Source organism: Actinoplanes sp. NBRC 101535 (genome assembly GCF_030269225.1).
In the GTDB taxonomy this organism is placed as follows: Bacteria; Actinomycetota; Actinomycetes; order Mycobacteriales; family Micromonosporaceae; genus Actinoplanes; species Actinoplanes rectilineatus.
Window position 1 is genome coordinate 1 of sequence record NZ_BSSY01000001.1, and the last position, 115343, is coordinate 115343.

The following is a 115343-nucleotide window of genomic DNA, read 5'->3' on the forward strand; positions in this document are numbered from 1 at the left end:
TGATAGGCCGGAGATGTAAGCACGGTAACGTGTTGAGTTGACCGGTACTAATAGGCCGAGGGCTTAACCACCCTAAACTTTGTGCTACGCGTCCACTGTGTGATTCACAGCAAACGAACAACCACCCCGATTTTCAAGGGTCCGGTTGGTGTCGACTTGTCGGCGCCGGCGGGCTCGGAGAAGTCAGGTTGCTGGTTCTTCGCTGTTGCTGAAAGGTGTTTCGGTGGTCATAGCGGAGGGGAAACGCCCGGTTACATTCCGAACCCGGTAGCTAAGCCCTCCAGCGCCGATGGTACTGCACTCGGGAGGGTGTGGGAGAGTAGGACGCCGCCGGACTAAACTTATCGGTCGAGGGCCGCCCCAGCTCGGGGTCGGCCCTCGACTGCGTTTACGAGCAAGTCTCCTAGTAACTTTGTGTGTTGAGGTCAGGCCGCCCGGACCGAGGGCCCGCCGCCGTACTTGGAAGGAATAATCCGTGACTACAGGACCGCAGGACGGCGGCTCCAGCAAGCGCGACGACGACGGTCGCTCCGACCGCAGTCGCGACGGTGGCGCCGACGCGCGCCGCGGTGACCGTGGCGGCGATCGCCCGAGCGGTGATCGCGGAGGATTCCGGGGCGGCGACCGCAACCGTGGCGGCTACCAGGGTGGTGGCGACCGCGGTGGATTCCGTGGTGGCGACCGCGACCGTGGTGGTTTCCGTGGCGGCGATCGGCCGAGCGGTGACCGTGGCGGCTACCAGGGTGGTGGCGACCGGGGTGGATACCGCGGTGGCGATCGTCCCAGTGGTGACCGTGGTGGTTATCAGGGTGGCGGCGACCGCGGTGGTTTCCGCGGTGGCGACCGTGACCGTGGCGGCTACCAGGGTGGTGGCGACCGGGGCGGCTTCCGTGGTGGTGACCGTCCCAGTGGCGGGTTCCGCAGCGAGGACCGTGGCGGCGACCGGGGCATCTCCCGTGGTGGGGACCGTCCGAGCGGCGGCTACCAGGGAGGTGGCGACCGGGGTGGATACCGCGGTGGCGATCGTCCCAGTGGTGACCGTGGTGGTTACCAGGGTGGCGGCGACCGGGGTGGTTTCCGCGGTGGGGACCGTCCGAGTGGTGACCGTGGTGGCTTCCGTAGTGGTGGCGACCGTCCGGGTGGCGACCGCGGTGGCTTCCGTGGCGGCGACCGTCCGGGTGGTGACCGTGGCGGCTTCCGTGGCGGCGATCGTCCGAGTGGTGACCGTGGCGGCTACCAGGGTGGTGGCGACCGGGGTGGATACCGCGGTGGCGATCGTCCGGGCGGTGACCGTGGTGGTTACCAGGGTGGTGGCGACCGTGGAGGGTTCCGCGGTGGTGACCGTCCGAGCGGCGGTTACCAGGGTGGTGGCGACCGCGGTGGTTTCCGTGGTGGCGATCGGCCGAGCGGTGACCGTGGTGGTTACCAGGGTGGCGGCGACCGCGGCGGTTTCCGTGGTGGGGACCGTCCGAGTGGTGACCGTGGTGGCTTCCGTAGTGGTGGCGACCGTCCGGGTGGCGACCGCGGTGGGTTCCGCGGCGGTGACCGGCCGAGCGGTGACCGTGGTGGTTACCAGGGCGGTGGCGACCGGGGTGGATACCGCGGTGGGGACCGTCCCAGTGGTGACCGCGGTGGGTTCCGCAACGACGACCGTGGACCGCGTCAGAGCTTCCAGGGTGGTGACCGTGGCGGCTTCCGTGGCGGCGACCGCCCCAGTGGTGACCGTGGTGGCTACCAGGGTGGCGGCGACCGTGGCGGCTTCCGTGGTGGGGACCGTCCGAGCGGGGACCGTGGTGGTTACCAGGGTGGCGGCGACCGGGGTGGATACCGCGGTGGTGACCGTCCCAGTGGTGACCGTGGTGGTTACCAGGGTGGCGGCGACCGCGGTGGTTTCCGTGGCGGTGACCGTCCCGGTGGTGACCGTGGTGGCTTCCGTAGTGGTGGCGACCGTCCGGGTGGCGACCGCGGTGGGTTCCGCGGTGGCGATCGTCCCAGTGGTGACCGTGGTGGTTACCAGGGTGGCGGCGACCGGGGTGGATACCGCGGCAGCGACCGTCCGAGCGGCGACCGGCCCGGTGGTGACCGTGGCGGATACCGGGGTGGCGACCGTCCGACCGGCGACCGGGGTGGATACCGCGGCGGCGACCGGCCGAGTGGTGACCGTGGTGGGTTCCGCAGCGACGACCGGGGTGACCGGGGCGGCTTCCGGGGCGACCGGGACCGCGCCGGCGACCAGGGCGGCCGCGAGCAGGGTGGGCGTGACCGGGACGAGCGTCCGCAGGACGACGCGACGCAGCAGGGCTTCCGGGTTCCGGAGCTGCCCGCGGACGTCGTCGCGACCGACCTCGACGAGGAGGTCCGCTCGGAGCTGGTGAGCCTGTCCCGGGAGGCCGCGGACAACGTCGCGCGGCACCTGGTGGCGGCCGGCCAGATCATCGACGAGGACTCCGAACTGGCTCTGCAGCACGCGATCGCCGCTCGCCGGCTCGCGTCGCGGATCGCGGTCGTGCGGGAGGCCGTCGGCCTCGCGGCGTACGCGGCGGGTGACTGGACCACCGCCATCGCGGAGCTGCGCACCTACCACCGGATGACCGGCAAGCAGACGCACCTGGCCGAGCTGGCCGACTGCGAGCGTGCGCTGGGCCGTCCGGAGCGGGCGATCGACCTGTTCCGCGGCGCCGACACGGCAACGCTGGAGAAGGCGGGCGCGATCGAACTGCTGATCGTGGCGGCCGGCGCCCGGGGCGACCTGGGTCAGCACGAGGCGGCCGCGGCGATGCTGCAGGTCAAGGAACTGACGGGCAACGACGACGCGGAGTGGGCGGCACGTCTGCGGTACGCGTACGCCGACGCCCTGCTCGCCGGTGGTCGCCGGGACGAGGCGCGGGAGTGGTTCGCTCGTGCCGCCGCCGTCGACGAGGACGGTCTGACCGACGCGGCCGAGCGTCTGCTCGAGCTCGACGGCGTGACCATCGAGGGCGACGACGCGGACGAGGACGAGGAGTCCGAGACCGAGGCGGCGATCGGTGAGGGCGGTGCGGAGACCGCGACCGACGACGAGGGTGACGAGGACTTCGAGGACGAGGACGACGAGGAGTTCGAGGAGGACGACGACACCGAGCCGGTGGCCGTCGCCGACACGGACGTGAACACCGACGCCGTCGCCGCCGAGAAGACCGTTGCCGCGGAGAAGACCGCGGACGCCCCGGCGGAGACCGTGGCGGACACCTCGGCGAAGGCTGAGAAGTCCGAGACCGTCAAGGCGGAGGCGCCGGAGAAGCCGGGCGCCGTGGTCGCCCCGGCGTTCCTCGAGCCGGAGAAGGCCGCCGGCGCGGACGACAAGGCGGACGCCGACGAGTTCGTGGCGAAGGCCGACGACCGGGACGAGCGCCCGCAGGGATGAGTGATCACCTCGCGGCCGGTTACGACCTCTGTGTCTTCGACCTGGACGGCGTCGTCTTTCTGATCGACACGCCGATTCCGGGCGCGGTCGAGGCGGTCGAACGCCTTCGTACCGACCGGACCGCGATCGCGTACGCGACGAACAACGCGTCCCGCCGGGCCGCCGACGTCGCTGCGCTGTTGAACGGCATGGGTGTGAGTGCGGCGCCGGCCGAGGTTTCGACCTCGGCCGGCGCCGCCGCCGCTCTCCTTGCCGAGCGCCTGCCCGCCGGTGCGAACGTGCTGGTGGTGGGCGCGGAGGCGTTACGGGCCGAGGTCCGGGACGCCGGCCTGAACCCGGTGGATTCGCTCGCCGGGGAGCCGGTCGCGGTGGTTCAGGGGTACGGGCCGGAGGTCGGCTGGAAGGAACTGGCGGAGGCGTCGCTCGCGGTGCGGGCCGGTGCCGTCTGGTTCGCCACCAACACCGACCGGACCCTGCCCAGTCCGCGCGGTCCGCTGCCGGGTAACGGCTCGCTGGTCGCGGTGCTGCGGACCGCCCTGGACCGGGATCCGGACGTGGTGGTCGGCAAGCCGCAGCCGGGGCTGTTCCACACCGCCGCCGCCCAGGCGTCGGCGCGGAAGCCGCTGGTGATCGGTGACCGGCTGGACACCGACATCGAAGGCGCGGTCGCCGCGGGCATGGACAGTCTGCTCGTGCTGACCGGGGTGAGCGGTCCGGCGGACCTGCTGGTCGCCGCCCCGGAACGGCGTCCCACGTATGTCGCGGCCGACCTGTCCGGGTTGTTCCGGCCGGCGTCGGGCGCGGTGGTGCCGGCTGACGGGGACACCGTGGGCGGCTGGCGGGTCGAGCGGGACGGCGACCGGGCGATCCTGCACGGTTCCGGTGAACCGGTCGATGCGCTGCGTCTGCTGTGCGGGGTGACCTGGTCGGGGGTTCCGGTGCACGCCGTCGAGGCGGGATCGGGCGCGGCGGGTGAACTGCTGACCGGCTGGGGTGTCTGAGGACGGCGCTTCACCGCGTACCGTGAAGAGGAGATCCAGAGGCGCGGCCGCGGCCGCGCCTTTTCTGTCTCCACCTTTTGGCACTGTGGGTGTTTTCGGGGTCATTTCTGGTGGTTCGCGGTCGAAGAGGAGAGCGTGAGCACATCCTCGTCCCTGCCGCGCGGCGCCCGGCTCTCCGACGCATCCTGGCAGGCACGACACCGGATCATCGAACGGCTGCTCTGGTGCCATGTGCCGGTGTTCCTGGTGGTGGGTTTCCTGGGAACGCGCCCGCCGTGGGAGACGGTGCTGCTGGCGGTGGTCGTCGCGGCCTGGGCGGGCTGCTCGCGGGCGTTGCCGTCGACCCGGGCCCGATCACAGGTCACCGCGGTGGGGCTGATCGGGTGCACGTTCGTCGCGATCGAGCTGTCCGGTGGGGCGATGTCCGCGCACATCCACCTGTACGCGGTGCTGATCTTCGTGGCGTTGTACCAGCAGTGGTCACCCCTGGTCCTGTCGATCCTGGCGGTGGTGGTGCACCACGGGGTGCTCGGGCTGGTGGCGCCGGGCCGGGTGTTCGGCATGCACCACCTGCCGATCTCGTCCGCGATCGGGCTGGTCGTCGTGCACGCCGGGCTGCTCACCCTCGAGGTGATCGGGATCGTGGTGTTCTGGCACTTCGCCGAGCAGGCCGAACGGGAGAACGAGATGCTCGCCGAGCAGGCCGAACAGGCGCGGCGGGAGGTGGAAAGGGCCGAGCAGGCCAACCGGGACCAGGCCGCCGACGAGTTGCGGAGCCGGTCGGAGCAGGCCGCCGAAGACTCCCGCCGGCTCGCCGGTGAGGTGGCCGGGATCAGCGCGGAGGCGCACGCGGCGATCTCGGCGGTGGCCGCGGTGGACAACGAGCTGGCCGCGCTGACCGCCTCGGTGCACGACATCGCGCAGCGGTCCGCGCAGGCCGCCGGTACCGCCGCCACCGGGCAGGACGCGGCCACCTCGGCGACGGCGAAGGTGCGCCAGCTGGAACGGTCGGTCGGGGAGATCGCCGACGTCAACGCGATCATCGCGTCGCTGGCCGAACAGACCAACCTGCTGGCGCTGAACGCGACCATCGAGGCGGCCCGCGCCGGTGAACTGGGCAAGGGCTTCGCGGTGGTGGCCGGTGAGGTGAAGGACCTGGCGCAGGAGACGGCGACGTCGGTGAAACGGGTCAACGAGGTGATCACCGCGATCGTGGCGGAGACCGGCGACGTGGCGAACACGTTCGCGGCCACCGCCGGTGCGGTCGACGACATCCACGAGCTGCAGCTGAACATCGCGTCGTCGGTGGAGGAACAGGCGGCGGTGCTGAGCGAGGTGACCAGTCAGCTGTCCACCGCGACGGCGGCCGCCGACCAGGTGCTCCGCGGTCTGGAGACGCTCGCCGCCACCCGGTGAACGATCTTCGGCCGGCGTCCGTATCCCCGGGCGCCCGGCCGGAGTGATCGTTTACAGGAGTTTGCGGAGCTTGAGCAGGTCGAACGGATTCGCCTTGATGCGCACCTGCCCGGACGCGATCGCCCGGGTGACGTCCAGGCCGCCCTTGACCAGGGCGATCAGGTCGTCGCCGGTGGAGATCAGGGCGATCTTGGCTTTCGGGTCGTCGCCGTCGGCGATGTCGACCAGGCGGCCGCCGGTCAGCCGGGCGTGGAAGGCGGTGTCCAGGTCGGTGACCCGGCAGGCAAGCGTCCGGTCGAGATCCAGACGACCCTGCGCCTCGGCGTTCGCCGCCAACCGGGCGGCCAGATCGTGCAACGCCTGGCGGCACTCGTCCACGGTGGCCATCGGCATCCTCCCTCGCGACACCAGCACGGTACCTCAGGAGTTCCACGGTAGTGCCCGGTAGCGTGGCACCCGACGCGGCGAGAGGAGACCGGAACATGCCGGACCCATGGCGTGCTTATCTGGACCTGGCCCTCGGCCTGACCGAGGCGCCCCGGAAGAAGGCGCAGCAGGTCGCCGGGGAACTGTTCACCCGTGGCGGGGCGACGGCGGCACAGGTGCAGGGTCTCGTGGAGGACCTGCTCTCGACCGGCGGGGCCAACCGTGAGGCGCTGACGACCATCGTGCGTTACGAAGTGGACCGGGCCCTCGGGCGGGTCGGGCTGGCCACCGCGGAGGAGGTGGCGGACCTCACCTTGCGCGTACGCGATCTGGAACGGCGGTTGCGGGAGGCGCAGGCCCGGGCCGACGCGGCGGAGACGGTCCCGGACGCTGCCGGTGGTGCCGCGGCGACGGGCGCAGCACCGGCCTGGAAGATCGCGGCGGCGAAGGCCACGCCCGCCCGGAAGCGCACTCCGGTGAAGAAGACCGCACCTGTCAAGGCCGTGCCGGCCGAGAGGGGCGTACCGGCCAAGAGGGGTGTACCGGCCGAGAAGGCCGTACCGGCTGAGAAGGCCGTACCGGCCAAGAGAGTGGCCGCGAAGAGGACCGCCGCGAAGAAGACCGCCGCCAAGCCGGCTGACGACATGGAGGCGTGACCGCGTGACGTTCCCGAACCCGCAGCCCGGGCCGCGCCCCGGCGGCTTCCGTCCCGGACCCCCGCCCGGTGGCCCCCGGCCGCCGCAGACGCAGCTGACCGGCCTGCACGTCCCGGCGCCGGGCGGGCTGACACCGCTGGGCGAAGGGGAGGACACCGGACATCCCGCGGTGGACGCGGTGTTACGGTCGCTCGCCAATGCCGCGCGTCTGGCGCCGGCCGAACAACTCGCCGAGTTCGAGGCCGCGCACCAGGTGCTCCAGGAGACCCTGGCGAGCATCGACCGCTGATTCTGTTCCGTACTCGAAAATAAGGACACTGATGGCCCGCCGTGTGCGTCTCGACGCGGAGCTCGTCCGTCGTAAGCTCGCTCGTTCCCGGGAACAGGCCGCCGCTCTGGTCGCGGCCGGCCGTGTGCAGGTGCGTGGCACCGTCGCCCACAAGGTGGCGGCGATGGTGGACACCGCCGACCCGGTCGTGGTGACCGGCGAGGATCCCCAGACGGAGTACGTGTCCCGGGGCGGGCACAAACTGGCCGGTGCGCTGGCCGCCTTCGCTCTGCCGGTCGAGGGCCGGCGCTGCCTGGACGCCGGTGCCTCCACCGGCGGGTTCAGCGACGTCCTGCTCCGGGCCGGCGCGGACCGGGTGGTGGCGGTGGACGTCGGGTACGGCCAGCTGGCCTGGCCGATCCGCACGAACGACCGGGTGGACGTGTACGAGCGCACCAACGTGCGCACGCTGACCCCCGAGGCGATCGGCGGTGTCGTCGACCTGACGGTGGCCGATCTCTCCTTCATCTCGCTGCGGCTGGTGCTGCCCGCGCTGGCCGCGTGCACCGCCGAGGACGGCGATCTGGCGTTGATGGTCAAGCCGCAGTTCGAGGTGGGCAAGGAGCGGGTCGGCACCGGTGGTGTGGTCCGTGACTGGCGGCTGCGCGCGGAGGCGGTGCTGGACGTGGCGGCGGCCGCGGCCGCCCTGGGCCTGGGCGTGCGGGACGTGACGGCCAGTCCGCTGCCCGGTCCGAGTGGCAACGTCGAGTTCTTCGTGTGGTTCCGGCGGGACGCCCCGCCGGCCGACCGGGATCGGGTGGAGACCGTCGTCGAGGCCGGTCCGGGCGGCGGGGTAGGTTCCTCCGAACCGGAGAACTCTGCGGTTACCGACATCAATCAGACGCCTGCTCTCATGGAGGAGAAATGACGCGTTCGGCCCTGCTGGTGACGCATACCGGGCGCCGGCAGAGCACGCAGCACGCCAGAGCGGTCGCGCGTGACCTGATCGCCGCGGGCTTCGAGGTCCGGGTGATCGCCGAGGAGGTCGCGGATCTGGACCTGCCGCCCGGCGTGCAGTCGGTCAACGGCCCGAACGCCGCCGAGGGTGTGGAGATCGTGCTGGCGATGGGTGGTGACGGCACCATCCTGCGTGCCGCCGACCTGGCCCGGCCGGTGAAGGCGCCCCTGCTCGGGATCAACATGGGCAAGGTCGGCTTCCTGGCGGAGACCGAGATCGACCACATCGACGAGGCGGTCGCCGAGGTGGTGGCCGGTGAGTATGCGGTCGACGAGCGGCTCACCCTGGACGTCCGGGCCGAGTACGACGGGCGGCTGATCGCCGAGTCCTGGGCGCTCAACGAGGTGACCGTCGAGAAGGGTCAGCGGGCCCAGATGCTCGAGCTGATGGTCGACGTCGACGGCCGGCCGCTCTCCCGCTACGGATGCGACGGTGTGGTGTGTGCCACACCGACGGGTTCGACGGCGTACGCGTTCTCGGCCGGCGGACCGGTGGTCTGGCCCGAGGTGGAGGCGCTGCTGCTCGTGCCGATCAGTGCGCACGCCCTGTTCAGCAAGCCGCTGGTGACCGCTCCGACATCGACGTTCGTGCTGACCGTCGATCCGTACACGTCGTTTGCGGTGCTCTGCTGTGACGGACGACGCACCTGGGATCTGCCGCCGGGTTCACAGGTGACCGTCGAGCGCGGGAAGCTGCCGGTCCGCCTGGTCCGGCTGGCGCCGCGCCCGTTCACGGACACGCTGGTCGCGAAGTTCGAGTTGCCGGTGGTCGGCTGGCGGGGTAACCGGCGCTGATCGTCCGGGCCTGCCGGAACACCCGGTGGGCAATTGTCGGTGGGCACCGTTACTGTCTGCCTGTGCTGGAGGAACTACGCATCACCGGGCTGGGCGTCATCGACGACACGACGTTGCGCCTGGCGTCCGGAATGAACGTGATCACCGGTGAGACCGGTGCCGGCAAGACGATGGTGGTGACCGGCCTCGGACTCCTGTTCGGCGGGCGGGCCGACGCCGGCCGGGTCCGTGCCGACCCGGGCCGGGCCGTGGTCGAGGGCCGTCTGAAACTGGGCGGTTCCCTCGGCGACGCGGTCCGCACCCGGATCACCGACGCCGGCGGCGAGGCCGACGACGACGGTTCGGTGCTGCTCAGCCGCACGGTGACGGCCGAGGGCCGGTCCCGGGCGCACGTCGGCGGCCGCAGCATGCCGGTGTCCACCCTCAGCGAGCTGGGCGAGCAGATCCTGGCCGTGCACGGTCAGTCCGATCAGCTGCGCCTGCTGCGCCCGTCGGAGCAGCGGTCCGCGCTCGACCGGTTCGCCGGTCCCGAGCACGAGAAGCTGCTGGAGACCTACCGCGAGGCGTTCGGCCGCTGGCGTGCGGTCAGCGAGGATCTGGCCGACCGGCGGCGCAACGCGCGTCAGCGTTCGCAGGAGGCCGACCTGCTCAAGCTGGGCCTCGACGAGATCACCCGGGTCGACCCGCAGCCCGGTGAGGACGACGACCTGCGGGCCGAGCTGCAGCGCCTGGAGCACGCCGAAGGTCTGCGGGTGGCGGCGGCGCTGGCCGCGCAGGCGCTGGCCGGCGGCGTGGAGGCGGCCGACGACACCCCGGACGCGACGCAACTGCTGGGCACGGCCCGGCGCACCCTCGAGGGGCAGGCCGGAGTGGATCCGGCGCTCGGTGACCTGGCCGTCCGGCTGGAGGAGGCCGCGACCCTGGTCGGTGACGTCTCCGCGGAGCTGTCGGCCTATCTGGGCACACTCGACGCGGACCCGGCCCGGCTCGAGGCGATCTACGAGCGGCGGGCGGCGCTGCGGGCGCTGACCCGGAAATACGCGGACGACGTCGACGGCGTGATCGTCTGGGCGGAGAACGCCCGCACCAAGCTGAGTGAGCTGGACACCTCCGACGAACTGCTCGAGGAACTCGACCGGGAGCGTCAGCGGCTGGCCGCGTCGGTGGGCGAGCTGGCCGGCCGGCTGACCGCGGCGCGCCGGGAGGCCGCGGGGCGGTTCTCCGAGGCGGTCAGCGTGGAGCTGGCCGGTCTGGCGATGCCGCACTCGCGGGTCGAGGTGGCGGTGCTGACCCGCACACCGTCCAAGGACGAGCCGTCGGTGACGGTCGACGGGCAGGAACTGGTGGCCGGGGCGGACGGCGCGGACGAGGTGGAGCTGCGGTTGCTGGCCCACCCGGGTGCGCCGGCGCTGCCCCTGCAGAAGGGCGCCTCCGGTGGTGAGCTGTCCCGGGTGATGCTGGCCATCGAGGTGGTCTTCGCCGGGGCGGGTGGGCCGCCGACGCTGGTGTTCGACGAGGTGGACTCGGGTGTCGGCGGGACGGCGGCGGTGGAGATCGGCCGGCGGCTGGCGCGCTTGGCGCGTACCCATCAGGTGTTGGTCGTGACGCACCTGCCGCAGGTCGCCGCTTTCGCCGATCGCCACCTGGTGGTCGCGAAGGACACCGGCGGAGCGATTACCACGAGTGGGGTCCGGATCGTGGAGGAGACCGAACGGGCTCGGGAATTGTCCCGGATGCTGGCGGGTTTGCCGGATTCCGATTTGGGTATCGCCCACGCAGAGGAGTTGCTCTCCGTAGCGTCTCGGGAAAAGCGTGGATGATAAGTCCCTTTTGTCGGTGAGCTGGCGCATGTCGTGGGGGGAACGCATGCGGCGGCATGTCAGGATGGCCGGGATGCGACTTCCCATTCCCACCCTGCGCCGGTCCCGCGGCACCGAGCCGGGATCGGTGTCCGGTGTCGCCCGCCTCGACCGGCGGACCAAACGCATGACCGGCCGGCTGCGGCCCGGCGAGATCGCGGTGATCGACCACGTCGATCTGGACCGGGTCGCCGCCGACTCACTGGTGGCCTGCGGTGTCACCGCGGTGCTCAACGCGAAGCCCTCGATCTCCGGGCGCTACCCCAACCTGGGCCCCGAGGTGCTGATCCAGGGCGGCGTCGTGCTCGTCGACAACCTCGGCGAGGACGTCTTCCAGGGGCTGCGTGAGGGGCAGACGGTCAGCATCGAGGGCGGCGTGGTGCTGCTCGACGGCGAGCCGGTGGCCACCGGTGACCGGCAGGACGCGGAGACCGTGGCCAAGTCGATGGCCGACGCCCGCGAGGGACTGTCGGTGCAGCTCGAGGCGTTCGCCGCGAACACCATGGAATACCTCAAGCAGGAACGCGACCTGCTGCTCGACGGCGTGGGCGTGCCCGACGTGGAGACCCGCATCGGCGGCCGGCACGTGCTGATCGTGGTGCGCGGCTACGACTACAAGGAGGACCTCGACGTCCTCCGGCCGTACATCCGGGAGTACAAGCCGGTTCTGATCGGCGTCGACGGCGGCGCGGACGCGCTGGTGGAGAACGGCTACACCCCCGACCTGATCATCGGGGACATGGACTCGGTCACCGACGACGTGCTGCGCTGCGGCGCCGAGGTCGTGGTGCACGCCTACCCGGACGGCCGGGCACCCGGCCTGCAGCGGGTCAAGAACCTCGGCGTCGAGGCGCTGACCTTCCCGGCGGCGGCCACCAGCGAGGACCTCGCGATGCTGCTCGCCGACGAGAAGGGCGCGTCGCTGATCGTCGCCGTCGGCACCCACGCCAACCTGGTCGAGTTCCTGGACAAGGGACGCGGCGGCATGGCCTCGACGTTCCTGACCCGGCTCAAGGTCGGTGGCAAACTGGTCGACGCCAAGGGCGTCAGCCGCCTCTACCGGCAGAACATCTCCGGCTCGGCGCTGCTGCTGCTGGTGCTCTCGGCGATGGCGGCGATGGCCTCGGCGGTGGCGGTGTCGACGGTGGGCCGGGCGTATCTCACCGTGGTGTCCGAGTGGTGGGACAATCTGGTCTTCCAGCTCGGCAATCTTCTTTGAGGGCGTTGTGATCAACTTCCGGTACCACGTGGTGTCGCTCACCGCGGTCTTCCTGGCGCTGGCAATCGGCCTGGTGGTGGGCACCTCCGCGCTCAACGGCCCGGTCTCGGAGAACCTGCGTGACAATCTCGCCGAGCTGAACAAGGACAACAGCGTCAAGCGCGAGCAGGTCAACAATCTCCGCGAGGAGGTCAACCGCAGTCAGGACTTCGCCGGCGAGATCGCGCCGTGGCTGCTCAGCGGCAAGCTGGCCACCCGCCGCATCGCCGTGGTGGCGCTGCCCGGCGCGCAGGACTACGCCGAGGGCGTGGTCACCCAGCTCGGCGTGGCCGGCGCCACGATCACCGCGCGGATCACCGTCGAGGACAAGTTCTTCGATCCGGGGTACGCCAACGAGCTGCTCGACCTGGCCGACCAGTCGTCGCAGCCGACCATCCCGGTCACCGGCCTGCCGCTGAACAGCGACGGGGTGGAGACCGCCAGCGCACTCCTCGCGCTCACGATCATGCAGGGCACGACCACGCCCGCCGCCGCCGACGTGACCGCGGTGCTGACCGCGTTCACCAAGGCCGGCTACATCGCCATCGAGGACGGGGCGCTCGGCGGCGCCGAAGCCGTGGTGCTGGTCGCCGGGGCGCCCGCCACCGACAAGGAGGCCACCCGCAAGGCGCAGTCGGCGGTCACCGTGGCCGGCCAGTTCGGCACCAACCGGATGCTGGTGGTGGCCGGTGACGGTGCGGGTGACGGCAACCTGGTGGCCGGTGTCCGCAGCGATGCGACCCTGGTCAAGCAGATCTCCACGGTGGACAACGTCGGCACCGTCCAGGGGCAGGTGGCCACCGCGATGGCGACCGTCGAGCGGCTGGTGCAGAACCGGGTCGGCCAGTACGGCCTCGGCACGGGGGCGACCTCCATCGTGCCGTCCACCGCTCCGTAGCCGTCGTCTGGCAGACTCGTCAGCCATGGCCTACCTCCGCTCGCTCGGGATCGGCGCGTCCGTGGCGCGTGCCGCACTAGCCTGGGTCCGCCGTGATCCGCACGCCGCCGAGCTGCACCGGACCAACTTCCAGGGCCGGACGGTGACGCTGGCCGGCGGCCCGGCACTCGCGGCCGGGGCCACCCTGGGCGCGGCCGCCGGGGCGACGACCGGCCGGCTGGCGGCCGCCGCGCTCACCGCCGGGGCGGTCAGCGGCGCGGTCGGGTTCTACGACGACATCGTCGGCAACCGGCCCGAGCAGAAGGCGGCGAAAGGCTTCGCCGGGCACCTCGGTGCGCTGCGCGAGGGCCGGGTCACCAGCGGACTCGTCAAGATCGCCGGGGTGGGCGCCGCCGGTCTGGTGGCGTCCGCACTGATCGGCAGCAGCCGCCCCGGACGGTTCGGCCGGGGCGTGGACGTGCTCCTCGGGGCCGGTGTGATCGCCGGCGCGGCCAACTTCGTCAACCTGCTCGACCTGCGCCCGGGCCGGGCGATCAAAGCCGGGCTGATCCTCGGTGCGCCGCTGGCGGTGGGACGGCACGCCTCGATGGCCGCGGGCACCCTGAGCGCGGGGGCGGCCCTGCTGCCCGCCGACCTGAACGAGGAGATCATGCTCGGCGACGCCGGGGCGAACGCGCTGGGCGCGCTCCTCGGGGTGACGCTGACCGCGCGGACCTCGACGTCCGGCCGGCTCGCCGCCCTGGCGGTGCTCGGATCGCTCACCGCCGCCAGCGAGAAGGTCAGCTTCACCAAGGTCATCGGGGACACACCGTGGTTGCGGTACGTCGACGAGCTCGGCCGGCGGCCACCCTCTTCGTGACCAGCGCCAGAATCGCCGGTGCGGCGGCGCTGATCACGGTCCTGACGATCGTGGCCCGGCTGGCCGGGTTCGTCCGCACACTCATCTTCTTCTACACCGTGGGCGAGGGCGGCGACGGCAACCTGCCGGACGTCTACGCCTCGGCCAACACCGTTCCCAACATCGTCTTCGAGCTGGTCGCCGGAGGTGCGCTGGCCAGCCTGGTGGTGCCGCTGCTCGCCGCCGCGATCAGCGCCGGCGACCGGGAACGGGTCTCCGCGATCACCTCCGCGCTGCTCACCTGGATGCTCGTGCTGACCGTGCCGCTCGCCGTGGTGGTCGCGCTCGCCGCCGGGCCGATCACCGGGATGTTCGGCGGGATCTCCCCGGAACACCAGGACGTCGCGGCCCGGATGCTGCGCTGGTTCGCGCCGCAACTGCCGCTGTACGGCATCGCGGTGGTGCTCACCGGCGCGCTGCAGGCGCACCGGCGCTTCGCCTGGCCGGTGATCGCCCCGCTGCTGTCCAGCGTGACGGTGATGACGGCGTACCTCACCTATGCCGGGGTCGACGGTGCGCGTACCGGCTTCCCCGGACTGTCCACCACCGGCGAGCTGATCCTGGCGGTGGGCACCACCCTCGGCGTGGTGGTCCTCGCGTTCTGCCTGTTCATCCCGCTGCGCTCGCTGCGGCTGCGCCTGCGGCCCGCCCTCCGGTTCCCCGGTGACGAGGGCCGGCAGGCGATCCGTCTCGGCTGGGCCGGCGCGGTCACCGTCGGCGCGCAGCAGATCCTGGTCGGGCTGATCCTGCTGCTGGCCGCCCGGCAGATGGGCCCCTACACCGGGGCGCAGACCGTCTTCCTGCTGCCCTGGGCGGTCCTTGCGGTGCCGCTGGCGACGGCGGCGTACCCGCGGCTGGCGGAGGCCTTCGTCCGCGGCGACGAACCGGGCTTCGCCTCCACGCTCGCCGGCGCCGCCCGGTCGATCGTCCTGCTCGCCGGCCTCGGCGCGGCGGCCCTCGGCGGTCTCGCCGGGCCGGCCACCCTGCTGATGGGCGCGCCCAGCGCCGCGGCGGCGGTCGTCGGCTTCGCTCCCGGTCTGCTGGGGTACGCGCTGTTCGCGCTGCTGTCCCGGGCCTTGTACGCCCGCGGCGCCACGGTCGCCGCGGCGGTCGCCTCCCTCGTCGGCTGGCTGTGCGCCGGTCTCGCGGTGGTGGTGGTCACCGCGACCTCCACCGGCGCCGCACGGTTGTTCGGACTGGGCCTGGCCAACGCGATCGGCATGACGGTGATCGGGGTGCTGCTGGTCCTGGCCGTCCGCCGGCACGCCGGACCGGAGGCGCTCGCCGGACTCGGCCGGGCGGTCCCGGCCGCGGTGGTCGCCGGGACGCTGGCCGGACTCGCCGGGTGGGGGACGGTGGGTGGCCTCGAGGCGGCCTTCTGGCCCACCCCGGGCGTGCTCGGCGGCCTCGTGGAAGGCATGCTGGGCGGTGTGGTGGTCGCGGCGGTGTTCGCCGCGGTGGCGTTCGCGCTGGACCGGCGTGACCTCGGGCCGCTGGTCGCGAAACTGGGCCGGCGGTGACGGTTCATGTCGGAGAGGAATCATCAGTGAGCAGCGACGACGGTTGGCGGGGTTCGGTCGTCCTGGTGCTGGGATCCAGCACCGGCGGGATCGGCCGGCACGTCGCCTCGCTGGCCCGCGGCCTCGCCGCCGCCGGCTGCCGGGTGCTGGTCTGCGGCCCGGCGGCGACCGACGAGCACTTCGGGCTCAGCACGTCCGGCGTCGACTTCGCCGCGGTGGAGATCCCGGCCGACCCCGGCCCGCAGGACTCCGGCGCGATCCGGCAACTACGCAAGGCCATCGCCGGCCGTGACGCCGAGGTGATCCACGCGCACGGGCTGCGGGCCGCGTTCGTGGTGTCGCTGGCGCGCACCGGCGTACCTCTGGTGGTGACCTGGCACAACGCGGTGCTCGCGCGGGGTCTCAAAGGCCAGGCCGGTGCCCTGCTGGAACGCATCGTGGCCCGCAACGCCGACCTGACCCTGGGCGCCTCGGAGGACCTGGTCGAACGGGCGCTCGCCCTCGGCGCGAAGAGCGCCCGGCTGGGACCGGTGGCCGCCCCGGCGATGGGGGCACCCCGGCGCACCCGCGCCGCGGTCCGCGCCGAGTTCCGGCTGCGCGGCGACACCCCGCTGATCCTCTCGGTCGGCCGGCTGCACCCGCAGAAGCACTACGACCTGCTGGTCCAGGGCGCCGCCCGCTGGCGGGACCTGGACCCGGCCCCGGTGGTCGTGGTGGCCGGCTCCGGGCCCAGTTACATGAACCTGGCCCAGGAGGCGTCCCGCCTGCACGCCCCGCTGCACCTGCTCGGGCACCGCACCGACGTGCCCGACCTGCTCCTCGGCGCCGACCTCGCGGTGATCACCAGCGACTGGGAGGCCCGTCAGCTGTTCGCCCAGGAGGCCCTGCGCGCCGGCGTCCCGCTGATCACCACCGCGGTCGGCGGGCTGCCCGGTCTGGTCGGCGACGCGGCGGTGCAGATCCCGCCGCGGGACCTGGACGCCCTCGACGCGGCGGTCCGTGACCTTCTCGGCGACCCGCGCCGGCGCGCCGACTACGCGGCCCGGGGACCCCGGCAGGCCGCGACCTGGCCGGATGAGCCGGCCGTGGTGGACGACGTGCGGTCGGCGTACGCGGAGATCGCGGCGGTCCGCCGGTGACCCGGCGCACCGAGCGGCGGCCCTGGCTGCCCTACCTGCTGATGGCCCTGGTCGTGGCGGCCAGCGTCGCGGGCCTGTCGTTGCGGCCCGGCGAGGGCCGTCGGATCGGCGAGGCCGACTACGTGGTGGTGGCCGCGGCCGCCGGGCTGCGCTGGGAGGACCTGGACCCGGACACCACCCCGGCCCTGTGGCAGGAGGCGACCGCCGGCGCGATCGGCTGGCTCTCCGTCCGGTCCGCGCACGACGTGACCTGCCCCGCGGACGGCTGGCTGACCCTGGGCGCCGGCAACTTCGCCGCCTGGAGCACCGACGACGTCCCGGGACGCTGCCCGGCGGCGGCACCCGCGCTCACCCGGCCGGACGGGATCGGCGCCAACCTGGTGGACCAGCGGGCGGTGGTCCGTACCAACCAGAACAGCCTGCCGTACGGCACCACGCCCGGCGCCCTGGCCGAGTCGGTGCGCTGCACGGTGGCCGTCGGCCCCGGCGCCGCCGTCGCCGCGGCCCGCCCGTTCGGCCGCGTCGACAGGTACGTGCCGGAGCTGCCCGCCGACCCGGCCGACCTGCTCGACGACTGCGTACTGAGCATCGTCGACCTGGGCACCGTCACGGGTTCCGGCGCTGACCGGCGGGCCGCGGTCCAGGCCGCCGACACCGCCCTGGCGAAGGTCCTCGCCGCCCGCCCGGAACGGTCCCTGATGCTGATCGCCGGGGTGGCCGACACCGACGCCGCCTCCCGGCTGCACGTGGCCATCGCCGAGGGGCCGGGCTGGGACGACGGCTGGCTCACCTCGGCCAGCACCGGCCGCGACGGCTACCTGCAACTGGTCGACCTGGCGCCGACCGTGCTCTCGGCGCTCGGCCGGGACCAGCCGGAGAAGCTGTTCGCCGGGTACGCCGCCACGGTCGCCGGTGACCGTCCGGCGTCCCCGGCCGACGCGATGCAGGGTGACGCCGACGCGGACCAGCGGGCCATCGCCCAGCGCGGGGTCGCCGAGATCTTCTTCACCGTCCTGGCGATCGTGCAACTGGTCCTCTTCGTACTGGTGATCCCGATCCTGATCCGGGCCCGCCGGCACGGGGGACCGGCCGGCCCGCCGCTGCCCCCGGCCCGCCTCGTGGCGGTCGCCGAGGGCGCACTGATCGCGGCCGGCCTGGCCATCCCGGCGGCGCTGCTGGCCGACGTGGTGCCCTGGTGGACCAGCGACCACCCGGCCTGGCTGTTCGGGACGGCCACCGGCGCGCTGATGCTGGCCGGCACCGCCGTGGTCCGGCTGGCCGGCCGGTACACCTCCACGCTGTGGCCGATGGCCGCGGTGGCCGGGATCAGCGCCACCGTCGTCGCGGTCGACCTGCTCACCGGCGCGCGGCTCCAGCTCAACGGTGTCGCCGGCTATTCGACCGTGCACGGCATCCGGTACGCCGGGCTGGGCGGCGTCGGCCTCGGCGTCTTCGTGGCCGGACTGCTGCTGCTGGCCGGCTGCCTGGCCCAGCGGGTCGGCAAACGGTGGCGTCCGGTGGTGGTGGTGCTGTTCGGCGGGCTCGGCGTGGTGATGGTGGGCAGCGCATACCTGGGAGCCGACCCGGTCGGCGCCATCGCGGTGACCGCCGGGGTCTGCGTGGCCGCGGCGATCAGCACCGGCGGCTGGCTGACCTTCGCCCGGTTCGCCTGGGCCGCGCTGGCCGGACTCGCGGTGACCGCCGGTTTCGCGATCTTCGATCTGAGCCGGGCCCCGCTGGAACAGGGCGCCCTGGGCCGGATCCTGACCGCGCTCGGCAACGGCACCGCCGGCCCGGCCATGCAACGGGCCGCCTCGGCGAACGGCCAGGCCCTACTGGACAGCCCGCTGACCCTGCTCGCCGTGATCGGCACCCTGATGCTGGTGTTCTGCCAGTTCTCGCCCTGGGCCGGCCTCAACCGGCTGTACGGCCTGCACCCGGCGATCCGGGCCGCGATGGCGGGCACCCCGGTCGCGACGCTGATCGCCGGCATGCTCGGCGGCACCGCCCTGGGCGTGGCCGGCGCGGCCGCCGCGACCGCCGTTCCGGTGGCGGTGCTCACCGCACTGCGAGTTCTGTTACATGCCGCCGACCGAACCCCGCCACCCGGCGAAACGGACGGACCGGGCGGACCTTCGCTGCGCAAAACCGACGAAGATCAGGTAGCGGTCACCTGACCGGGCACTGACACGCAGGTCCCGGCGGCCCGAGGAGGGCGGCCCCAGCAATCAGTGTTACGGTGAACTCCCGTGGATGGGGCACGGCCCCGGCCGCACGAACCGGAAACATCGGCGACCACGGGAGCGGGCCTTGGCCTCAACAGTGCGCGACACGCGGCACATCTTCGTCACCGGGGGCGTCGCCTCCTCGCTGGGCAAGGGCCTCACCGCCTCGAGCCTCGGCAATCTGCTCACCGCCCGCGGGCTCCGCGTCGTGATGCAGAAGCTCGACCCCTACCTCAACGTCGACCCGGGAACGATGAACCCGTTCCAGCACGGCGAGGTGTTCGTGACGGAGGACGGCGCGGAGACCGACCTCGACGTCGGGCACTACGAGCGCTTCCTCGACCGGGACCTCTCCGGCAAGGCGAACGTCACGACCGGCCAGGTCTACTCGGCGGTGATCGCCCGGGAACGCCGCGGCGAGTACCTCGGTGACACGGTGCAGGTCATCCCGCACATCACCAACGAGATCAAGAGCCGGATCTTCGCGATGGCCGATCCCGACGAGAACGGCCTCACGCCGGACGTCGTGATCACCGAGGTGGGCGGCACGGTCGGCGACATGGAGTCGCTGCCGTTCCTCGAGGCGATCCGTCAGGTCCGCCACGAGGTGGGCCGGGACCACGTCTTCTACCTGCACGTCTCCCTGGTGCCCTACCTGGCGCCGTCCGGCGAGCTGAAGACCAAGCCGACCCAGCACTCGGTGGCCGCGCTGCGCAACATCGGTATCCAGCCGGATGCCCTGATCTGCCGCAGCGACCGGGAGATCCCGGACAAGATGAAGCACAAGCTGGCGCTCTACTGCGACGTCGACCGTGAGGCCGTCATCGCCTGCCCGGACGCGCCGAGCATCTACGACATCCCCAAGGTGCTGCACGACGAGGGCCTCGACGCGTACGTCGTACGCCGTCTGGGCCTGTCGTTCCGGGACGTCAACTGGAAGACCTGGAACGACCTCCTCGAGCGGGTCCACCACCCCAAGCGGACGATCACCATCGGTCTCGTCGGCAAGTACGTGGACCTGCCGGACGCGTACCTCTCGGTCAGCGAGGCGATCCGCGCGGCCGGCTTCGGCAACACCGTGAAGATCAAGCTGCGGTGGGTGCCGAGCGACGACTGCGCCACCCCGGCCGGCGCTGCCGCCGCCCTCAAGGGCGTCGACGGCATCGTCATCCCCGGCGGGTTCGGTGTGCGCGGCATCGAAGGCAAGGTCAACACTTCGCGGTACGCCCGGGAGAACCGCATCCCGATTCTCGGCCTGTGTCTCGGTCTGCAGTGCATGACCATCGACGCCGCCCGTAACCTGGCCGGGCTCACCGGGGCCAACTCGCTGGAGTTCGACGAGACGGCGACCTACCCGGTCATCTCCACGATGGCCGACCAGGAGGACATCGTCGCGGGCAAGGGCGACCTGGGCGGCACCATGCGGCTCGGGGCGTACCCGGCGGCCCTCAAGGAGGGCTCGATCGTCGCCGAGGTCTACGGCGCGACCGAGATCTCCGAGCGGCACCGGCACCGCTACGAGGTGAACAACGACTACCGGGACAAGCTGACCCAGGCCGGCCTGGTCTTCTCCGGAACCTCCCCGGACGGCCGCCTCGTCGAGTTCATCGAGCTGGACCGGGACGTCCACCCGTACTTCGTGGCGACCCAGGCCCACCCGGAGCTGAAGAGCCGGCCGACCCGGCCGCACCCGCTCTTCGACGGCCTGGTCAAGGCCGCGGTGGCGTACGCGGCCGCCGACGAACTGCCGGTCGAGGTGGCGACCGAGCCGGTCGAGGCCTGAGATGACGTTCGCCCACGAGACGGTGTCGCGGACCCCGCGGTACACCGGCCCGATCTTCTCGGTGCACACCGACACGATCACCATGTCGGACGGCCGGACCGCGGACCGGGACGTGGTGGAGAACCGCGGCGCGGTCGTGGTGGTCGCCGTCGACGAGCAGGACCGGGTCGTGCTGATCAAGCAGTACCGGCATCCGGTCGCGGCCCGGCTCTGGGAACTGCCGGCCGGCCTGCGCGACGTGGAGGGCGAACCCGAGGAGATCACCGCGGCGCGGGAACTGGCCGAGGAGGCCGACCTGATCGCCGGCCGGATCGAACCGCTGATCGCGCTGCACACCTCGGCGGGGTTCAGCAACGAGTTCGTCCGGGTGTTCCTGGCCCGGGACCTGCGGCCGGTGCCGGACGCGGAGCGTCACGTCCGGGAGGACGAGGAGGCCGACCTGGAGATTCACCTGGTCGCGCTGGACGAGGCGGTCGGCATGGTGCTGCGGGGAGAGATCACCAACGCGGCGGCGGTGGCGGGGATTCTCGCCGCGGCCCGGGTGCTGAACGTCTGACGGGTTCTGCGTGGTCGTGTCCGCCGGGGTCGCTGTGCGGCCCCGGCGGTCCTCTTCTGGAAGACCTTTCGGCCGTCGACGGGCGCACTGGTGTGTTCGGGGTGGGGCGTCAGGCCAGGGTGATCACCATTTTGCCGCCGGTGTGGCCGCGACCGATCTCGGCCAGCGCCTCGGGCGCGTGGGCGAGGGGATAGGTGCGGTCGACGGCCGGGCGCAGGGTGCCGCTCTCCAGCAGGGCGGCCAGCTCGGTCAGGTCGGCGGCGTTCTCCTTGGCCAGCAGGCCGTGCAGGCGCTGGTCGCCGCTGGTCAGGCTGAGCAGCGGGGCGGCCACCAGCGCGCGGCTGATGCCGCCGAACAGGGCGGTGCCGTGGCGTTCGCCGCCGATCAGGACCAGGATGCCGTGCGAGTTCAGGGCGCGGCGCAGCAGGGACAGCGGGCGGTTGCCGGCGGTGTCGACGACCGCGTCGAAGATCGGGCCGCGGCTGTCCACCTCCTCACGGTGGTAGTCGAGGACGTGCTCGGCGCCCAGGCCGCGCACCATGTCGGCTTTGCCGGGGCTGCACACGCCGGTCACGCGGGCGCCGGCGGCCACCGCCAGCTGGACGGCGAACGAGCCCACGCCGCCGCCCGCGCCGATGACCAGGACCTGCCGGCCGGTGGTGATGCGGGCGTAGCGGACGGCCTGCAGGGCGGTGGTGCCGGACACCGGGACGGCGGCGGCGTCGACGAACGGGACACCCGCCGGCTTGCGGGCGATCCGGTCGGCGCGGGCCACCGCGAACTCGGCGAACGAGCCGCCCTCGCAGGTGCCGAACACCTCGTCCCCGGGCTGGAAACCGGACTCGGGTCCGGCCGTCTCGACGACGCCCGCCAGGTCGCGGCCGCGGACCGGGATGCGGGGCCGCCGCGGGCCCAGCGCGGCGCGGATCAGGTAGGGGCGGCCGGTCATCAGGTGCCAGACGCCGGGGTCGACGCCGGCCGCCATCACCCGGATCAGGACCTCACCGGTTTTGGGGACGGGCCGGGGGATGTCACGGACGGCGAGCACGTCGGCCTCGCCGTAGACGTCTTGAACTATCGCCTTCATGGAATCGACGGTAGGAAGTTACGGCAATCGCATAAGGGGCAGTAGATCCATAGCAGAGGACCGGAGGAGGGGAAACGTGAGCATTCCGCGGTTGTGGGCGTTTGTTCTGGACACCACCGATGCCCGGCGGGCGGCCGAGTTCTACCGGCATCTGCTGAATCTGAAGTACCGGCCGGGCGACGAGCCGCCACCGCCCGGGACGGACGACGAGAAGGGCCGGGTCTGGCTGCAACTGGTCGGCGGCGACGGGGCGTGGAACCTGTCGTTCCAGCAGACCGCCGTGGTGAAGCCGACCACCTGGCCGGACGCCGAGGTGCCGCAGCAGATGCACCTGGACACCGCGGTCGACTCGCTGGAGGAGCTCGACCGGCAGCACGAGCGGGTGCTGAGCCTGGGCGGGGTGGTGCGTTTCGACCGCCGGGACGATCCGGAGGAGCCGCTGCTGGTGTTCGCCGACCCGGACGGCCACACCTTCTGCATCTTCGTCCAATGAGCATCGGGGCGCCCGACGACGGGCGCCCCGAACACCGAACGAGGGTCAGCGCTTGATGCCGACCGCTCCGGACATCTGCACGTGGAAGTCCTCCACCGGCGCCGACGCGGGCTCCGGGCGCCACCGGTGCACCAGCTGCACCCCGGGTTCCACGACCTCCAGGTCACGGAACAGGCCCCGGAGCTGATCGTCGGTGCGCGGCTTCGCCGGGATGCCCCGGGCCGTGTACACCGCCGCGGCTTGGACCGCCTGCGGGTTGTGCGCGGTCACCGTCGAGATGGCCAGGGCGCTTCCGGCAGGCAGCGGGGCCATCAGAGCGTCGATGATCTCGTACGCCCGGGACTCGTCCGGGACGAACTGCATGATCGCCAGGAGGCTGACCGCCACCGGACGGCTGAAGTCGAGGTCGCGTACCTCGGCGGAATTGATGATCTTCTCGACGTCGAGCAGGTCGGCGTCCAGGTACGCGGTCGACCCCTCGGCGGACGAGGTGAGCAGTGCCCGCGCGTGCACCAGCACGATCGGGTCGTTGTCGACGTAGACGACCTTCGACGCCGGGTCCACCCCCTGCACGACCTCGTGCAGGTTGGGGGAGGTCGGCAGCCCGGTGCCGATGTCCAGGAACTGGCGGATGCCGAGGTCCTCGGCGAGGAAGCGGGCCGAGCGGGCGAGGAAGTCCCGGTTGGCGCGCATCGAGATGGGCAGGCTCGGAGACGCCTTGACGATGTCGGCGGCCGCTTTCCGGTCCGCGTCGAAGTTGTCCTTGCCGCCCAGCAGGTAGTCGTAGATCCGGGCCGAGTGCGGCACGGCGGTGTTCAGATCGACCGGCATGGCGGCAACCTACCCGGTCCACAGTGTCACGGCCAACGGGGTGATCGACTGAACAGAAACGGTCACATCAGTTCGACGCGAACCCCGTCACGATCCAGCAGCCCGAGCACGTCGTCCATCGTCACCGCCGGCTCCCACCAATACCGGTCGTAGCCGGGCACCAGATGCTCCCGGGCCACCTGCGCGTCGTGCCAGACCAGCCGGAACCCGGGCTCGGCGCCCCAGCCCCCACCCGCGCAGTCGTGCAGGGCGCCCAGGTTCCAGCCGAAGTAGCCGGCCGGCCCGTTGATCGCCTCGCCGATCGCGCAGTAGAAACCCTCCTCGTCGGTCACGTGCCGCCCGTCCAGGTGGAACGTGGTGTCCGCCGGCCGGTCCGGGGCCTGCCGGTGGTGGGCCAGCGCCGCGCCCGCCCACTCGTGACGCAGCTCGGTGTCGTACCCGGACCACAGGTTCACCTCGGTCGGGCGTCCCACCCGCCACAGGTCCCAGATCTCCCGGGCCCGGGTCGGCCGCGGACCGCCGATCGCGTCGCCGTACTGCGAGCGCAACTCCACGTCGTAGAGGCCCTCGCCGAGCGCCGACGGCCGGACCGCGCTCACCTCCGCGCCCAGGCCACTGCCGAGCACGTGGATCGCGGTGCCGTCGTACGCCGCATGGAATATCGACGCGTTGATGAAACGGCGCCGGGGCGCACCCCGGCGCAGCGCGTCGATCGCCCGTTTGAGTGACGGCTCCGGACGGCAGCCGATCAGGGTGGCCGGCCGCGGCGCCGGGGCGTTGCGATGCCGGAACACCCCGGCGACGTCCTGGCAGTCGCCGAACGGCTCATCGCCGTGACCGGTGATGCCGGCCAGCAGGAAGCCGTCCGCGTCGGGCGCCTTCTCCGCGTTACGGCTCGGCGAGCCGGTCTCGTCGACCCGGAACCGGCCCTCGAGTGTGACATCGAAAAGACCGGGTACCACGATCGAGGGACCGGCGCCGAGCACCGTCACGTCGAGCAGTTCCTCGGCGCAGTCCCAGCACTCCGGGCCGTGGGGCGAGTCGGGCCGGTGCACCGCGGCGACGCCGAGGTTGCCCAGCCGGACCGGCCCGCTGCCGTCGCACGCGGCCAGCAGGCGGCCCTCCGGGGCGCAGCCGAGCAGTTCGTAGCGTTCCACCGGCGGCTGCGGCGGATCGACGAAGAGGCCGTCGATGTCCGCGCACGCGGCGATCACGGCGTCACTGCCGTCGTCAGTGTTCTGATCGACCAGAAGCCAGGGAAAGCCACTCATCGGGTGGAACCGTACAGGCCGGACCGCCGAGCGGGGGATCCGGTGCGCGAACCGGGAAAGCTGCGCAGCTCACAGGTAGTGTCCCGCGCAGGCGGGTCTTTACTCAGTGTTGAGAAAGGACGGTGGCCCGTGAGGGTCGGCATCCCCAGCGAAGTCAAGAACAACGAGTTCCGGGTGGCGATCACCCCGGCCGGGGTGTTCGAGTTCGCCCGGCACGGTCACGACGTCTTCGTGCAGGCCGGCGCCGGTCTCGGCTCGTCGATCACCGACGACGACTTCCGGTCGGCCGGAGCCGTGATCCTGCCGGACGCGGACGCGGTGTGGCAGACCGGCGACCTGATCCTCAAGGTCAAGGAACCGATCGCCGAGGAGTACCCGCGGATGCGGCCCGACCAGGTGCTCTTCACCTACCTGCACCTGGCGGCCGGCAAAGCCTGCACGGACGCGCTGCTGGACCGCCGGGTCACCGGGATCGCGTACGAGACGGTCGAACTCGCCGACCGTTCCCTGCCACTGCTGGCCCCGATGTCCGAGGTGGCCGGGCGACTCGCCCCGCAGGTCGGCGCGTACCACCTGATGCGGGCACGCGGCGGTCGTGGCGTACTCATGGGCGGGGTTCCCGGGGTGTACGCCGCGAAGGCCGTCGTGATCGGCGCGGGCGTCTCGGGCCTCAACGCCGCGGCGATAGCCCTCGGCATGCAGGCCGAGGTGCTGCTGCTCGACAAGAACGTGGCCCGGCTGCGGGCGGTGGACGCCGACTACCGCGGTCACGTGCAGACGATCGCCTCCAACGCGTACGAGATCGAGAAGGCCGTGCTCGACGCGGACCTGGTGATCGGAGCGGTCCTGGTCCCCGGCGCGAAGGCGCCGACCCTGATCTCCAACGACCTGGTGTCGCGGATGAAACCGGGAAGTGTGCTGGTCGACATCTCGATCGACCAGGGCGGCTGTTTCGAGGACTCCCGGCCGACGACCCACGACGACCCGGCCTACCGGGTCCACGAGTCGATGTTCTACTGCGTCGCCAACATGCCCGGGGCGGTGCCGCACACCAGCACCTACGCGCTCACCAACGTCACTCTGCCGTACGCTCTGGAACTGGCCGACCACGGCTGGCGGGCCGCGATGAAGGCCGATCCGGCCCTCGCCGCCGGCCTGAACACGTTCGACGGGCGCGTCGTCTACGGCCCGGTCGCCGACGCGCACGGGATGGTGCCGATGCCGCTGACGGAGGTGCTCCGCTGAGTCTCGAACCGGCGATCCGGGCCTACCTCGACCACCTGAGCGTGGAACGCGGCCTGTCCCGCAACACCCTCGCCTCGTACCGTCGCGACCTCGACCGCTACGCCGGCGTGCTGGCCGAAGCCGGCGTCGAGGAACTCGGCGACATCCGGTCCACGCACGTCACCGGGCACCTGGCCGGCCTGCGCGACGAGGGCCTGGCGTCCTCGTCGGCGGCCCGGGCCATCAGCGCGGTCCGCGGCCTGCACCGGTTCGCGGTCCGGGAACGCCTGGTCCCGCACGACGTGGCCGCCGACATCAGCCCACCGGCCCAGGCCAAGCGGCTGCCCAAGGCGCTCGACGTGGACCAGGTGACCCGGCTGCTGTCCGTGCCGGCGGTGGACTCGCCGCTGGGGCTGCGCGACCGGGCGCTGCTGGAGTTCCTGTACGGCACCGGGGCGCGGATCTCCGAGGCGGTCGGCGCCGACATCGACGACCTGGAACTGGACGACGAGGACACCGCGGCGGCGATCCTGCGCGGCAAGGGCGGCCGGACCCGCCTCGTGCCGGTCGGCGGGTTCGCGCGTACCGCGGTGCGGTCCTATCTGGTCCGCTCCCGCCCCCAGCTCGCGGCAGCCGGGAAGGGTACCCCGGCGATCTTCCTCAACGCCAGGGGCGGAAGACTCTCCCGGCAGAGTGCCTGGACGGTCCTGCATCGTTGTGCCGGTGTGGCCGGTCTTCCGGTGGACGGTCCGAACGCGGTCAGTCCGCACACGCTGCGTCACTCGTACGCTACGCATCTGCTCGACGGGGGAGCTGACGTTCGGGTGGTGCAAGAACTGCTGGGACACGCCTCAGTCACGACGACGCAGGTGTATACCCTGGTGACCGTCGAACGTCTGCGGGAGATATACGCGACCACTCACCCGCGCGCTCGTTAGACGCTACGCACCCCTAGGTGCGACACGCCGAACGGCTGACCCCGAGTGGGCGGCGCGTGTGGCGTACAGTCGGGCATCGGCTCCGGCTAACAGCCGGGAGGGGGCGAAGGCAATGTCGGGGAACGGCGAGCGGGCGGAAGCATGGACTTCCACACTCCGCGAGCAGCAGAACTCCCTGGATCTCGGCGCCGACCTCGGTCCCGCCGACCCCACCGCGTACACGATGCGCCGTCCCATCCCCGAACCGATGCCGGCCGACCGGCACGGGCCCGCGCGGATCATCGCCCTGGCGAACCAGAAGGGTGGCGTCGGCAAGACGACCACCACCATCAACCTGGGCGCCGCCCTCGCCGAATACGGCCGTAAGGTCCTGCTCGTCGACTTCGACCCGCAGGGCGCCTGCTCGGTGGGCCTCGGCGTCAACCCGCACAACCTCGACCTGAGCGTCTACAACCTGCTCATGCAGGACGACGTCACCACCGAGGACGTCATCATCAAGACCGACGTGGCCGGGCTGCACCTGCTGCCGGCCAACATCGACCTGTCGGCCGCGGAGATCCAGCTGGTCAACGAGGTCGCCCGGGAGATGGCACTGGCGCGGGCCCTCCGCAGCGTCCGCAAGGAATACGACTTCATCCTGATCGACTGTCAGCCCTCGCTGGGCCTGCTGGCGATCAACGCGCTGACCATCGCGCACGGCGTGCTCATACCGCTGGAGTGCGAGTTCTTCTCCCTCCGAGGCGTGGCCCTGCTCCTGGACACCATCGACAAGGTCCGCGAGCGGCTCAACTTCGACCTCGAACTCGAAGGCATCCTCGCCACCATGTACGACTCCCGCACCACGCACTGCCGCCAGGTGCTGCAGCGCGTCGTCGAGGCCTTCGGCGACAAGGTCTACCAGACGGTCATCACCAAGACGGTGAAGTTCCCCGAGTCGACCGTCGCGGGTGCGCCGATCACTACGCTGGACCCGGCGTCGTCCGGCGCCCGCAACTACCGTCAGCTCGCTCGCGAGGTCATCGCCGCCCAGGCGGATCGAAGCTAGGTTCCACACCCGTGCTGTTCGCACTCGGCTCGCCGGTGGCGTTCGTCGCCCTGCTGGTCGCCTTCCTGCTCGGCCTGGCCCTGCGCGTGGCCGTCATGCGGTTCACGCTGCGCACCGTGGGCCTCTCGCCGTACCGCCGTCCCCTGCACCTCAACCCGCGCGAAGACATCGACCCGTTCGGCGCGGTCGCCGCAGCCGTCGGCGGCATGGGCTGGGGCCGGCAGGTCACCGTCGACGAGGTGCCCCGCCACCTGGGACGAGGCCGGGCCGCCGCGGTCTTCGCCTCCGGACCGGTCGCCACCATCCTGCTGGGCGAACTGATCCTGGCCGCGTACGCGATCGCCATCCCGGACAACGTGCTCAGCGACCTGGGCTTCGTGGACATCCTGCGCGGCGTCGGAACCCTCCCCTACACCGACCAGATCATGCTGTCCCTCGGCGGTGGCCTGCTCGCCTTCGGCCTGCTGGCGATCATCCCGATCCCGCCGCTGGACGGCTTCGGCATCCTGTGGTTCGCGCTGCGGCGCCCCGGCGCGAGCATGAACTGGATGCGCCTCTGGTTCGAGGACAAGAACGTCGGCGTGCTGATCCTGCTGCTCTTCGCGTTCTTCCCGACCGGATACCCCCTGCTGATCATGTTCCTGGACATCCTCGGCGTCCTGTTCCTCCGGATCTGGGGCTGAAAGCTCTTTCGGCGGTACGCGCACCGTAACTCCCTGGGAAACGCCGGGCCCGCAGGACAGTGCCCTGCGATGTGATCGGTGCTCCCCGGCCCGAACGGGTCCCGCCCCACGAAGCCCACCGCGCCTCCAACCCGAGCCCATCGCGTCGATCTGCTCCTGCCGCTGGTACCGCATCCCGAACGGCCGCAGCCGCACCCCGCCATCGGTGAACGTGAGAGTCTGCCGCAGAAACGTCCGCGACTCATGGTCATATCGGTGCAGGTGTACCGAGACGTGCCCCTCGGCGACATCCCTGGTCTGGACCTGCTGCTCTTCGCGCTCGAACTGCGCCCGATCCGGCATGAACGTCTCCGCGGCGAACGTCTCCGCGGCGAACGCCTTCACCACGAACGTCTCCGCGGCGAACGCCTTCACCACGAACGTCTCCGCGGCGAACGTCTCCGCGGTGAACGTCTCCGCGGTGAACGTCTCCGCGGTGAACGTCTCCGCGGTGAACGTCTCCGCGGTGAACGTCTCCGCGGTGAACGTCTCCGCGGCGAATGCCTCCGCCGCGAATGCCTCCGCCACGAACGCCCCACCGGGCGCGAGCACCCGCGCCACATTCCGCAGGCACTCCTCCTGGCGGCCGAGATCGGAATCGCAGTGAGCGCCCCCGGTCAGATGATCGGGTGCAGAAGCCCTACCTTTTGGGGCGGTGAAGGCACCCGAACCCTTGATCGGGTGCGGTCACCACAGGGTTCGAGCGGGCCGGCCACCGGGCGGAAAAGCGCGTCAGCAGGGGCCTTTGGGTGCACCCACCGTCGTGTTTCGGATGCTGCCGCTGCCGCTGCCGCTGCCGCTGCCGCTGCCGCTGCCGCTGCCGCTGCCGCTGCCGCTGCCGCTGCCGCTGCCGCTGCCGCTGCCGCTGCCGCTGCCGCTGCCGCTGCCGCTGCTGGGCGCCGGGGCAGCTGGGTGCCGGGGCAGCTGGGTGCCGGGACAGCTGGGCGCCGGGACAGCTGGGCGGTGGGTGTACCCGATCAAGGGGTTGGGTGCGGAGAACCCGCCGTTTGGGGTGGTGAGCGCACTCGATCGCTTGATCGGGTGCTTGTGTCGCCGTCTTTCATCGGAACTATTTGCCGGCTTCATCATCGGTGTACCTATTTGTCGTTGTCGTTGTCGTTGTCGTTGTCGTTGTCGTTGTCGTTGTCGTTGTCGAGGTCGAGGTCGAGGTCGAGGTCGAGGGCGCCGGGCGCCCGACTGCCCGGCACCCGGCAGTTGGGCGGTGGGTGCCGGGCAGTTGGGCGGTGGGCGCACCCGATCAAGGGGTTGGGTGCGGGGAGCCCTCCGTTTGGGACGGTGGGGGCACTCGATCCCTTGATCGGGTGCTTGTGCCGCCATGGGTTGTGGGTAGTGGTTGGCGACAGCTTGGTGGGCCTTGATGCCTCTTTGCCGGGGTTCGTTGGCGGACTGCTCTCGTTGTCTGGCTGCCGGGCCGTCGCGGGCGGCGTTGTGCGTGCCGACAGCGCGACCGGCCGCGCAACTGGTAACGCAACTGGTAACGCAACTGGTAACGCGACCGGCGATGCGGTTGGCAGCGCGACCGGCCGTACGACCGGCCGCGCGACTGGCGATGCGACCGGCCGCGCGACTGGCGACGCCTGGCGATGCGACTGGTAGCGCGATTGGCGATGCGACCGGCCGTGTGACCGGCGACGTGACTGGCAGCGCGGGCGGTGGCTGAGGCGGCTCGTCTCGTCCGTGTGCAGCTGACGGCCGAGACGGTTCTGTGGTTGCCGAGGGTGACGGGCGCCGGGCAGTGGGACGGTGGGTGTGCCCGATCACGTGGTCGGGTGCGAAGGGCGTTGGTGGGTGGAGGGGTGGGCTAAGGAGTTGGGTGTCGGGGGCGATCGTGCAGGCATGCTGCCGGTGGTGGAGGACTCGCTTCTGGGTGCGGTCGGCCGGCTCGTTGCGGACGTTTACGCGTCTCATGTCGGACTTGCGGAGCGGGCTGCGGCGTTGGCGGGGGCTGCGGAGCGGGCGGGGGACGGGCAGTGTGTGCTGCTGGCCCGGCTTGTTGCGGCGGAGTTGGACAACCGGGCTGGGCGGGCGCCTGAAGGGGTGACGGTTGCCCGGCATGTGCTGAGCAGCAGTGAGGACCGGCTGGTGCGGGCGCACGCTCATGCGGTGATCGCCGGTGGGCTGTGGCGGCTGGGGGACAACGCGACCGCCGTGCGGCATGCGTTGTGGGCGACCCGGATGCTCGCCGACGGGGATCCGCTGCCGTTGCGGGCGGACCACGCGATCATTCTGGCGGTGCAGGTCAACGACCGGCGGCTGGGGGACTTCTCCGCCGAGGAGTTCGTCGTCGCGCAGGAGTTGGCGGATGCGTCGGGGCTGCCCACCCTGATCATCGCCAATTTGAACAACTGGGCGTGGTGTTCGTACGCCGCCGGGGACATCGACGCCGCGGGGGAGTTGACCGGGCGTCTGCGGGATTTCGCGGCGGCTTCGGGGCAGGCGTTGAACGCGTCGACCGCCGACACGGTCGCCAACGTGCTGCTGGAGACGGGGCGGGCGGGGGAGGCGGAGCGGGTGATCCGGTACGCGATCGAGCATGCCCCGTCGACCGATTCGGATGCGGTGCCGGGGGCGCTGCTGACTCTGGCCGAGATTCAGCGCCGGGGCGGGGACCTGGGGACGGCCCTGTCCACGTTGCAGCGGTGCCGTGTCCTGGCGGCGGAGCGGCACCTGCCGGAGAACGACGCGCAGGCGCTGCGGATGATCGCCTCCTGTCACGCGGAGGCCGGGGACTTCGCGGCGGCGTACCGGAGCATGGTCGAGTTTCATGAGGCGTGGGAGGGGCGCCGGACGCAGCAGGGTGACATGGCGGCCCGGTTCGCGCACGCCCAGTTCGCGGTGGAGGAGGCGTATCGGGCCAGTGAGCATTTCCGGGAGATGGCGGAGCGGGATTCGCTGACCGGGTTGTGGAACCGGCGGCGCAGTGACGCCGTGCTGGCCGAGGTGCTGGCGTCGGGGGAGCCGGCCAGTGTCGCCCTGGTCGACCTGGACCACTTCAAGCGGGTCAACGACACGTTTTCGCACGCTGTCGGTGACGAGGTGCTGCGCCGGCTCGCGGATCTGCTGAACGGCGTGCCGGGGCATGCGGGCCGGCTGGGTGGGGAGGAGTTCGTGTTGATTCTGCGGGCCGGCCCGGACGAGGCCGCGCGGATGTGCGAGTTGCTGCGGGCGGAGATCGAGGCGTACGGCTGGGGCGACATCGTCGCCGGTCTGCGGGTGACCGCCAGTATCGGGGTGACGGGGGTGCTGCCCGGCGACGACCGGGGTGTGGTGGTGGGCCGGGCCGACGCGCTGCTGTACGACGCGAAACATGCCGGCCGTAACCGTGTGACGACCGGCTGACTGGGTAGTAATCAGGTCGTGGATCCCGGAATTCCCGAGATGAGCAACCATGGCCGGGCAACGGCCGAAATAAAAAATGGTGAACATCTCATTTTCGGTCGGAGAACCCCTCGACCCCGGATCTGTTCAACTGGCCGGTCTACAGTCGCGGCGCGGTGACCGGCTGGTCACGCATCGCACAGGATGAGGAGTCCCCCATGGCGGAGAAGGCGAAGAAGGACGCGAAGGTCGTGGCCAAGGATGTCAAGGCGAAGGCCAAGGGCGCCACGGTCAAGGCCGCGAAGAAGGCCGACAAGGCCGTCGTGAAGACCGACAAGGTCGCCACGAAGACCGCCGCCAAGGCCAAGCCGGCCAAGGCGAAGCCCGCGACCGTCAAGGCGAAGCCGGCGACGGTCAAGGCGAAGCCCGCCACGGTCAAGGCGAAGCCGGCGACGGTCAAGTCCACCAAGGTGAAGCCGTCGAAGGCCAAGAAGGCCGTCGTGGCGAAGAAGGCCACCAAGAAGAAGTAGTACCGCACCAGCGCCACGGGCCGTCACGTTCACACGTGGCGGCCCGGCCTTATTCCCGGAGCGTGGTGTACAGCTCGCAGGTCTGGTCGTAGTAGCGGTCGGTCGTCCCGAGGTGACGCATCCCCAGGCGGCGGCAGACGGCCCGGGCGGCGCTGTCGTCGGGGCCGGTCACGGCGTACACCCCGGTCAGGCTGGAGCGGGCCGCGTAGGCGAGCACCGCGACCGCGGCCTCGGTGGCGTACCCCCTGCCCCAGGCGTCCGGGTGCAGATGCCAGCCGATCTCGGTCTCGTCCGCCACCGCCGACGAGCCGGAGAGCATCATCCGCAGCAGCAGGGCGGTGCCGACCAGGTGACCGGTGGCCCGGTCCTGAACGGCCCAGACCCCGTGTGCCTCGTCCTGCCGGGCACGCCAGCGTTCGAGCATCGCCAGTGCCTCCGCCTCGTCCCGCAGCACCTGCGAGTCGGCGACGAGGTGTCGCTTCACCTCCGGGCGCGAGTACATGTCGAGGAGGAAACCGGCGTCCTTCTCCTCCCACTCGCGCAACAGGAGGCGGGGCGCGATCAATGACTGCATCGCGGCAGCGTAACCGCGGAGAAGCGGAAACGTAACCGGTGAGCAACCCGCAGCCGGTTGTGCCGTTGGAAGGGTCGGGGGCTGTCCGGCGACGGAAGGACCGACACAGCGTGAGCCCGGAACAGCTGATGCACGGCATGGTCTACGGTCGGCACGTGCCTGAAGAGCCCGACCTGCCGCCGCCCGGTGATCCTGAGCCGTCCGACGACGCGTCCACGGCGGTCACCGCGGGTGACGACGATGCCGTGATGGCCGAGCCGGAGGCCGATTCCGGGGGTTTCACGGTCCGGTTGGAGAACTTCACCGGTCCGTTCGATCTGCTGTTGCAGCTGATCGGCAAGCACAAACTGGACGTCACCGAGATCGCGCTCCATCAGGTGACCGACGACTTCATCGCGTACATCCGGGCCATGGGCGACGACTGGGACCTGGGCGAGACGAGCGAGTTCCTGCTGGTCGCGGCGACCCTGCTCGACCTGAAGGCGGCTCGGTTGCTGCCGGCCGCCGAGGTCGAGAACGAGGAGGACCTGGCTCTGCTGGAGGCGCGCGACCTGCTGTTCGCCCGGCTCCTGCAGTACAAGGCCTTCAAGGAGGCGGCCGCGCACATCGCGGAACTCGAGGCCACCGGGGCGCGTCGCTGGCCGCGTCTGGTCAGTCTGGAGCAGCGGTACGCGGACGCGCTCCCCGAACTGGTTCTCGGCGTCGGCCCGCCGCGGCTGCTCAAACTGGCGCTCAAGCAGTTCCTGCCGAAGCCGGGACCGCCGCAGGTCAGCATCGCCCACATCCACCAGGTACGCGTCAGCGTCCGTGAACACGCCTCGATGCTGCGGGACCGTCTGCGCCGGGCCGGCAGCGCCACGTTCAGCCTGCTGGTTGCGGACTGCGCGAACACCCTCGAGGTGGTGGCCCGGTTCCTGGCGCTGCTGGAGCTGTACCGGGAGGGGCTCGTCGACTTCGAGCAGCCGGTGTCGCTCGACGAGCTGACGGTGCGCTGGATCGGCGGTGCGGGCGACGTCGAACTCGACATCGACGACTACGAGGGGACCAGACCGCTTCCCGAGGACGCCGAGAAGGCCGACGATGACACCGGTTCGGAGGACAGCGGCGCCGCGGAACTTGACGGGCCGCGTCCCGATGGTGATCTTGATGAGGGTGATTCGGCGGCGGAGGAGACATCGTGAGCGGTGAGGAGCAGCAGCCCGATTCCCTGGCCGCGCAGGCGGCGGCGTGGGTGCCGCCATGGGAACGCAAACGTGAGCCGGACCGCGAGTACCAGGCGAGCGTGGACGAGCCGGAGGAACCCGACGAGTCCGATGAACCCGGCGAGTCCGGGGAGCCCGGCGAGTCCGGGGAGCCCGGCGAGTCCGGGGAGCCCGGCGAGTCCGGGGAGCCCGGCGCGCCTTCGGCACCCGAAGCCGAGCCGGAACAGGAAGCCGCTTCGGGTCAGATGACGGTGCCCGCGCAGCCTCGGGGGCCACGGGACGCTCCGGTTGCGCCTGTCGAAGGTGTGGCTCGTACCCCCAAGGAAGATCTCACCGCGCCGAGCGTGATGGACGACGCCGAGCTCGCCGGGGCACTGGAATCGATTCTGCTCGTGGTCGACGAGCCCACCGGTGAGCTGCAGTTGGCGCAGGTGCTGGAGCAGCCGGTGGAACGGATCGCGCGGACGCTGGAGCGGATCGCCGAGCGGTACTCGGCGGCCGGGCACGGCATCGACCTGCGGCGCGCGGCCGGGGGATGGCGGTTGTACACCCGTCCGGAGTACGCGCAGTACGTGGAACGTTTCGTGCTGGACGGGCAGTCTGTGCGGCTCACCCAGGCCGCGTTGGAGACACTGTCGGTGGTCGCCTACAAGCAACCGGTCACGAGGTCGCGCATCTCCGCCATCCGCGGTGTGAACTGTGACGGCGTCATGCGTACGCTGGTCACTCGCGGCCTGATCGAGGAGTGCGGCACCGAACCGGAGACCGGGGCCTACCTGTACCGGACGACGAGCCTCTTCCTGGAGAAACTCGGGCTCAACTCGGTCGATCAGTTGCCGCCGCTCGCCCCATTTTTGCCCGACGACGTGGAAGAAGTGCTCGATGCCTCAGGCTGACACCGCCGAACGCCTCCAGAAAGTCCTGGCGGCGGCCGGTGTTGGATCCCGGCGCGCCTGCGAAGATCTGATCTTCCGCCGGCGCGTCACCGTCAACGGCCGTGTCGCCAAGCTCGGCGACAAGGTCGACCCCGCCACGGCGGAGATCCACGTCGACGGACAGCGGGTGATCACCAACACCAAGCTGGTCTACGTGGCGCTGAACAAGCCCCGCGGCGTCGTCTCCAGTCTCGACGACGAGAAGGGCCGCACCGAGCTGTCCGACTTCCTCGGCGCCAACTTCGAGCAGCGGCTGTTCCACGTGGGCCGGCTCGACGCCGACTCCGAGGGTCTGCTGCTGTTCACCAACGACGGCACGCTCGCGCACAAGCTGATGCACCCGTCGTACGGGATCGCCAAGACCTACCTCGCCGAGGTGGTCGGGCCGCTGCCGCGGACCGTCGGCCGGGCCCTGCAGTCCGGCGTCGAACTGGAGGACGGTCCGGCCAAGGTCGACAGCTTCCGGCTGGTCGACGCGGTCGGCAAGACCGCCCAGGTGGAGATCACCCTGCACGAGGGCCGCAAGCACATCGTGCGCCGGATGATGGACGCCGTCGGTCACCCGGTGACCCGGCTGATCCGCACCTCGGTGGGCCCGATCCGGCTCGGCGACATGCGCCCGGGTGGTTTCCGGCACCTGTCGAACGCCGAGGTCGCCGCGCTCTTCAAGGCCGTCGGCGACGGCGAGTGATCTCTCAGTAGGAGAACTGCGAGACCAGCTCGCGCAGCCGCCGGGAACTCTCCGCCAGATCGTTGGCGGAGACCTCGGCGGCCTGTGCGGCCTCCCGGGTCGTCATGGTCACCTGGACCACCTGGGAGAGTCCGCCGGTGATCTCCGAGGTGCCACCGGCCGCCCGGTTCAGGTCGCCGGTCATGTTCTGGGTGGTCGCGCTCTGCTCCTCGACCGCCGAGGCGATGGTGTTCTGGTAATCGTTGATCCGCTCGATGATCTCGCCGATGCCGGAGATCGACTCCACGGCGACCCGGGTGTCGGTCTGGATGACCTCCATCCGGCGGCTGATCTCCTCGGTCGCCTTCGCGGTCTCCTGCGCCAGGTCCTTCACCTCGCCGGCCACCACCGCGAAGCCCTTGCCGGTCTCGCCGGCCCGGGCCGCCTCGATCGTGGCGTTCAGGGCCAGCAGGTTGGTCTGCTCGGCGATCGCGGTGATCGTCTTGACCACGCCGTCGATCTCCCCGGACGACGCGTCCAGCTTCTGCATGGTCAGCTTCGCGTCCGCGGCCACCTCGACGGCCTGGGAGGCGACCCCGGCGGCCTCGGTGGCGCTGATCGAGATCTCCCGGATGGCCGCGCCCATCTGCTCGGCGCCGCTCGCCACGGCCTGGACACCGGCGCTGACCTCACCGGCGGCGGCGTCGATCGTGCCGACCTGGTGCGAGGCCTGGTCGGTGCTGGCGGCCAGATCCCGGCTGGCCTGATCCAATTCGGACGAGCGTGCGGACAGGCTGATGCTGATCGAGGCGACCGCGTCGATGGTGTCCCGGGTCCGGGCCACGGCCAGGTGGACGGCCCGGGACATCTCGCCGATCTCGTTGGCGGCCAGGTCCTCGTCTCGTTCGGCCAGGTCGCCGTCGGCCATCGCGGTGACCACCTCGCGGAGGGCTCTGATCCGCTGATTGGTGATCCGGGCGACGACGGCGGCGAAGGCGGCGGCCAGGACCACGCCGACGATCAGCACCACGGCGATGGCGGCGGCGGCCTGGGCCGCGGTGGTCTGTGCCTGGGCGGCAGCCGCCGCGGCGAGGGATTCGGAGGAGGCGGCCAGATCGTCCAGCGTCGTGATCGACCCGGCGAGGGCCGGGTTGAGCGTGCTGCTGCGGAACTCCGCCCACTCGGCGAGTTTGCCGGCCTTCTTCAGCGCGGACGACTGCTGCCGCAGCTCCAGGTAGTTCGCCCAGCCGGTCTGGAAGGTGCTCATCGCAGCACGTTGGTCGCTGGTGAGGCTGAACGCGTTGTACTCCTCGATGCGCGTGGAGACCAGGTCGTAGTTGGCTGCGGCCTCCTCGTTGTAGGCCGTTGCCTTGGTCGTGTCGGTGGCGGTGAGGCCGGACAGGCTTGCCCAGCGGCCGTGCCAGATGAGCTGCTGGATGTCCTTGACGACGGCCAGCGGGCGTAGCTGCTGACCGTACAGATCCTCGGCCTTGTCGGCGATGGCCTGCGTACGGGAGATGCCGAACCCGCCCACGACGACCGCGACCAGCAGAGCGATGCCGGCCGAGATCATCAGGCCGGCCCGGATGCTCAGAGCGCGAAGGCTGAAACCGGGCAACGGGGCCTCCTCGAACAGCGGAACTGTCCCGTGGATCAGACCACCCGGCGACCCCTGCGGGGTCACTTATCCAGATACCCAAGACTTATCGGGTACGACCTGATAGCTCAGTCCACGACGAAACTCGGCGAGGTGACCGTGGGGGAGGCGGCCGCCGTCGTGTCACCGAGGGCTGGACCTCGATCCGCCCGGCGTGCTCCGGCCGTTGCTGGGAGTCCACCGCCACCTTGGTGATCGCGGTTGTCGGCGCGGGCCACGCCCCGGTCGGCGGCGCTGCAGCCGTACGCGTACCAGCCGGCACGGTCAGCGCGGGATCTGCGGCCGCGTGGGCGGGCACCGGATCTGCCGTCGCGTGGGCGGGCACCGGAAGTGCCGTCGCGTGGGCGGGCACCGGAAGTGCCGTCAGTGTCAGGGCGACCGCCGCGGCGGCGAGACGGATCGGCTGCATGCATCACTGATCGGCACCTCCCCGGAAACCCGTAGCGGCCTCGTCGAGCAGGGCGATCAGTGCTCGTACGGCCGCGCCCGGCACCCCGTCGGCCGGGAGCGCCAGCGACAGCGGCCACGTCAGGTCGGCGCCGGAGACCGGCAGGGTGACGACGTCCGGGGCACCGGCCACCACGAACCGGGGGAGCAGGGCGATGCCCAGACCGTGCCGGACGTGGTCGGCGCCGGTGCCGATGTCCGGGATCTCGATGGTGACGTGCCGGGGCACCCCGGCGGCGGCGAACGCCCGGTCGGTGACCGCCCGGTTGCCGAACCCGGTCGGCGAGTCGATGAAGTCCAGCCCGGCCAACTCGGTGATCGGCACCGAGGACCGGCCGGCGAGCGGGTGCCCGGGCGGCACGACCAGGTCGAGGACCGAGGAGGCCAGTTCGATCAGGCGTACGCCCGGCGGGTGCGCGCCCGGCAACGAGACGAACGCCAGGTCGAGGCGGTGGTCGAGGAGCGCCTCGAGCAGGCCGACCGACCCGCTCGGCGCGGCCGTGGTGCGCAGCAGGACACCCGGGTGCCGCCGGTGGAACTCGCCGAGCAGGGCCGGCAGGTCGATGATCCGGACCGAGGTGAGGGTGCCGATCCGCAGGGTGCCGCGCAGCCCGCCGCGGACCTCGGCGACGGCGTCGCGGGCCTCCCGGGCGGCGTCCAGGGCGGTCCGGGCCCGGGGCAGCAGGGTGGCGCCCGCGTCGGTGAGCCGGACCCGTTTCGCGTTGCGGTCCAGCAGGGTGGCGCCGAGCTCGCGTTCCAGGGTCTTCACCGCGGCGGAGACGGCGGACTGGACGACGTGCAGGCGGGTCGCGGCGCGGGTGAAGCTCTGCTCCTCGGCGACCGCGACGAAATAGGCGAGCTGACGGAGTTCCACACCGGCAAGTATCTCTGTTGGTGATAGCTGTGAGCATCAACTTTCGTTGTCGGTGATGATCGGTGCGGCGCACAGTGGCCGCATGACCGCCACCCCCACGCCCGCCCGGTTGCACGCCGGGTTCTGGGCGATCGCCCTCACCTTCCTCACCGCGATGGCGTTCTCCACCGTGCCGACGCCGCTGTACCCGCTCTACATGGCCCGCGACGGCTTCTCCACCTTCGTCGTGACGGTGGTGTTCGCCGCGTACGCGGCCGGAGTGGTGGCGAGTCTGCTGCTGGCCGGGCACGTCTCCGACTGGTTCGGCCGCAGGAGGGTGCTGATCCCGGCGCTGCTGCTCGAACTCCTCGCGGCGGTGCTGTTCCTGACCGGCACGTCCCTGCCGGTGCTGCTGCTGGCCCGGTTCGTCACCGGCCTGGGGGTCGGCATGATCACCGCCACCGCCACGGCGCACCTGCAGGAACTGCACGCCGCGCACCGGCCGGAGGCGTCGCGCCGCCGGTTCGAGGTGGTGTCGACCGCGGCGAACAGCGGGGGACTCGGCCTGGGCACGCTCGTCGCCGGACTGCTGGCCCAGTACGCGCCGGCTCCGTTGCGTACCCCCTATCTGGTCTTCCTGGTCCTTCTGGTCCTGAGCGTCGTCGCGGTGGCCCTGACCCCGGAGACGGTGCCGCCGCGGGTGGACCGGCCCGCCTACCGCCCGCAGCGGATCCGCGCGCACGGCGACCGGACCAGGTATCTGGCCGCGGCGGCCGGGGCGTTCGCCTCGTTCGCGGTGTTCGGCGTGTTCACCGCGCTGGCGCCGTCCTTCGTGGCCGGTACGCTGCACCACACCTCCCGGGCGCTGGCCGGTGCCGTGGTGTTCGCGGTGTTCGGCAGCGCGGCCGTCGCGCAGAGCCTGACCGGTGGGCTGAGCGGCCCGGCGCGGACGGCCCTGGGCCTGCTCGCCCAGGCCGGCGGGGTGCTGACCCTGGTGGCCGGCATGCACGCCGGCAGCCTGGCGGTGTTCGTGGCCGGTGGTGTGGTGTCCGGTGTCGGCGCGGGCGTGCTGTTCAAGGCGTCGGTCGGCGCGGTGGCCGCGATGGCGGCGCCCGCCGAGCGCGGTGAGGCGCTGGCCGGGCTGTTCCTCGTCGCCTACCTGGGGATCGGGGTGCCGGCGGTGGTGCTGGGGGTGGCCACCGCGCTGGCCGGCCCGGTCACCGTGATGACCTGGTTCGCCGGGGTTCTGGTGCTGCTGCTCGCGGTGGTGGCGCTGCTCTCCCGGGAGCGCGGACCGTCCCGCGCCCCCGTAACGGTGTGAGGTGCGAAGGTCTCAGGAGAGATCGTCGCCGTGGGCGGCGAGGACGGCCAGCAGCCGCCGGTCCCACGCGTTCTCGTCGAGATCGCGCCACTGATGGCCGTGAGCACACTGCCAGTTGGGCGCCGGCTCCCGCAGGACGCAGCCGCCGAGAGCGAGGTCCCCGTTCTCGGCGGCTCTTCGCGCTGCCGGAACCGGCAGTCCGAACAGCAGCGGCACGCCCTGCGCGCCGCACTCGGGGCAGAAAGGGATCACACACGAACGTTACCCGCACCGGTGCGGGCGCAGATGCGTGTGGTGGTGGGAGCCCCTACGGTGGGTGGATGAGCGACGAGTGGATCAGCGCCCTGGGCCGGTACGCGCGCCGGCTGCACGCCTCGGCCGGCACCGGGCATCACGTGGCGTCGCCGCTGGGCGCCTGGCTGCTGCTGGCGCTCGCCGGGCGGGCCTGCGCCAAGCCGGATCCGCAGCTCACCGAGGTGCTCGGCATCGACCCGCGGCGGGCCGCCACGATCGCCGCCGAGCTGCTGGAGCAGCCGCATCCGGCGGTCGCCGCGGCGACGGCGGTGTGGCACGGCCCGTCCGCCGACCCGGACGGCCTGGCCGGCTGGCGGGCCGGACTGCCCGCGAGTACCGGCACCGGCCCCCTGCCCGACCAGGCCGGGCTGGACCGCTGGGCCCGGGATCACACGTTCGGCCTGATCGACCGTTTCCCGCTCGGTGCCGGCCCGGACGTGGTGTTGATGCTGGCCAGCGCCCTGGCGACGAAGGTTTCCTGGGAGCATCCGTTCGAGGTGGCGCCCGCGGCGGCGCTCGGTGCGGGCAGCCCGTGGGCCGGGCGGCTGGACCGGGTGCTGCGGACCCCGGAGCACGGCCACGAGGCGTTCGTGACCCGCGACGCCGACGCCGGTGAGCTGATCGTGCACGCGGCGGCCTCCGCCGACGGCCTGCGGGTGTTCTCGGTGGCGGCGGGTGCGGACGTCCCGCCGGAGACGGTGATCGCGGCCGCCTACCGGGTGGCCGCCGGGGCGGAGAAGGTCTCGCTCTTCGACCTGCCGCTCGGCGAGGGACCGCTGTGGGATCTTCGCGAGGAGCGGGAGGCGTCCCGGTCCCGGGAGTTCCACAGCGCCGTCCTGCCCTGCTGGTCAGCCACCAGCGATCTCGACCTGACCGCTCCCGGGCTGGGCTTCGGTGCGGCGTCGCGGGTGCTGGGCCCGCTCGCCGGGACGAGCGGCGAGGCCTTCGACGCGCGGCAGTCGGCGATGGCACGGTACGGCCGGTACGGCTTCGAGGCCGCCGCGGTCACCGGCTGGGCGACCCTGACGATGATGCCGCCGACGGTCGTGGTCCGGCGGGCGGAGCTGCGGTTCGGTCACGCGTACGCGGTGGTCGCGGTCGCCGCGCAGGACGGCCCGTGGGACGGCGTCCCGGTGTTCTCGGCGTGGGTCAGCGAACCCGCCTCGGTGTCCGAAAAAGATCAGGACTGAGCGGGGAACGGCAGGGGCGTCACGAGGACCCGACCGCCCTCGAAGACGCCCCCGTCGACGGCCAGCACCCGATCATCGGAGTAACTCAGCGCGGTCCGCACGTCGTCCGGCCGGACCCCGAACTGTGAGATCAGCGTGCTGTGCCCGTGCACCAGGCGGATCCCGCCGAAGGTCGCGAACATCCGCTCCACCTCGTCACCGGTGCGGAACGAGGCCCGGCCGCTGATCATGCCGCAGAAGTAGAGGAACGCCTCCGGGTCGTCGGTGTTCAGATAGTCGGTCACCATCGCGTTGACCGTCGCCACACTGTCGCCGAACGCCAGATAGTTCGTGGTGTCCGAGTGCACCAGCAGGTGGTCGTCGACGAGCGCGGTCGCGGGCAGCCGCAGCAGCCACTCGACGTGCTCCGGGGTGAGCCGCCGGATGTCCGACTCCTGACCGCCGTACCGCACCCAGGCGTCGTAGAAGTCCCAGTCCTGGGCGGTGACCGTGTGCCCGAACCGGTACGCCGCCAGCAGCTGCGCCTCGTGGTTGCCGAGCAGGGCGTGCACCTCGCCACCGGACGCCGGGGCCTGACCGGCGAGCCGCCGGATGTCGTCGATCACCCCGACACCGTCCGGACCACGGTCGAAGTAGTCGCCGAGCAGCCACAGCCGGGCGTCGGCCCCCGACCAGTCGCCGGCGGCGTCGATCAACCCGGCGTCGCGCAGCGCCTCCCGGAACTCGGCACGATGACCGTGCATGTCACTGGCGGCGAAGAGAGGCACGCCGGGAGACTACAGCGCCGCGGCGGGTTCGCCGAGAGCGATATCGATCTCATTCGCCGGCGCCGGGCGGGCGAAGTAGTAGCCCTGCGCGTACCGGTAACCCAGCGTGTGCAGCCGTTCCGCCTGATCCCGGGTCTCCACACCCTCGGCGACCGCACGCAACCCGAGGGTGGCCGCGATGGTGCTCAGCGAACTGGCGATGGCCTCCCGCTCGGCGCCACCACCCAGGTCGTCGATGAACGACTTGTCCACCTTCAGCGAGGTGACCGGGCAGGTCCGCAGCAGGGTGAGCGAGCTGTGCCCGGTGCCGAAATCGTCGAGGGCCAGGCCGACGCCGAGTTCCCGCAGCTCCCGGACGGTGCTCATGGCCGCGCCGCCGGCGAACACCGCGGTCTCGGTGATCTCCACCGTGATCCGGTCCGGGGACAGTCCGTGCCGCTGCAGGGCCGCGGACACCTGGGCGGGCAGCTCCGGGTCGAGCAACTGCCGCGCCGACACGTTGATGTTGACCCGTGGCCCGGCCGTGCCGTACCGCCGCTGCCAGACGGCCGCATCCGCGCAGGCGGTGTCGATGACCCACGCCCCCAGATCGATGATCAGGCCGCTGTGCTCGGCGACCGGGATGAACTCGGCCGGCGACATCGGCGGCAGATTGGTCGGCTTCCACCGCAGCAGCGCCTCGACCCCGGCGATCGAGCCGGACGGCAACTCCACGATCGGCTGGTACACCAGATGGAACTCGTCGCACTCCAGCCCCCGGCGCAGGGCGGCGGCCAGCTCGGCGTGGTGCTGCGCGGTGGCGTCCAGCTCCCGGGTGTGCTCCCGGAACCGGTTCGCGCCGGTGTACTTGGCGGCCTGCAACGCCAGCTCGGCCCGGCGCAGCAGATCCGGGCACTCGTCGCCGTCCCCGCTCGCCGCGCCCACCGTGACGGTGACCAGCAGATCCCGGTCGTCCACGCACAGCGGCGACCGGAACGCCTCGAGCAGGCGCTCGGCGATCCGGTCGCCGTCACCGGGGAGCACCACGCCGAACTCGTCACCGAGCAGCCGGGCGACCATCGCGTCCGGCCCGGCGACCGCGGCCACCCGGGCGGCGGCGGCCCGCAGCAGGGCGTCCCCGGTCTCGTCGCCGAGCTGGTCGTTCAACGACGCGAACCCGTCCAGGTCACAGACCGCCACGGTGGTCCGGTCGAGCCGCCGCGCCAGCGTCACGGTGAACAGGCGGCGGTTCGGCAGACCGGTCAGATCGTCGTGGTACGCCTGATCGGCCAGCCGGTCCAGCAGCACCCGGTTCTCCGACAGTGCGGTCAGCTGACGGACCACGATCAGCACGGTGAGCAGCACCGAACCACCGGCCAGCGTCGGCGGCAGGTAACCGGTCCGCGACGTGACCACGACCAGCATGGTGGTGGTGCCCGCCACGGCGGCGTACGGCACCAGGCTGATCCGCCGCCAGGCACCCCGCCGCTCGGCCGGCAGCGGCGGTGTCCGGGGCGGGGCCGGGAACACGTTGGCGTGCGTCTGCAGGTACGCCGAGAACGCGATCAGCAGACCGATGACCGGCATGGTGACGACCGTGCTGGCCAGGTGCGGCATCCCGGCGAACCGTGGCTCGAGCAGCAACGCCGCAGTGGTGACCAGCCCGATCGGGGCGAGCGCCCAGATCGACGGGGCGTGCACCGGCCCGCTCCCGGTCACCCCCACCTTGATCACCGCGACCACGGCGGCCACCGCCGCGCCGACCAGGATGGCCACGAACCGGTCCGAGACCCCCGGACCGGACGGGCCCGGAGCGCTGTGGAACACATGCGTGATGACCAGGGCGGCGGCCACCCCGACCACCGCCACGTCCAGATGGACCGCGACGGCGGCCCGCCAGGTCCGGCGGCGGCGGGGCAGCCGGACGACGGTGATAATGCCGACGGTCACCGCGAGGACGTACAGCGCCGCGGTGACCGGGCCCATCGAACTCGAGTCGCCGGTCACGGCCGCGTCCACGGCCTGCGCGACGACGCCGCCGGTCACCAGGGCGGTGGTGACGGTCACCCCACGCCAGAAGTCACGCACCGGACCCCGCCCGGACCGGGCCGCGACGGCGCACGTCAGGGCCGCGGTGAGCGAAACGGCCGCGGTGGACGGCCAGAGCAGCCACACCGGCGGCGGCCCGGACGCCCCCACGATCATCAACAGGGCGCTGAGGACCGTCCAGCCGGCGGCGGCGAAGAACAGCTTCCGGGCCGTGTCGGCGGCGCGGCTCGGCGGACGGGTCACGGAGGTGAAGTTCGGCAGGCCACCCCGCGGGTTGAGATCAATGACGTCTCACTCCGTGGTCAGCAGCTTCTTCTGCACCTTGCCCATGCCGTTGCGGGGAAGCGCGTCGACCAGGTGGACCACCCGGGGACGTTTGTGCGCGGCGAGCCGCCCGGCGACGAACGCGATCAGCTCCTGCGGGTCGACCGGGTCGGCGACCACGAACGCGGTGACCTGCTCGCCGAGATCCGGATGCGGGGTGCCGACCACCGCGGCCTCCCGGACCGCCGGATGCAGCAGCAGTACGTCCTCGACCTCCCCGGCCCCGACCCGGTAGCCACCGGTCTTGATCAGGTCGGTCGAGGCGCGACCGACGATCCGGTGCCAGCCGTCCGGGCCGACGGTGGCCACGTCCCCGGTCGGGAACCAGCCGTCCACCAGCGCGGGCGGCTCGACGGTGTCGCCGCGGACATAACCGTCGAGCAGGGTCGGGCCGTTGACCTGCAGATGCCCGATGCTCGTACCGTCGTGCGGCAGCGGAACCCCGGCGTCGTCGACCAGGCGGGTGCCGACCCCGGGCAGGGCCAGGCCCACATGCCCGGGACGGCGCTCGCCGACCGCCGGAGTGCTGATCGTGATCAGGGTCTCGGTCATGCCGTACCGCTCGACCGGGGCCTGACCGGTCAGGGCGGCGAGCGCGTCGAACACCGGAACCGGCAGGGGCGCGCTGCCGGAGACGAGCAGCCGCGCCGGGGACAGGGCACGGGCGGCATCCGGGTCCGCGGCGACACGGGACCAGACGGTCGGCACGCCGAAATACAGGGAACCGGGCGTTTCGGCGTACCCCCGCGGTGTGGGTCTGATCGTGTGCCGCAAGACCGAACCCAGCCGCAACGGACCCAGCACGCCGAGCACCAGGCCGTGCACGTGATAGATCGGCAGACCGTGCACGAGAACGTCGTCCGCGGTCCACCGCCAGGCGGCGGCGAGCGCGTCCAGCCCCGCCGCGAGCGCCGACCGGGACAGCACCACACCCTTCGGCGGACCGGTCGTGCCGCTGGTGTACAGGACCAGCGCGGCAGCCGTCCCCTCGGGTTCCGGCGGCAGACTCCCCGACCGGACCGGCCCGCTGACCGGCACCACCGGCAGACCCGACGTGCCCGCCGCGGCCGGATCGTCGGACAGCACCAGCGCCGCCCCCGAGTCCCGCAGGATGTGCTCCCGCTCCAGCACCCCGGCATCCGGAGGCACCGGCACCACCGGCACCCCGGCCAGCAACGCGCCGGTGACCGCGGCGATCGCCGGCAACCCGGGCGCCGCGTGCACAGCCACGATCGGGGCGCCCGCGATCCGGCCGGCCAGACCGGTCGCCCAGCCGAGCAGTTCATGGGAGGACACCGACCGGTCCGGGACACCGACGAAGCCGGCCCGGTCGCCGGGGGAGAGCAACGCGTCGAGCAGGGGCATGAACGGATGATCCCATCCGGGCGTCCGGTTTCCCCCTTGCCGCGCTCCGACGCCCGGACGGGGCGTTGTCCGGCCACCCCGGGACCGTTTCACTCGGACCATGCGCGCCGACCTGAGCCGCCTCGCCCGTGACTACCGCAAACCGATCCTGGTGGCCGCGGCCCTCAGCCTGCTCGGCTCGGTACTCGCCCTGGCCCAGCCACTGATCGCCCGGGTGGCGGTGGACGACGCAGCCACCGGCCGGGTACCCGGCGCCGTGGTCGCCGTCCTCGTCGTCCTGTTCACCGCGCAGGCCAGCGCGCTCGCCCTGGCCCGGTACGTGCAGGCGCACACCGGCGAGACGATGACCCACGACCTGCGCCGGCACCTCACCGGGCACCTGCTGCGAGTCCGGCTCTCGGTACTCGACCGCGGCAGCACCGGCGACCTGATCGCCCGGGCCTGCGGCGACACCGCCGTGGTGAAGACCCTGATCGCGCAGAGCCTCGGCACCGGCGCGGCCGGGGTGATCGGCCTGCTGGTGGCGGTCGGCATCCTCGGCTGGCTGGACCCGCTGCTGCTCGCCGCGGTGCTGGCCCTGTTCAGCGGCTCGTTCGTCGCCCTGCTCCTGGTGGTCAACCGGGTCCGCGCCGCCTCCCGCGCCGCCCAGAACGCCGAAGGTGTCCTGCTCGCCGACCTGGAACGGGTCCTCGGTGGGATGCGCACCGTCCGGGCCTGCCGCGCCGAACGCCAGGAGGAGGCCCGCCTCGACCGCTCGTCCGCCCGCGCCCACCTGGCCAACCTGCGCACCGCCGGACTGGCCGCCCTCAGCGGCCCGGCCAACGACCTGGCGGTCAGCGGCGCGTTCCTGGTCGTCCTGCTCGCCGGGGCGTCCCGGGTACGCAGCGGCGCGATGAGCCTCGGCGACCTGGTCGCGTTCGTGCTGGCGATGACCTACCTGTCCGCGCCCGTCTACGAGATCTTCCAGGCGATCGGGGCGGTGCAACAGGGCTCCGGGGCACTCAGCCGGATCAACGAGGTGTTCGACCTGCCCGCCGAACAGGACGAACCGATCGGGGTGGTCCCGCTCGCCGGCCCCGACGGCCCGCCCCCGGTACTGGAGTTCCGGGACGTCTGGTTCGGGTACGACCCGATGCGCCCCGTACTGCGCGGCGTCGGCTTCACCGTCGGCACCCGCGGCCACCTCGCCGTGGTCGGGCCCTCCGGCGGCGGCAAATCGACGATCTTCGCCCTGGCCGAACGGTTCTACGAACCGGACCGCGGAACGATCCTGCTGCACGGGCGGGACAGCCGGGTCGTCCCGTACGCCCGGCACCGCAAGACCGTCGGCCTCGTCGAACAGGACTGCCCGCTGCTCGACGGCACCCTGCGGGAGAACCTGCTCTACGGCTCCGGCCGGGTCCCGGACGCCGAACTCCGCCGGGTCCTCGCGATGACCGGACTGTCCACGCTGGTCCGGTCGCTGCCCGGCGGCCTGGACAGCCCGGTCGGCGAACGCGGCCGGCACCTCTCCGGCGGCCAGCGCCAGCGGGTGGCGATCGCCCGCTGCCTGCTGTCCCGCCCCGAACTGATCCTGCTCGACGAACCGACCGCCCACCTCGACCCGGACAACGAACGGGCACTGGCCACCACCCTGCGCGAGGTCTCCGCGGTCTGCGCACTGGTGGTGATCGCCCACCGGGTGACGACGGTCCGCTCCGCCGACCGGATCCTGGTCGTCGAGAACGGGGTGGTAGCCGCCGCCGGCACCCACGACCAGGTGATGCGCGACAGCGCGTACTACCGCCGGCTGACCGGGGTCAGGCCGCCCGGAACTCGGCCAGCTCCGCGGCTGCCTCCTTGACCGTCGCCGGATCACCGACCAGGTTCGCCAGCGTCACCCGGTCCTCCAGGGCGGCGAGATAGGCACCCGGACTGCCCGGCAGCAGACGCCGGGCGGCGACCCGCACCGTCCCGGCCCACAACGCCTCCTCCATCCGCCGCGACTCGGTCAACGCGATGGTGAGCCGGTCCAGCTCCTCCGCGGTCCGGGACAACACGTCGGACGGCAGATCCGGATCGTCGACGGCATCCCAGACGATGTCCAGCGAACGGGCCGTGTCACCGCGTACCTCCCGCAGGAAACCGGCCAGCCGCAACAGCCGGGACCAGCGCGGCTCCCCGATATCCTCGGTCAGCACGTGCTCGGCGTCGTCGGTGCGCCCCTGCCGCAACATCACCTGCACCAGCGTCTCGGTGGCGTGCGGCACCCGCAGCCGGCGGGCCGGGGCCAGCAACTCCTCAGCCTCGGCGTACCGGTCCCGCGCCGCGTGCAACGCCGCCAGATTGACCGCGGCCGTCCAGTCGCCGTCGTCCATACCCCGCCGGAACCACGAATCCGCCTCGGACAGGTCACCGCGGGAGTACTCGACCGCACCCAGGTCGTTGCCCGCCTCGAACACCCGCAGCCCGGCGGCCCGGCGCAACCACACCCGGGCCCCGTCCAGGTCACCCTCCTGCTGCAGAGACGCACCCAGCCGGTACGCGGCCGGACCACTCCCCGCCTCCGCGGCGAACCGCCACGCCTCCCGGGCCAGATCGGTGCGGCCCTCGGCGTGCAACTCGTCGGCCTCGGCACGTTCCCGGGCGGCACCGGCAGGCTCGGGAGCGGGCTCCTGCGGCCGGCGCCGCGGCTCCCACGCCGTGCCCGTCACACCGTCGTCGTCGCCGACCGCACCGGTGGCGTCCAGATCCCAGTGGACCACGGCCGGGCCGGCGTCACCGTCCACCTCGCAGGTCAGCCGCCAGCGCACCCAGTCGCCGCGTTCGGTGACCGGCATCAGGACCAGGGTGCGGACATCGTCGTCGTCCACGGTGAACGGCGGCGCCTCGATCCGGCGCATCATCCCGATCCCGGCCGGTTCCTCGTCGAGCAGGACCGCCACATCCGGGTCGGCCGGCGGGCGGTACCCGGCCACCGCACGGCGCAACGGCCCCAGCAGACCGGCGTCGCCGATCACGTCGGGCATCCGGGACGGCACGTGAGCGACACCGGCCGGGGTGCGCGGAAGGGGACGACGGTCCAGCACGACGGCGCTGACGGCCTGGACGGTGACCGGGCCGGCCAGGCTGAGAGTGACACGGTGGCCGGTGCCCGGGATCCAGCGGCCCTGCGGGCCGATCTCCGCGTCCGGGGTGAGGATGAGGGCGGTGCGGCTGCGGGCCGTCACTTTCATGGGGTACGCGGAAAGCACACGCTCGTCGTCCGCGGCGATGGTCCGCTGGGGGCGTTGCAGCACGAACGTTCCGAGTTCTTCCCTCTCCTGTTCCTGTTCCTGCTCCCGTTCCTGTTCCCGCTCCCGCTCCCGTTCCCGTTCCTGCTCCTGTTCTCGTTCCTGCTCCTGTTCCCGCTCCCGTTCCCGTTCCTGTGGTGCGGGCCCCGGTCCGGTCGTGAGCGCATGTGGGGCCACCCTGACTGCCGGGGGACCATCCCGTTGAGCGGACAAACCCGACAGGAACGCGACGACGAGCACCGCCAGCCACGCCGGGTGAGCCGACACCCCCGCCGTGGCCAACACCAGACCACCGGCCGCCACCGGAAGCGCCGCACTCACCACCACCCGGGCCGGATCCGCCACCGGTCAGCCCACCACGTCATGACGGGCGACCGTCCGGAACGGCCGCCCACCCAGATCGACAGGCAACGAACCGGACCGCACCCGGGTGCTCCACTCCAGCCACAGCCGCCACCGGACGTCACCGTCCCCGACCCGGACCGCCAACGCGACGACCTCACGGTCGTGCCGCTCCAGCTCCAGCGGAAAACCGATACCACCGAGCGGCAGGATCCTCGGGGGCTGGTCGGTCAGGCATACTTCGAAATCCCGCTCCGAAAGATCCGCCGCCTGACGTTCGAGCACCCCGCCACCCGGCTCACGCCCCACCACCTCGACCCGCAACCCGCCGATCCGCACCGGGGCGAGCGCGGTGACCACCAGGCGGACGGTGTGCCCCGCCGCCGGAACCTCCACCACCGACCCGCCGTCGTCGTCGACCACCACATAGTCGAGATCCGCGACCTCGACCCGGCACGCCACCGGAGCCCCCACGGGCGAAGGCACCGCCTCCGGCCCGCCGCCCCGCCGCTTTTCCCTTGCCGCCCGGTCCGTCGGCCGTCGCATTTCCGCTGCTGCCCGGTCCGTCGGCTGCCGCTTTTCCGTTGCCGCCGGGTCCGCCGTCCGTCGCATTTCCGCTGCTGCCCGGTCTGCCGTCCGTCGCATTCCCGCTGCTGCCCGGTCAACCGTCCGCCGTGGTCCGGTTGCCCGTCCGCCGACCGCACGTTGCAGTGAGCCCGCCCGGCCGTCCGCCCGCGTCGCTGCGGCACCGGGCGGCCCGTCGACAGTGCGCCGGGATGTAGTCGCTCGCCTGTCCTCGTAAGGCCGCCGTCGAGCGTCGACCGCAGTCGGTTGCTGGCTCAGATAGGCGACCAGGGAGGCCCCACCCACCGCAGCGATCGTGGTGACGACACCCCCGGGTTCCCACACGAGCATGGTCCCGGCGATCATCCCGACCACCCCGAACCCTGCCGCGATGAGCAGCCACGACCCTCTCTCCGCCATCGGCATCGCATCCTGTCATTGATCGACAACCGTTGGTGATTGATCGCCACGATAACAGCGCGCAGCGGTCTTGGCCCCACCCAAAAGCGATGCCATTAGTGCCGACCTATCAAGCACCGTCACCGACCCCCACATCTCACACCCCACACCCCGCCCCTCCGCCTCTCCGTCTCGTCACGCCTCCGTCTCGTCACGCCTCCGTCTCGTCACGCCTCCGTCTCGTCACGCCTCCGTCTCGTCACGCCTCCGTCCCTACACGCTTTGGGTGCTCTCGCCTGCCGCGAATCGGTGGTGGACGCACCCGATCAAGCTTCTGGGTGCGTTGGCCTGTCCTGGATGGGTGGTTGGTGCACCCGGAAGCTTGATCGGGTGCGCTTGCCGCTCGTGTGGTGGCGAGGAGGTGGTGGGCGAACCCGAAGCGGGTTTGGGTGCTCTCGCCCGTCTCGGATCGGGGTTGGGGGCACCCGAGGTCATGATCGGGTGTGTGCGCAGTCCCGGATTGGCGGCTGGAGTCCCCGAGGGCTTGATCGGGTGCACCGACCGCGGATCGGGGTGTGGCTGCACCCGAAGCGGGGGTTGGGTGCGTTGACCTGTTCCAGTTCGGCGGTGGTTGCACCCGGGAGCTCGATCGGGTGCGCTGACCCGTCCTTGAACAGCGGTGACTGCGCCCGAAAGCTTGATCGGGTGCTGTCGCCGGTGGGGTGGGGTGTGGATGCACCCGAAGTTGGGATCGGGTGCATTTGCCCGTCCCGAATCGGTGGTGGACGCACCCGATCAAGCTTCTGGGTGCGTTGGCCGTCCTGGATAGGTGGTTGGTGCACCCGGGAGCTTGATCGGGTGCGCTTGCCGCTCGTGTGGTGGCGAGGAGGTGGTGGGCGAACCCGAAGCGGGTTCGGGTGCTCTCGCCCGTCTCGGATCGGCGTTGGGGGCACCCGAGGTCATGATCGGGTGTGTGCGCAGCCCCGGATTGGCGGCCGGCGTCCCCGAGAGCTTCATCGGGTGCTGTCACCGGCGGAGTGGAGTGTGGTGGCACCCGCAGTCGGGATCGGGGGCGGTGGCCTGCCCGTGCAGGGGTGAGCGCACCCGGGAGCTTGATCGGGTGCGCTTGCTGGCGCGGCGAGACAGGGCGCGGCGAGACAGGGCGGTGCGGAGCGAGACAGGGCAAGGCAATGCAAGACAGGCCGGGGCGAGACAGGGTAAGACGGGGCGGGGCGATACAGGGCAAGACGGGACAAGAGGGGGCGGGGCGAGGCGAGACGGGGCAAGACGGGGCGGGGCAGCGTGAGGCGGGACGGGGTGGGGACGGGGTGCGGTGGAGATCAGGAGGGGAACGTGGCTAGCTCCTGGACTCCGGCGGCCAGGGCTTTGTCTACTCCGGTGGCTATCAGGGACTGGCAACCGGCGTCTCCGGCTGCGGACAGTCGGCGGATGTCGTGGATGGCTGCGCTCATCCGGTCGCGGACCTCGTGGATGAAGTCTCGGAGTGTGCCGGACCAACGGTAGGCGTTCAGGAGCAGGCGCAGCCGCCTCGGACGGTCCTCGAATGCCGTGAATCCGGCGGCCTGGGCGGAGGATCGGGCGGTCAGTGGCACCCACGCGTAGGCGATCAGGGCCAGGTCGGCGGTGGGGGTCACCGGTCCGGCGAAGTCCCAGCCGGAGAAGCCGGTGATGCGCCCGCTGGACCAGGAGGCGTTGTAGGGGGCGGCGTTGTTGTGGCCGATGATCAGGCCGGGTTCCCAGGTGCCGCCGTCCCGCCAGATCGCGTCGGCTGGCGGGACGAAACCGGCCACCGCGGTGTGGTACTCGCGGAGCCACTGGGCTACCTGCCAGAGCGTCTCGTCGTGGTACGTCCAGTGTGGCCACGGCCTGATGTCACCGACGGGCTCGCCCGGCAGCCGCAACTCCCCACCGATCATGGGTAGGGGAGCGGCAAGAGGGCCGTGCGCGGTCAGGGCGGGAAGGCGGGCGTCGACGCGGGGTGCGCCGTCGAAACCCACCTTCTCCAGGTGGCGCAGCAGGGCGAGGACCGCGGGAGTTGACTGACCCATGATCGACGAACCTAGTGCGGTGATCGTCGATCATGTATCGGTCAGAAGGACTCTCCCGCCTCCGCCTTGGCCAGCAGCAGTGCCGGCGGGGCGAAACGGTCGCCGTAGCGGCCCGCCAGTTCGCGGGCGCGGTCCACGAATCCCGGCAGTCCGCCCGGGTACTGGTTGATGTACTGCAGGACGCCGCCGGTCCAGCCCGGATAGCCGATGCCGAGGATCGAGCCGATGTTCGCCTCGGCGACCGTCGTCAGCACCCCCTCGTCGAGGCATTTCACCGTTTCGATGGCCTCGATGAAGAGCATCCGTTCCTTCAGGTCCTCGAACGGGACGTCCACGTCGGTCCGGCGGAAGGTGTCGAGGCCGGGCCAGAGTCCGGTACGCCGTCCGTCCTCGTACTCGTAGAAGCCGGCACCGCCGGACCGCCCGGGGCGACCGAAGTCGTCGATCATGCGGTCGATGACCTCGTCGGCGGGGTGGGGGCGCCAGGTGTCGCCGGCGGCGGCGCGGTATTCGTTGCGGATGCGGCGGGGCAGGGTGAGGGTCAGCTCGTCCATCAGCTGCAGCACCGGAGCCGGGTATCCGGCCTGGCTGCTGGCCTGTTCGATGCTGGCGGGGGCGACGCCTTCGGCGAGCATCGCGATGCCCTCGTTGGTGAAGGTGCCGATCACCCGGCTGGTGAAGAAGCCGCGGCTGTCGTTGACCACGATCGGGGTCTTGCGGAGGCGGCGCACCACGTCGAGGGCGCGGCGCAGGGCCTGGTCGCCGGTCTTCTCGCCGCGGATCACCTCGACCAGTGGCATCTTGTCGACGGGGGAGAAGAAGTGCAGCCCGATGAAGTCGGCCTGCCGCCGGACACCGTCGGCGAGTGCGGTGATCGGCAGGGTGGAGGTGTTGGAGCAGAGCAGCGCGTCCGGCGCGATCACGCCTTCGATCTCGGCGAACACCTTGTGTTTGAGGGCCGGGTCCTCGAAGACCGCTTCGATCACCAGGTCGGCCCCGGCGAGGTCGGCCACCTCGGCGGTCGGGGTGATCAGGTCCAGTAGTTCCCGGGCCTTCGCCGGGTCTAGGCGGCGACGGGCGACGAGTTTCTCCGAGTACGCCTTGCCGCGCTGCGCCGATTCGAGGGTGACGTCGCGCAGCACCACGGGTAGTCCGGCGCGGGCGCACACGTACGCGATGGCCGCTCCCATCATGCCCGCGCCCAGTACCGCCACTTTGGTGATCGGCGGGACGTCGCCGATGTCGCGGGAGCTCACCGCGTTCAGGTCGAAGAAGAACGCTTTGATCATGTTCTTGGCGATCTGGCCGGTGACCAGTTCGACGAAGTACCGGGTCTCGATGGTGAGGGCGTTGTCCACGTCGACCTGGGCGCCTTCGACCGCGGCGGCCAGGATGTTGCGCGGCGCCGGGTAGGGCGCGCCTTTGAGCTGTTTACGCAGGTTGGCCGGGAACGCGGGCAGCTGGGCGGCGAGGGCCGGTGTCGACGGGGTGCCGCCGGGGATCCGGTATCCCTTGGTGTCCCAGGGCTGGGCGGCGTCCGGATGCGTGATGATCCACTCGCGGGCGGCGGTGATCAGCTGCTCCGGGGTGTCCACCAGCGCGTCGATCAGGCCCAGCTCGTGGGCGGCGGGCGCGCGGTGCCGGGTGCCCTGCAGCAGTACCTTGGTGAGCGCGGTGAACAGGCCGAGCAGCCGGACGGTGCGGACCACACCGCCGCCGGCGGGCAGCAGTCCCAGGGTGACTTCGGGGAGCCCGACCTCCAGCCGCGGATCGTTCAGCGCGATCCGGTGGTGGCAGGCCAGCGCCAGTTCGAGGCCGCCGCCCAGCGCCGAGCCGTTCAGGGCGGCGACCACCGGGCGGCCCAGCGTCTCCAGCCGGCGCAGCTGGCCCTTGACCCGGGTGGAGAGGGCGAAGACGTCGGCGCCGCGGTCGGCCGGGACGCTGCCGAGCTGGTCCAGGTCACCACCGGCGAACCATGATTTCTTGGCCGACGTGATGACCACGCCGGTGATCGACTCCTTCTCCGCCTCGAGGCGGTCCACGGTCGCGCCCATGCTGGCGACGTACGCGTCGTTCATGGTGTTGGCGCCGCGGGCGGGGTCGTCGAGGGTGAGCACGACGATGCCGTCGTCGCCACGGTCCCAGCGAATCGTCTCGGTCACGAGTTGAGCCCCTTCAGAGTCGTTCGACGATGGTGGCGATGCCCATGCCGCCGCCGATGCAGAGGGTCGCCAGGCCGTACCGCCCGCCGCGCCGCTCCAACTCGTCGACGAGGGTGCCGAGGATCATGGCGCCGGTGGCGCCGAGGGGGTGGCCCATGGCGATCGCCCCGCCGTTCACGTTGACGATCTCCGGGTCCAGCTTGAGGTCGTCGATGAAGTGCAGCACCACCGCCGCGAACGCCTCGTTGATCTCGACCAGGTCGAGGTCGTCGACGGTCAGTCCGGCCTTGGCCAGGGCTTTGCGGGCGGCCGGGGCCGGGCCGGTCAGCATGATGGTCGGGTCGGCGCCGCTGAGCGCGGCGGCGACGATCCGGGCCCGGGGTGCGATCCCGGCGCGTTCCCCGGCGGCCTGTGATCCGACGAGTACGAGCGCCGCCCCGTCCACGATGCCCGACGAGTTGCCCGCCGAGTGCACGTGCCGGATCTTCTCGATCCAGTGGTATTTCTGCAGTGCCACCGCGTCGAATCCGCCCTGGTCGCCGATGGTCGCGAAGGACGCCGGCAGCCTGCCGAGCCCGTCCAGGGTGGAGTCCGCCCGGATGTGTTCGTCGTGGTCGAGGATCAGCAGGCCGTTGCGGTCCCGGACCGGCACCACGGACCGGTCGAAGTACCCGTTCGCCCAGGCCTTCGCGGCTTTGCGCTGCGAGCCCAGCGCGAACGTGTCGACGTCCTCGCGGCTGAGGCCGTCCATCGTGGCGATCAGGTCGGCGCTGATGCCCTGCGGGATGAAGTCGGTGGTCAGTGCGGTCTCCGGGTCGAGCGCCCAGGATCCGCCGTCGGAGCCCATCGGCACCCGGGACATCGACTCGACGCCGCCGGCCAGGACCAGGTCCTCCCAGCCGGAGCGGATCTTCTGGGCGGCCACGTTGACCGCTTCCAGCCCGGAGCCGCAGAAGCGGTTGAGCTGGACGCCGGCCACCTGGTGGGGCAGGCCGGCGGCGAGCGCGGCGGTCTTGGCGATGTCCGAGCCCTGGTCGCCGAGTGGCGAGACCACGCCGAGCACCACGTCCTCGATGTCCGCCGGGTCGAGGTCCGGGAACCGCCGGCGCAGCTCGTCGATCAGGCCGGTGACCAGCGAGATGGGTTTCACCGCGTGCAGCGAGCCGTTCTTCTTCCCGCGTCCCCGCGGGGTGCGCACGGCGTCGTAGACATAGGCCTCGGTCGTCATCGCCCACTCCTTCGGATGCGAATTGCGACTAACTTTTGCGGATGTTTCCGCTAGGTGTCAAGGACAACCGTCGTGGCCTGGGGCGAATGGTTCCTCACGGATAGGGTGGGGTGGTGCACACCGCAGCGACCGGGGATCCGGCACCCGCCGAGACGCGCAAACGGCCGCGCAACCGCAAGGCCCAGTTGGCCGTCGTCGCCGCCGAGATGTTCTGCGAGCACGGCTACCACGGCGTCAGCCTGGACGAGATCGCCACCGAGGTCGGGATCAGCGGCCCGGCGATCTACCGTCATTTCCCGAACAAATACGCCATGCTGGTGTACGCGACGCGCCAGCTCACCGAGAGCGTCCTGACCGCGACCGATCTGCGGCCGTTGCCCGATCCCGGCGAGCGGCTCGACGCGCTGCTGGCGGCGTTGTCCCGGCTGGCCGTCGAGGGCCGCCGGATGGGCGGGCTCTACCAGTGGGAGTGGCGTTACCTGGAGGACGAGCACCGCGAGGAGCTCCGGGGGGCACTGACGGCCCTGGTCGATCGTGTCGGCGTACCCCTGAGGGTGTTGCGCCCGGAACTCACCGAGCCGGAGGCGAACGCCCTGGTCCGGGCCGCGCTCAGCGTGTTCGGCAGTTTGTCGACGCACCGTGCGGTGATCGCGCGGGGCAAGGCCGAGGCGGTGTTGCGCCGGACGGCGTGGGCGGTGTTGCGCGGCGAGCCGCCGTTGCCCGCGCCCGCGCAGCCGCGGGAGGAGGGCGAGGAGCCGGCTCTGCGGGTGGGCGCGCGGCGTGAGGTCGTCCTGGCCGAGTCGATCAAGCTTTTTCACGTGTACGGGTACCACGCTGTCGCCGTCGAGGACATCGGCCGGGCCGCGGGCATCAACGCGTCAAGCGTCTACCGGTACTTCCCCGGCAAGGCGGACATTCTGGCGGCCGCGTTCTACCGGGCGTCCGAGCGTGTCGCCGAGGCCACCGCCGTGGCTCTGCGGGGTGCCGGCGACGACGCCGGGGCGCTGCAGCGGCTGGTCGAGTCCTACGTGGATCTCACCTTCGAGCGCAGCGCCCTGGTCTCGGTCTACCTTGCCGAGAACAACAACCTGCCGGACGCCGACCGGCACGAGCTGCGCAAGCTGCAGCGCCTGCACGTGGAGGAGTGGGTGCGCCTGCTCGGCCGGGTGCGCCCGGGTCTGCCCGTCCCGGAGGCCCGGGTGCTGGTGCACGCCGCGCTCAACCTGGTCACCGACCTGAGCCGGTGGGTGGGTTTCGACCGGTCCACCGGCATGGACCGTCACCTGGTGCGCCTCGCCGTCGCCGTGCTGACCGCCGACTCCTGATCCGCCGGCTCCCGGTCCGGGAAGTTAAGCGGGATTCGCGTTTCTCCGGGCTTCCCCTATGCGGGAAGTTAATCCGCGTTTACAGTCGCGCCACGGACACGTGCAATCAGGAGGCAACGTCTTGGAAACCTCCCTCGCCCAGCGCTGCGCCGAGACCGCCCGCGGCCTGACGATTCCCGCACTGCTGCACCGCAACGCCACCGACCACGCCGACCTGCCCGCTCTCGACGTCCTCGGCCGGGGCGGCGGCGCCCTGACCTGGGGCGCGCTGCGCGACGAGGTCGCCTACCTGTCCCGCGGCCTGGCCGAACTCGGCCTGCTCCCCGGCGACCGCATGCTGATCATGATGTCCAGCCGGCCCGAGCACTGGCTGACCGACCTCGCCGCCGTGCACCTGGGCGCGGTCCCGTCCACGGTGTACTCGACCCTGTCCACCCAGCAGTTGCGCTACCTCGCGGTGCACAGCCGAGCCGAGATCATCGTGCTGGAGGGCGAGGCCGAGCTGGCCCGCTGGACGCCGATCCTGGCCGAGACGCCGCGGATCCGCCGGGTGGTGATCGTCGACGGATCGTCCGTCGACGGCCGTCTCCTGTCCCTGAGCAGCGTGCGGGCCCGCGGCGAGGCACTCCACCGGGCCGACCCGGGCGCCTTCGAGAAAGCGTGGCGGGAGGTGCGCCCCGAGCAGCCGGTCACCCTGCTCTACACCTCGGGGACCACCGGCGACCCCAAGGGTGTGGTGCTCAGCCACCACAACGTGATCTACCAGACGGTGACGCTGGAGAACACGGTCACGACCCCGGACCATCCGCACTCGCTGGCGTACCTGCCGCTGGCGCACATCGCCGAGCGGATCCTCGGCATCTACAACCCGATCTACCGGGCCGGGCACGTCACCATCTGCCCGGATCCGGCGCGACTGGTGGCCGGGCTGGTCACGGTGCGCCCGGCGACGTTCTTCGGGGTACCGCGGATCTGGGAGAAGATGGTCGCCGGCATCCAGGGCCGGCTGGCCGCCGCCGACCCGGCCGTCCGCGCCGCGATCGACGCGGCCCGGGAGACGACGCTGGAGGCGTACCGGCGGCGGGCGGACGGGCACGACGTCCCGCGGCCGGATCCGCCCATCCTGCGGGGGCTGCGCGCCGAACTCGGCCTGGACAACATGGTGTGGCCGGGCAGCGGCGCCGCGCCGATCCCGGTCGAGGTGCTGCTCTACCTCGCGAGCATCGGCGTCGACGTCCTCGAGGTGTGGGGGATGACCGAGACCACCGGCACCGCGACGATCAACACGCCGGGCCGTTTCCGGACCGGTTCGGTCGGCCGCCCCAACCCGGGCATGGAGATCCGGCTGGCCGGCGACGGCGAGATCCTGGTCCGCGGTCCCCTGGTCTGCAGCGGCTACCTGCGGGCCGACGGCGGCGTGGAACCGGTCACCGACGAGCACGGCTGGCTCGCCACCGGCGACGTCGGCACGATCGACGACGACGGTTTCCTCACCATCACCGACCGCAAGAAAGAACTGATCATCAACTCGAGCGGCAAGAACATCTCACCGGCCCAGATCGAGAACCTGCTGCGGGCGCATCCGCTGATCGCCCAGGCGGTGGCGATCGGCGATCGGCGGCCGTACGTGACCGCCCTGATCGTGCTGGACGAGGAGGCCGCGCCGGTGTGGGCGAAGGCCCGGGGCATCACCGCGGACTCGACGGCCGCGCTGGCCACCGACCCGGACGTGCTCACCGAGATCAGCGCGGCGGTGACGGCGGCCAACGGCCGGCTGTCCCGGCCCGAACAGGTGAAGACGTTCCGGGTGCTACCGGCCGGCTGGACCCCGGAGTCCGGTGAACTCACCCCGACACTGAAGCTGCGCCGCCGGGTGGTCCAGGAGCGGTACGCGGCCGAGATCAGCGAGTTGTACCTTCGCGCACAGTGACCCCGGACATGTCGGAATCTGCCTGGTCAGCCATGTGTGATTGGCCATCGAGGCGGCTTCAGCGACGCTGTGGGTGAGACGGGCGGCATATCCGTGGGGCATGATGGGCCGGATCTTGCTGGACGGGTATCGGGGGTAGGTGTGGTTGTCGAGCCGGGTGACGGCCGTGTGCTGAAGCGCCGTCATGTCCTGACGTTGCTGGCGCTGGTGCCCGCGGCGGGCTGTGCCACCTCCGCCGCGTCCTCCTCCACCACCGCCGGTGGGGCCGCCGGGACCACCGGGGCCTCCTCGGCTGCCGCGGCTCCCTCGCCGAGCGGCACCGCCAAGCTCGGCTCGCCGCTGAGCGTCACCGCCAGCGGCTCGCCGTCGGCGTCCGCATCAGCGTCGGCGTCGGCGTCGGCCAAGCCGTCCGCCACCGGATCGACCGCCGCGTCGTCCGGTGGCCGCGGCGGCGCCGTGCCGTTCACCGCCGGCAAGGCGATGCTCGGCTCCTACCTCGCGCTCAGCGGCAAGAACCTCAAGCAGAGCCTGGCGCTGCGCCGCGACCAGCTCGGCCGTGAGCAGCGGATCGTGCACCAGTTCTACCCGTGGAACGGGTACATCCCCACCTCCGAACCGAACGTGTCGAAGAACAGCGTGCTGATGGTGTCCTGGCACGGTGCGGCCTACTCGGGGATCACCAACGGCTCGTCGGACGCCAACATCCGGTCGGTGGCCAAGAAGCTCAAGGGCATGAAGCGGCCGATCATGCTGCGCTGGGGCTGGGAGATGAACGGCGACTGGTTCGAGTGGGGCGGCGGCCAGAACGGCCAGAACGCCGCGAACTACGTCAAGGCGTGGCAGCGCATCCACGGCATCTTCGCCGACCAGGGCGTCACCAACGTGGCCTGGGTGTGGAGTCCGAACTGGAACGCCTCACCGAACCAGAGCTGGAACCAGACGAAGAAGTACTACCCGGGTGACGAGTACGTCGACTGGGTGGGCATCTCCGGCTACAACTTCTACGGCGAGACGCCGACCAAACTCTTCACCCAGATCACCGACACGTACGGCAGCCGCAAACCGATCGTGCTGAGCGAGACCGCGGCGGTGTCCGGCAAAGCCAAGTGGATCAAGCAGCTGCAGACGTGGGTGGAGGACACCCCGCAGGTCGGCGCGGTGGTCTGGTTCGACACCGACGTGCAGGAGGGCACCGACCACAACTTCCGGCCGGACACCGACAGCGCGGCGCTGGCCGCGTACCGCACGATGGCCCGCAGTTCCCGCTTCGGCGGCTGACGCTCAGGGCTGGGATTTCCAGAACTGGCGCGGGGCGTACCCCTCGCGGCGCAGCCAATGTTCGGTGTAGACGACGCGCTCGACCGGGATCACCCCGATCGGGCCGAGCGGTGGCTCGTCGAGCGACTTCGACCGCTCCACGTGGTCGGACTGCCACCGGACCAGCGGCCAGTGCTCGTCGAAGCCGTCCGCGCCCGGTTCGAGGATGCGCGCGGCGCCGGACAGCTGCGCCCCGCGGCTGCTGGCCTGCCCGACCAGCGGGGCGAACACGCCGACCGAGACTCGCGGGTCGGCGCGCAGGTTGCGCATCTTCGGTGAGTTCCCGGCGGCGGTGAACACGATCGTGAAGTCCCGGTGGAAGTAGCGGACCGGGGTGGCGAGCGGCCCGTCCGGGCCGGTGGTGGCGAGCACGCACATGTTCTGCGACGACAGCAGGTTGAGGATCCGTTCGGCCAGCCGGTCGTGGTCCAGCCGGCGGGTCGGTGCCGGGCCGGACAGCCAGGGATTCGTCACGATCATGGGGGCAGCGTGCCAGATCGTGGGCACGCACAACCGGGGCCGCCCGTGACGCCGAATAGCGAATGATCCGGCAAAGTGGTGCATTGCGGGCAATGGCGGCGACCGGTCCCTCGGCACGACGTTCTCCAGGCAGAGGCACAATCGTCGGGGTACGAGGTGAGCACTGTTGCGGGGGATCATGGAAAGGTACGGCCGATGGCGCCGGGAACGGATCAGGTTCCGGTTCGGGGCGGCCTACTCGGTGTCGACGACACTGGGCGTGATGGCCGGGGCGTTCCTGGCCGGCGGTGCCCTGCAGCTCACCTTCGCGGTGTTCTGCCTGCTCGGCATGCTGTATGTCAGCGCGCTGTCCACTTCGGCCCTGTGCGACTTCGCCGCGAACTATTGACGCCGGGTTCGCTGAGCCCGGGTTCGCGGCTTCAGCGGACTCACGTCACGTCCGTGTCCGGCTCACCGGCCATCGTCGCGGGTGCTCATCCGAACCAGTTCAGGTCGGCCGCCCCGGCGATCGCGGTCATGCCCTGCTGATTCGGGTGCAGGTGGTCACCGGAGTCGTGCGCCGCGCGGAACCGGGCCGGCGCCTGCGGGTCGTGGGTGGCGGCATCCTGGTCGAGCACCGCGTCGCAGCCGCTGCCGGTGCCACGCACGTACGCGTTGACCGCGGCCCGCCCCTGCTCGCCGAGCGCCGTCCAGTACCCGGCACCGCGGTACGGCGTGAGCGTCGAGCAGATCACCCGGACACCCGCGTCGTGCGCGCGTTCGGTCAGTTCCCGCAGCGCCCCGATCAGCACCCCGGCGTCGGGGCGGTCGCCGCTGCCCAGATCGTTGAGCGCGTCATCCGAGATGATCACCCAGCGGGCGCCGGGCTGGCGCAGCACGTCCCGGTCGAAGCGTTTCAAAGCGCTCTCGCCGTTCCCGTCGGCGGTCAGGCGGTTGCCGCTGATCCCGGTGTTGAGCACCGCGACGGTACGCCCGGAGTTCCGTAACCGGTCCGCCAGCAGGTCGGGCCAGCGCTGGTTCGCGCCCCACGTCGAGCCCAGCCCGTCGGTGATCGAGGCACCGAAGGCGACCACGGCGCCCGTCGCGGCCGGGTTGACCACGTCCAGTCCGGAGAGGAAGAACCAGCTGCTGACCTTCTCCGCGCCGGTCAGCGTGGCGGCGGCGGTCTGGTCGCCCGCGGCCACCCAGTTGTCCCGGGTGGCCAGGGAATGCCGGGTGGACGGCCCGGTCGTGCCGGACACGTGCAGGCTGATCACGACGTCCGCGTCGGCCGCTGTCGCCACCGTGGTCGCGTCGCTGACGGCTGTCGCCCCGGCCGGGATCGTCACCGCGGCGCGCCCACCGAACGTCACCGCGTGGTCGGTACCCGGCACGATCCCGTGGTCACCGGCGGGACGGGCGATCCGCACGCCGGTCAGGGTCAGTGGCGTGGTCCCGTACTCGTTCGACAGCCGGAGCCGGGTGGCGTCGCCGCCGATGCTGGTGTGCACGACCTGCCGGACGGTCTGGTCGGTGAAGCTCCGCCCGCCGTCCTGAACCGCCGTCGCCCAGCTCCCGGTCCAGGCCGTGGCTGCCGCCTCCACCACGAAGCCCCCGCCCGCCGGCGCCGCCGACGACGGCTGGGGTGCCGAGGACGACGGCCGGGCCGCCGGGCTCTCCGCCGCGCACGCCGAAGCGGTGACCGCCGCGAGAACTGTCGCCAGGGCCGTTCTGGTCCATCGCATTGCCGTTCCCCACCCCGGTCGCGCCGATTCCGCGAAAGATCTTCTCTTGACGTACGCCGCCGCACACGATCCTGTGAGGTACATGACTGCGATCGCTGGACTCACCCATGCCGGTTCCGTCTTCATCGGCGGCGACAGCGCCGGTGTCGGAGGCGGCTGGGACCTGACCATCCGCGCCGACGCCAAGGTGTTCCGCAATCGCGGCTACCTGTTCGGCTTCACCACGTCGTTCCGGATGGGCCAGCTGATCCGATACTCGCTGAAGCCCCCGGCTCCGAAGGGCGACCTGGACAAGTTCATGTCCACGACGTTCGTGGACGCGTTGCGGGACTGCCTGAAGAAGGGCGGCTGGGCCCGCAAGGACTCCGAGCAGGAGTCCGGCGGCACCTTCCTGGTCGGCGTCCGCGGCCGGCTGTACACCGTCTACGACGACTACCAGTTGGCGAAGGCGGCCGACGGCTTCGCGGCGGTCGGCTGCGGCGACCAGATCGCCCTGGGCGCCTTCTACGCCACGGCGGGCACCGACCTGAAACCCCGCAAGCGGGTACGCGTGGCGCTGCAGGCCGCCGAACGTTTCAGCGCCGGAGTCCGCGGCCCCTTCGTCTGCCTCTCCCTGAAACCCAAGAACTGATCTGGAGACTTGTCGCCGGTTGCGAGCTTTCGGGTTTGCGTCACGCCGGGCGCTGATGGCCGGGGACGTCCGGGGAGTACAGCGTCCAGGTGCCCTTGCCGCGGTGTTTCGCCTCGTACATGGCCAGGTCGGCGAAGTGCAGCAGGGACCGCACGTCCGCGCACTCCGGCAACAGCGACGACGCGGCCACCCCGATGCTCGCGTTCGCCACGATCGCCGCCGGGCCGGCCGGGATCGGTGCGGTCAGCGCGCCCAGGATCCGGTCCGCCGTCGACCCGCCTTCGCCGGCGTCGCAGTGGTGCAGCAGCACCCCGAATTCGTCGCCGCCGAGCCGGGCCACCAGGTCGCCGGAGCGTACCGACTGCCGGAGCCGGTCGGCCACCCCGGCGAGCAGGGCGTCGCCCGCGGCGTGCCCGTGGGTGTCGTTGACCCCTTTGAAACCGTCCAGGTCGATCAGCAGCAGCGCCACCGGTTCGCCGGCGTCCAGCGCGCCGGTAACCTCCTCGTGGAAGTAGCCGCGGTTGGCCAGGCCGGTCAGGTCGTCGAAGAGGGCCTGCCGGCGTAGCCGCGTCTCGTGCCGGCGCAGTTCGGTCAGGGTGGTGTCGAGTTCGCGGATCAGCCGGGTGTTGTCCTGGAACGCCACCCACTGCCGGGCCACGACCAGCACGATGATCACTCCGAGGCCGGCGACCACGCCCCACAGCCGGGTGTCCACGCCCCGCGGCAGGATCACGAGCAGGGTCGCGAAGACGGCGGCTATCGAAGCGTACGGCAGAAGGCTGTAAGGCTTGCGCCGTCGCGCCCGGCCCGCGCCCTGCTCGACGCCGGTGACGAGTTCCTGGATCCGGGGGCCGACCGCGATGAGCAGTGAGGGCAGGAAGCGCACGAGATAGACGTGGGCGGGCAGCCCGCCGGTGGCGTCGGGAGCCAGGAACAGTCCGATGCTGTTCACCACCGCCGAGCCGATCATCGGGACGGCGGCGAACCGGTGCAGTGGCGCGTTGCCGCTGAGGATCATCTTGACGGCCGCGAACGCCGAGGTCAGCACGACCGCCCCGGCGGCCAGGGTGCTGATCAGGTCGGCCCGGCCGGTGTCCGGGCCGACGGTGAAGCACCAGGCCACCACCGCGCCGCCGACCATGACGCTGCCCGCGTCGAGCCAGAAGCCCAGGCGTTCCCGGCCGGTCTGCCCGGCCTGCGGATGGATCAGCATGGTGACGATGACCAGGCCGAGACCGGTCAGGAAGCAGAGGGACTGCACGCCGCCCGCGGCGGTGGACCACTCGCCGGGGGTGCGCAGCGACTGCACGGCCTGCACGGTGTCGCCGGTGAGGAACAGGGCCGCCGCCATGGTCATCGAACGCCAGAAGCGGCGGACCACGCCGGCCGACGCCCGGGTGACCCGCCACGACGACCAGAGCAGCAGGGCGTCCAGCGGTGGCTGGAACGTCCAGAAGACGGTCACCTGCCGGTCCGGGGCGCCGGCGAACTGGACGAACAGGGCGCCCGCGAGGAGGGTCCATGCCACGGCGACGAGCAGGACCCTCACCCACGGATCATCGGCGTTATCGCAGGGCGCCTGAGATCAGTGCCAGGTTCTGGATGGCGGCCAGGCCGTACAGCGCGGTGGTGTTGGTGTCGGCCCACGACGCCTCGTCGACCGGGTTGAGCACGGTGGGGCCTTCGAGGTGTTCGGTACGCCAGGGCGACGCGTCGGTGTAGCCGTCGGTGCCGGTGAATTCGGCCCAGGCCCGGGCGGCGAGGCCGGCGTCGCCGAGGCGGGACGCCGCGTACGCGGTGAGCCGCGAATGTCCCTGTTTGAGGATGAGGTTGCCGAAGTCGGCCCCGCATTCGGCGGCCTGTTCGGCCTTGCTCGCGTTGAACAGCCGGCAGTACTGCAGCCAGGCCGCCTCGAACCCGGGCACGTCGACCAGAGCGATCAGTTCGGCGCAGATCTCGACCTGCCCGAACATGGCGCTCAGGTGCGACACCGACACGAGTTTCGCGATCTCGGCGAACTCGCCGGTGTCGATGTCGTAGAGGCCGCTGCCGGTGACGAAACCGTTCGGCATCCGGGCGATGGTCCGCATCGTCGCCAGCAGTTTGCGCTGGGCCACCTCGGCTTTCGGACCGTGCCGTTCCCACTCGGTCAGCCAGGCCGCGGCCAGGCCGCTCCAGTCGGTGCCGAGGCCGATGGAGAGCGCGTGCGGGTCCGGCTCGTAGGGCTCCGTGCGGATCTTGCGGAGCGGGTCCAGGACGAGGAAGGTCTGATCCGAATCGACCAGGGCGCTCATCAGGTCGCCGACCCGTTCGTCGGCGGTCAGGTAATAGAAGATCCGCCGGTAGACGGCCGTGCTGATGCGCTGCTGCTTGGCGCTGTCCGCCCAGTGCTGCACCCCGTGCCGGGTGCCGAGTCCGGCCCATCTGCCCAGGTGGTAGACGTCCACCTCGCCGGTGTGCCGGGTCATCGCCTCGGCGAACCGGTAGATGTCGGCCCGCCCGGAGCGCAGGTAGGCGAACCACAGCCACAGGTCGGGGGAGAGTTCGGAGTTGTCCCACGCGTAGCCGCCGACGTCGTAGCGCCACACGTGCCGGTCCGGGTCCGGCGTGTGCATGATGTCGCCGTGGTTCCAGAACCCGTACCAGTGCCGCTGGTCGACCTGGTCGCGGTAGTAGTCGAAGAGGAAGTCCAGCCGGTCCTCGATCCTGGTCCGGGCGGGGGTGGACCTGTCGACCGGGCTGAAGAGCGCGCCGAAGGCGCCGGACCCCGCGAGATGGTCCGGCTGGGCGACGACCTGGGGAGGATTCTTCACGGTACGCGCCAAAGCAGCCAACCGGTCCGCGGCCGGAGTGGCGGCCAGCGCGAAGAGCGTCAGTTCCGTGGTCCGGGCGATCCCGTACGGCGTGCCGAACCCGGGTTCGTAGTCCTCGTAGGTGATGTTCAGGCCTTCGAGCTGTTCCGGGTACGTGTCCTGGCCCAGCCCGTCGTGGTAGAAGCGGGTGTCCATCGGGCCGGCCTCCGGTGACCACATCCAGATCGTGGCGCTCGCCTCCGCGCCGGCCGCCCCGCGGATGTCGAGCTGTGCCGGGTACCGCTGCCAGAAGTCGCGCATGCCGAACCCGAGGCCACCGCTGACGCCGCCCACATAGGCGAAGCCGCTCGCTCGCCGCCCCGCGTCGACGCCGATCCACGCGTACCCCGGCCGGGTCCTCTTCTTGATCGTGTAGCCCTCGGAACTCAACTGGCTCAGGGTGTAGTCGCCCCAGGTGGGGATCAACGGCAGCCGGGTGGTGACCCGCTGGTCCCAGGTGGCCGGGTCGGGCAGCCTCTCCCCGGCGACCTGCGCGGTCCGGACGTTCGCGCCCGGGTCGCGCCGCAGGCCGGTGATGCCGCGGACCGCTTCGCGCAGCAGGCCGTCGCCGTCGCCGGAGAGCCGGATGTGCCGGTCGTGGAGTTCGTCGCGCATCGGCACGCCGACCCGCACGCCCAGCCCGGCGATGAACTCGGTCTGCCCCTCGCTGTCGAAGACGAACGTGTGCACCAGCCGTACGTGCTCGGCCCCGGCGTAGAGGTAGAGCCGCACGCTGAACGGCAGCCAGGACCGTCCGCGTTTGCGGTGCGAGCCCTCCACCCGGACCACCGCGCGCACCGGTCCGCGCTGCTCCACGACGACCTTCGTGATCGTTCCGGTCAGCTTCTCCCGCGAGGTGCCGTGTTCGTCGCCGTCGTCCGCGCTGGTCTGGCGCAGGCTGATCAGCTCCAGGTCCCGGGCGATCTCGGTGCCGCCCCGGGTGATCGACTCGATCAGCGCGCCGCCGCGCCTCCCGATCGTCACGATGATCACGCCGGTGTCCACCACGACGTGGTCCTTCTTGTCGGTCACGGTGACCGCGGTGGCGGGGGCGGCCGGTTCCGCGCGGCTCAGCACCAGTTCCTCGGCGAGTGCGGCATCGGCCGGGACGGCGTGCGCGCTCCACTTCAGCGACCCGTCCGGCCAGTAGGCGATCGGCCAGCTCTGCACCGGCACGGCCGTGCCGTCCCCGGTGTGCAGGGCGAACCTCTCGGTGGCGGGCAGCGCGCCGTTCGGCCACGGCACACCCCAGGTGCTGCCCACGCCTTCGGCGGGCTTCCCCTCCAGCCAGCGCAGGGCAACCGGCGCTTCCTGCGCCTTCTTCTTGATCAAACCCGTCAGGGGTACGGCCGCGCCGGCGGCTGCCACGCCCCGGACGAACGTTCGTCGTGATATCTCGGGCATTGTCATCCTTTCAGGCCGGACGTTGCGAAACCCTCGACCAGCAGGCGCTGGAACGCGGCGAAGAAGAGCAGGATCGGCACGATGGCCAGGGCGGAGAGGGCGAGCATCGGGCCGTACGAGTTCTGATCGGTCTGATCGATGAACAGGCGCAGCGCCAGCGGCAACGTGTACTTCTCCGGTGTGGACAGATAGATCAACTGGGTGAGGAAGTCGTTCCAGGTCCAGATGAACGTGAAGATCGCCGTGGTGACCAGCGCCGGCCGGACCAGCGGAAGCACCACCGCCCCGAAGATCCGGATCGAGCCGCAGCCGTCGATCCGGGCCGCCTCGTCCAGCTCCCGCGGGATGGTCCGCATGAACTGGACCATCAGGAAGACGAAGAACGCGTCGGTGGCGAGCAGCTTCGGCAGGATGAGCGGCCAGAAACTGTCGACCAGGCCGAGCCGCTGGAAGATCGTGTACTGCGGCAGCAGCACGATGTGCACCGGCAGCATGATCGTGGCCAGCATGAACGCGAACAGCACGCCGCGCAGCCGGAACCGCAGGCGGGCGAACGCGTACGCGGCGAGGGAACAACTGGCGACGTTGGCGGCCGCGCACCCGCCGGCGACGATCGTCGAGTTGACGAAGAACCGCCAGGCCGGCACCCCGGCGAAGTCCCCGGTCAGCCGCTGGTAGTTGTCCAGGATGGCGTCCCGCGGCAGCAGCGCCAGACTCTGCACGATCTCCGAGGCCGGCTTGAACGACGCGAACGTCAACCACAGGATCGGATAGAGCAGGGGTACGAGCAGGGCCAGCACGGCGAGGTGCCACAGTGCCCTCCTCATGCGTCGTCGCCGTAGAACACCCACGAACGGGACGTGCGGAACAGCAGGGCGGTGACCGCGGCGACCGCCACCAGCAGCAGCCACGCCATCGCGGAGGCGTAGCCCATCCTGAACTCCACGAATCCCTTCTCGTACAGGTAGAGCGTGTAGAACAGCGTCGAGTCGCTGGGACCGCCGGTGCCGTTGCTCAGCACGTACGCACCGGTGAAGACCTGGAAGGCGCGGATCGTGTCGAGCACCAGGTTGAAGAAGATCACCGGCGACAGCATCGGCAGCGTGATCGCGATGAAGGTCCGCCACCGGCCGGCACCGTCGACCGCGGCCGCGTCGTAGTACTCCGGGGGGATCTGCTGCAGCCCGGCCAGGAAGATCACCATCGGCGCGCCGAACTGCCAGACCGCGAGCAGCACCAGCGCCAGCAGCGCCCGGTCCGGGTCGCCGATCCAGTCGTGGAAGATCACCCGCCAGACCAGGGCGACGCTGACACTGGCCCCGAGCAGCGACGGCGCGTAGAACGACGATCGGTACAGTCCCTGCGCCCGGCTCCGCCGGTTGATCAGCATCGCCACGCCGAGGGCCGCCGCCAGCTGCACCGGCACCGAGAAGACCACGAACTTGGTGGTGGCCAGCACGGCGTTCCAGAAATGCGGGTCGACCGTCAGCATCCGGACGTAGTTGTCCAGGCCGACCCACTGCGGCGCGGTGAACATGTCGTAGTCGGTGAACGACAGGTACAGCAGCCACAGCATCGGCCCGGCGGTGAGCAGCGCCGCCCCGGCGATCCAGGGGGAGAGGAACAGGTACGCGACCGACGGGCGTTCGCCGGTCGTCATCAGGCGCCCAGCGCCTGCTGGATCTCGCTCATCAGCCGGGGCGCCGCCTGCTCGGGCGTGGCCGACGCGTTCATCACGTCGTCGTAGATCCGCTGGAACTGGGTCTTCACTACGCCGGCGCCCTTCGGCGGGGGCGCCGGCGCGGGCATCAGCCGCGGCGACACCTTCGCCTCGTAGTCGGCGACCATCTTCCACTCGTCGGTGAGCGTGCTGCTCAGCGTCTCGCGGATCTTCAGGTTGGCCGGCAGCCCCCGGCTCATACCGAGGACCGCGCCCGCCTCCGGGTCGTTGAGGAAGAAGTCGACGAAGGTCAGCGCGGCATCCCGGTTCCTGGTCCGCTGCGCGACGCTGATCATCATGGGCGGCTGGGTGACCTGTCCGATCCCGGTGCCCGCGGTGGGGAACGGGCTGAGCGCGAAGTCCCCGCCGTACGTCTCGAACGAGGTCATCCCGATCGTCGAGTCCGGGCAGAACTCGGCGGTCGACTCCTTACGCGGGAACGGTGTGCCGGTGGTGTTGCTGGTGACCGCGGGCGGGGTGATCGCGTTCGCGGCACGGAACCGGACACCGAGCTGCCACCAGCGGACCACGTCCTCCGGGGCGTACCCGAGCTGCCCGGCCGGGGTGTAGAGGTCCTTGCCCTGCTGACGCAGCCAGTCGCCGAACCAGTCCTCGATGCCGAACGGGTCACTGATCCCGCTGACCTTCGGACCGAACTTCGCGGTCACGGCGGACCCGGCGGCCAACAGGTCGTCCCAGGTCCAGCCGTCCGCGGGCAGTGCCGCGCCGGCGTCGGTCCAGCGCTTGGCGTCGTACTGCAGGACGTGCGTGGTCTGACCCATCGGCAGCCCGTACGTCTTGTCGCCCAGGGCGCCGGCGGGCAGCAGCTTCGGCTCCAGGTCGGCGGCGTGGATCGCGGACCCGAGGTGCGGGGTCAGGTCGAGCAGGGTGTTGCGTTCGGCGTACTCCCGCAGGTAGCGGTCACCCATCTGCAGCACGTCCGGGGCGTTGCCGCCGCTCATCTCGGTGGCGAGCTTCTGGAAGTACGGGTCGTACGTCGCGTACGTCGTCGTGACGGTGATGTCCGGGTGCCGGGTGTGGAAGAGGTCGACGACCTGCTGCGTGAGCTTGGCCCGTTCCTCACTGCCCCACCAGGCGAACCGCAGTGTGGTCTTCCCGTCGCCCGCCTCGTCACCGCACGCGGCGGTCCCGGCTCCGGTTCCGGCGAGGGCCAGCCCGGCGAGGCCACCGCGTAGCAGGGCGCGTCGGGACACGGACATGTCTGCCTCCAGGCTGGAACGTTTCATAATGAAGAAGGAAACCTATCGATAAATTTCGATGGAATGTCGGCAGCTTTGCATGCGGGTCAAGCGACCGTCAATGCCGTAACCGAAGGCTTGACAGCGCCGAAGTGATCGCTAACATCGAGCGAATTAGATGTGGGAGCGCGCCCAACGGCTCGTCCTCGATCGGCTGCAGACCCGTCCCCGTCCCCGTCCCGTTTCCGTCCCGTCTCCGCCGGGCGGAGTTCCCCGCTCCGACCCGTACCCCCAAGACAGCCGACCTGCCCCCGAGGCCGAGCCGTCGCGCCCACCCGGCGCCGCACCCGGGCCGGCAGGCCCCGTGAACCGCCTGCCCACCCGGGACGAAGTCCACGGCGCCCGGCCGTCCGCGACACTCCCTGAAGGACGCGCTCGCACGATCCCCACCGGAATCGGAGCAAGCGATGAGACGACCACACCGCCGGTCAGCCCTGCTGGCCGCCGCAGTCCTGACCGCGACCGGCGCGACCGCCGGTCTCGGCGCCGGACCCGCGGCGGCCGCGGACTGCGGCGCCCTCAGCTACCAGTCACAGGCCGTGCTCAGCGGCAGCACCTGGACCTCCACCTACGGCGGCAGCACCGTCTACAGCGGAACGGACATGCGCGCCGCCGTCCAAGCGGCCGTCAGCGCCCTGCCCGCGAGTCGCACCTCGAAGCAGAACGTGCTGGTCCGCGGCTCGGGATCGATCAGCGCCAACTCGCGGATCTCGCTGCCCAGCTACACCCTGATCGACGTCTGCGGCACGATCAACGTGACCGGGGCCGGCAGTGGCGACCAGGCGCCGATCTACTCCCGCGGCACCCATGATGTGGAGGTCGCGCACCTGACGGTCAGTGGCGCACCGTTGTACGGCATCTTCCTGCGCAGTGTGTACAACGTGATACTCGGGCAGATCACCATGAATCTGTCGAGTGGGCTCGGCATCCGGATCGACAACTACGGCGACACCTCCGTCATGTCCCGAAATATCAGGCTTGATGCGGCCAATGTGTCCGGAGCCTCGTCGCACGCGGTGGAAACCTACGGCGTGGACGGCATCACCATCGGCACCGTCACCGCCCGCAACGTCGGCGAATCCGGCCTGCTGCTCAACCAGACGATCAACGCAACGGTCGGGACGGTCGACGCGGAGAACGCCGGCACCGGAACCGGGTACGCGGCATTCCGGATGGCCAACCGCAACGGCCGGATCGGCAGCAGCTACGCCACGAACGTGCGAGTCGGCACAGTGAAGGCCCGAGGCGGCGGCCGGGGCGTCTTCTGCGTCTCGGAGAGCGGCGGCGCGGTCATCGACCGGGTCGACATCGCCGACACCGGAAACAACTCCATCCTCGTCGAGAACTGCTACAACGTGACCATCGCCGGCGTGTCCGGCACGGTAACCGGCGGCGGCGAGGTCCGCATCTCGTCGCGGACGGAGTTCGCCCCGTCGTCCGACATCACCTTCAAGAACCTGACGGTGACGAACACGAACATCCGCTGGAGTCCGTGCACCGGCACCAACAACGTGGTGACCAACGTGACCAGGGTGAACTCGACACTCACCTGGTGTTGACCTGAGGCGGTGCCATGCCCCTCCGCTTAAGTCGATCAACGTCGTAGCCGGTGATCATGCGTTCCCCTCTGCCGCGGCGGCTCGTTGGCCGTCGCCGACGGCTCTTCGGCCGTCGTCGGTGGCTCGATCGGCCGTTGCCGGTGGTTCGTCGGCCGTTGTCGGCGGCTCGATCGGCCGTTGCCGGTGGCTCGTTGGCCGTCGACGACGGCTCTTCGGCCGTCGTTGGTGGTTCGTCGGCCGTTGCCGGTGGCAGCCGCATCGGCGCAGCTCAGCCGTTCTTCGCTGCGTGGGGGCACCTTCAAGACCAACTTAAACGAGTGGCGGGGCGCGACCGCCGGCCGTCGCCCACGGTCGTTTTCGACTCGCGGACGGACCGTGATCGACGACTGGGTCGGTCGAGCCGTCGATCACGGCTGTTCGGGAGGGTGGGAATCAGCCGTCAGCGACGGCTCGGGGTCACCCGGCCGTCGCCGGCGGTCGTTTTCGGCTCGTGGGTGGACCGTGGCCGACGGCCGGGGTGCCGCCGAACCTGGTTCGATCTTGGTAGTGGCCCCGGGGAGGCTGCGAGTGGCTGGACGGTGCCGATGCGCGAGGCGACCGGAGGCGGTGTTCGGCGGGCGTGATGGCAGCCGCGGCAAAGTCGATGGTCGACTCAAACGGAGTGGCATCGGGTCGGTCGAGCCGTTGCCGGTGGTCGTTTTCGGTTTGTGGGTGGACCGTGGCCGACGGCTGGGTTGGTCGAGCCGTCGGCCACGGCTGTTCGGGTGGGTGGGAGTCGGCCGTGGGCGACGGCTCGGGGTCACCCGGCCGTCGTCCGTGGTCGCCCGGTGTCGTTTCAGCTCGCGGCGCAGACGACCGTGGTGGGGGGTGTGTTCGTGGTGGTGGCGGAGGCGGTGAAGCCCCAGCTTGTGGAGGCGCCCGCGGCCAGGGTGCCGTTGTAGGAGGCGTTGCGAGCCGTCACGCCGTCACCGGAAGTGGTGACCGCGGCGTTCCAGCTGTTGGTGAGGCGCTGTCCGCTGGGCCAGGTCCAGGTGACGGTCCAGCCGGTGATCGGGGCGCTGCCCGCCTTCACCGTCACGGCGCCTTGGAAGCCACCCGACCAGGAACTCGTGACCGCGTAGGTGGCGGTGCACGCCCCGGACGGCGGCGGAGTGGACGTCGAGGGGGAGGCCGAGGTGGAGGGGGAGGTGGACGTCGGCGGTGAGCTGGAGGGCGGGGCGCCGAAGACGGTCGCCTCCTTCGCGGTGGCCTTGATGCCGTTCGCGCCGTTGAAGAGCCGCTGGCCCCACGTCGTCAGCTGCGCCGGGTCGAAGTTCGTGACCAGGTCCAGGTATTCCACGCCGCCGCCGTTGCCGCTCCACGACCAGCCCAGGTAGCCGATGCCGCGCTGCTGGGCGGTCGCCATGATGGTGTCCTCGTCCGGATCGCCGTCGGAGTGGAGGTTGCCGAACTCGCCGACCACGATCGGCAGGCCGGCCGTCTGGAAGCGGCCGAGGTAGTCGGTGATCTCGGCGGCGGTGTCGAAGACGCCGTACATGTGGATGCTGAAGACGGTGTTGCGGTTCGGGTCGGCGGCGAACACCGACGCCGCGTTGTCGCGCATCAGGAACTGCCAGTCCTGGCCCCAGTTCGGGGCGTCCACCATGATCTGGTGGGCGAAGCCGGCCGCGCGCAGGCGGGTGATGGCGGTCCGGGTGTCGGACGCCCAGGTGGCGGTGGCGGTGCCGTTGCCGTACGGCTCGTTGCCGATGTTCAGGATGACGTAGTTCTCCTGGCCGGCCAGCGCGCTCTTGATCGAGATCCAGTAGTCGACGGCCTGTGCCAGGGTGGCGGCGCCGGACTGTTCGCCGTATCCGGTGGTGTCGTGCACCTCGAGGACGCAGATCAGCCGGTTCGCCTTGCACTGGGTGATCACGTTGGTGACGTCGGCGGCGGTGTTGGCGGTCCACCGCTGGCCGCTGGCGAGGACGACCCGGACGGTGTTGGCGCCGAGGGCCTTGATGCCGGCCAGGGACGTGTTGAGCTGGCCGGGGTACCAGGTGTGCGCGTGGTTGACGCCGCGCATCACGAACGGGGTGCCGTTGCCGTCCACGATCTGGGTGCCGGAGACGGTGAATCCGGTGGCGGCCCGGGCGGGCTGGGCGACGGCGACGGCGGTGATTCCGGTGATCAGGGCGGCGACGAGCGCGCCCCACCATGGTTTTCTCACGGGGGTTCCTCCGGGGGACGGGGATTACCTGGGAGCGCTCCCACCATCCCCCGGAGGATCGACGACTGTCAAACGGTCAGTAGACGAACGGCCAGCCCGCGGAGTCGTACCCGATCAGGTTGATGCCCAGGTAGGGCGCGCCGCTGTCCGCGTAGTAGTGGTAGACCAGCACGTCCGCGTCGGTGTCGGTGAACACCGCCTGGTGGCCCGGCCCGTGGATGCTGCCGTGCGAGGCCAGCACCTGGGTGCCGCCGCCCGACGTCAGCGCGGTCCCGTTGCGGTCGGTGAACGGTCCGTTCGGGCTGGTCGAACGTCCGACCATGATCCGGTACGTGCTCGACGCACCCCGGCAGCAGTAGTCGAACGACACCCACAGGTAGTAGTACGAACCGTGCTTGACCAGCGTCGGCGCCTCGATCGGGCCGCCGCCCCGGCCGGCCAGGCTGCGGATCGTGGTGCCGGTGCGCAGCCCGGTGCTCGGGTTGAGCTGGATCTGCTTGATGCCGGTCCAGAACGATCCGAAGCTCAGCCACCAGTTGCCGGAGTCGTCCACGTTGAGGTTCGGGTCGATCGCGTTGTAGTCGTTGCTGGTGCTGCTCGCGATGACCAGGCCCTGGTTGGTCCACGATCCGGCGGCGCCGGTGGTCGAGGTGGCCAGGAAGATCGCCGAGTAGTTCGAGCCGAACGTCGACGCCGAGTAGTACAGGTAGTAGCGCCCGTTACGGTACGACAGGTCCGGCGCCCACAGGCTCTTGCCGCCCCCGGTGTACGCCGTGGTCCACGACGCCCCGTTCGGGAACGCCACACCCGCGTTACGGAACGTGGTGCGGTCGGTGGACGTCTTGAGCTGGATGTTGTCGCCGGTGCCCGCCACCAGGTAACCCCCGGCCGGGGTCTTGACGATCGTCGGGTCGTGCACGCCGGTGTCGCCGGCGACGACACCGGGCCCGGGGTAGGCGGCGGGCGGGACGGTCGGGGTCGCCGCGACCGCGGGGAGACCGCCGCGCCCGGCTTCGATGGCGACCAGGCCGGCCACCACCGCCAGCAGCGTGACGGAGAGGATCAGCAGGCAGCGGCGGATCACCCGGCCGGCGTGGAACTGCGGTGTGCTCGTGGACATCATGCTCCCTCTGCGCCGCGGTCCGTGACCCGCGACGCGGACGATGGGGGAGTGCGACTGCCCCTGTCGCACATTTGATTTCCTCTATGTTAACGATCACATATCCGCCGTCAAGGCACTCGTCCCCCTTCGCCACGCCTGGCACACTCTGGGGCGGACTGTCCGTGACCTGGCCCGGCTCGGCTTGACAGTCGTCCCACGCGCCACGATCGTGTACGGCTTCGGGCCGTTGACCTCGGAGTTCCCGGTTGACGGCCGGGTTATCGCCACCCCCGGCGAATGCGAGCGCCACCCCCGGCGAATGCGAAGGACACCTCGAATGGAACTGCACCCGGACGACCGAGCGGAACTGCTCAACGGCGGCTCGACCCTGGAGAAGTGGCGCCGCAGCGACCACGCCGCCGAGGTCGCCGCCGAACTGATGCGCCTGACCGGCGGCACGGTCCCGATGAGCGACCTGCTCTGGCTCGGCGCCGAGTCCCTGCTGCCCCGCCCCTGGCTGGCCGGCCGTGCCCCGGAGCCGGTGGAGGCCGCCGTGCAGGTGTTCGACCGGTGGCGCCGCATCGAGGACCGCCGCCTGCAGCGCCGCCAGCGGGCCGGCCAGGTCGCCCAGGAGGAGAGCAGCCGGGACGCCGGCTCGGAGTAGGCCGGGACGCCGGCTCGGAGTGGGCCGGGACGTCTGCTCAGAGCAGGCCGCTGTCCGGATGCGGGAGGGTCGTCAACGACGACGGGCGTGCCGGCCGGGCCGCGGAGACGGCGGCCGGCGCGACCCCGTCGTGCCGGTACAACCGTCCGCCGACACGCAGCCAGGCGATCGAGCCGTCCCGGTCACGGACGAAGTTCGCCCGGCTGTTCGCCGCGCTGCCGTCGGGCTGGAGCACGACCACGTGGTCGCGTTTCGCCACCGCGTTGCGGTAGAACGCCAGCCGCAGCAGTTCCTCGTCCGCGTACGAGACCACCAGCACCCCGTCGGCCGCGGTCAGCCGCAGCGGAACGTACTCCGTCTCGCCGGTGTATCCGATCTGCTGTCCGAGGTAGGGACCCTCGTAGGGGGCCAGTTCGGCGGCGGACAGCCGTAGCGGCACGGCCGGCAGGTTGTGCAGTCCGGTGAACCGGCTCAGCGCCCAGTCGCCGCCGAACAGGTCGTCCAGCAGGGCCGGGCCGCCCTCCGAGTTGGTCAGCACGGTCAGTGCGAAGTCCCGCTCCGGGACCATCAGGAAACCCGAGTGTTGTCCGCCCAGGTCGCCGCCGTGTTGTACGACCTTCGGCCCCTCCGCGGTCGGGCGCAGCATCCAGGTGACGCCGGCGCCGTCCAGCTCCACGAAGAGCGTCCCGCCCGGTCCGGGCCGGGACCGCATCGCCCGCAACGAGCGCGCCGACAACAGCGGACTGCCGTCACCGAGGTGGAACCGGGCCCACCGCAACTGGTCCCGTGCGCTGGAGAACAGGCCACCCGCGCCATGGATGCTGCGGGGCAGGGCGAGTGCCGCCGGCACGCTCACCGGGTTGCCCTCCTCGTCGAAGCCATGGGGTACGGCGATGCTGACGTCCCGGATCTCCTCCGGATGGAAGCGGGTGTGCGCCAGCCGCAGCGGGTCCATGACCAGCGACTGCAGCGCCCGTTCGAACGTCGTGCCGGTCACCACCTCGATCAGCCGTCCGGCCAGCGACAGGGCGGCGTTGTTGTAGCCGAACACCTCGCCCGGCGCGGTGAGCTGCGGCAGGCGGGACATCGCCGCGACATAGCGGGCGAGCGCCCCGTCGTCGCTGCCGGTGTCCAGGAAGAAGTCGCCGAGCCAGCCCGCGCTGTGGTCGAGCGCCTGCCGGACGGTCACCCGGGCCGACGCCGCCGGGTCCGAGGTGCGGAAGTCCGGCAGATAACTCCGGATCGTCCGGTCCAGGTCGATCCGGCCCCGTTCGACCAGGCGCATCATGCCCGTACCCACGAAGGTCTTGGTCGTCGACGCGATCCGGAACACCGTGTCGCCGTCCACGGGTGCCGGAGCCGCCACGTCGGTCACGCCGAAACCGCGGACGTAGTCCACGCCCCGATGGCGGAGACCCAGCGAGACGCCCGGCACCCCGTACACCGGCATCGCTTGTCGGATCTTCTCCTCGAGCTCCCGCACCACCGCCGGAGTGCGGCCGGACGCGGAGGCCGGGGCCGGTGCGGCGATCATGGTGCCGACCGCGCCGCCTGCCGTGGCGCACAGCAGGGTGCGCCGGGAAATCTGCTCGGACATCGAACCACCCCGTTCGTCGACGGCACGTTCCCGACGCACTGTATCCACGTGTGTCACTGAGTTGGTGTCAGATGCCCGTCGAGCCAGGCGAACGCGGCCTCCTGCATCTCCGCCGGGAACGCGTGTCCGAGCTCCGGCCAGACCCGGGTGACCAGGTGATCCCCGGCCCGCTGCGACTCCCAGACGGCACGCATCTTCGTGTACGCGACCCGCACTCCCTCGGCGGTGAACAGGGTGTCGGCTCCGCCGTTGAAGACGAGCATCGGACGGGGTGCGGCGATGCTCGCCACGTCGGGGATATCGAGGAACCGGGGCAGGCCGGGGTGCAGCATGAAGAACGCCGACTGGCCGCGCAGCGTGTTGTTGCCGGGCACCATCATCTCCTTCAGCCCGGTCATCCAGCAGATCGAGACGGTCGCCGCGATGGCGTCGGAGAGCGCCGCCACCTGCCAGGCGCGGTACCCGCCCATCGAGAAGCCGACCGCGGCCACCCGTCGCCGGTCCACCTCCGGCAGCCCGGCCAGCATCGCCGCCGCCCGGACGTCCTCCCTGGCCGTCAACCCGGCCAGGGAGCCGCCGAGGTTGAAGAAATTCGACGCCAGCGCCTGCTGGCCGTCGTACGCGAGATCGCCCCGGTCGCCCCAGCCGAGCGCGTCGACGGCGAGGACCGCGTACCCGCGCCGGGCCAGCTCGTCGCCGGGGAACCGGCCGGAGAAGTACCGCTGTGACCAGGCCTGCGCCGACGCCAGCCGGACCGGGTCGCTCCACGGTGCGACCAGCTTCTCCTTGCCGATGTCGAACTTGGCGCCGTGATCGTGCAGCAGCAGCGCGGCGGGGAACGGCCCGGGGCCGTCCGGCACCAGCATCGACGCGCGGACCCGGCTGTGCCGGGTGACCGAGAACAGCAGGGTGCGCCGCCGGTAGCCGTCGGCCTGCTGCTCGTCGACGATCTCCACGTCGAACGGGGTGTCGTCGGCGGGCTGCCACAGCAGCTCCTCGACCTTGGCGCGGGCCTGCCGTTTCCAGGCGCGGAAGCCCCGGCCCCAGGTGTCGCGGCCGGGTCGGTTGCGCGGATCGGTCCAGGCCAGCGGGAAGGTCAGCTCGTCCTTGAGCCGCCCGGCGAAGGCGGGCATGTTCCCGGCGACGATCTCCGGGCTCGCGGTGGCCTCTTTCGCCGCGGCGTTTCCGGCCGCGGTGGCGGGGGCGGGTGTTCCGGCTGCGGCGATCGGGGTGGCGGCCAGTGCCGCGGCGGGCAGGGTGACGAAGACGCGCCGTTTCATGCAACCTCCATCGTCGACTCTTATTGACGAGTGTGAATTTAATGACTAAGAATGCCGTAGGAAAGCCCTTTCCCGCAGATCGCAGCCGTGACGACCGGAGGTGCGGCCATGCGCCGACGCAGGTTCCTCGAGCTCTCGGCCGGCCTCGGTGCCGCCGCCGGCCTGGCCGCCCAGGGCGGTCCGGCCCGCGCGGGCGGCCACCACTGGGACCTCGTCGTTGCCGCCGACGGCACCGGTGACCACACCAGCGTCCAGGCCGCGATCGACGCCGTCCCGGACGGTGCCACCAGTCCCGTCCGCATCGGCGTGCGCCCCGGCACCTACCTCGGCCAGGTGATCGTCCCGGCCGCCAAGACCCACGTCGAGCTGCACGGACTCGGCCACCGGCCGTCCGATGCGGTGATCGCCGACGACCGGGCCAACGGCACGCCGAAACCCGGCGGCGGCACCTGGGGCACCTCCGGAAGTGCCTCGGTCACCGTCGACGGCGCCGGGTTCCGGGCCGTCAACCTGACCTTCGCGAACCTGTTCGACGAGGCCGCCCACCCGGAGATCACCAACCGGCAGGCGGTCGCCGTGCTCACCCGCGCCGACCGCCTCGTCTTCGACCGGGTGCGGTTCCTCGCCAACCAGGACACGCTCTACGTCAACAGCACGGCGGCGGCCGTGGTGGCCCGCTCCTACTTCCGGGACTGCTACGTCGAGGGCGACGTCGACTTCGTCTTCGGCCGGGGCACCGCGGTCTTCGACCGCACCCGGGTCCACTCCCTCGACCGGGGAAGCATCCCCAACGGGTATGTGACCGCGCCCAGCACCGACATCACCAACCCGTACGGTCTGCTCTTCCAGCACTGCCGGTTCACCGCGGACGCGCCGGACGGCACCGTCCTGCTGGGCCGCCCCTGGCACCCGGGTCAGGACCCGAACGCGATCGGCGCGACGATCATCCGGGAGTCCTGGATCGGCGCGCACATCCCGGCCACCCCCTGGGTCGATTTCGGTACTTGGCCCTGGGAGGACGCCCGGTTCGCGGAATACCGCAACTTCGGTCCCGGCGCGGCGGTGACACCGGACCGTCCCCAGCTGACCCGGGACGAGGCGGCCGCCCTCACCGCCACCACCCACCTGCGCGGCACCGACGGCTGGGCACCCCACCTGTGCCCGTGAGCCGTCCCGTCCGGTCCGTGGGCGTCTCACCTGCGCGGCGCCGACGGATGGCCGCCCCACCCGCGTCCGTGAACCGTCGGCGCCGTGCCGGTGCGCGCCGATCGCCACCCGCGTGGACCCGCGACGCGGACGCCATTGTGAAACCCGGGCCGGGCGCCGACCAGACACCTGTCGCAAAGCCGTCGCCGCAGGCCCGGGCGGTCCCCCCGTGCGGGTGATCAGTACCGGCCAAGCCCCGGTCCCGCTCTTATGCTCGGCGCGTGCCTGTCTCGCGGAAGCGCAAGAAGTCCCGCAAGTCGCCCGCGTCGATCCGGGCCGACCGGCGCCGGGAACACCTCAAGCAGGTGCGGGCGGCGAAGACGGTGCGGGTCGTCCTCGACGACCTGGCGCGGGCCGACGCCCAGCGGGTCCGTGCGGCCCTGCCGGCGGCCCGGGAGTTCGTCGCGGACCTGGCCGCCTCGACAGCCACCGGCGCCGGCCTCGAGGACGAGTTGTGCGCCCGGCTCGGCCCGCTCCTGGCCCGCCTGGGCGAACGCCGCGGCGCCGACCACATCGGACCGGACCACTTCGCGGAGGCGGCGGTCGCCGCGGCCCGCGAGGCGATAGCCCACGAGGTCCGCGACTCCGGCAGACCCCGGGAGGCCCGCGATCGCGGCGGAGCTGACGAATCGCGGCGGGCCGGGCCGGAACGTGTTCTCGCCGCCCTGGCCGCGATCCTGCCCGAACGGCTGCGTGAACAACTGGCGCTCTACTCGCCGACGAGCCCCGGACCGGCCGGTGAGGTGCTCTGGACCCGGGACCGGTACGGCAGCCGGTTCGCGGTCGCCGCACTCTACGAGACGCCGGGCGGCCCGGCCCGCTGGTATCTCTGGGACGTCGACGCCTGCACGGGCACGCCGGTCCCGGTGCATGGCGGGTACTACGCCTCCCCGGAAGAAGCGCTGGCCGCCTGGCAGGTCGGCGTCGGTGCGGTGGCGGCCGGCGGCACCTCCTGGCGCAAAGCCGACGACTGGCGTCTGCTCGAGGAGATCCTGCCGGTGTGGGACGGGATGCCGCTGCTCGGCGGGGAGTCGGCCGAGCAGCTGGCCGAGCACCACCGTTCTCGTAAGCTCGCCGAACTCGTCCTGGACCTGCCCGGTGTCTACCCGGTGACCCGTCCGGAGAACGTCGTCGGGCGGGCTGCGGAGAGTTTCCTGGCCTGGCGCAGGCGGCGTCCCGAAGCCGATCCCGTCGAGCCGTGGAAGCCCTCCGGCGCCCAGGACTCGGCCGGATCTCCCGGGTGGTCCGAGCGGATCGTTCCCGGTGAGAGGCCCAGCCCGGCGGAGAGGACCGGCCGGGGCGAACCTGATGCGATGGGGGAGCCGGACGAACTGCGCGATCTGGCCGAGACGCTGGCCGGGGCGTGGCCGTCCGAGGTGGAACTGCTGCACGAGACCTGTTCGCCGCACCGGGTGGCGCACGTCGTCGAGACGATCCGGCGGGACCATGAGTCCGCCTGGGCCGGTGCGGTGCTCGCCCTCCTGCCCGGCTGGATCTCCTGGCTCGCCGAACGCGGCGGTACCCCGCCCGACCTGACCGCCCGCTCGATCCTGGTGGCCCGCGGCGAACCCCGCCGCCCGATGGGCGCCGCCCGCCCCACCCGCGTCATCGAATGAGCCGGCCGGCGGGGGAGGGCCGTGGTTCCTCGGCGGTCACCTGGTGTCCTCCGCCATAACCTGTTCTAGTTGTTGCGAGGCTGTCATGCGGGTGCCGGAGAAGATCTAGGAGGAGGCATGCCCAAGGTGAGCGTCTCGGTGACCGCCCCGGCCGACCCCGCCGAGGTGTGGCAGCTGGTCACCGACCTGCCCCGGACCCCGGAATGGAACAGCATGCACCAGGGCTTCGTCGGTGATCTGCCGCCGGCTCTCGAGGCGGGCAGCACGTGGCGGCAGAAGGTCAAGCTGATGGGGATGCCGGCCGAGATGTCCTGGCGGGTGACCACCGCCGACGTGCCGCACCACTTCGAGGCCGCCGGCGACGGTCCGATGGGCGTCAATGCCAAGAACCGTTTCCTGATCGAACCCGGCCCGCAGGGCTCGAAGGTCACCTACGAGGTGGAGTTCGCCGGCCCGGCCATCAACGGTCCGATGGCCGCGATGCTGGAGAAACAGGCCGGTTCCGCCGCCCGGCAGTCCATGGAGAGACTGGCGTCGCTGCTGGGCTGAGCCGCGACGGTCACTTCAGCAGCAGGCGGGTGGCCAGCTCGAGGTGGTCGACGACGTCGTTGGCCGAGGCCCGGCGGGTCACCCAGGCGACCAGGTTGGACAGCCACACGTCGCCGATCACCCGGGCCTTGGCGCGGTCGTCCGTGGTGGGCTCGCCGCCTCTATCGGGAGCGGGCGGCCGGGCTGTTCCTCGAGGTGGCCTGAACAGGGGATCAGCCGGTCGCGGGCGTCTCCTAAGCTGTGGCGCGGAGATGGTCCGGACCGGGCCGCCGCATACGGGGGAGAGACCTTGCTGACGAAGGTGGCACTGCTCACGGCCATACCGCTGACCGCCCTGACGCTCGTCGCGGGCTGCGGCTCGGACGCCGAGCCGGAGGCCGGGCAGACACCGGCGGTCGCCGGGTCCGGCCCGGCGGCGTCCACCGCTCCGGCGGGCGACGACGGCACCGCCACCGGCGGTGCGGAGGGTGAGCCCGCCGACGAGGACACCGGCGACCCGCAGGCCGGGGTGGAGGACGGCGCGGACCTCGCCGCGATCGGCGACGCCGGCGACTGGGACGCGATGGTCGCCGACTGCGCGAACGACGATCAGGAGGCCGTCGTCCAGCAGGTCGTCAACGCCGACGTGACCGGTGACGGCAAGCCGGATGCCCTGGTCGCGCGGACGTGTGACGCGTCGACGTCGTACTACCCGTCGACCGTGGAGATCTTCGACGGTTCGTCGCCGTCGGCCCGGCCGTGGCGGGTCGGCACGCTGCTCTCCGACGTCGGGCCGACCGACCAGCCGTGGCTGACCGGGCTGAAGGTCAGCGGTGGCGTGGTGACCGTCACCGCGAACGGTGTGGACGCCAAGGGCAGCAACGCCTGCCCCAACCTGAAGCTGACCTACCGGTACAAGCTGTCCGGCACCCAGTTCAAGCGTCTCGACCGGCAGGCGACCACCTCCACCGAGTGCCTCCCGGTCGGCTGACCGTCTCCTCGGTGCGGCGGCTGACACGAAGCGGCCGGCCCTGACACGAAGCGGCCGCCGGGAGGACTCCTCCCGGCGGCCGTCGGCTTACGAAGGGCGTCTCACTCGGCGGTCTTGGCCTCGACGGCGCGGTCGCCGTTGACAGCGGTGCCGCCCGTGCCGGAGCCGAGCGCGCTGCCCGCACCCAGCTTGGCGAGCAGACCGGTCAGGTCGATGCCGGTCAGGTCGCTGCCCAGCTGCAGACCCTGCGCCACGTTGCCGGCCACCGACTTGGTGATCGAGCTCGCGCCGTCGGTCGAGATCACGGTCATCTTGTCGATCGCGCCGATCGGGGCGCTGGCCGCCTCGACGACCTGCGGCAGCACCTTGACCAGCAGGTCGATGACGGCCGCGTCACCGTAGGCGGCGAACGCCTCGGCCTTGCGCGCCATCGCCTCGGCCTCGGCCTGGCCCTTCGCGAGGATCGCGGCCGCCTCGGCCTGACCCTCACGCTCGATCGCCTCGGCGATGGCGGAACGACGACGCTGCTCCGCCTCACCCTCCTTGGCACCCTCGATCGCGTTGGCCTCGGCCAGCGCGGCACGACGGGCCCGCTCACCCTCACCGGTCAGGCGGGCCTGCTCGGCCTGCGCCTGCGCGCCGGCGATGGTGGCCTGACGCTGGGCGTCGGCGCCGAGGACGGCGGCGCTGCGGGCGGCCTCCGCCTCCTGCTCGACGCGGTACCGCTGGGCGTCGGCCGGGCGGCGGATCTCGGTGTCCAGCTGACGCTGCTTGAGCTCGGCGTTCTGCTCGGCGACCTTCTGCTGCTCGGCCAGGATCTTCTGGTCGCGCTCGGCCTGGGCCAGCGGGCCGGCCGCGGCGGACTGGGCCTTCGCGGCGTCGATCTCGGCCTGGATGCTGGCCTGCTTCAGCGACAGGTTCCGGTTGGCCTCGGCGATGGCCTCCTCGGCGAGCAGGCGCTCCTGCTCGGCGGCCTGCCGGGCGCGGGCCTCGGCGATCGCCGCGTCCTTGAGCACGCGGGCCGCCTCGGGCCGGCCCAGGTCCTGCAGGTAGGAGCCCTCGGCGACGATGTCCTGCAGCTGGAAGGCGTCGAGCACCAGACCCTGGTTGGTCATCGAGTGCTCGGCCTCCTCGGCGACCGCGCTGGCGAACGCCGCCCGATCCCGGATGATCTCCTCGATGGTCAGGCGCCCGACGATCGACCGCAGCGCGCCGGCCAGCACCTCACGGGTGAAGTCCTCGATCTCGTCCTGCTGGTGCAGGAAGCGCTGCGCGGCGGCCCGGATCGCGCCCTCGGTGCCACCGACCTTGACGATCGCGACGCCGTGCAGCTCGGCACGGATGCCCTGCTTGGAGACGGCGCCCTTGATGCTGACGTCGATGCGGCGGCTGGACAGGTCGAGCGACTGCAGCTTCTGGACGACCGGCAGCACGAACACCGACGCGCCCATGACGACCTTCTGCCCGGACATGTCGGTGGTGCTGGTGCCGTCCAGGGACTGCGTCGTCCGGCCCTTGCGGCCGGTGATGATGAACGCCTCGTTCGGCCCGGCCACCTTGATGCGGGAGAGCACGAACACGACGAGGAGGACGACCAGCAGCACCACGCCGCCGACGGCCAAAACGATGGAGGACATCTATGCCTTTCCTACCGGGAAGGGGTTTCACTGCTTTTCTGGAAGGGGGGTGTCATCCCTGGATCGCGCGGGTCTCCTCGACGACGACGCTGGTCTCGCTGGCCGCCTCGACCACGAAGACCTGCGCGCCGATCGGGATGGCCTGAACGGCACGGGCGTTGAGTTTCACCGGCTGCCCGCCGAGCCGGATGCGCACCTCGCCGTAACCGCTGCCGGCCGGCACCGGGGTGACCACCACGCCGAGCGTGCCGACCAGGTCGTCGCGGGTCGGGGTGGCATCGGTGCGCATGTTGCGGGCGGCGCGGGCGAGGCGCCACGCGAGCCAGCCGGTGGGCACGGCCGCCGCGGCGCCGACAGCTGCCGCCGCCGCCAACATCACCGGGGTACGCGCACCGAACAGTTCCGTGGCCGCGGCGCCGGCGAACCCGAACGCGCCGAGGAAACCGGCCACCACCTCGAGGGAGACCGGCCCGCCGGCGTCCGGATGCCCGATGTGCAGCAATTCGCCGCCGAGCAGCGCCAGTGCCAGGAGCGCGACGCCGAAGCCGCCGATCACCAAGAACACCACCGTTGCCGTCGCCACCGGTCACCCTCCCCGTTCGTCCGGTCATTTACGCAGGTCGTCAGGGTAGAACAGGCGCGCCAGCGATACATGGGCCGTACGGCCACCACGCACGAGGCGCTGATCACTCCCGGCGGACCGCGTATCGTCCCGGTCGAATATTCGCGATGTTCGCTTGACGGGGGCGACGGTGCTGGATTTCGCCGACTATCGTGCGTTTGCGGACGATCTCATGCGGGCCTGGTTCCGGCGGGTCGGGCCGATCACCGCTGCGGAGTACGCGACGGTCCGCGCCGACGCCCGCACGGTGTGGACGACGGTGGCGGGCCGTCCGGTCCCGGCGATCGCGCCGGTGGAACTGCTGGCCGACTTCGATCTCGAGCGGTGCCGGGTGCTGACCGGTGCCGACACGGTGTACGCCGAACTCCTGCCCCCGGATCTCCTCGGCCCGGGGGTGCTCCCGTCTCCGCGGATCAGGGCCCGTCCCGAACCGGGGACCGGACAGCCGGGGTGGGCGGGATTCGACGATCCGCGGCTGGCGGCGGCGCACCGGCCGGCCGGGCTGGACCTGCTGACGATCACGATCGGGGAGCCGGGCGTGCCGTGGGGCGACATGGCGACACTGCGGGAGGCGGTGGCCGGCTCGACGGGTGACCTGCGGTTCCGGACCGGGCCCCAGGTGCGGGCGGCGGGACTGACCGACGAGCTGTGGAAACTCAACCGGTCCCGGTTCGAGGCGGCGCTGAGCCCGTACCATCCGATGGCGATGTCCGGTGACCGCGACGAGTACGAAGCGCTGCTGACCGCCCCGGACACGCTGGTGGCGGTCTGGTCCGACGAGGGCCGGGTCACCGCCTACGGGTCGCTGCTCGGTGGCGTGCCGCCGTGGCACAACCCGCGGCATCCCATCGTGGCGGAGGCCCCGGTGGGCGGGTGCGCCTACTTCAACGAGATCATCAGCGTGCGTCCGGGTGTGGCGTCGGCGGTCCGGATGCTGGCCTCGTTCTTTCGGCTGCCCGCCCTGGTCGGGCGGCGATACACGGTGCGTTTCGAGGTCACCAACTACTCACGACGGTATGTCCCGCGGATCGCCGGGCGTGCGCTCGCCGAGACCGGGGCGGTGGTCTCGTCGCCGCTGCGGACGGCGGGCACGGTCACGTACGCCTACACCTCTTCCGGCGGGCGCCCGACGGGTCGACTCCGGTAGTTGAACCGGCGGACGGCATCCCGGTGCGCCGTCCGGCCCGGCTTGCGGAACCGCACCGGCGCCTGCGGAGACCGGAGTGTCACAGCCAGTCGATGTCGGCGAAGTCGATGTCGACCGGGAACGGGACGGACAGTTTCAGGCGTTCGTGGAAGATGCCCATCAGCAGGTACTGGCAGGTGGCCGGATCCAGTTCGTAGACGTAGACCGTGACCCGCCCGTCCACCTCCTCGATGCGCCACAGGTGCGGGATGCCGGCCCGGGCGTACAACCGCGGTTTGGCACTGCGGTCGCGTTCCGCGGAGGCGGGGGAGACGACCTCGGCGGCGAGGATCACGGCGTCCGCCGGGTACCACGTGGCCTCCGGGTCGACGCCGGCCTCCGCGTGGATGACCATCGCGTCCGGTTCGGGCCGCTGGCGCCGGCCGAGCACCAGGGTCATCTCGCGGCGGACCCGGAAACGGGCCGGGGAGGCGCACCGGCGCAGCCCCTGGACGAGAACATCGAGCGCGAGAGTGTGAAATGCGGACTGGGGGCCACGGAGCACGAGGCTTCCGTCGATAAGCTCGGTGTGTGTCGGAACTCCGGGAATGCTGTCGAGGTCGGCGGTCGTGTAACCGTCGGTCGGCGGCCGCAGCCATTCGGGTGCCGGCCAGGCTTCGAAGCTAGACGTGGGACCAGTAGTCATGAGACTAGTTTAGAGGTGATCGGCCCCACTGGGCCATCCCCGATTCGGATGCATCCCGCAGAGATCCAGGTCGGGCCGGTTCCGCCCCCGGGAATTCACCCGTTGGTGGGCAACGGACCGGCTCGACGGCAGGCCGGCCGGCGCGGCGCGGCTGATCCCGGGCCGACCGCGGCCGGCCCATGGTGACCAGGGCGACCGGTCCGCGCCGCTCGTTGGCGGACGACGGTCACCGCGACTCCCGCAGCAGGTGTTTCAGCACTTTGCCGGAGGCGTCGTGCGGCAGCTCGGCCCGCAGTTCCACGGTCCGCGGCACCTTGTATCCGGCGAGCTGCGCCCGGCAGTGCTGCAGCACCTCGACGATCGCGACACCGTGGCCGGCCCGGGGCACCACGAACGCCTTGCCGATCTCGCCGAGCCGCCGGTCCGGAACGCCGATCACGGCAGCCTCGGCGACTCCGGGCAGACCGGCGAGGACCCGTTCCACTTCGGCGGGATACACGGTGAAGCCGCCGCACACGTACATGTCCTTGATCCGGTCGGTGACGGTCAGGTTGCCGTGCTCGTCCAGCCGTCCCACGTCGCCGGTGTGCAGCCAGCCGTCCGCGTCGATCGCCGCGGCGGTGGCCTCCGGGTCGTCGAGGTAGCCGAGCATCAGGTTGGGCCCGCGCAGCAGCACCTCACCGCCGGGCCGGTCGATGCGCACCTCGAAGCCGGCCGCGGCCCGCCCGCTGGTGGACGCCACCGTCCGCACGTCGTCGCCGGGCCGGCACATCGTCGCCACCACGGCCTCGGTCAGCCCGTACGCCGTCAGCACCGTCCGGCACCCCAGGTCGTCCCGGATCCGCGTGACCAGCGACGGCGCGAGCATCGCCGCCTCGGTCACCGCCAGCCGCAGCGAGGACAGGTCGTGCCCGGTGCGGTCCGGATGGTCGAGCAGTCCGAGGTGGAGGGTGGGCGGGCCGGTCAGCACACTGATCCGTTCGGTCTCGACGAGGTCGAGGGTCCGGCCCGGATCGAACACCGCCTGCGGCACGATCGTCGCCCCGCTGACCAGGCACGCCAGCAGCCCGGCCTTGAGCCCGAAGCCGCTGAAGAACGGGTTGACCATCAGGTGGCGGTCGCCCGGCCCGAGCCCGGCGATCTCCGCCCAGGCGGTGGCCACGCCGAGCGACTGCCGGTGGGTGCTCATGGCGCCCCGGCTGCGCCCGGTGGTGCCCGAGGTGAAAAGGATGTCGCTGACGTCGTCCGGCATGACCGCGACCGCGGCGGCCCGGATGCCGGGTTCCGCAGCGGCCCGGATGCCGGCGTCCTCGGCGGTGCGGATGCCGGGCTCCCCGGCGGTGTGGGCGCCGGGCTCTCCTGCGGCCCGGTCGAGCAGCTCGTCCCACGCGGCCAGGGAGATCACGATCTCCGGGAGCGGGCTGCCGGTGGCGCGCAGCTCGGCGAGCCGGTCGCGGCCGAGGAACGGACCGGTGACGATCAGGACTCCGGCCCCGCTGCGGCCGATCACGTCGGCGGCCTCCGGCGCGCTGAGCCGGGTGTCGACCGGCACCAGAGTCGCACCGGCACAGCTCGCGCCGAGCGCGGCGAGGACCCACCGTGCGGTGTTCGGCGCCCAGATCGCGACCCGGTCGCCGGGTGCGGCGCCCGCCGCGGTCAGCGCCCGCGCCACCGTGCGGACCTGCTCGGCGAGCTCGGCGAACGTCCACCGGGCCTGTCCGGGATCGATCAGGGCGGGCGCGTCGCCGAACCGTCCGGCGGCCCACGCCACGGCTGCCGGAATGGTCTTGTCCATAAACATCTCCCGATGTTTACCGAGCAGATGCTCGGCCGGTAGGGCGAGCCTACGCACGACCGCGAGGGGACGCCAGTGAACGATCAGGCGTTCCGCGGAGAGGTCCGCGACCGGCTCGAGGCCGAGCCGGCTTGACCTTGACCTGCGGGTCAAGGTCTACCGTCGGCGCGTGTTGATCGGAGAGCTGGCCCGCGAGGCGGGAGTGACCATCAGGGCGTTGCGCTACTACGAGAAGGCCGGGCTGCTCGCCCCGGCCCGGTCCGCGAACGGGTACCGCCACTACGACGAGGTGGCACTGCGCCAGGTGGCCCAGATCCGTGAACTGACCGCGCTCGGCCTCTCCGTGGAGGAGACCCGCCCGTTCGTGGAGTGCTTGGCCGGCGGCCACGACTCGGCGGACGAGTGCCCGGCGTCGCTGGCCGCCTATCGTGCCGCGATCGACGCGCTCTCCACCCGGATAGCCCGCCTGACCCGCTGGCGTGACGAGCTGGCCGGCCACCTGGACTCGGCCGCCACCCGCTCGTTCCCCGGCCCGTACCCGCACATCGATCTGCCGCCCGTCCCCGCGCCGGAAGCGGCCTGCCAGTTCACCCCGCACGTCCCTGAGCCCGTTCCCGCCTCGCGCGACTCGTCCGGTCCGTCCACCTCACCCGGAACTCCCGACGAGGCTGAGACCCCCGACGAGCTGGTGCGACGGCTCACCGGCCGTCCGGTGCCCGCCCTGACGTTCCCCGACACCGGTGGCGGCACGGTCGACCTGACCGGACTCGGCGAGGGGCGGTCGGTCGTCTACCTCTATCCGCTCAGCGGCCGCCCCGGCGTCGACCTCCCGGACGGCTGGGACACCATTCCCGGCGCCCGTGGCTGCACCGCGCAGGCCTGCGCCTTCCGCGACCACCACCAGGACCTGCGTGCCGCCGGGGCCACGCACGTCTACGGGCTGTCCACGCAGAACACCGAGTACCAACGGGAACTCGTCGACCGCCTGCACCTGCCGTTCGCGATGCTCTCCGACGAGGCCTTCGGTCTCCGCGACGCACTGGACCTGCCCACCTTCGAGGCCGGCGGCCGGCCGCTCCTCCGCAGGCTGACCCTGATCCTCCGCGGGTCCCGCATCGAACACGTCTTCTACCCGGTCGACCCGCCCGCCGACCACGCCACCCAGGTCCTCACCTGGCTGCGCGGCCGCCCCTGAACCGTTCGCCGGCCTGCGGGGACTCCGGCCGGGCGTCGTCCCGGCCGCAGCCCCGTCGATCAACGGCCGAGATGCTGAGGCGGGGACGTGAGAGTGCCGGCCCGAGCCGCGGCGATGGCGCTGTGGGCGGCCTGGTCGGCGTGGGCGGGCAGGAGGGGCGCGCCGGTCAGGAGACGGTAGTAGAGCGGCGCGGACACCGCCCGGATCACCTGCGCCGGGTCGGTCGCCGGTGGCAGGTCGCCGCCGTCGACGGCGGTCCGCACCGCCGGCGCCCACTCGGCGACCCGGGTGTCGTAGAAGACGCGCAGCGCCGCAGCCGTGTCCGCATCGGTGAGGGCCGCCGCGAGGATCGCCCGGAACAGCGGCCCCTGGCGCGGGTCGGTGAGTGTGCGCTGGACCAGGTGGGCGTTGGCCAGCAGGTCGCCCTCGAGGGTGCCGGTGTCGGCGCGGGGCAGCGACTGCGCGGCCATGTCCGCGAGCAGGTCGGCGATCAGGGCTTCGACGGTGCCCCAGCGCCGGTAGACCGTGGTCTTGCCGACGACCGCGCGCCGGGCCACGTCGGCCAGGTCGAGGCGGGCGAAGCCGTTCTCGATGAGCGCGTCCTCGGCGGCGCGGAGGACGGCGGCGCGGACCCGGGCGGTGCGTCCCCCCGGGCGGGCGCCGGGCGGTGTGGGCTCACTCATAACGGGACTCCAGTTCCATTAACTCCAAAGGATTGCTACCGTCGGCTCATCTTAACGGGACCCGGGTCCCTTTAAAGCGATGGAGGGTGACGATGGAACATCGGCAGCTCGGCGGGTCGGGACTTCGGGTGCCCGCGCTCAGCTTCGGCGCGGGGACGTTCGGCGGGCGGGGGCCGCTCTTCGGGGCCTGGGGCACCACCGACGTCAGCGAGGCCCGCCGCATGGTGGACATCTGCCTGGACGCGGGCGTGACGATGTTCGACACCGCCGACGTCTACTCGGACGGGGCCTCCGAGGAGGTGCTCGGCGCGGCGCTCAAGGGCCGGCGGGACGCCGTGCTGATCTCGACCAAGACCGGACTGCCGACCGGCGACGGCCCCCGGGACGCCGGCACCTCGCGGCCCCGGCTGATCCGGGCCTGCGAGGACGCCCTGCGGCGGCTGGGCACCGACGTCATCGACCTGTTCCAGCTGCACGCGTTCGACGCGTCGACCCCGGTCGACGAGGTGCTGAGCGCCCTCGACGACCTGACGCGGGCCGGCAAGATCAGGTATGCCGGTGTCTCCAACTTCAGCGGCTGGCAGTTGATGAAGTCGCTGGCCGCCGCCGACCGGCACGGCCGTCCCCGCTACGTCGCCCACCAGGTGTACTACTCGCTGGCCGGCCGGGACTACGAGTGGGAACTGATGCCGCTGGCCCGCGACCAGCAGGTCGGCGCGCTGGTCTGGAGCCCGCTCGCCTGGGGCCGGCTGACCGGGCGGATCCGCCGGGGACGACCGCTGCCGGCCGGCAGCCGCCTGCACGCCACGGCGGACTTCGGGCCGCCGGTCGACGACGAACTGCTCTACCGGGTGGTGGACGCGCTGGACACGACGGCTGCGGAGACCGGCCGGACCGTTCCGCAGATCGCGCTCAACTGGCTGCTCACCCGGCCCACCGTGGCGTCGGTGCTCATCGGGGCGCGGACCGAGGAGCAGCTGCGGCAGAACCTCGGTGCGGTCGGCTGGGAACTGACCCCGGAACAACTCCGCCGGTTGGACGAGGCGAGTGCCGTCACCGCCCCGTACCCCTATTTCCCCTATCAGCGGCAGGAGGGGTTCGCCCGGCTCAACCCGCCGATGGTGACGACGAGAGCCCACTGAGGAACAGGTCCAGGCACCGCTCCGCGCCGGCGGTGATGGTGGGGGCCGGGTGCACCCGGCCCCGTCGGCGCGCCGGGAACTGCACGACCATCCGCCTGGCCGGCCGGTCCGGTGCAGGCTGCCCCGGACCGTGGACTTCACCACCGCACCGCCCCGCGACCCGAACGGCGAACTGTACAAACGCTTGCTCCGGGACGCGTACCGGACAGGACGCGACCGGGCCATCCGAGGATGACAGGCCGGGCACAGCGCACGCCAAAACTCCGGTCCTAGCGTCACGGCGCGGCTCCACCGAGCTGCCGGGCTGCCGTGATGCCACGACGTCCCGTCTCTTCGTGCCTGGGAGGGCGTCGTGGCTCAGCCTGCCGTGGCTGCACCATCATCTTCGCGGGACCGGTGGTTCGACCTGCTCAGGGCACTGGCGATCATCCGCGTCTCGGTGTACCACTACTTCCCGTACGCGATCATCGAATTGGCCTTCCCCTCGATGGGCGTGATGTTCGCGCTGGCCGGGTCGCTGATGGCCAACTCGCTGAACAGGTCGCCCGCCCCGAAGGTGATCTGGGGCCGGGTCCGGCGGCTGCTCCCGGCCTACTGGGCGCTCGGCGCGGTCCTGGTGCCGGCGATGTTCCTGGTCGGCTGGGAGGAGAAACCGGCCCTGTGGCACCTGATCGCCTGGGTGGTGCCGTTCGTCGACCCGCCGTCGAGCACGTTCGGGTTCGAGGCCGCCGAGGTGCTCTGGTACCTGGTCACCTACCTGTGGTTCGTGGCACTGTCCCCGATCCTGCTCTGGGTGTACAACCGGATCAAGCTGGGCGCGGTGCTGCTGCCGGTCGTCGCGCTCGCGATCATGCAGTGGCACCCGGTGTGGCCGGAGGCGAACCTCGAGGAGATCGGCACCAACCTCGGCATCTACGGGGCGTGCTGGATCCTCGGCTTCGCGCACCGCGACGGCACCCTGCGCAAGGTGCCGGGCTGGCTGACCGGGGTGGTCGCCGCGGTGTGCCTAGCGGGTGGCATGGGCTGGCACTGGGCACACCCGGACGCCGGTGGCCTGACCGACATCCCGCTGGCGTACGCCGTCTACAGCCTCGGTTTCGTCCTGGTGCTGCTGCGCTGGAAGCCGAACATGCAGTGGCTGCGCAAGCGGGCCGGTCTGGACAAGTGGGTGTCGCTGCTGAACGCCCGCGCGGTCACCTTCTACCTGTGGAACAACGTCGCCATCGCGCTCTGCTACCCGATCGGTGACGCCCTCGAGGTGTGGCGTCTCGGCAAGTTCTACGAGGTCGGTTACCTGAGCATCGCGATCGTGCTGCTCGGCAACGCGGTGCTGCTGTTCGGCTGGGTGGAGGACCTGGCGGCCCGGCGGCGCCTGCGGTTCCTGCCCTGGCCCCAGCCGAAGTCCGCCGTCCCAACCGTGACCTCGGAGCCGGCCGCGCAGGGCAAGGCGACGGTCGATCACAACCCGCCGACCATGCCCCGGATGGTGATGGCGGCCGGCGCCGCCCACGCCGAGACCCGGGTCTTCCAGGGTCCGCGCCGTCCGGCCGGTCCGCCGCCACCGGTGGTCGCCGGTCGCCCCCGCCCGGTCCAGCAGGGTCAGGGCGCGGTCCAGCAGGGTCAACGTCCGGTTCAGCAGGGTCAACGTCCGGTCCAGCCGGGGCAGCGTCCGGTCCAGCCGATGTCCCCGCGGAATGTGACGCCGCAGTTCTACGGTCCGCAGCAGCGTCCGCCGCGGCACGCCGCACCGCAGCAGCATCCTCAGGCCCAGCCGCCCACGCGTACCCGCTGAGTCATCTGCCCCCGGAAGAGGGGCCGCCGCTTCTCGACGAACGCGCGGCCCCTCTTTCGCGTCCTCGCTGGTGAAGACCCGGGTGCCGATTCGGGTCTCCTCCGTGGACGCCGCCGGGTCGCCCGTGGTCAGGCCGGCTGATCGGAAGCCTCCTCCTGGGGGTGCTGCTGGAACTGGGTGCGGTAGAGCTCCTCGTAACGGCCGCCGGCCGCCAGCAACTCGGTGTGGGTGCCGCGTTCGACGATGTGGCCGGCCTCGACGACCAGGATCAGGTCGGCGGCGCGGACCGTCGACAGACGATGGGCGATCACGACGGCGGTGCGGCCGGCCAGCGCCTCGCCCAGTGCTGCCTGCACCGCCAGCTCGGAGGTGGAGTCGAGGTGGGCGGTCGCCTCGTCGAGGACGACGACGCGGGGCTTGGCCAGCAGCAGGCGGGCGATGGTCAGGCGCTGGCGTTCGCCGCCGGAGAGGCGGTACCCGCGTTCGCCGACGACCGTGTCCAGGCCGTCGGGCAGGGCCGCGACCAGGTCGGCGACGAATGCCCGGCGCAGGGCGTCCCACAGGTCCTCCTCGGTGGCCGACGGGTCGGCGAGCAGGAGGTTGGCGCGGACCGACTCGTGGAAGAGGTGGCCGTCCTGGGTGACCACGCCGAGGGTGCGGCGCAGTGCCGTGAACGTCAGGTCACGGACGTCGACGCCGGCCAGGCGTACCGCACCCTGGTCGGGGTCGTAGAGGCGGGGCAGCAGGGAGGCGATCGTCGACTTGCCGGCGCCGGACGAGCCGACCAGGGCGATCATCTGGCCGGGTTCGGCACGGAACGACACCTCGTGCAGGACGTCGACGCCGCCGCGGGTGTCCAGGGACGCGACCTCCTCCAGGGAGGCCAGGGACACCCGGTCGGCGGCCGGGTACGCGAACCGGACCGCGTCGAACTCCACCGAGACCGGACCGTCGGGCAGGTCGCCGGCGTCCGGGCGTTCCTCGATGAGGGGTTCGAGGTCGAGCACTTCGAAGACCCGTTCGAAGCTGACCAGGGCGCTCATCGCCTCGACGCGGGCGCTGGCCAGGGAGGTCAGCGGGGCGTAGAGCCGGGTGAGCAGGATGGCCAGGGCGACGACCGCGCCGGGCTCCAGCCGACCGCGTAGCGCGTAGAACCCGCCCAGCCCGTACACCAGGGCGATGGCCAGCGCGGACACGGTCGTCAGGGCGGTGAAGAACACCATCTGGGACATCGCCGTGCGTACCCCGATGTCCTTGACCCGGCGGGCGCGCGCGGCGAATTCGGCCGATTCCGCCCCGGGCCTGCCGTAGAGCTTGACCAGGGTGGCCCCCGGTGCCGAGAACCGTTCGGTCATCTGGGTGTTCATGGCCGCGTTGTGGGTGGCGGCCTCCCGTTCGAGTTGGGCGAGGCGGCCGCCCATCCGGCGGGCGGGCAGCACGAAGACCGGCAGGAGCAGCAGCGCCAGCAGGGTGATCTGCCAGGAGAGGCCGATCATCACGATCAGGGTGAGGAGCAGGGTGACCAGGTTGCCGACGACACCGGAGAGGGTGTCGCTGAACGCCCGCTGCGCGCCGATCACGTCGTTGTTGAGCCGGCTGACCAGGGCGCCGGTGCGGGTACGCGTGAAGAACGCGATCGGCATGCGCTGCACGTGGTCGAAGACCGCGGTCCGCAGGTCGAGGATGAGGCCTTCGCCGATGCCCGCGGAGAGCCGCCGCTGGATCAGGCCGAGGCCGGACTCGACGAGGGCGATCACCGCGATCACCACGGCGAGACCGGTCACCAGCCGGGTGGTGCCGCCGCCGACGATCGCGTCGACGATCCGTCCGGCGAGCACCGGGGTGGCCACGGCCAGCCCGGCGGTGACCACGCTGAGCAGCAGGAACCCGGTCAGCGCGGCCCGGTGCGGCTGGGCGAACCGGGCGATGCGGCGCAGCGTGGCGAGGGAGAACGGACGCTTGTCGTCCTGTTGGTTCATCACGTGGTAGAGCGAGTTCCAGGCGGTCATCTCCATGCTCATGCCGCCGAAGGTGCCACCTCACCCTCGGTTCAGGTCAAGCGAATTGTCACCCGCCGGTGGAGACTCCGACCGGTCATCGGAACGCGTTCTGGTCTCGGGCTGTGCCGACGCACCATGTCACCTCTGAGCCGCACCCGCCCGGCGGCCGGATCCCGCGGACCCGGACCACCGATTCCTGGATCCCTTGTGGAGTCGCCGCTACGGTGGGTCGATGGTGGCGGACGGGGTGGACGTGTGGGATCTGACATGACCGTGCTCTATCTCGACACCGACGTGGGCATCGACGACGCGCTCGCCCTCGCCTTCCTGCTCGCCGCGGACACGGCCCCGGCCGGCATCGGCACGGTGTTCGGCAACGTCGGCGTCGACCAGGCCACCACCAACTGTCTCGACCTGCTGGCGCTGGCCGGGCGGGACGACATCCCGGTGGCCGCCGGTGTCGGGGCGCCGGCCGGGCAGGGCAACGACGGCCGGGTACACGGGTCGAACGGTCTCGGTGGTGTCGAGCTGCCGCGTTCCGGGCGCCGGCCGGTCGACGGCAGCGCCGCCGAGCTGCTGATCGGTCTCGCCCACCGGTATCCCGGGGAGCTCTCCGTGGTCGCGCTCGGCCCGCTCAGCAACCTGGCCGTCGCCCTGCGCCTCGAGCCGCGCCTGCCCGAGCTGGTCCGTGACGTGACCATCATGGGCGGGGCGGCCCTGGTCCCGGGGAACCGGAGCCCGGTCGCGGAGGCCAACATCCTCGACGACCCGGCGGCGGCCGCCGCGGTGATCGCCGCGCCGTGGCCGATCACGCTGGTGCCGCTGGACGTGACCCTCGACCACACCCTCACCGAGCCGGACCGGCAGGCGCTGCTGGCCGCCGGGTCGCCGCTGCCGCGGGCGCTGGGGGCGATCCTCGAGCATTACATGGACTACTACGTCGGCGTCTACGGGCGTCGCGCCTGCGCCCTGCACGATCCGGTGGCGGCGGCGGTGGCCATCGGCGCCGCGGTGCCCGCCCTGGCGCCGGCGGTGCGGGTGGTGGTCGACGACACGGACGGTCCCGGTCGCGGCCAGACGATCTGTGACCTGCGCGGGCTGCGGGCCGGCCGGCCGGATCAGCCGGGCGCCCACGTCCGGGTGGTGCTGTCGCTGACCGCACCGTTCGGCCCTCAGCTGGTCACCCGGCTGGTCGGCGGGGCGACGGGGTGATGTTCTCGTCGGCGCGGGTTCCGGAACGCCGTTCCGCAGCAGCGGGACTCCTTCGGCTGATGTAGCTTCTTTCCTAGACGAGAGTCGTCTAGGAAAGGGGTGCGCGGTGCAGGTCCTCGGCGAGGCACAGCAGGCCGCCTGGCGGGCCCGGACACTGCCACCGGTCGAGCGGCTGGCCGGCGGCCTGGTCTCGGTGCCCGTCCCGATCCCGGACAACCCGCTGCGCTACACCCTCACCTACCTCGTCCCCGGCGACCACGGCCTGGTCGTCGTCGACCCCGGCTGGAACAGCGACCCCGGCTGGTCCGCCCTGATCAGCGGCCTCGCCCTGGCCGGCGCCGCACCCGCCGACGTCACCGGCATCGTGATCACCCACGTGCACCCGGACCACCACGGCCTGACCGCCCGGCTGCGACGGGCCTCCGGCGCCTGGGTGGCGATGCACCCCGCCGAACGCGAGTCGTTGCGCCGCGACGACCCGCGGCCGCACGAGACGATGGCCCGCTGGCTGCGCGGCTTCCACGTCCCGGACGCGGAGATCGCCGACCTGATGGCGGCCTTCGGCGACGACGTCAGCCGGCACATGGCCCCACTCGCCGACGCCGACGTGCTCCTCGAGGACGGCGACCCGGTGCCGATGGCCGGCCGCCGGCTGCGGGCGATCTGGACACCCGGCCATACCCCCGGACACCTGTGCCTGCTCGAACCGGACGCCGGTCTGCTGCTCACCGGCGACCACCTGCTGCCCCGGATCACCCCCAACATCGGCCTGCAGTTCGACGGCGACGGCCGGACCCTCGAGCGGTACCTCGACTCGCTGGCCCGCCTCGCCGCCTACGACGAGCACGCCGCCCTGCCCGCCCACGAATACCGGTTCCGCGGCATCGCCGAGCGGGCCGCCGAGATCACCGAACACCACCGGGAACGCTGCGCGGAGATCGTCGCGACGGTCGACCGGCTCGGCGCCCCGACGGTGTGGGAGCTGGCGTCCGCCCTGAGCTGGTCCCGCCCCTGGTCGCAGATCGGCGCGATGAAGGTGGGTGCGGTCGCTGAGACCGCCGCCCACGTCGACCTGCTCGTCGCGGACGGCCGGCTGATCCGCAAGAAGGAAGCGTTACTGACGAACTGAGACGAGCACGAAGTCGACCAGGCGTTCGGCGTACTCGTCGGCACCGGCCGCCACCCGCGCCCGCAACCGGGCCGGCGTGGCCAGCACATGACTCAGCGCGCCCCCGCTGATGCAGTCGAGCAGCATCGTCGCGCTGGTCCCGGCCGGAAGCTGACCGCGCTCCACACCCCGGCGCACGATCGCCCGGCCGGCCGCCGCCTGCGAGTCGAGGAACCGGTCCAGATGTTCCTGACCGGACGGGATGCCGTCCGCCTCGACCAGCAGCCGCAGCACCGCGCCGCCCGCCTCGTCCAGGAACGCCCGCAACACCTGCCGGGCCAGCAGCACCAGATCGTCGCGGACCGAGCCGGTGTCGATGTCGTTCACCCCGGCCAGCCGGGACGCCAGCGCCGCGGCGAGCAGCGCCTCCTTGTTGGCCCAGCGCAGATAGATGGAGGCCTTGCCGACCCCGGCGTGCCGGGCCACCGCGTCCACCGAGAACCGGGCCCAGCCGTACGCGCCGAACACCTCGGCCGCCGCGCGGGTGATCCGGTCGTCCACCCCGGGATCCCGGGGTCGTCCGAGGACGGGGCCGCCGCTCGCCTCCATGACGCCTCCCCGCTGCCGCACCCTCACGATCGGCGACCAGTCTAGAAAGACCGGGGCCGCACGGGGAGATCGCGGTCAGCCGAGCAGCTTGCGGTGATCCCCACCGACCGTCCGGGCCGGCTCGACCAGGCAGGTCGCCCGGTTGCCGCCCGCCGGTCCGCGCGTACGGTCGACGGCCCGAGCGCCGCCACCCCCGTTGCTGGTGTCACCACGATGAGGCCGTGGCATGTCACTGTTCTGGTGGTCCTGATCGTGGGGATCGCCTTCGTTGGATGGCTCATCGCCGCGTTCCGGAAGGGTCGCGACGACCGATGATGCGCCCCTTAAGTCCGATATAGGCAAGTATGGGTTACTCGATGGATTGACCCTCCGTTCCGGGTCGTGAAGCCGGTCGTTTGGCTTGCGACGTTCTCAACGGAGGTTTTGCTTTGTCCATCGGATGGCGGTCGACCCGGCTACCGCCGCACAGCACCACGGCAGCGGTCGCGTTCGCACGGCAGGCGGTACGCGCCGGCTATCCCGAGGAGTACGAACTCTTCGACGAGGTGGTCGAGGAGTACGCCCACTGGTCGGGCCAGACGCCGCTGCGCCGTCTTCGTACCCCGATAGGTGTCGGCGTCGACGTGGCCGCGGTGACCCCGGTCATCCTGTCGGCACTCAACTTCCTCGGTGCGGCCGTCACCACCCACGTGGTGGACGAGGCGCTGGCACCCCTGAGTGAGGGCGCCCGCCGCCGACTGGTGACGGTCTTCCGGCGCGGCGACACCGGCGAGTCCCGGCCCCGGCCCCGGCCGGCGGCGGCGATCAAACAGCGCACCGCCCCGGAGTCCGACGACTGGCACGAGATCACCATCCACCTGGTGCCGCTGCTCAAGCAGCACGGCCTCAACGCCGGCGGCGCGGGGGAGGCGGCCCAGCACATCGTCACGGTGCTCCGCAGGTACGACTGACCGTCCCTATAGTTGCCTCGTGCAGCGGGGACTGACCTATCACGACGCTCTGAAACTGCTCGGCGGCTCCGGGCCGTTCATGCGGATCACCGACAACGTGCTGGGCGGCGCGCTCGCCGTGGCCACGGCCGGCGGCAGCGAGGTGGCGCTGAGCCTCTTCGATGCCAAGGGCGAGGCGGTCCGGCTCGGCCACCTGGTCACCGACAAGATCACCGAGCTGGTACGCGGTCACGGCCGCCACAGCCGCAGCCGGCGCCTGCAAGCCGCCCACGGCGTCCTGGTGGTCGGCGCCTTCTTCGAGGCTCTCGACGTCTGCCTGGGTGCGGCCGGCCTGGACGAGGCCGGTCTCACCCGTGCCGAGCAGGCGGGACTGGTCGCTGCCGCGGCGCTGCCCGCCGACTGGCCGTCCCGGCTGCTCGCCGCCCGGATCCCGGCGCCCGGCCCGGATCAGCCCTACGACCGGCTCCTCGCCGAACTGCGCGACTGGTTCCGGGCCACGACCGGCGCCACCATGGACCACCTGGCGAAACTGGCCGCCTGGGACGGCCGGGCCGACCTCGCCGAGCCGTTCCGGCGGGTCCTGCCCGACCTGGCCCTCACCCGCTACGAGGACGGCGTCCGTCGGCTCGCCGCGGAGGCCCCCGAGTTCGGCATCTGGATGCGCCTGCTCGCCGACCGGGCGGCCACCCGGGGCCTGGCGGATCTGGAACACGTTCTGCTGCGGGTCACCTCGCACCGGGACCCGGCCCGCCACCGCGCCGCGCTCGCCCTGACGTACCGCGCGGAGCTCGGCCAGCCCGTCCTCGGTGGCGACTCCGGCGAACTGGTCCTGCCGGCCATCGCCGCCGGTTACCTCGACCCGGCGTTCCGGGTGAAAACGGCCGGACCGGGCGCCCACCCGGCCGTGGAGAGCTGGTGGGACACCGAACCCCGTGACGACCTGGCAACCTTCCTCGCCACGTACCTGACGACCCCGCAGGCCGCCGACGCGCCCCTGCTGCTGCTCGGCCAGGCCGGCTCGGGCAAGTCGGCGCTGACCCGGGTGCTCGCCGCCCGGCTGCCGGCCGCCGACTTCCTGGTGGTCCGGGTGGTGCTGCGCAAAGTCCGTGCCGAGGCGGAGATCCAGGACCAGATCGAGCAGGCGTTGCGGACCACGATCGGCGAGACCGTCGCCTGGCCGGAACTGGCCCGCGACGCCGACGCCGCGATGCCGGTGGTGCTCCTGGACGGCTTCGACGAACTGCTCCAGGCCACCGGCATCCACCAGTCCGACTACCTGCAGCGGGTGGCCGCCTTCCAGCAGCGGGAAGCCACCCTGGGCCGGCCGGTCGCGGTGATGGTCACCAGCCGGACCGTGGTCGCCGACCGGGCCCGCGTCCCGCACGGCAGCCTGGTGGTCCGCCTCGAACCGTTCGGCGAGGCCCACCTGGAACGCTGGCTGGAGATCTGGAACCACACCAACGCCGCCCGCTGGACCGACGGCCGCCGCCCACTCACCATGGACGTGCTGCGGCGCTTCCCGGACCTGGCCGTCCAGCCGCTGCTGCTGCTCATGCTCGCCCTCTACGACGCGGGCGACAACGCGCTGCACGACGCCGGCGACGAACTCGGCACCGGACAGCTCTACGAACGTCTGCTCCGCGAGTTCGCGACCCGCGAGGTCCGCCGGGTGCACGGCGCCCAGCCGGACACCGTGATGCCCGCCCTGGTCGAGGACGAACTGCTGCGCCTGTCGGTGGTCGCCTTCGCGATGTTCCACCGGCTGCGCCTCTGGGTCACTACCGAGGAACTCGACGCCGACCTGGCCGGCCTCGGACTCCAGCCGGCTCGCCGGTCCACGCAGGACTTCCGCACCCCGCTGACCGCGGGCCAGGAGATGGTCGGCCGGTTCTTCTTCATCCAGCGGGCCCAGGCGTCACAGGACGATCAGACCCGGCAGACGTACGAGTTCCTGCACGCGACCTTCGGCGAATACCTGGTCGCCCGCCTCGTGGTGCAGGCCCTGGCCGACGTGACCGCCCGGTCCCGGGCCCGCACCCTGCGACTCGGGCAGGCCGAGGACGACGAACTGCTGCAGTCCCTGCTCGGCTACACGCCCCTGTGTGCGCGGGCCACCGTCCTGCCGTTCGCCGCCGAACTACTCGACCGGGCCGGCGCCGCCGAGATCCGCGAGTGGATCGTGGAACGCCTGCGGACGGCGGTGACCCGCCCGCAGCACACGCCCCGCTCGTACCGTCCGGTGGACAAACGCGCCGACCACTGGATGCACACGTACTCGTTCAACCTGACGCTGCTGGCCCTCGCCTGCGGCGGACCCCTGCGCGCGTCCGAGTTGTTCCAGCGGGCCGAGGATCCGGCCGGCCGGCTGCGCGACACCGCCCTGCAGTGGCGGGCGGCCGTGCCGGGCGGCATGTTCCTGGACGCCATGGACACGATCACCGTCGACCGCACCTGGACCGCCGACCGCCGTCGCGACCTGGTCCTGACCCGCCGCCCGCAGCCGTCCACTCCGTCCGGCCCGTCCGCCCCGTCTGCTCCGTCCGCCGCTTCGGGGTCCGCCTCGTCTGTCGTCTCCCCGTCTGTCGCTTCGGGGTCCGCCCTCTCGTCCGGTGATCTGGACGGCGGGGTGGATCTGCTCTGGTCCCACAAACTCACCGAAGCCGTGGACCGCAGCGACTGGACCGGCCTCCAGCCCGCCCTCACCTCGATGCGGCTGTCCGGTGCCCTGAGTGACGACATCCTGCGGCACGCGCTGGAACCCGTCCTGCAACAGGCGCCCGAACTGGTCTTCAACCTGGTGGCGCACGGCGGGAACGACGCCGAGTCCCCGGCCCGCAGCCTGATCGGCCTCGCGATGGCGTCACACCTCGCCGCCGACCACAAGGATCTGCTGACGGCGTACGAGCGTGCGGTCACCGCTGTGACGTCGTCCGGCCTGGACGCCTCGGCGAGGGCCCTCGGCGTTGCTGTGGTGCTGCGGGCCCTCGCCGGAGACGAAGCCGTGCTCACTCCGGACCAGGTATCCGATCTGCGACGACGCCTGTCTTCCGGGTGACCGGCGTCTTCCGGGTGACCGGCGCCGTCCGATCGCGGTGGCGCCGGAAGAGCCGGTACGCGCCGGCCGCCAAGCGGCCCATCGACTCGTCGATCGCCCGCACCGATTCGCTGTGCAGGTGTGCCATCTGCCAGAAGTAGCCCGGCTGCTGCATCCGTGTGCCTTCCCGTTCGGGGTGAGTTCACGGATACGTCGAGGCGGCCATCCAGAAATCGACACTTCCGCTCTCTTCGTCTGTCACGGCCCGGCGGGAGGGTCAGAGACCTTCGCGGCCGGTGGACCAGTAGGGCTTGGTCGCGATGACGCGACGGGAAAGTCCGCGATTGATCAGCGCGCGGCGTTGGCGCTGGATGGATTGGGCGTGGCCGAGCAGCAGCGCGCCGTCCACATCGGCCAACACGGCCGACACGTCCTCCCGAGCTGCCGACGTCTCGTCCAATGCGGCCGACGTGTCCTCCCGAGTTGCCGACGTCTCGTCCAATGCGGCCGACGCGTTCTCCCGAGCTGCCGACGTGTCGTCCAGCGCTGCCGACTCCAGCCAGGACTGCACGGTGTCGCCGGGAGCGCCGTTCGCCGGCAGGAACCGGAAGGCGGGCCAGCGGGCAGCGAGCGGTTCGACGGCGGCCGCCGGCACCTCGACCACGACGACATGCCCGGACTCCGCCCGAGCCCGTGCCTCCATGCCGCCGACGCGGAGCGCGCCGACGTCGTGTGCGCCGCTGTGGAGTGTGCCGTTGTCGAGCGTGCCGGTGGGGAGTGTGGCGGTGTCGAGGGCGGCGGGGCTTCGCGGCGCGACTCCTGTGCCGGTGGTGGCCGGGACCAGGGCGGCGAACGTACCCAGGGCGGAGTCGTCACCCAGGTGGAGGCGACGGGTGCCGGGTGCGCGCAGCGGGATGTGCACGGCCGCGAGTGCCGACACCTCGTCACCGGGGCGGAGGGCCTTGACGAAGGCGGCGCCCGGGCCGCCGGAGGAGACGGCGGCCAGGATCTCGATGTGCGGGCCGTCCGCGGTGTGGACCGTGTAGCGGCGGCTCAGCGTGGGGGAGACCCGGAACTGGACCTCGTGGCCGGGGCGCCAGCCGCCCGCCGGGGGAGGCGCGTCCAGGGTGAGCTCGACGAAGCCGGGCGCCGGGGTCGTGGTGCGCAGGACGCGGGCGGTGCGCCCCATGGCGGCGGCGAAGAGGTTGCCGATGACGGCGGGAGCCTTGGGCATGGCGGCGACACTACACCGTGCAGTGTAGTTGAGATAGGGTGATCGCCGGAGGTGCTGATGAAGACGCTGCGTGCGGGCTCACCGGCGAAGCGGGCGGCGATCCTGGTCGCCGCCCGGGAGTTGTTCCTGCGGGACGGGGTGGACCGGGTCAGCATGGACGCGGTCGCCGCGCGGGCCGCGGTGTCGAAACGGACCGTCTACGACTATTTCGGCGACAAGCGGACGTTGTTCCTGGCGATCCTGGCCGACGCCGCCGACTCGCTGAACGGCATCGCACGCCGGGCCATCGACGAGCACCTCCCCGACGATCCCGCGATCACCACGGTCGCCGGGCTGGGGGAGGCGCTGACCGCCCTCGCCGTCGACCTGAGCATGACGGTGGTCCGGTCCACCGACTACGCGGCGGTCTTCGCGCTGGTCGCCCAGCAGCGCGGTCAGGAGGGTTCGCCGGGCGACGACGTCGACACGCTGGCGGTGCACGACGCGGTCGCGGACCGGTTCGCCCGCTTCGCCGGCCACGGACTGCTGGAGCTCGACGACCCGCGGGAGGCGGCCCACCACTTCGGTGCGCTCACCCTGTTGCTTGCCTCGGACGAGCAGCCCTTCCCGTCGAGGGCCGACCCCGAACGGATCCGCCGAACGGTGACAGGCGGGGTACGCGCCTTCATGCGCGCCTACGCACCCCGCTGACGGCACCCGCGGGCCCCGCCGGATGGCCGGTGTGTGCGCGGCGATGGCCGGTGTGTGCGCGGCGATGGCCGGCGTGGGCGTGGCGCGAGGTGTGGCTGCTCGCGCCCCGTCGAGCGGTTGTCCGTGGTGGTCAGCGGCGGGACTTCGGCAGTGTCGCCTTGACCGCGGTCGGCATGGTCTTCAGCGTGTTCAGCACCGACCGGGTGCCGGTCGCGCCGTCCACCAGGTACTGGTCGATGATCGTGTCGGCGCAGAGGCCGGTGATCGAGACGACCTCCTTCGCGGTGCCGCTCCAGCCGGCCGCCGTTCCGGCGTGCACCCCGTTGATCCGGGCGGTCTGCACCCGGACGCAACCGGCGAACCGGAACACGTCGGCGATGTACTGTCCGGAACCGGTCAGGCCGGCCGCTTCCACGAGGCGGCGGACCTCCGGGGCGTCGCCGTCGCCGCGGATCAGGGCGGGCAGGGCGGCCGCGGCGTAGTCGGCGCGGACCTTCATCAGCGCGTCGGCGCTGGCCGGGGTGAGGACCTGGCCGTGCGGCAGGAGCAGGGTGATCAGTTCGAGGCCGCCGTCGAGGGCCAGCACCGACCAGTCGGGCTTGCCGCCGGGAACGTTCTCGGCCTTCGCGCCGGTCACCGCGACGCTGTCGCTGAGGTATGCCAGCGTGGCGTTGCGCAGCGCGGCCACCGTGCCGTTCTCGGCGTCCGGAATGTCCGCACCAGCAGGAATCGCCCCGGTGCCGGACCCCGAACTGCCGGAGACGACAGCACCGGATCCCGAACCGCCGGAGACGACAGCAGCGGAACCAGAAGTACGGGAACCCGCGGAGAGCGGCGCCACGACCGGGAACGCCCCGTCGGCCAGCAGACTCTCGGTGGTCCGCTTCACCGACGCCTTGGCCGCGCTGGTGGCGTACCCCCAGAAGGTGCGGGTCGCCCCGTACGACACCGGCAGCACCGTGCCCGTGCTCGTGCGGATCCGGTCGCCGGTGATGTCCCGTTCGAGATCCCACGTGCCGACCGCGAAACTGTCGAACAGCACGGTGTCGGCGTTGACCGTGTTCTCCACGTAGTCGATGACCGTGCCGGTCAGCGGCACCCACCCGTTCAGCTCCGGCGCCCAGCCGAACACGTTCAGCATGGTCGGGTCGATGCCGTACGGCAGGTTCTCGTAGCGCAGCGAGATCCGCGCCCGGCCGAGCACGCCGGACTCCACGTTCATCGAGACCATGTCACCCAGCAGGAGGATCCCGTCGGGGGCGGCCCTGTTCGCGGGGATCGGGTCGGCGGCGAACCGGATCCGCGCCTCCCCGGTGACGGTGTTCTCCGGCACGGACAGGCGGACACCGCCGTCCAGAGCGGACATCAGGCCGCCGTCGGCGCCCACGCCGCGCACATCACTCGCACCGATCAGGGCACACGCCCCCAGGACCGCTGCGAGACCGGTGACCAGAGCTCCCGCTCCGATACGCCGTACCAGATTCATGTTCGTCCTCCCCGGCGCGGAAGGATAGCCGTGACTTGTTACGGCTGTCCGGGGACCCGGTCGTACTTAACGGTCACTTCGGCAGCCGTACGTCGGAGGTTAACCGTTCGCGTGCGGTCCGCACCGTCAGTGATATGACTCTTCGGGTGCGATCACCCTGGCGGCGTCCGGCCCGAATCGTGCCGCTCGCGTTCCTCGCTCTGATCGCGGTCGGCACCGCGCTCATGATGCTCCCCGCCGCGCGTGCCGATCCGGGCCACGCGCCGTTCGTCACCGCCCTGTTCACGGCGGCTTCGGCGGTGTGCGTGACGGGTCTCGCGGTGGTCGACACACCCACCTATTGGAGCACCTTCGGTCATGTCCTGCTGACGGTCCTGTCGCAGATCGGCGGCTTCGGCATCGTGACCCTGGCCACCCTGCTGAGCCTCCTGGTGTCCCGAAGGTTGGGATTGAGCGGACGGCTCCTGGCGCAGGCGGAGAGTTCCGGTCTGAGCGGCGGGAACATCCGCGGTGTCCTCTTCCGGGTGGCGATGGTCATGCTGGTCGCGGAGAGTGCCATCGCCGTCGTGCTCACCCTGCGTTTCATGATCGGGTACGGGTATCCGCCCGGCCGTGCGACGTGGGAGGCGGTCTTCCATGCCGTCCAGGCGTTCAACAACGCCGGGTTCGCGCTCTACCCGGACAGTCTCGTCCGGTTCGTCACCGATCCCTGGATCTGTGTCCCGCTCGCGCTCGGCGTCTTCGCCGGTTCGATCGGTTTCCCGGTGCTGTTCGAGCTGGCCCGGGAGTGGCGGCGCCCGGGCATCTGGTCGACGCACACCTGGTTGACGGTGTCCGGCACGGTGCTGCTCAGCATCGTCGGCTTCCTGGTGTTCCTGATCTTCGAGTGGCGCAATCCGGGCACGCTCGGACTGCTCGACACCCCGGGCAAGATCCTCGCCGCGTTCACCCAGGACGTGATGACCCGGTCCGGTGGCTTCAACAGCATCGACCTGGGCAAGATGAACAGCGAGACGATCGCGGTCACCAACGGCCTGATGTTCATCGGCGGGGGCAGCGCCAGCACCGCCGGCGGCATCAAGCTGACCACGTTCCTGCTCCTGGCGTTCGTCATCTGGGCCGAGATCCGTGGCGAGCCGGACGTGGTGATCCGCAAGCGCCGGATCGCCGAGGAGACGCAGCGTCAGGCCCTCACGGTGGCGCTGATGGGTGTCGCGCTGGTCGCCACCGGTACCGTCGTTCTGGACGCGCTGACCGAGGACGTGCCGTTCGACCGGGCACTGTTCGAGGTGACCTCGGCGTTCGCCACGGTCGGCCTGAGCACCGGCATCACCCCGAGCCTGCCGCCGTCCGCGCAGCTCGTCCTCGTCGCCCTGATGTACGTCGGACGGGTCGGCACGATCGCGGTCGGCACCGCCATCGCGTTGAACACCCGTCGCCGGCACTACCGATACCCGGAGGAGAGACCCCTAGTTGGCTGAGAAGTCCCGCAGAGGCGAGAAGGCGGAGAGGCCCCGCAGGGGCGAGAAGCTGTCCAAGGGCGAGCACGTCGCCGTGATTGGGCTGGGCCGGTTCGGCGGTTCGGTCGCGGAGGCCCTGCTGGACCTGGGCTACGAGGTGCTCGGCATCGATTCCGATCCGCGCATCGTGCAGGACTGGTCGGACCGGCTCACCCACGTGGTGGAGGCGGACTCCACCGACGAGGACGCGCTGCGCCAGCTCGGCGTGCACGAGACCACCCGGGCGGTGGTCGGCATCGGCACCAACCTGGAGACCAGCGTGCTGACCGTGCTCACGCTGACCGAGCTGGGCGTCCCGGAGGTGTGGGCGAAGGCGACCAGCACCAAGCACGGCCGGATCCTGGCCCGGGTCGGCGCGCACCACGTCGTCCACCCGGAGTCGGAGATGGGGGAGAAGGTCGCGCACCTGATCACCGGCCGGATGCTCGACTACATCGAGTTCGACGACGGGTTCGCCATCGCCAAGGTGCAGTCGCCGCAGGACGCGGCCGGCCGCACCCTGGCCGATCTGGCCCTGCGGACCCGCTGGGGCGTGACCGTGGTCGGGGTGAAACGTCCCGGCCAGGACTTCGAGTACGCCCGTCCGGAGACCGTCATCCCACCGGACGCGCAGCTCATCGTGGCCGGGCCGACCGAGAAGGTCGAGGCGTACGCGGAGGCGGTTTGAGAATCCCGGCGCGCACGCGGGAGGATCGTCGGGTGAGCGTGAGCGTGAGCGTGAACGGGGACCGGGGCGAGCGGCTGCGCGTGGCGCTGTTCGGCGTCCTGCGGACCGGGCGCGGTGACGCCGAGATCACGCTGCCCGGCGCCCGTCTGCGGGTCCTGCTGGCCCGGCTCGCGGTGTCCGCCGGCAATCCGGTGTCCGCCGGTGCGCTGACCGCCGCGCTGTGGCCGTCCGAGCAGCCCGCCGACCCGGCGAACGCGCTGCAGTCGCTGGTGTCGCGGCTGCGCCGGCTGCTCGGTCCGGGCGACGTCACCCAGGTCGAGGGCGGCTACCGGCTGGCGGTGACCGCCGACGACGTGGACACCGCCCGGTTCGAGCGGCTGGCCGCCGCCGGCCGGGACTGTCTGCGGGCCGGCGAGCCCGCGGCCGCGGCGCAGCTGCTCGGCGAGGCGGTGGAGATCAGCCAGGGGCCGGGCGCGGCGCGAGGTGGCGGATTAGGTGCGGTGGAGCTGCGAGGTGACGGGCCGGTCGCCGCGGAGCTGGCCGAGGCTGCTCCGGCGCTCGCCGCCCGGCTCACCCAGGCGGTCGCCGGGACGATCGCCGACCTGGCCGAGGCCGAGCTGGCCCTGGGGCTGGCCGGCGAGGCCGCGGACCGGCTGACCACGCTGCTCGCCGAGGACCCGCTTGCGGAACGGCCGGCCGGACTGCTGATGGACGCGCTGACCGCCGGCGGACGGCAGGCCGACGCACTCGCCGTCTTCGAACGGATCCGGGCCGAGCTCGCGGAGCAGCTGGGCGCGGACCCGGGCGCGGCGCTGCGGGACCGGCATCTGCGGTTGTTGCGTGCTCCGGCCGTACCCGACGAGGATCTTGATGGGGGTGACTCGCCGCCGACGAACCTGCCCGCGCCCCTGACCGGTTTCATCGGCCGGGAGGAGGACCTGGCCCGGGTGAACACGCTGCTCGGCCAGGGTCGGCTGGTGACCGTGCTGGGGCCGGGCGGCGCGGGCAAGACGCGGCTGGCACTGGAGGCGGCGCGGGGCCGCTTGGACCGTTGTCGCGACGGCACGTGGCTCGTCGACCTCACGTCGGTTACCGAGCCGGCCAAGGTCGCCACGGCGCTGCTCACCGCCGCCGGGCTGCGCGGCTCGGCGCTGTTCGACCCGGTCGAGCGGGCCCGGCACGAGGGCCGCGACGAGCTCGACGTGCTCACCGAGCAGCTCGCCGGCCGGGAGACGCTGCTGGTGGTGGACAACTGCGAGCACCTGATCGACGCGGTCGCGCACCTGATGACCACGCTGCTGGCCCGCTGTCCGCGGCTGCGGGTGCTGGCCACCAGCCGGGAGCCGCTGGCGATCGACGGCGAGTCGCTGGTGCCGCTCGGCCCGCTCGGTCTGCCCGAGCCGGACGACACACCGGAGCAGGTGGCGCAGTCCCCAGCCGTGCGGCTGTTCGTGCAGCGGGCCGCAGCGGTCCGGCCCGGTTTCACGGTCGACGGTGACAGCGCCGGCGACGTGATCCGGGTGGTTCGCGGCCTGGACGGCCTGCCGTTGGCCCTGGAGCTGGCCGCGGCCCGGTTGCGCACGCTGGCCCTGCCCGATCTGGCGGACGGCCTCTCCGACCGGTTCCGGATGCTCACCACCGGCAGCCGCACCGCCCAGCCGCGGCACCGCACCCTGGGCGCGGTGATCGACTGGAGCTGGCAGCTGCTCTCCGGCCCGGAACGCATCCTGGCCGAGCGGGTCGCAGTGTTGCCCGGCGGTGTCAACCTGGCCTCCGCCGTCGCGGTCGCGGCGGGCACTCCGGTGCCCGTCCGGGACGTTCCCGACCTGCTCGCCGCCCTGGTCGACCGGTCGTTGCTGCGGCTCGCGCCGGACAGTGGGCGATATCGGATGCTGGAGACCATCCGGGAGTACGGCCTGGCGCGCCTCACCGAGCAGGGTGTCCTCGGCGCGGTCCGGGAGGCCGCGGCCCGGCACCTCGCCGCGGTCGTCGCCGCCCAGGACCCGATCCTGCGCACCGCGGGCCAGCTCAGCGCCATTCGCGTGTTCACCAGTGAGTACGACAACGTCCTCGCCGCCCTGCGGCACTTCTGCGACGCCGGTGACGCCTCCGCGGCGCTGGGTCTCGCCCTCGATCTGTCCTGGTTCTGGCAGATGTTCGGGCGGGAGGCCGACGCGGGTTACTGGCTGACCGCGGCCGTCGCGGTCGCCGGTGATGCGGACCTGGCCCGGGTCAGCGCCGCGCGGGCACTCATGGTGCTCAACCGGCACCTCGAACCCGGCGCCCTGACCGAGAACGCTCAGCAGCGCCGGGAGCGGCTGACCGAGCTTGCCCAGACCATCCTGGCGCTTCCGCCACTGCCCGGGCCGATCGGCGCGGTGTCCGCGTTCACGCTCTACCTCGCCGGGCAGGAGGAGGCCGCCGCCGCCCACATCGAGCGGCTGGTGCAGGGGCCGGACCTGTGGATGGCCGCGCTGGCGCGGACGTTCCGGGCGCAGGTCGCCGAGAACCAGGGCGACATGGCGCAGCTCGCCGAGGACGTCACCGCCGCGCTCGCCGGGTTCCGGCAGGTGGGGGACCGCTGGGGCCAGGCCACCGTCCTGCCGATGCGGTCGGTGCTCCGGCAGTACGAGGGTGACCTGGACGGCGCCGTCGCCGACCTGCGGGCCACCCGCGCGCTGGCCCGCGAGTTCGGTGCCCTGGACCTCGGCGACGAGACCTTCATCGATCTGCGCTGGGCCGAGCTGCACATGCGCCGTGGCGAGCCGGCCGAGGCGGGCGCCGCGATCACGGCCGCCCGGGCCCGCGCGGAGCGGTCCGGTTCGCCGGAGATGAGCCTGCTGGTCGACGCGCTCGAGGCCGGGATGCAGGTCTGGCTGGGCGACCTGGACCGGGCCGACGAGCTCCTGGCCCGGGCCGGGCGGGCCGCCCCGGGCATGGTGGTGATGAGTGGCGACCACGGCACGGCCATCGTCGCCTCGATCCGGGCGACGATCGCCCTGCGCCGCGGCGACCCGGCCACCGCGGAACGCGAGCTGGCCACGGCGTACCAGGCGGGGCTGGAGACCGGGGACATGCCGATCCTGGCGATGGTCGCGGTCACGGCGGCGGCGCTGGCGGTGGCGGTCGGCCGGCCCCGGGAGGCGGCGGGTCTGCTGGGCGCGGCGGCCCGGCTGCGCGGGGCGGACGACCCGACCGACATGCAGGTGTCGGCGGTGTCGGCGGACGCCCGCGCGGTGCTCGGCGAGGAGGCTTTCCGGGCGGCGTACGACGTGGGCCGTGCGCTGGACACGTCGTCCGCGCAGGACCAGGTGGATCCCGCGCGGCTGGCCCGGGCAGCTCTGCCCGGGCCCTCGCTTCCCTGAGCCGTCAGGCGCGGCGGGCGCCGGCCCGCAGCGGCACGAACAGCACCGGTTACGCCCGCCGGGCGTAGGCCCGCAGCGCGAGCGGCACGAACACCACCAGCAGGCCGGCCATCCAGATCAGCGTCACCGTCAGGTGCGCGGCGACCGGACCGCCCACGAGCAGCCCGCGGATCGTCGCCACCAGCGGCGTGATCGGGTTGACCTGCACGAACGCCTGCAGCCAGCCGGGGAGCGTGTCGGTCGCGACGAACACGTTGCTGCCGAAGGTCAGCGGCAGCACCAGCATGAACATCACGCCCTGCACCGCGCCCGAGGTCCGCACGATCATGCCGACCCAGACCGAGATCCAGCAGAAGCAGAGTCCGAACCCGACGGACAGGGCGACCGCGGCCACCGCCGGCAGGAAACCGGTCTCCACCCGGAAGCCCATGATCGTGCCGAAGGTCAGCATGACCAGGCAGACCGACAGGTACCGGACGACGTCCGCCAGGACCGCACCGACCAGTGGTGCCGCCCGGGAGATCGGCAGCGAACGGAACCGGTCGAAGACGCCCTTCTCGATGTCCGCGTTGAGGTTCTGGCCGAGCGCCACGCCGCCCATCGCCAGCGACTGGGCGAGCATGCCGGGCAGCAGGAACTGCAGGTAAGCGTGCCGGTCGCCGTCGCCGATCGCGCCGCCGAACAGGTACGTGAACAGCAACAGGAAGATCACCGGCTGGATGGTGACGTCGATCAGCGCTTCCGGCGTACGCATCGTCTTGATCAGGCTGCGCTGGGCCAGCGCGCCGCTGTGGGTGAGCACGCTCATACCGGGGCCTCCGTCCGGGTACGGCCGGTCAGGGTGTGGAAGACCTCGTCGAGGCTGGGCAGGTGCAGGGCCAGTTCGGTGACTTCGACACCCTCGGCCCGCATCTGGGCGACCGCGTCGGCCAGGGCGGCGTCGCTGGTCACCGGCACCGAGGCGGTGCCGGGCCGGCTGCCGGCCGCCTCGTCCTTCGCCGCCGTGGTGCCGGGCGCGGCCACCGCGTCGAGCACCCGCAGCACGTCCGGAAGGCGTTCCGGGTCGGCCGGGCGGACCTTCAGGGTCTGGCCGCCGACGCGCCGTTTCAGGCCGTCGGGGGTGTCGTGGGCGATCACCCGGCCGTGGTCCACCACCACGATCTCGTCGGCGAGCGCGTCCGCCTCCTCCAGGTACTGGGTGGTCAGCAGCACGCTGGCGCCCCGCGTCACCTGGGAGCGGACCACGCCCCACATGTCCTCGCGTTTGGCCGGGTCCAGACCGGTGGTCGGCTCGTCGAGGAAGATCACCTCAGGGTGGCCGACCAGGCTCGCCGCCAGGTCGAGGCGGCGGCGCATGCCACCGGAGTAGGTCTTGGCCGGGCGCCCGGCCGCCTCCTGCAGACCGAACCACTCGAGCAGCTCGACGGCGCGCCGCTTGGCGTCGCGGCCGGGCATGTCCAGCAGACGGCCGATCAGCACCAGGTTCTGGGTGCCGGTCAGATCCTCGTCGACCGAGGCGTACTGGCCGGTCAGGCCGATCTTGCGCCGGACCTGATCGGGGTGCTTGAGCACGTCGACGCCGGCCACGAACGCCGTGCCCTCGTCCGGGCGCAGCAGGGTCGCCAGCACCCGCACGGCGGTCGTCTTGCCGGCTCCGTTCGGCCCGAGCACGCCGAGCACGGTGCCGCGGCGCATCGCCAGGTCGACGCTGTCCAGCGCCTGGGTCTCCCCGAATCTCTTGCGCAGCCCCTCGGCGCGCACCACCAGGTCTTCCACGATCCCGCATCCCCTCCGTGGGTGGCCACGCGCTGTCGCGCGGCCCGAGGGAAAGACTGGGGGGTGGGTCTGGCACGGCGCGCACGTCACGCTGGCATCGGGCTGTCACACCCCTGATCTCGTACGCCTGCCGTGAGCGTCCCGTGTCAGTCCAGCGCGCCGAGCCGTTCCGCCCCGGTGCTGACGACGCCCGGGAACGCGTCGCCCTCGTCGCCGTCGGCCTTCCCGTCGTGGATCTCGATGAACACCTCGCCGACGTCGCCGTGGGCCACCGCCGCGAAGAGCACCACGTCGTCGTCCTCGGAGCCGCCCTCCGGGACGCCGATGAGCGCGGCCGCGTCGGCGTCGAGTCCGGGCAGGGCGATCGCCGAGTAGCGTCGTTGCGCGCCGTTCGCGCCGGTGGTCACCGGGCAGCGGTCCGGTGCGGTGGCGATCTCGCGAACCAGGCCGCGGGCCTTCGCCGCGCCGGGCTCGGCGATGATGTTGATGAGGGTGCGGCCGTCGTCGGTGATGAAGTACCGGTAGACCGAGGCGATGCCGGGGCCGGCGGGTGGTTTCGACTCGTCGCAGAGGTCCTCGCCGCTGAAGGTGGTGTCCGCGTTCTCGCGGCCCTCCTCGAAGACCTCGTAGCCGGGTGGCAGCTGGTCGACGGTGAGCAGGGCCTTCATCAGGTCGTCGGCGGGGGTGGCCGCGGCGGGGGCCGGTGCGCTGACGACGGCGGTCAGCAGGGCGGCGAGGATGACTCTCATCCCCTCACGGTAGGTTCGACGATTCGTGATTTTTCGGATAAGAGCCTTTGCGGGGTTACGTCCATTTTCATGGCTTTATGAAAGAGAAGGCCCCGCCGCGCTTTTACGCGGCGGGGCCGATGTCTCCCCGGTCTCAGGAGGCCGGAGTGCTCGCCGTGGTTTCCGGCTCGGCCTTCGCCGGGCCGTGGTCGTCGACCATCGTGGACTCGTCGAACGGGTCACCGCCGGAGAGCACCAGCTGGGCCCGCTCCCGGTCGAACTCCTTGGTCCAGGTGCCGATCAGGACGGTCGCCACCGCGTTGCCGGCGAAGTTGGTCAGCGCCCGGGCCTCGGACATGAACCGGTCGATCCCGACGATCAGGCCGACACCGTCGACCAGGTCGGGGCGGTGGCTCTGCAGGCCGCCGGCCAGGGTGGCCAGGCCCGCGCCGGTCACACCGGCGGCACCCTTCGATGCGATGATCATGAACAGCAGCAGGGAGACCTGCTCGGCGACGCTCAGCGGGTCGCCCATCGCCTCGGCCACGAACAGCGACGCCATGGTCAGATAGATGGCGGTGCCGTCCAGGTTGAACGAGTAACCGGTCGGC

General features: G+C 71.6%; 96 protein-coding genes, 1 rRNA gene and 1 pseudogene (1 of these 98 running past the window's edge). 54 read left to right on the top strand and 44 right to left on the bottom strand.

Going from position 1 to position 115343, the window contains the following annotated elements; translation table 11 throughout:
• Positions 1-219 precede the first annotated feature (219 nt).
• Positions 220-336 (top strand): 5S ribosomal RNA (gene rrf / locus QSK32_RS00010).
• 67 nt (positions 337-403) lie between these two features.
• Here the strand turns inward: rrf and QSK32_RS00015 are convergent.
• Positions 404-2413, bottom strand: a complete 2010-nt coding sequence (locus QSK32_RS00015; protein WP_285470860.1) for a hypothetical protein — start codon at positions 2411-2413, stop codon at positions 404-406.
• Between QSK32_RS00015 and QSK32_RS00020 the strand changes: the two genes are divergently transcribed.
• The 3 genes from QSK32_RS00020 (at position 2372) to QSK32_RS00030 (ending at position 5820) form a co-directional block, all read left to right on the top strand.
• The gene (locus QSK32_RS00020; RefSeq protein WP_245673930.1) at positions 2372-3403 is read left to right on the top strand and encodes a tetratricopeptide repeat protein; all 1032 of its coding nucleotides are present in this window, start codon (positions 2372-2374) and stop codon (positions 3401-3403) included. The two genes, QSK32_RS00015 and QSK32_RS00020, sit on opposite strands and share 42 nt — an antisense overlap.
• Positions 3400-4404, top strand: a complete 1005-nt coding sequence (locus QSK32_RS00025; RefSeq protein ID WP_285470861.1) for an HAD-IIA family hydrolase — start codon at positions 3400-3402, stop codon at positions 4402-4404. Before QSK32_RS00020 ends, QSK32_RS00025 begins: the two co-directional genes overlap by 4 nt.
• A 135-nt stretch (positions 4405-4539) precedes the next feature.
• Positions 4540-5820, top strand: a complete 1281-nt coding sequence (locus QSK32_RS00030) for a methyl-accepting chemotaxis protein (RefSeq protein ID WP_285470862.1) — start codon at positions 4540-4542, stop codon at positions 5818-5820.
• A gap of 51 nt (positions 5821-5871) precedes the next feature.
• Here the strand turns inward: QSK32_RS00030 and QSK32_RS00035 are convergent, their stop codons facing one another.
• The gene (locus tag QSK32_RS00035; protein ID WP_045742224.1) at positions 5872-6207 is read right to left on the bottom strand and encodes an SCP2 sterol-binding domain-containing protein; all 336 of its coding nucleotides are present in this window, start codon (positions 6205-6207) and stop codon (positions 5872-5874) included.
• A gap of 95 nt (positions 6208-6302) precedes the next feature.
• Between QSK32_RS00035 and QSK32_RS00040 the strand changes: the two genes are divergently transcribed.
• The 13 genes from QSK32_RS00040 (at position 6303) to QSK32_RS00100 (ending at position 21118) form a co-directional block, all read left to right on the top strand.
• A complete protein-coding gene (locus QSK32_RS00040; protein WP_285470863.1) occupies positions 6303-6902 on the top strand; it encodes a phasin family protein in 600 nt (199 codons plus the stop codon).
• Positions 6903-6906: 4 nt separating this feature from the next.
• Positions 6907-7191 (top strand): hypothetical protein, encoded by a 285-nt coding sequence (locus QSK32_RS00045; protein ID WP_045742222.1) that lies wholly within the window; start codon positions 6907-6909, stop codon positions 7189-7191.
• Between the two features lie 31 nt (positions 7192-7222).
• Positions 7223-8098 carry a TlyA family RNA methyltransferase gene (locus QSK32_RS00050; protein ID WP_045742221.1) on the top strand — a complete coding sequence of 292 codons (876 nt, stop codon included), beginning with the start codon at positions 7223-7225 and terminating at the stop codon, positions 8096-8098.
• Positions 8095-8982: an NAD kinase gene (locus QSK32_RS00055; RefSeq protein ID WP_045742220.1), complete on the top strand. Its 888-nt coding sequence runs from the start codon at positions 8095-8097 to the stop codon at positions 8980-8982. The genes QSK32_RS00050 and QSK32_RS00055 overlap by 4 nt, the downstream gene beginning before the upstream one ends.
• A gap of 62 nt (positions 8983-9044) precedes the next feature.
• A complete protein-coding gene (gene recN / locus QSK32_RS00060) occupies positions 9045-10802 on the top strand; it encodes a DNA repair protein RecN (protein WP_045742219.1) in 1758 nt (585 codons plus the stop codon).
• A 64-nt stretch (positions 10803-10866) separates the two neighbouring features.
• Entirely contained in the window at positions 10867-12060 is a 1194-nt protein-coding gene (gene steA / locus QSK32_RS00065; RefSeq protein WP_211275363.1) for a putative cytokinetic ring protein SteA, read from the top strand.
• A 7-nt stretch (positions 12061-12067) separates the two neighbouring features.
• Complete coding sequence (locus tag QSK32_RS00070) at positions 12068-12997, top strand: copper transporter (protein ID WP_045742218.1); 930 nt, start codon at positions 12068-12070, stop codon at positions 12995-12997.
• A 25-nt stretch (positions 12998-13022) separates the two neighbouring features.
• Positions 13023-13856, top strand: a complete 834-nt coding sequence (locus tag QSK32_RS00075) for a hypothetical protein (protein WP_285470864.1) — start codon at positions 13023-13025, stop codon at positions 13854-13856.
• The gene (murJ, locus tag QSK32_RS00080; protein ID WP_285470865.1) at positions 13853-15415 is read left to right on the top strand and encodes a murein biosynthesis integral membrane protein MurJ; all 1563 of its coding nucleotides are present in this window, start codon (positions 13853-13855) and stop codon (positions 15413-15415) included. Before QSK32_RS00075 ends, murJ begins: the two co-directional genes overlap by 4 nt.
• Before the next feature lie 26 nt (positions 15416-15441).
• Entirely contained in the window at positions 15442-16554 is a 1113-nt protein-coding gene (locus tag QSK32_RS00085; protein WP_285470866.1) for a glycosyltransferase family 4 protein, read from the top strand.
• Positions 16555-16595: 41 nt separating this feature from the next.
• Positions 16596-18731 carry a hypothetical protein gene (locus QSK32_RS00090; RefSeq protein WP_045742253.1) on the top strand — a complete coding sequence of 712 codons (2136 nt, stop codon included), beginning with the start codon at positions 16596-16598 and terminating at the stop codon, positions 18729-18731.
• A 133-nt stretch (positions 18732-18864) separates the two neighbouring features.
• Positions 18865-20562: a CTP synthase gene (gene pyrG, locus QSK32_RS00095; RefSeq protein ID WP_045742214.1), complete on the top strand. Its 1698-nt coding sequence runs from the start codon at positions 18865-18867 to the stop codon at positions 20560-20562.
• Position 20563: 1 nt separating this feature from the next.
• A complete protein-coding gene (locus QSK32_RS00100) occupies positions 20564-21118 on the top strand; it encodes an NUDIX domain-containing protein (RefSeq protein WP_045742213.1) in 555 nt (184 codons plus the stop codon).
• 109 nt (positions 21119-21227) lie between these two features.
• Here the strand turns inward: QSK32_RS00100 and QSK32_RS00105 are convergent, their stop codons facing one another.
• On the bottom strand, positions 21228-22205 hold the full coding sequence (locus QSK32_RS00105) for an NAD(P)-dependent alcohol dehydrogenase (protein ID WP_285470867.1): 978 nt from the start codon (positions 22203-22205) through the stop codon (positions 21228-21230).
• Between the two features lie 76 nt (positions 22206-22281).
• Here QSK32_RS00105 and QSK32_RS00110 point away from each other — a divergent pair, with 76 nt between their 5' ends.
• Positions 22282-22698 carry a VOC family protein gene (locus QSK32_RS00110; protein ID WP_045742211.1) on the top strand — a complete coding sequence of 139 codons (417 nt, stop codon included), beginning with the start codon at positions 22282-22284 and terminating at the stop codon, positions 22696-22698.
• Between the two features lie 45 nt (positions 22699-22743).
• Here QSK32_RS00110 and QSK32_RS00115 read toward each other — a convergent pair whose 3' ends face one another.
• Both QSK32_RS00115 and QSK32_RS00120 read right to left on the bottom strand, forming a co-directional pair.
• Positions 22744-23529 (bottom strand): SAM-dependent methyltransferase, encoded by a 786-nt coding sequence (locus QSK32_RS00115; RefSeq protein WP_045742210.1) that lies wholly within the window; start codon positions 23527-23529, stop codon positions 22744-22746.
• A gap of 62 nt (positions 23530-23591) precedes the next feature.
• The gene (locus QSK32_RS00120; protein WP_045742209.1) at positions 23592-24800 is read right to left on the bottom strand and encodes a barstar family protein; all 1209 of its coding nucleotides are present in this window, start codon (positions 24798-24800) and stop codon (positions 23592-23594) included.
• 129 nt (positions 24801-24929) lie between these two features.
• Between QSK32_RS00120 and ald the strand changes: the two genes are divergently transcribed.
• The 5 genes from ald to QSK32_RS00145 all read left to right on the top strand — a co-directional run bounded on the left by ald (position 24930) and on the right by QSK32_RS00145 (position 29336).
• Positions 24930-26045, top strand: coding sequence for an alanine dehydrogenase (gene ald / locus QSK32_RS00125; protein ID WP_045742208.1), 1116 nt, complete (start codon positions 24930-24932; stop codon positions 26043-26045).
• A 14-nt stretch (positions 26046-26059) separates the two neighbouring features.
• Complete coding sequence (locus QSK32_RS00130; RefSeq protein ID WP_502872498.1) at positions 26060-26962, top strand: site-specific tyrosine recombinase XerD; 903 nt, start codon at positions 26060-26062, stop codon at positions 26960-26962.
• 112 nt (positions 26963-27074) lie between these two features.
• Entirely contained in the window at positions 27075-28007 is a 933-nt protein-coding gene (locus tag QSK32_RS00135; protein WP_045742207.1) for a ParA family protein, read from the top strand.
• 11 nt (positions 28008-28018) lie between these two features.
• The gene (locus QSK32_RS00140; RefSeq protein ID WP_285470868.1) at positions 28019-28690 is read left to right on the top strand and encodes a zinc metalloprotease; all 672 of its coding nucleotides are present in this window, start codon (positions 28019-28021) and stop codon (positions 28688-28690) included.
• Positions 28691-29030: 340 nt separating this feature from the next.
• A complete protein-coding gene (locus QSK32_RS00145) occupies positions 29031-29336 on the top strand; it encodes a hypothetical protein (RefSeq protein WP_285470869.1) in 306 nt (101 codons plus the stop codon).
• A gap of 125 nt (positions 29337-29461) precedes the next feature.
• Here QSK32_RS00145 and QSK32_RS00150 read toward each other — a convergent pair whose 3' ends face one another.
• Positions 29462-29710, bottom strand: coding sequence for a hypothetical protein (locus QSK32_RS00150; protein ID WP_285470870.1), 249 nt, complete (start codon positions 29708-29710; stop codon positions 29462-29464).
• Positions 29711-30586: 876 nt separating this feature from the next.
• On the opposite strand from QSK32_RS00150, the gene QSK32_RS00155 reads away from it, so the two are divergent.
• The gene (locus QSK32_RS00155) at positions 30587-32089 is read left to right on the top strand and encodes a tetratricopeptide repeat-containing diguanylate cyclase (RefSeq protein ID WP_157410975.1); all 1503 of its coding nucleotides are present in this window, start codon (positions 30587-30589) and stop codon (positions 32087-32089) included.
• A 197-nt stretch (positions 32090-32286) separates the two neighbouring features.
• Complete coding sequence (locus QSK32_RS00160; RefSeq protein WP_157410974.1) at positions 32287-32598, top strand: hypothetical protein; 312 nt, start codon at positions 32287-32289, stop codon at positions 32596-32598.
• 49 nt (positions 32599-32647) lie between these two features.
• On the opposite strand, the gene QSK32_RS00165 is transcribed toward QSK32_RS00160, so the two are convergent.
• On the bottom strand, positions 32648-33172 hold the full coding sequence (locus QSK32_RS00165) for a GNAT family N-acetyltransferase (RefSeq protein WP_285470871.1): 525 nt from the start codon (positions 33170-33172) through the stop codon (positions 32648-32650).
• Between the two features lie 137 nt (positions 33173-33309).
• Between QSK32_RS00165 and QSK32_RS00170 the strand changes: the two genes are divergently transcribed.
• Genes QSK32_RS00170 through QSK32_RS00180 form a run of 3 tightly spaced genes read left to right on the top strand, consistent with a single transcriptional unit; the run spans position 33310 to position 36000 of the window.
• Positions 33310-34353 (top strand): segregation and condensation protein A, encoded by a 1044-nt coding sequence (locus QSK32_RS00170; RefSeq protein WP_502872499.1) that lies wholly within the window; start codon positions 33310-33312, stop codon positions 34351-34353.
• Positions 34350-35270, top strand: coding sequence for an SMC-Scp complex subunit ScpB (gene scpB, locus QSK32_RS00175; protein ID WP_285470872.1), 921 nt, complete (start codon positions 34350-34352; stop codon positions 35268-35270). The genes QSK32_RS00170 and scpB overlap by 4 nt, the downstream gene beginning before the upstream one ends.
• Complete coding sequence (locus tag QSK32_RS00180; protein WP_045742202.1) at positions 35257-36000, top strand: pseudouridine synthase; 744 nt, start codon at positions 35257-35259, stop codon at positions 35998-36000. Before scpB ends, QSK32_RS00180 begins: the two co-directional genes overlap by 14 nt.
• Positions 36001-36004: 4 nt before the next feature.
• Here the strand turns inward: QSK32_RS00180 and QSK32_RS00185 are convergent, their stop codons facing one another.
• Positions 36005-37597: a methyl-accepting chemotaxis protein gene (locus QSK32_RS00185; RefSeq protein ID WP_285470873.1), complete on the bottom strand. Its 1593-nt coding sequence runs from the start codon at positions 37595-37597 to the stop codon at positions 36005-36007.
• A 451-nt stretch (positions 37598-38048) separates the two neighbouring features.
• On the bottom strand, positions 38049-38957 hold the full coding sequence (locus QSK32_RS00190; protein WP_045742200.1) for a LysR family transcriptional regulator: 909 nt from the start codon (positions 38955-38957) through the stop codon (positions 38049-38051).
• A gap of 82 nt (positions 38958-39039) precedes the next feature.
• Between QSK32_RS00190 and QSK32_RS00195 the strand changes: the two genes are divergently transcribed.
• Positions 39040-40257 (top strand): MFS transporter, encoded by a 1218-nt coding sequence (locus QSK32_RS00195; RefSeq protein WP_285470874.1) that lies wholly within the window; start codon positions 39040-39042, stop codon positions 40255-40257.
• A gap of 12 nt (positions 40258-40269) precedes the next feature.
• Here QSK32_RS00195 and QSK32_RS00200 read toward each other — a convergent pair whose 3' ends face one another.
• Complete coding sequence (locus tag QSK32_RS00200) at positions 40270-40509, bottom strand: hypothetical protein (protein ID WP_045742198.1); 240 nt, start codon at positions 40507-40509, stop codon at positions 40270-40272.
• Positions 40510-40577: 68 nt separating this feature from the next.
• On the opposite strand from QSK32_RS00200, the gene QSK32_RS00205 reads away from it, so the two are divergent.
• Positions 40578-41741 carry a hypothetical protein gene (locus QSK32_RS00205; protein WP_285470875.1) on the top strand — a complete coding sequence of 388 codons (1164 nt, stop codon included), beginning with the start codon at positions 40578-40580 and terminating at the stop codon, positions 41739-41741.
• On the opposite strand, the gene QSK32_RS00210 is transcribed toward QSK32_RS00205, so the two are convergent.
• The 3 genes from QSK32_RS00210 to QSK32_RS00220 are packed head-to-tail and all read right to left on the bottom strand — an operon-like array spanning position 41732 to position 46225.
• On the bottom strand, positions 41732-42508 hold the full coding sequence (locus tag QSK32_RS00210) for a metallophosphoesterase (RefSeq protein WP_285470876.1): 777 nt from the start codon (positions 42506-42508) through the stop codon (positions 41732-41734). The two genes, QSK32_RS00205 and QSK32_RS00210, sit on opposite strands and share 10 nt — an antisense overlap.
• 9 nt (positions 42509-42517) lie before the next feature.
• On the bottom strand, positions 42518-44779 hold the full coding sequence (locus QSK32_RS00215) for a putative bifunctional diguanylate cyclase/phosphodiesterase (RefSeq protein ID WP_285470877.1): 2262 nt from the start codon (positions 44777-44779) through the stop codon (positions 42518-42520).
• Between the two features lie 48 nt (positions 44780-44827).
• Positions 44828-46225, bottom strand: a complete 1398-nt coding sequence (locus QSK32_RS00220) for an AMP-binding protein (RefSeq protein WP_285470878.1) — start codon at positions 46223-46225, stop codon at positions 44828-44830.
• A 100-nt stretch (positions 46226-46325) separates the two neighbouring features.
• Here QSK32_RS00220 and QSK32_RS00225 point away from each other — a divergent pair, with 100 nt between their 5' ends.
• Entirely contained in the window at positions 46326-48068 is a 1743-nt protein-coding gene (locus QSK32_RS00225) for an ABC transporter ATP-binding protein (protein ID WP_045742195.1), read from the top strand.
• Here the strand turns inward: QSK32_RS00225 and QSK32_RS00230 are convergent.
• The 5 genes from QSK32_RS00230 to QSK32_RS00250 all read right to left on the bottom strand — a co-directional run bounded on the left by QSK32_RS00230 (position 48025) and on the right by QSK32_RS00250 (position 56261).
• A complete protein-coding gene (locus tag QSK32_RS00230; protein WP_285470879.1) occupies positions 48025-49674 on the bottom strand; it encodes a tetratricopeptide repeat protein in 1650 nt (549 codons plus the stop codon). The genes QSK32_RS00225 and QSK32_RS00230 overlap by 44 nt on opposite strands.
• 171 nt (positions 49675-49845) lie before the next feature.
• Positions 49846-50313: a hypothetical protein gene (locus QSK32_RS00235; protein ID WP_285470880.1), complete on the bottom strand. Its 468-nt coding sequence runs from the start codon at positions 50311-50313 to the stop codon at positions 49846-49848.
• 1829 nt (positions 50314-52142) lie between these two features.
• Complete coding sequence (locus QSK32_RS00240; RefSeq protein WP_285470881.1) at positions 52143-52871, bottom strand: aminoglycoside phosphotransferase family protein; 729 nt, start codon at positions 52869-52871, stop codon at positions 52143-52145.
• A 41-nt stretch (positions 52872-52912) separates the two neighbouring features.
• Positions 52913-55033, bottom strand: coding sequence for a 3-hydroxyacyl-CoA dehydrogenase NAD-binding domain-containing protein (locus QSK32_RS00245; RefSeq protein WP_285470882.1), 2121 nt, complete (start codon positions 55031-55033; stop codon positions 52913-52915).
• A gap of 13 nt (positions 55034-55046) precedes the next feature.
• Positions 55047-56261 carry an acetyl-CoA C-acetyltransferase gene (locus QSK32_RS00250; protein ID WP_285470883.1) on the bottom strand — a complete coding sequence of 405 codons (1215 nt, stop codon included), beginning with the start codon at positions 56259-56261 and terminating at the stop codon, positions 55047-55049.
• Between the two features lie 113 nt (positions 56262-56374).
• On the opposite strand from QSK32_RS00250, the gene QSK32_RS00255 reads away from it, so the two are divergent.
• The 3 genes from QSK32_RS00255 to QSK32_RS00265 all read left to right on the top strand — a co-directional run bounded on the left by QSK32_RS00255 (position 56375) and on the right by QSK32_RS00265 (position 60794).
• On the top strand, positions 56375-57586 hold the full coding sequence (locus QSK32_RS00255; protein ID WP_285470884.1) for a TetR/AcrR family transcriptional regulator: 1212 nt from the start codon (positions 56375-56377) through the stop codon (positions 57584-57586).
• Between the two features lie 121 nt (positions 57587-57707).
• Entirely contained in the window at positions 57708-59516 is a 1809-nt protein-coding gene (locus tag QSK32_RS00260; protein ID WP_045742188.1) for an AMP-dependent synthetase/ligase, read from the top strand.
• Between the two features lie 168 nt (positions 59517-59684).
• A complete protein-coding gene (locus tag QSK32_RS00265; protein ID WP_285470885.1) occupies positions 59685-60794 on the top strand; it encodes a glycoside hydrolase family 26 protein in 1110 nt (369 codons plus the stop codon).
• Positions 60795-60797: 3 nt separating this feature from the next.
• Here the strand turns inward: QSK32_RS00265 and QSK32_RS00270 are convergent, their stop codons facing one another.
• A complete protein-coding gene (locus QSK32_RS00270; protein WP_285470886.1) occupies positions 60798-61313 on the bottom strand; it encodes a pyridoxamine 5'-phosphate oxidase family protein in 516 nt (171 codons plus the stop codon).
• 178 nt (positions 61314-61491) lie between these two features.
• On the opposite strand from QSK32_RS00270, the gene QSK32_RS00275 reads away from it, so the two are divergent.
• On the top strand, positions 61492-61701 hold the full coding sequence (locus QSK32_RS00275) for a hypothetical protein (protein WP_285470887.1): 210 nt from the start codon (positions 61492-61494) through the stop codon (positions 61699-61701).
• Positions 61702-61786: 85 nt separating this feature from the next.
• Here QSK32_RS00275 and QSK32_RS00280 read toward each other — a convergent pair whose 3' ends face one another.
• Positions 61787-63037: a GDSL-type esterase/lipase family protein gene (locus QSK32_RS00280; RefSeq protein WP_285470888.1), complete on the bottom strand. Its 1251-nt coding sequence runs from the start codon at positions 63035-63037 to the stop codon at positions 61787-61789.
• 82 nt (positions 63038-63119) lie between these two features.
• On the opposite strand from QSK32_RS00280, the gene QSK32_RS00285 reads away from it, so the two are divergent.
• Positions 63120-63668, top strand: a complete 549-nt coding sequence (locus QSK32_RS00285) for a hypothetical protein (protein ID WP_045742185.1) — start codon at positions 63120-63122, stop codon at positions 63666-63668.
• 40 nt (positions 63669-63708) lie between these two features.
• Here QSK32_RS00285 and QSK32_RS00290 read toward each other — a convergent pair whose 3' ends face one another.
• The 5 genes from QSK32_RS00290 to QSK32_RS00310 are packed head-to-tail and all read right to left on the bottom strand — an operon-like array spanning position 63709 to position 70864.
• Entirely contained in the window at positions 63709-65217 is a 1509-nt protein-coding gene (locus tag QSK32_RS00290; protein ID WP_285470889.1) for a GGDEF domain-containing protein, read from the bottom strand.
• A gap of 16 nt (positions 65218-65233) precedes the next feature.
• Positions 65234-67924, bottom strand: coding sequence for an exo-rhamnogalacturonan lyase family protein (locus QSK32_RS00295; RefSeq protein WP_285470890.1), 2691 nt, complete (start codon positions 67922-67924; stop codon positions 65234-65236).
• Positions 67925-67926: 2 nt separating this feature from the next.
• Positions 67927-68751: a carbohydrate ABC transporter permease gene (locus tag QSK32_RS00300; protein ID WP_045742182.1), complete on the bottom strand. Its 825-nt coding sequence runs from the start codon at positions 68749-68751 to the stop codon at positions 67927-67929.
• On the bottom strand, positions 68748-69584 hold the full coding sequence (locus QSK32_RS00305) for a carbohydrate ABC transporter permease (protein WP_045742181.1): 837 nt from the start codon (positions 69582-69584) through the stop codon (positions 68748-68750). The genes QSK32_RS00300 and QSK32_RS00305 overlap by 4 nt, the downstream gene beginning before the upstream one ends.
• Positions 69584-70864, bottom strand: a complete 1281-nt coding sequence (locus tag QSK32_RS00310; protein ID WP_285470891.1) for an ABC transporter substrate-binding protein — start codon at positions 70862-70864, stop codon at positions 69584-69586. Before QSK32_RS00310 ends, QSK32_RS00305 begins: the two co-directional genes overlap by 1 nt.
• 446 nt (positions 70865-71310) lie before the next feature.
• On the opposite strand from QSK32_RS00310, the gene QSK32_RS00315 reads away from it, so the two are divergent.
• Complete coding sequence (locus QSK32_RS00315; protein ID WP_285470892.1) at positions 71311-72462, top strand: hypothetical protein; 1152 nt, start codon at positions 71311-71313, stop codon at positions 72460-72462.
• 835 nt (positions 72463-73297) lie between these two features.
• Here the strand turns inward: QSK32_RS00315 and QSK32_RS00320 are convergent.
• Together QSK32_RS00320 and QSK32_RS00325 are read right to left on the bottom strand one after the other, a co-directional pair.
• The gene (locus QSK32_RS00320) at positions 73298-74671 is read right to left on the bottom strand and encodes a cellulase family glycosylhydrolase (RefSeq protein ID WP_285470893.1); all 1374 of its coding nucleotides are present in this window, start codon (positions 74669-74671) and stop codon (positions 73298-73300) included.
• Positions 74672-74747: 76 nt separating this feature from the next.
• Positions 74748-75791, bottom strand: coding sequence for an arabinan endo-1,5-alpha-L-arabinosidase (locus QSK32_RS00325; protein ID WP_083448990.1), 1044 nt, complete (start codon positions 75789-75791; stop codon positions 74748-74750).
• A gap of 319 nt (positions 75792-76110) precedes the next feature.
• On the opposite strand from QSK32_RS00325, the gene QSK32_RS00330 reads away from it, so the two are divergent.
• Positions 76111-76437, top strand: a complete 327-nt coding sequence (locus QSK32_RS00330) for a hypothetical protein (protein WP_285470894.1) — start codon at positions 76111-76113, stop codon at positions 76435-76437.
• Positions 76438-76474: 37 nt separating this feature from the next.
• Here the strand turns inward: QSK32_RS00330 and QSK32_RS00335 are convergent, their stop codons facing one another.
• Entirely contained in the window at positions 76475-78034 is a 1560-nt protein-coding gene (locus tag QSK32_RS00335) for a serine hydrolase domain-containing protein (protein ID WP_285470895.1), read from the bottom strand.
• Between the two features lie 53 nt (positions 78035-78087).
• On the bottom strand, positions 78088-79314 hold the full coding sequence (locus QSK32_RS00340) for a dienelactone hydrolase family protein (RefSeq protein ID WP_285470896.1): 1227 nt from the start codon (positions 79312-79314) through the stop codon (positions 78088-78090).
• Positions 79315-79422: 108 nt separating this feature from the next.
• Here QSK32_RS00340 and QSK32_RS00345 point away from each other — a divergent pair, with 108 nt between their 5' ends.
• From QSK32_RS00345 to QSK32_RS00355, 3 genes are all read left to right on the top strand, one after another.
• Entirely contained in the window at positions 79423-80481 is a 1059-nt protein-coding gene (locus QSK32_RS00345; protein ID WP_285470897.1) for a pectinesterase family protein, read from the top strand.
• 260 nt (positions 80482-80741) lie between these two features.
• Positions 80742-82136, top strand: coding sequence for a hypothetical protein (locus QSK32_RS00350; protein WP_045742176.1), 1395 nt, complete (start codon positions 80742-80744; stop codon positions 82134-82136).
• Positions 82137-82253: 117 nt separating this feature from the next.
• A complete protein-coding gene (locus QSK32_RS00355; RefSeq protein WP_285470898.1) occupies positions 82254-82685 on the top strand; it encodes a type II toxin-antitoxin system Rv0910 family toxin in 432 nt (143 codons plus the stop codon).
• A 10-nt stretch (positions 82686-82695) separates the two neighbouring features.
• On the opposite strand, the pseudogene QSK32_RS00360 reads toward QSK32_RS00355, so the two are convergent.
• Positions 82696-82848: pseudogene (locus QSK32_RS00360) on the bottom strand (TetR/AcrR family transcriptional regulator); the annotation flags it as partial.
• A 126-nt stretch (positions 82849-82974) separates the two neighbouring features.
• On the opposite strand from QSK32_RS00360, the gene QSK32_RS00365 reads away from it, so the two are divergent.
• A complete protein-coding gene (locus QSK32_RS00365; RefSeq protein WP_045742174.1) occupies positions 82975-83655 on the top strand; it encodes a hypothetical protein in 681 nt (226 codons plus the stop codon).
• A gap of 101 nt (positions 83656-83756) precedes the next feature.
• On the opposite strand, the gene QSK32_RS00370 is transcribed toward QSK32_RS00365, so the two are convergent.
• Positions 83757-85292, bottom strand: a complete 1536-nt coding sequence (locus QSK32_RS00370) for a flotillin family protein (RefSeq protein WP_045742173.1) — start codon at positions 85290-85292, stop codon at positions 83757-83759.
• Positions 85293-85344: 52 nt separating this feature from the next.
• The gene (locus tag QSK32_RS00375) at positions 85345-85875 is read right to left on the bottom strand and encodes an NfeD C-terminal domain-containing protein (protein ID WP_045742172.1); all 531 of its coding nucleotides are present in this window, start codon (positions 85873-85875) and stop codon (positions 85345-85347) included.
• Between the two features lie 211 nt (positions 85876-86086).
• Here QSK32_RS00375 and QSK32_RS00380 point away from each other — a divergent pair, with 211 nt between their 5' ends.
• Entirely contained in the window at positions 86087-87061 is a 975-nt protein-coding gene (locus QSK32_RS00380) for a hypothetical protein (RefSeq protein ID WP_285470899.1), read from the top strand.
• Positions 87062-87140: 79 nt separating this feature from the next.
• On the opposite strand, the gene QSK32_RS00385 is transcribed toward QSK32_RS00380, so the two are convergent.
• Entirely contained in the window at positions 87141-87746 is a 606-nt protein-coding gene (locus tag QSK32_RS00385; RefSeq protein WP_045742170.1) for a Uma2 family endonuclease, read from the bottom strand.
• A 226-nt stretch (positions 87747-87972) separates the two neighbouring features.
• On the bottom strand, positions 87973-89541 hold the full coding sequence (locus tag QSK32_RS00390; protein ID WP_285470900.1) for a FadD3 family acyl-CoA ligase: 1569 nt from the start codon (positions 89539-89541) through the stop codon (positions 87973-87975).
• 169 nt (positions 89542-89710) lie between these two features.
• Between QSK32_RS00390 and QSK32_RS00395 the strand changes: the two genes are divergently transcribed.
• Positions 89711-90736, top strand: coding sequence for a MerR family transcriptional regulator (locus QSK32_RS00395; protein WP_285470901.1), 1026 nt, complete (start codon positions 89711-89713; stop codon positions 90734-90736).
• Positions 90737-90795: 59 nt separating this feature from the next.
• On the opposite strand, the gene QSK32_RS00400 is transcribed toward QSK32_RS00395, so the two are convergent.
• Positions 90796-91419: a TetR/AcrR family transcriptional regulator gene (locus QSK32_RS00400; RefSeq protein ID WP_285470902.1), complete on the bottom strand. Its 624-nt coding sequence runs from the start codon at positions 91417-91419 to the stop codon at positions 90796-90798.
• A 92-nt stretch (positions 91420-91511) separates the two neighbouring features.
• On the opposite strand from QSK32_RS00400, the gene QSK32_RS00405 reads away from it, so the two are divergent.
• Together QSK32_RS00405 and QSK32_RS00410 are read left to right on the top strand one after the other, a co-directional pair.
• Positions 91512-92561 (top strand): aldo/keto reductase, encoded by a 1050-nt coding sequence (locus tag QSK32_RS00405; protein ID WP_285470903.1) that lies wholly within the window; start codon positions 91512-91514, stop codon positions 92559-92561.
• Between the two features lie 352 nt (positions 92562-92913).
• Complete coding sequence (locus QSK32_RS00410; RefSeq protein WP_285470904.1) at positions 92914-94353, top strand: acyltransferase family protein; 1440 nt, start codon at positions 92914-92916, stop codon at positions 94351-94353.
• 128 nt (positions 94354-94481) lie between these two features.
• Here the strand turns inward: QSK32_RS00410 and QSK32_RS00415 are convergent, their stop codons facing one another.
• Entirely contained in the window at positions 94482-96374 is a 1893-nt protein-coding gene (locus QSK32_RS00415) for an ABC transporter ATP-binding protein (RefSeq protein ID WP_285470905.1), read from the bottom strand.
• 246 nt (positions 96375-96620) lie between these two features.
• On the opposite strand from QSK32_RS00415, the gene QSK32_RS00420 reads away from it, so the two are divergent.
• Positions 96621-97565, top strand: coding sequence for a nucleoside hydrolase (locus tag QSK32_RS00420; protein WP_045742164.1), 945 nt, complete (start codon positions 96621-96623; stop codon positions 97563-97565).
• A gap of 106 nt (positions 97566-97671) precedes the next feature.
• Positions 97672-98694 carry an MBL fold metallo-hydrolase gene (locus QSK32_RS00425; RefSeq protein WP_045742163.1) on the top strand — a complete coding sequence of 341 codons (1023 nt, stop codon included), beginning with the start codon at positions 97672-97674 and terminating at the stop codon, positions 98692-98694.
• Here QSK32_RS00425 and QSK32_RS00430 read toward each other — a convergent pair.
• Positions 98680-99282, bottom strand: a complete 603-nt coding sequence (locus tag QSK32_RS00430; protein WP_045742162.1) for a TetR/AcrR family transcriptional regulator — start codon at positions 99280-99282, stop codon at positions 98680-98682. The two genes, QSK32_RS00425 and QSK32_RS00430, sit on opposite strands and share 15 nt — an antisense overlap.
• 75 nt (positions 99283-99357) lie before the next feature.
• Positions 99358-99510 (bottom strand): hypothetical protein, encoded by a 153-nt coding sequence (locus QSK32_RS00435; protein WP_285470906.1) that lies wholly within the window; start codon positions 99508-99510, stop codon positions 99358-99360.
• 200 nt (positions 99511-99710) lie between these two features.
• Here QSK32_RS00435 and QSK32_RS00440 point away from each other — a divergent pair, with 200 nt between their 5' ends.
• Both QSK32_RS00440 and QSK32_RS00445 read left to right on the top strand, forming a co-directional pair.
• Complete coding sequence (locus tag QSK32_RS00440) at positions 99711-100232, top strand: hypothetical protein (RefSeq protein WP_045742160.1); 522 nt, start codon at positions 99711-99713, stop codon at positions 100230-100232.
• A 19-nt stretch (positions 100233-100251) separates the two neighbouring features.
• Positions 100252-103287 (top strand): NACHT domain-containing protein, encoded by a 3036-nt coding sequence (locus tag QSK32_RS00445; RefSeq protein WP_285470907.1) that lies wholly within the window; start codon positions 100252-100254, stop codon positions 103285-103287.
• A gap of 256 nt (positions 103288-103543) precedes the next feature.
• Here QSK32_RS00445 and QSK32_RS00450 read toward each other — a convergent pair whose 3' ends face one another.
• Positions 103544-104500 carry a ferredoxin reductase domain-containing protein gene (locus QSK32_RS00450; protein WP_285470908.1) on the bottom strand — a complete coding sequence of 319 codons (957 nt, stop codon included), beginning with the start codon at positions 104498-104500 and terminating at the stop codon, positions 103544-103546.
• A gap of 57 nt (positions 104501-104557) precedes the next feature.
• On the opposite strand from QSK32_RS00450, the gene QSK32_RS00455 reads away from it, so the two are divergent.
• Positions 104558-105190, top strand: a complete 633-nt coding sequence (locus QSK32_RS00455) for a TetR/AcrR family transcriptional regulator (protein ID WP_045742237.1) — start codon at positions 104558-104560, stop codon at positions 105188-105190.
• A 130-nt stretch (positions 105191-105320) separates the two neighbouring features.
• Here QSK32_RS00455 and QSK32_RS00460 read toward each other — a convergent pair whose 3' ends face one another.
• Entirely contained in the window at positions 105321-106676 is a 1356-nt protein-coding gene (locus tag QSK32_RS00460; RefSeq protein ID WP_285470909.1) for a hypothetical protein, read from the bottom strand.
• 134 nt (positions 106677-106810) lie between these two features.
• Here QSK32_RS00460 and QSK32_RS00465 point away from each other — a divergent pair, with 134 nt between their 5' ends.
• Genes QSK32_RS00465 through QSK32_RS00475 form a run of 3 tightly spaced genes read left to right on the top strand, consistent with a single transcriptional unit; the run spans position 106811 to position 112228 of the window.
• Positions 106811-108157 carry a TrkH family potassium uptake protein gene (locus QSK32_RS00465; protein ID WP_285470910.1) on the top strand — a complete coding sequence of 449 codons (1347 nt, stop codon included), beginning with the start codon at positions 106811-106813 and terminating at the stop codon, positions 108155-108157.
• Between the two features lie 49 nt (positions 108158-108206).
• A complete protein-coding gene (locus QSK32_RS00470; protein WP_045742236.1) occupies positions 108207-108863 on the top strand; it encodes a potassium channel family protein in 657 nt (218 codons plus the stop codon).
• A gap of 32 nt (positions 108864-108895) precedes the next feature.
• Positions 108896-112228, top strand: a complete 3333-nt coding sequence (locus QSK32_RS00475) for an AfsR/SARP family transcriptional regulator (RefSeq protein ID WP_285470911.1) — start codon at positions 108896-108898, stop codon at positions 112226-112228.
• Positions 112229-112277: 49 nt separating this feature from the next.
• Here QSK32_RS00475 and QSK32_RS00480 read toward each other — a convergent pair whose 3' ends face one another.
• The 4 genes from QSK32_RS00480 to QSK32_RS00495 form a co-directional block, all read right to left on the bottom strand.
• On the bottom strand, positions 112278-113036 hold the full coding sequence (locus tag QSK32_RS00480; RefSeq protein WP_045742156.1) for an ABC transporter permease: 759 nt from the start codon (positions 113034-113036) through the stop codon (positions 112278-112280).
• Positions 113033-114004 (bottom strand): daunorubicin resistance protein DrrA family ABC transporter ATP-binding protein, encoded by a 972-nt coding sequence (locus QSK32_RS00485; RefSeq protein WP_045742155.1) that lies wholly within the window; start codon positions 114002-114004, stop codon positions 113033-113035. Before QSK32_RS00485 ends, QSK32_RS00480 begins: the two co-directional genes overlap by 4 nt.
• 146 nt (positions 114005-114150) lie before the next feature.
• Positions 114151-114753, bottom strand: coding sequence for a hypothetical protein (locus QSK32_RS00490; protein ID WP_285470912.1), 603 nt, complete (start codon positions 114751-114753; stop codon positions 114151-114153).
• A gap of 133 nt (positions 114754-114886) precedes the next feature.
• Positions 114887-115343, bottom strand: partial view of a cation:dicarboxylate symporter family transporter gene (locus QSK32_RS00495; RefSeq protein WP_285470913.1) — the 3' portion only. 902 nt of this gene lie beyond the right edge of the window; the window shows 457 of its 1359 coding nt (coding positions 903-1359); its start codon lies off the right edge, out of view; the stop codon is at positions 114887-114889.

What these genes read in the sequence shown, in the direction of transcription:
- QSK32_RS00025 (WP_285470861.1), top strand. Translation starts at nt 3,400, where the DNA reads ATGAGTGATCACCTCGCGGCCGGTTACGACCTCTGTGTCTTCGACCTG.
- QSK32_RS00035 (WP_045742224.1), bottom strand. Translation starts at nt 6,207, where the DNA reads ATGGCCACCGTGGACGAGTGCCGCCAGGCGTTGCACGATCTGGCCGCC.
- QSK32_RS00040 (WP_285470863.1), top strand. Translation starts at nt 6,303, where the DNA reads ATGCCGGACCCATGGCGTGCTTATCTGGACCTGGCCCTCGGCCTGACC.
- QSK32_RS00050 (WP_045742221.1), top strand. Translation starts at nt 7,223, where the DNA reads ATGGCCCGCCGTGTGCGTCTCGACGCGGAGCTCGTCCGTCGTAAGCTC.
- QSK32_RS00055 (WP_045742220.1), top strand. Translation starts at nt 8,095, where the DNA reads ATGACGCGTTCGGCCCTGCTGGTGACGCATACCGGGCGCCGGCAGAGC.
- steA (WP_211275363.1), top strand. Translation starts at nt 10,867, where the DNA reads ATGGCCGGGATGCGACTTCCCATTCCCACCCTGCGCCGGTCCCGCGGC.
- QSK32_RS00075 (WP_285470864.1), top strand. Translation starts at nt 13,023, where the DNA reads ATGGCCTACCTCCGCTCGCTCGGGATCGGCGCGTCCGTGGCGCGTGCC.
- QSK32_RS00090 (WP_045742253.1), top strand. Translation starts at nt 16,596, where the DNA reads ATGGCCCTGGTCGTGGCGGCCAGCGTCGCGGGCCTGTCGTTGCGGCCC.
- QSK32_RS00100 (WP_045742213.1), top strand. Translation starts at nt 20,564, where the DNA reads ATGACGTTCGCCCACGAGACGGTGTCGCGGACCCCGCGGTACACCGGC.
- QSK32_RS00105 (WP_285470867.1), bottom strand. Translation starts at nt 22,205, where the DNA reads ATGAAGGCGATAGTTCAAGACGTCTACGGCGAGGCCGACGTGCTCGCC.
- QSK32_RS00115 (WP_045742210.1), bottom strand. Translation starts at nt 23,529, where the DNA reads ATGCCGGTCGATCTGAACACCGCCGTGCCGCACTCGGCCCGGATCTAC.
- QSK32_RS00120 (WP_045742209.1), bottom strand. Translation starts at nt 24,800, where the DNA reads ATGAGTGGCTTTCCCTGGCTTCTGGTCGATCAGAACACTGACGACGGC.
- QSK32_RS00135 (WP_045742207.1), top strand. Translation starts at nt 27,075, where the DNA reads ATGTCGGGGAACGGCGAGCGGGCGGAAGCATGGACTTCCACACTCCGC.
- QSK32_RS00145 (WP_285470869.1), top strand. Translation starts at nt 29,031, where the DNA reads ATGAACGTCTCCGCGGCGAACGTCTCCGCGGCGAACGCCTTCACCACG.
- QSK32_RS00155 (WP_157410975.1), top strand. Translation starts at nt 30,587, where the DNA reads ATGCTGCCGGTGGTGGAGGACTCGCTTCTGGGTGCGGTCGGCCGGCTC.
- QSK32_RS00160 (WP_157410974.1), top strand. Translation starts at nt 32,287, where the DNA reads ATGGCGGAGAAGGCGAAGAAGGACGCGAAGGTCGTGGCCAAGGATGTC.
- QSK32_RS00165 (WP_285470871.1), bottom strand. Translation starts at nt 33,172, where the DNA reads ATGCAGTCATTGATCGCGCCCCGCCTCCTGTTGCGCGAGTGGGAGGAG.
- QSK32_RS00170 (WP_502872499.1), top strand. Translation starts at nt 33,310, where the DNA reads ATGGTCTACGGTCGGCACGTGCCTGAAGAGCCCGACCTGCCGCCGCCC.
- QSK32_RS00180 (WP_045742202.1), top strand. Translation starts at nt 35,257, where the DNA reads ATGCCTCAGGCTGACACCGCCGAACGCCTCCAGAAAGTCCTGGCGGCG.
- QSK32_RS00195 (WP_285470874.1), top strand. Translation starts at nt 39,040, where the DNA reads ATGACCGCCACCCCCACGCCCGCCCGGTTGCACGCCGGGTTCTGGGCG.
- QSK32_RS00205 (WP_285470875.1), top strand. Translation starts at nt 40,578, where the DNA reads ATGAGCGACGAGTGGATCAGCGCCCTGGGCCGGTACGCGCGCCGGCTG.
- QSK32_RS00220 (WP_285470878.1), bottom strand. Translation starts at nt 46,225, where the DNA reads ATGCCCCTGCTCGACGCGTTGCTCTCCCCCGGCGACCGGGCCGGCTTC.
- QSK32_RS00225 (WP_045742195.1), top strand. Translation starts at nt 46,326, where the DNA reads ATGCGCGCCGACCTGAGCCGCCTCGCCCGTGACTACCGCAAACCGATC.
- QSK32_RS00240 (WP_285470881.1), bottom strand. Translation starts at nt 52,871, where the DNA reads ATGGGTCAGTCAACTCCCGCGGTCCTCGCCCTGCTGCGCCACCTGGAG.
- QSK32_RS00250 (WP_285470883.1), bottom strand. Translation starts at nt 56,261, where the DNA reads ATGACGACCGAGGCCTATGTCTACGACGCCGTGCGCACCCCGCGGGGA.
- QSK32_RS00270 (WP_285470886.1), bottom strand. Translation starts at nt 61,313, where the DNA reads ATGATCGTGACGAATCCCTGGCTGTCCGGCCCGGCACCGACCCGCCGG.
- QSK32_RS00275 (WP_285470887.1), top strand. Translation starts at nt 61,492, where the DNA reads ATGGAAAGGTACGGCCGATGGCGCCGGGAACGGATCAGGTTCCGGTTC.
- QSK32_RS00280 (WP_285470888.1), bottom strand. Translation starts at nt 63,037, where the DNA reads ATGCGATGGACCAGAACGGCCCTGGCGACAGTTCTCGCGGCGGTCACC.
- QSK32_RS00285 (WP_045742185.1), top strand. Translation starts at nt 63,120, where the DNA reads ATGACTGCGATCGCTGGACTCACCCATGCCGGTTCCGTCTTCATCGGC.
- QSK32_RS00295 (WP_285470890.1), bottom strand. Translation starts at nt 67,924, where the DNA reads ATGCCCGAGATATCACGACGAACGTTCGTCCGGGGCGTGGCAGCCGCC.
- QSK32_RS00300 (WP_045742182.1), bottom strand. Translation starts at nt 68,751, where the DNA reads ATGAGGAGGGCACTGTGGCACCTCGCCGTGCTGGCCCTGCTCGTACCC.
- QSK32_RS00305 (WP_045742181.1), bottom strand. Translation starts at nt 69,584, where the DNA reads ATGACGACCGGCGAACGCCCGTCGGTCGCGTACCTGTTCCTCTCCCCC.
- QSK32_RS00310 (WP_285470891.1), bottom strand. Translation starts at nt 70,864, where the DNA reads ATGTCCGTGTCCCGACGCGCCCTGCTACGCGGTGGCCTCGCCGGGCTG.
- QSK32_RS00315 (WP_285470892.1), top strand. Translation starts at nt 71,311, where the DNA reads ATGAGACGACCACACCGCCGGTCAGCCCTGCTGGCCGCCGCAGTCCTG.
- QSK32_RS00325 (WP_083448990.1), bottom strand. Translation starts at nt 75,791, where the DNA reads ATGTCCACGAGCACACCGCAGTTCCACGCCGGCCGGGTGATCCGCCGC.
- QSK32_RS00330 (WP_285470894.1), top strand. Translation starts at nt 76,111, where the DNA reads ATGGAACTGCACCCGGACGACCGAGCGGAACTGCTCAACGGCGGCTCG.
- QSK32_RS00335 (WP_285470895.1), bottom strand. Translation starts at nt 78,034, where the DNA reads ATGTCCGAGCAGATTTCCCGGCGCACCCTGCTGTGCGCCACGGCAGGC.
- QSK32_RS00340 (WP_285470896.1), bottom strand. Translation starts at nt 79,314, where the DNA reads ATGAAACGGCGCGTCTTCGTCACCCTGCCCGCCGCGGCACTGGCCGCC.
- QSK32_RS00345 (WP_285470897.1), top strand. Translation starts at nt 79,423, where the DNA reads ATGCGCCGACGCAGGTTCCTCGAGCTCTCGGCCGGCCTCGGTGCCGCC.
- QSK32_RS00355 (WP_285470898.1), top strand. Translation starts at nt 82,254, where the DNA reads ATGCCCAAGGTGAGCGTCTCGGTGACCGCCCCGGCCGACCCCGCCGAG.
- QSK32_RS00370 (WP_045742173.1), bottom strand. Translation starts at nt 85,292, where the DNA reads ATGTCCTCCATCGTTTTGGCCGTCGGCGGCGTGGTGCTGCTGGTCGTC.
- QSK32_RS00380 (WP_285470899.1), top strand. Translation starts at nt 86,087, where the DNA reads ATGCGGGCCTGGTTCCGGCGGGTCGGGCCGATCACCGCTGCGGAGTAC.
- QSK32_RS00385 (WP_045742170.1), bottom strand. Translation starts at nt 87,746, where the DNA reads ATGACTACTGGTCCCACGTCTAGCTTCGAAGCCTGGCCGGCACCCGAA.
- QSK32_RS00390 (WP_285470900.1), bottom strand. Translation starts at nt 89,541, where the DNA reads ATGGACAAGACCATTCCGGCAGCCGTGGCGTGGGCCGCCGGACGGTTC.
- QSK32_RS00400 (WP_285470902.1), bottom strand. Translation starts at nt 91,419, where the DNA reads ATGAGTGAGCCCACACCGCCCGGCGCCCGCCCGGGGGGACGCACCGCC.
- QSK32_RS00405 (WP_285470903.1), top strand. Translation starts at nt 91,512, where the DNA reads ATGGAACATCGGCAGCTCGGCGGGTCGGGACTTCGGGTGCCCGCGCTC.
- QSK32_RS00415 (WP_285470905.1), bottom strand. Translation starts at nt 96,374, where the DNA reads ATGAGCATGGAGATGACCGCCTGGAACTCGCTCTACCACGTGATGAAC.
- QSK32_RS00420 (WP_045742164.1), top strand. Translation starts at nt 96,621, where the DNA reads ATGACCGTGCTCTATCTCGACACCGACGTGGGCATCGACGACGCGCTC.
- QSK32_RS00430 (WP_045742162.1), bottom strand. Translation starts at nt 99,282, where the DNA reads ATGGAGGCGAGCGGCGGCCCCGTCCTCGGACGACCCCGGGATCCCGGG.
- QSK32_RS00435 (WP_285470906.1), bottom strand. Translation starts at nt 99,510, where the DNA reads ATGCCACGGCCTCATCGTGGTGACACCAGCAACGGGGGTGGCGGCGCT.
- QSK32_RS00450 (WP_285470908.1), bottom strand. Translation starts at nt 104,500, where the DNA reads ATGCCCAAGGCTCCCGCCGTCATCGGCAACCTCTTCGCCGCCGCCATG.
- QSK32_RS00455 (WP_045742237.1), top strand. Translation starts at nt 104,558, where the DNA reads ATGAAGACGCTGCGTGCGGGCTCACCGGCGAAGCGGGCGGCGATCCTG.
- QSK32_RS00460 (WP_285470909.1), bottom strand. Translation starts at nt 106,676, where the DNA reads ATGAATCTGGTACGGCGTATCGGAGCGGGAGCTCTGGTCACCGGTCTC.
- QSK32_RS00465 (WP_285470910.1), top strand. Translation starts at nt 106,811, where the DNA reads ATGACTCTTCGGGTGCGATCACCCTGGCGGCGTCCGGCCCGAATCGTG.
- QSK32_RS00480 (WP_045742156.1), bottom strand. Translation starts at nt 113,036, where the DNA reads ATGAGCGTGCTCACCCACAGCGGCGCGCTGGCCCAGCGCAGCCTGATC.
- QSK32_RS00490 (WP_285470912.1), bottom strand. Translation starts at nt 114,753, where the DNA reads ATGAGAGTCATCCTCGCCGCCCTGCTGACCGCCGTCGTCAGCGCACCG.